Annotated in this window: 105 protein-coding genes and 1 pseudogene (2 of these 106 running past the window's edge); 62 read left to right on the top strand and 44 right to left on the bottom strand. The window is 46.8% G+C overall.

The window, feature by feature from the left end; translation table 11 throughout:
* Positions 1 to 164 carry the 3' portion of a type III PLP-dependent enzyme gene (locus tag BIW15_RS03005; RefSeq protein ID WP_077280545.1) on the top strand. It extends 1,039 nt beyond the left edge of the window, so 164 of the gene's 1,203 nt are visible here — the last part of the coding sequence; its start codon lies beyond the left edge, outside the window; its stop codon occupies positions 162 to 164.
* A 73-nt stretch (positions 165 to 237) separates the two neighbouring features.
* Here the strand turns inward: BIW15_RS03005 and BIW15_RS03000 are convergent, their stop codons facing one another.
* Genes BIW15_RS03000 through BIW15_RS02990 form a run of 3 tightly spaced genes read right to left on the bottom strand, consistent with a single transcriptional unit; the run spans position 238 to position 3,612 of the window.
* Complete coding sequence (locus BIW15_RS03000) at positions 238 to 1,482, bottom strand: ABC transporter substrate-binding protein (protein WP_021450483.1); 1,245 nt, start codon at positions 1,480 to 1,482, stop codon at positions 238 to 240.
* 2 nt (positions 1,483 to 1,484) lie between these two features.
* Positions 1,485 to 2,915 carry an ATP-binding protein gene (locus tag BIW15_RS02995; protein WP_025535909.1) on the bottom strand — a complete coding sequence of 477 codons (1,431 nt, stop codon included), beginning with the start codon at positions 2,913 to 2,915 and terminating at the stop codon, positions 1,485 to 1,487.
* On the bottom strand, positions 2,905 to 3,612 hold the full coding sequence (locus BIW15_RS02990; RefSeq protein WP_005383484.1) for a response regulator: 708 nt from the start codon (positions 3,610 to 3,612) through the stop codon (positions 2,905 to 2,907). Before BIW15_RS02990 ends, BIW15_RS02995 begins: the two co-directional genes overlap by 11 nt.
* 265 nt (positions 3,613 to 3,877) lie before the next feature.
* On the opposite strand from BIW15_RS02990, the gene ptsG reads away from it, so the two are divergent.
* The gene (gene ptsG, locus BIW15_RS02985) at positions 3,878 to 5,320 is read left to right on the top strand and encodes a glucose-specific PTS transporter subunit IIBC (protein WP_077280544.1); all 1,443 of its coding nucleotides are present in this window, start codon (positions 3,878 to 3,880) and stop codon (positions 5,318 to 5,320) included.
* Positions 5,321 to 5,416: 96 nt separating this feature from the next.
* On the opposite strand, the gene BIW15_RS02980 is transcribed toward ptsG, so the two are convergent.
* Entirely contained in the window at positions 5,417 to 5,863 is a 447-nt protein-coding gene (locus BIW15_RS02980; protein WP_023584460.1) for a DUF302 domain-containing protein, read from the bottom strand.
* Between the two features lie 231 nt (positions 5,864 to 6,094).
* Between BIW15_RS02980 and BIW15_RS02975 the strand changes: the two genes are divergently transcribed.
* Complete coding sequence (locus tag BIW15_RS02975) at positions 6,095 to 8,086, top strand: U32 family peptidase (RefSeq protein WP_077280543.1); 1,992 nt, start codon at positions 6,095 to 6,097, stop codon at positions 8,084 to 8,086.
* Between the two features lie 93 nt (positions 8,087 to 8,179).
* Here the strand turns inward: BIW15_RS02975 and araH are convergent, their stop codons facing one another.
* From araH to BIW15_RS02960, 3 genes are read right to left on the bottom strand one after another with little or no spacing between them, the layout of a single operon-like run.
* Positions 8,180 to 9,169 carry an L-arabinose ABC transporter permease AraH gene (gene araH, locus BIW15_RS02970; protein ID WP_005477508.1) on the bottom strand — a complete coding sequence of 330 codons (990 nt, stop codon included), beginning with the start codon at positions 9,167 to 9,169 and terminating at the stop codon, positions 8,180 to 8,182.
* A 14-nt stretch (positions 9,170 to 9,183) separates the two neighbouring features.
* Complete coding sequence (gene araG, locus BIW15_RS02965; protein WP_069489274.1) at positions 9,184 to 10,698, bottom strand: L-arabinose ABC transporter ATP-binding protein AraG; 1,515 nt, start codon at positions 10,696 to 10,698, stop codon at positions 9,184 to 9,186.
* Positions 10,699 to 10,754: 56 nt separating this feature from the next.
* On the bottom strand, positions 10,755 to 11,756 hold the full coding sequence (locus BIW15_RS02960) for an arabinose ABC transporter substrate-binding protein (protein ID WP_077280541.1): 1,002 nt from the start codon (positions 11,754 to 11,756) through the stop codon (positions 10,755 to 10,757).
* A gap of 371 nt (positions 11,757 to 12,127) precedes the next feature.
* Between BIW15_RS02960 and BIW15_RS02955 the strand changes: the two genes are divergently transcribed.
* The 7 genes from BIW15_RS02955 (at position 12,128) to BIW15_RS02925 (ending at position 19,218) form a co-directional block, all read left to right on the top strand.
* Positions 12,128 to 13,831, top strand: a complete 1,704-nt coding sequence (locus tag BIW15_RS02955; protein ID WP_077280540.1) for a ribulokinase — start codon at positions 12,128 to 12,130, stop codon at positions 13,829 to 13,831.
* Positions 13,824 to 14,564 carry an L-ribulose-5-phosphate 4-epimerase gene (locus BIW15_RS02950; RefSeq protein ID WP_005460645.1) on the top strand — a complete coding sequence of 247 codons (741 nt, stop codon included), beginning with the start codon at positions 13,824 to 13,826 and terminating at the stop codon, positions 14,562 to 14,564. Before BIW15_RS02955 ends, BIW15_RS02950 begins: the two co-directional genes overlap by 8 nt.
* A 9-nt stretch (positions 14,565 to 14,573) precedes the next feature.
* Positions 14,574 to 16,067, top strand: coding sequence for an L-arabinose isomerase (gene araA / locus BIW15_RS02945; RefSeq protein ID WP_179115221.1), 1,494 nt, complete (start codon positions 14,574 to 14,576; stop codon positions 16,065 to 16,067).
* Between the two features lie 46 nt (positions 16,068 to 16,113).
* On the top strand, positions 16,114 to 16,632 hold the full coding sequence (locus BIW15_RS02940) for a hypothetical protein (protein ID WP_005500066.1): 519 nt from the start codon (positions 16,114 to 16,116) through the stop codon (positions 16,630 to 16,632).
* A gap of 56 nt (positions 16,633 to 16,688) precedes the next feature.
* Positions 16,689 to 17,528, top strand: coding sequence for an arabinose operon transcriptional regulator AraC (gene araC / locus BIW15_RS02935; protein WP_005460426.1), 840 nt, complete (start codon positions 16,689 to 16,691; stop codon positions 17,526 to 17,528).
* 70 nt (positions 17,529 to 17,598) lie between these two features.
* A complete protein-coding gene (locus tag BIW15_RS02930) occupies positions 17,599 to 17,844 on the top strand; it encodes a DUF3297 family protein (protein ID WP_005460424.1) in 246 nt (81 codons plus the stop codon).
* A gap of 276 nt (positions 17,845 to 18,120) precedes the next feature.
* Positions 18,121 to 19,218 (top strand): ElyC/SanA/YdcF family protein, encoded by a 1,098-nt coding sequence (locus BIW15_RS02925; RefSeq protein WP_077280538.1) that lies wholly within the window; start codon positions 18,121 to 18,123, stop codon positions 19,216 to 19,218.
* A gap of 77 nt (positions 19,219 to 19,295) precedes the next feature.
* Here the strand turns inward: BIW15_RS02925 and BIW15_RS02920 are convergent, their stop codons facing one another.
* A complete protein-coding gene (locus BIW15_RS02920) occupies positions 19,296 to 19,718 on the bottom strand; it encodes an organic hydroperoxide resistance protein (protein ID WP_077280537.1) in 423 nt (140 codons plus the stop codon).
* A 125-nt stretch (positions 19,719 to 19,843) separates the two neighbouring features.
* On the opposite strand from BIW15_RS02920, the gene BIW15_RS02915 reads away from it, so the two are divergent.
* From BIW15_RS02915 to BIW15_RS02895, 4 genes are all read left to right on the top strand, one after another.
* Positions 19,844 to 20,302 carry a MarR family winged helix-turn-helix transcriptional regulator gene (locus BIW15_RS02915; protein WP_077280536.1) on the top strand — a complete coding sequence of 153 codons (459 nt, stop codon included), beginning with the start codon at positions 19,844 to 19,846 and terminating at the stop codon, positions 20,300 to 20,302.
* 273 nt (positions 20,303 to 20,575) lie between these two features.
* Entirely contained in the window at positions 20,576 to 21,133 is a 558-nt protein-coding gene (gene ahpC, locus BIW15_RS02910) for an alkyl hydroperoxide reductase subunit C (RefSeq protein ID WP_005395542.1), read from the top strand.
* A 157-nt stretch (positions 21,134 to 21,290) separates the two neighbouring features.
* On the top strand, positions 21,291 to 22,859 hold the full coding sequence (ahpF, locus tag BIW15_RS02905) for an alkyl hydroperoxide reductase subunit F (RefSeq protein WP_077280535.1): 1,569 nt from the start codon (positions 21,291 to 21,293) through the stop codon (positions 22,857 to 22,859).
* Between the two features lie 341 nt (positions 22,860 to 23,200).
* Positions 23,201 to 23,620, top strand: coding sequence for a VOC family protein (locus tag BIW15_RS02895; RefSeq protein WP_077280533.1), 420 nt, complete (start codon positions 23,201 to 23,203; stop codon positions 23,618 to 23,620).
* Positions 23,621 to 23,696: 76 nt separating this feature from the next.
* Here the strand turns inward: BIW15_RS02895 and BIW15_RS02890 are convergent, their stop codons facing one another.
* Together BIW15_RS02890 and BIW15_RS02885 are read right to left on the bottom strand one after the other, a co-directional pair.
* The gene (locus BIW15_RS02890; RefSeq protein WP_025788595.1) at positions 23,697 to 24,236 is read right to left on the bottom strand and encodes a CAP domain-containing protein; all 540 of its coding nucleotides are present in this window, start codon (positions 24,234 to 24,236) and stop codon (positions 23,697 to 23,699) included.
* Positions 24,237 to 24,363: 127 nt separating this feature from the next.
* Positions 24,364 to 25,320, bottom strand: a complete 957-nt coding sequence (locus tag BIW15_RS02885) for a LysR family transcriptional regulator (protein ID WP_077280531.1) — start codon at positions 25,318 to 25,320, stop codon at positions 24,364 to 24,366.
* 126 nt (positions 25,321 to 25,446) lie between these two features.
* Between BIW15_RS02885 and BIW15_RS02880 the strand changes: the two genes are divergently transcribed.
* The 4 genes from BIW15_RS02880 to BIW15_RS02860 all read left to right on the top strand — a co-directional run bounded on the left by BIW15_RS02880 (position 25,447) and on the right by BIW15_RS02860 (position 28,955).
* Positions 25,447 to 26,133 carry a DJ-1/PfpI family protein gene (locus BIW15_RS02880; RefSeq protein WP_077280530.1) on the top strand — a complete coding sequence of 229 codons (687 nt, stop codon included), beginning with the start codon at positions 25,447 to 25,449 and terminating at the stop codon, positions 26,131 to 26,133.
* Positions 26,134 to 26,217: 84 nt separating this feature from the next.
* Positions 26,218 to 26,703, top strand: coding sequence for a sigma-70 family RNA polymerase sigma factor (locus tag BIW15_RS02875; protein ID WP_077280529.1), 486 nt, complete (start codon positions 26,218 to 26,220; stop codon positions 26,701 to 26,703).
* Positions 26,704 to 26,904: 201 nt separating this feature from the next.
* On the top strand, positions 26,905 to 27,600 hold the full coding sequence (locus tag BIW15_RS02870; protein WP_005477491.1) for a VC0807 family protein: 696 nt from the start codon (positions 26,905 to 26,907) through the stop codon (positions 27,598 to 27,600).
* Positions 27,601 to 27,869: 269 nt separating this feature from the next.
* Positions 27,870 to 28,955: a methyl-accepting chemotaxis protein gene (locus tag BIW15_RS02860; RefSeq protein ID WP_017447138.1), complete on the top strand. Its 1,086-nt coding sequence runs from the start codon at positions 27,870 to 27,872 to the stop codon at positions 28,953 to 28,955.
* 21 nt (positions 28,956 to 28,976) lie between these two features.
* Here the strand turns inward: BIW15_RS02860 and BIW15_RS02855 are convergent, their stop codons facing one another.
* The gene (locus BIW15_RS02855; RefSeq protein ID WP_025507541.1) at positions 28,977 to 29,909 is read right to left on the bottom strand and encodes a LysR substrate-binding domain-containing protein; all 933 of its coding nucleotides are present in this window, start codon (positions 29,907 to 29,909) and stop codon (positions 28,977 to 28,979) included.
* 115 nt (positions 29,910 to 30,024) lie between these two features.
* Between BIW15_RS02855 and BIW15_RS02850 the strand changes: the two genes are divergently transcribed.
* Entirely contained in the window at positions 30,025 to 31,338 is a 1,314-nt protein-coding gene (locus tag BIW15_RS02850) for a 6-phospho-beta-glucosidase (RefSeq protein WP_020838312.1), read from the top strand.
* 48 nt (positions 31,339 to 31,386) lie between these two features.
* On the opposite strand, the gene BIW15_RS02845 is transcribed toward BIW15_RS02850, so the two are convergent.
* Together BIW15_RS02845 and BIW15_RS02840 are read right to left on the bottom strand one after the other, a co-directional pair.
* On the bottom strand, positions 31,387 to 32,379 hold the full coding sequence (locus BIW15_RS02845) for a zinc-dependent alcohol dehydrogenase family protein (RefSeq protein ID WP_077280528.1): 993 nt from the start codon (positions 32,377 to 32,379) through the stop codon (positions 31,387 to 31,389).
* An 88-nt stretch (positions 32,380 to 32,467) separates the two neighbouring features.
* Positions 32,468 to 33,283: a helix-turn-helix transcriptional regulator gene (locus tag BIW15_RS02840; protein WP_060659141.1), complete on the bottom strand. Its 816-nt coding sequence runs from the start codon at positions 33,281 to 33,283 to the stop codon at positions 32,468 to 32,470.
* 111 nt (positions 33,284 to 33,394) lie between these two features.
* Here BIW15_RS02840 and BIW15_RS02835 point away from each other — a divergent pair, with 111 nt between their 5' ends.
* The gene (locus BIW15_RS02835; protein WP_077280526.1) at positions 33,395 to 34,087 is read left to right on the top strand and encodes an MOSC domain-containing protein; all 693 of its coding nucleotides are present in this window, start codon (positions 33,395 to 33,397) and stop codon (positions 34,085 to 34,087) included.
* Positions 34,088 to 34,153: 66 nt separating this feature from the next.
* Here BIW15_RS02835 and BIW15_RS02830 read toward each other — a convergent pair whose 3' ends face one another.
* The 4 genes from BIW15_RS02830 to BIW15_RS02815 all read right to left on the bottom strand — a co-directional run bounded on the left by BIW15_RS02830 (position 34,154) and on the right by BIW15_RS02815 (position 38,799).
* Positions 34,154 to 35,392: a DEAD/DEAH box helicase gene (locus BIW15_RS02830; protein WP_025570689.1), complete on the bottom strand. Its 1,239-nt coding sequence runs from the start codon at positions 35,390 to 35,392 to the stop codon at positions 34,154 to 34,156.
* 207 nt (positions 35,393 to 35,599) lie between these two features.
* Entirely contained in the window at positions 35,600 to 36,787 is a 1,188-nt protein-coding gene (gene uxuA / locus BIW15_RS02825; RefSeq protein WP_077280525.1) for a mannonate dehydratase, read from the bottom strand.
* A gap of 129 nt (positions 36,788 to 36,916) precedes the next feature.
* Complete coding sequence (locus tag BIW15_RS02820) at positions 36,917 to 37,708, bottom strand: FCD domain-containing protein (protein ID WP_005461367.1); 792 nt, start codon at positions 37,706 to 37,708, stop codon at positions 36,917 to 36,919.
* A 107-nt stretch (positions 37,709 to 37,815) separates the two neighbouring features.
* Positions 37,816 to 38,799: a TRAP transporter substrate-binding protein gene (locus BIW15_RS02815; RefSeq protein ID WP_005449968.1), complete on the bottom strand. Its 984-nt coding sequence runs from the start codon at positions 38,797 to 38,799 to the stop codon at positions 37,816 to 37,818.
* A gap of 321 nt (positions 38,800 to 39,120) precedes the next feature.
* Between BIW15_RS02815 and BIW15_RS02810 the strand changes: the two genes are divergently transcribed.
* The 7 genes from BIW15_RS02810 to BIW15_RS02780 all read left to right on the top strand — a co-directional run bounded on the left by BIW15_RS02810 (position 39,121) and on the right by BIW15_RS02780 (position 46,155).
* Positions 39,121 to 39,636: a TRAP transporter small permease gene (locus tag BIW15_RS02810; RefSeq protein ID WP_005461368.1), complete on the top strand. Its 516-nt coding sequence runs from the start codon at positions 39,121 to 39,123 to the stop codon at positions 39,634 to 39,636.
* Positions 39,637 to 39,647: 11 nt separating this feature from the next.
* Entirely contained in the window at positions 39,648 to 40,949 is a 1,302-nt protein-coding gene (locus BIW15_RS02805; RefSeq protein WP_077280524.1) for a TRAP transporter large permease, read from the top strand.
* Positions 40,950 to 41,000: 51 nt separating this feature from the next.
* A complete protein-coding gene (locus tag BIW15_RS02800; protein WP_077280523.1) occupies positions 41,001 to 42,464 on the top strand; it encodes a mannitol dehydrogenase family protein in 1,464 nt (487 codons plus the stop codon).
* A 12-nt stretch (positions 42,465 to 42,476) separates the two neighbouring features.
* Positions 42,477 to 43,889, top strand: coding sequence for a glucuronate isomerase (uxaC, locus tag BIW15_RS02795; protein WP_077280522.1), 1,413 nt, complete (start codon positions 42,477 to 42,479; stop codon positions 43,887 to 43,889).
* 3 nt (positions 43,890 to 43,892) lie between these two features.
* The gene (locus BIW15_RS02790; protein ID WP_077280521.1) at positions 43,893 to 44,870 is read left to right on the top strand and encodes a sugar kinase; all 978 of its coding nucleotides are present in this window, start codon (positions 43,893 to 43,895) and stop codon (positions 44,868 to 44,870) included.
* 9 nt (positions 44,871 to 44,879) lie between these two features.
* Positions 44,880 to 45,509: a bifunctional 4-hydroxy-2-oxoglutarate aldolase/2-dehydro-3-deoxy-phosphogluconate aldolase gene (locus BIW15_RS02785; protein ID WP_025520486.1), complete on the top strand. Its 630-nt coding sequence runs from the start codon at positions 44,880 to 44,882 to the stop codon at positions 45,507 to 45,509.
* Between the two features lie 94 nt (positions 45,510 to 45,603).
* Positions 45,604 to 46,155: a YgjV family protein gene (locus tag BIW15_RS02780; protein ID WP_077280520.1), complete on the top strand. Its 552-nt coding sequence runs from the start codon at positions 45,604 to 45,606 to the stop codon at positions 46,153 to 46,155.
* Here BIW15_RS02780 and BIW15_RS02775 read toward each other — a convergent pair.
* The 3 genes from BIW15_RS02775 to BIW15_RS02765 are packed head-to-tail and all read right to left on the bottom strand — an operon-like array spanning position 46,116 to position 47,444.
* Positions 46,116 to 46,766: a carboxymuconolactone decarboxylase family protein gene (locus BIW15_RS02775; protein ID WP_005477521.1), complete on the bottom strand. Its 651-nt coding sequence runs from the start codon at positions 46,764 to 46,766 to the stop codon at positions 46,116 to 46,118. The genes BIW15_RS02780 and BIW15_RS02775 overlap by 40 nt on opposite strands.
* 58 nt (positions 46,767 to 46,824) lie before the next feature.
* Complete coding sequence (locus BIW15_RS25245) at positions 46,825 to 46,959, bottom strand: hypothetical protein (protein ID WP_021821161.1); 135 nt, start codon at positions 46,957 to 46,959, stop codon at positions 46,825 to 46,827.
* A gap of 35 nt (positions 46,960 to 46,994) precedes the next feature.
* Entirely contained in the window at positions 46,995 to 47,444 is a 450-nt protein-coding gene (locus BIW15_RS02765; RefSeq protein ID WP_045587163.1) for a cupin domain-containing protein, read from the bottom strand.
* Between the two features lie 365 nt (positions 47,445 to 47,809).
* Here BIW15_RS02765 and BIW15_RS02760 point away from each other — a divergent pair, with 365 nt between their 5' ends.
* The gene (locus BIW15_RS02760) at positions 47,810 to 48,733 is read left to right on the top strand and encodes an AraC family transcriptional regulator (RefSeq protein ID WP_077280519.1); all 924 of its coding nucleotides are present in this window, start codon (positions 47,810 to 47,812) and stop codon (positions 48,731 to 48,733) included.
* 112 nt (positions 48,734 to 48,845) lie between these two features.
* Here the strand turns inward: BIW15_RS02760 and BIW15_RS02755 are convergent, their stop codons facing one another.
* Complete coding sequence (locus BIW15_RS02755; protein ID WP_077280518.1) at positions 48,846 to 49,847, bottom strand: arginine deiminase-related protein; 1,002 nt, start codon at positions 49,845 to 49,847, stop codon at positions 48,846 to 48,848.
* 403 nt (positions 49,848 to 50,250) lie between these two features.
* On the opposite strand from BIW15_RS02755, the gene BIW15_RS02750 reads away from it, so the two are divergent.
* Together BIW15_RS02750 and BIW15_RS02745 are read left to right on the top strand one after the other, a co-directional pair.
* The gene (locus BIW15_RS02750) at positions 50,251 to 52,101 is read left to right on the top strand and encodes an ABC transporter ATP-binding protein (protein WP_077280517.1); all 1,851 of its coding nucleotides are present in this window, start codon (positions 50,251 to 50,253) and stop codon (positions 52,099 to 52,101) included.
* Positions 52,102 to 52,697: 596 nt separating this feature from the next.
* On the top strand, positions 52,698 to 53,405 hold the full coding sequence (locus tag BIW15_RS02745; RefSeq protein WP_005484721.1) for a DUF445 domain-containing protein: 708 nt from the start codon (positions 52,698 to 52,700) through the stop codon (positions 53,403 to 53,405).
* A gap of 80 nt (positions 53,406 to 53,485) precedes the next feature.
* On the opposite strand, the gene BIW15_RS02740 is transcribed toward BIW15_RS02745, so the two are convergent.
* Positions 53,486 to 53,962, bottom strand: a complete 477-nt coding sequence (locus BIW15_RS02740; protein WP_005465952.1) for an Lrp/AsnC family transcriptional regulator — start codon at positions 53,960 to 53,962, stop codon at positions 53,486 to 53,488.
* A gap of 322 nt (positions 53,963 to 54,284) precedes the next feature.
* On the opposite strand from BIW15_RS02740, the gene BIW15_RS02735 reads away from it, so the two are divergent.
* Complete coding sequence (locus BIW15_RS02735; RefSeq protein ID WP_005466428.1) at positions 54,285 to 54,452, top strand: hypothetical protein; 168 nt, start codon at positions 54,285 to 54,287, stop codon at positions 54,450 to 54,452.
* A gap of 7 nt (positions 54,453 to 54,459) precedes the next feature.
* Here BIW15_RS02735 and BIW15_RS02730 read toward each other — a convergent pair whose 3' ends face one another.
* Positions 54,460 to 54,708, bottom strand: coding sequence for a hypothetical protein (locus BIW15_RS02730; protein ID WP_011106558.1), 249 nt, complete (start codon positions 54,706 to 54,708; stop codon positions 54,460 to 54,462).
* A 360-nt stretch (positions 54,709 to 55,068) separates the two neighbouring features.
* Here BIW15_RS02730 and BIW15_RS02725 point away from each other — a divergent pair, with 360 nt between their 5' ends.
* Both BIW15_RS02725 and BIW15_RS02720 read left to right on the top strand, forming a co-directional pair.
* On the top strand, positions 55,069 to 55,602 hold the full coding sequence (locus tag BIW15_RS02725) for a GNAT family N-acetyltransferase (protein WP_025788617.1): 534 nt from the start codon (positions 55,069 to 55,071) through the stop codon (positions 55,600 to 55,602).
* Positions 55,603 to 55,620: 18 nt separating this feature from the next.
* Positions 55,621 to 56,055, top strand: coding sequence for a hypothetical protein (locus tag BIW15_RS02720; RefSeq protein ID WP_077280516.1), 435 nt, complete (start codon positions 55,621 to 55,623; stop codon positions 56,053 to 56,055).
* An 88-nt stretch (positions 56,056 to 56,143) separates the two neighbouring features.
* Here BIW15_RS02720 and BIW15_RS02715 read toward each other — a convergent pair whose 3' ends face one another.
* Positions 56,144 to 56,383 carry an RNA-binding protein gene (locus tag BIW15_RS02715; RefSeq protein ID WP_005466432.1) on the bottom strand — a complete coding sequence of 80 codons (240 nt, stop codon included), beginning with the start codon at positions 56,381 to 56,383 and terminating at the stop codon, positions 56,144 to 56,146.
* Positions 56,384 to 56,531: 148 nt separating this feature from the next.
* Between BIW15_RS02715 and BIW15_RS02710 the strand changes: the two genes are divergently transcribed.
* Positions 56,532 to 57,062: a GNAT family N-acetyltransferase gene (locus tag BIW15_RS02710; protein WP_005477406.1), complete on the top strand. Its 531-nt coding sequence runs from the start codon at positions 56,532 to 56,534 to the stop codon at positions 57,060 to 57,062.
* 75 nt (positions 57,063 to 57,137) lie between these two features.
* On the opposite strand, the gene putP is transcribed toward BIW15_RS02710, so the two are convergent.
* The 4 genes from putP to BIW15_RS02690 form a co-directional block, all read right to left on the bottom strand.
* Positions 57,138 to 58,631 (bottom strand): sodium/proline symporter PutP, encoded by a 1,494-nt coding sequence (gene putP, locus BIW15_RS02705; protein WP_005484781.1) that lies wholly within the window; start codon positions 58,629 to 58,631, stop codon positions 57,138 to 57,140.
* 136 nt (positions 58,632 to 58,767) lie between these two features.
* Complete coding sequence (locus BIW15_RS02700; protein ID WP_077280515.1) at positions 58,768 to 59,475, bottom strand: 1-pyrroline-5-carboxylate dehydrogenase; 708 nt, start codon at positions 59,473 to 59,475, stop codon at positions 58,768 to 58,770.
* An 11-nt stretch (positions 59,476 to 59,486) separates the two neighbouring features.
* Positions 59,487 to 62,618 carry a bifunctional proline dehydrogenase/L-glutamate gamma-semialdehyde dehydrogenase PutA gene (gene putA, locus BIW15_RS02695; RefSeq protein WP_025521473.1) on the bottom strand — a complete coding sequence of 1,044 codons (3,132 nt, stop codon included), beginning with the start codon at positions 62,616 to 62,618 and terminating at the stop codon, positions 59,487 to 59,489.
* Positions 62,619 to 63,005: 387 nt separating this feature from the next.
* Positions 63,006 to 63,818: an AraC family transcriptional regulator gene (locus tag BIW15_RS02690; RefSeq protein ID WP_005468852.1), complete on the bottom strand. Its 813-nt coding sequence runs from the start codon at positions 63,816 to 63,818 to the stop codon at positions 63,006 to 63,008.
* Positions 63,819 to 64,619: 801 nt separating this feature from the next.
* Between BIW15_RS02690 and BIW15_RS02680 the strand changes: the two genes are divergently transcribed.
* The gene (locus BIW15_RS02680; RefSeq protein WP_005500148.1) at positions 64,620 to 65,375 is read left to right on the top strand and encodes a PAS domain-containing protein; all 756 of its coding nucleotides are present in this window, start codon (positions 64,620 to 64,622) and stop codon (positions 65,373 to 65,375) included.
* A 76-nt stretch (positions 65,376 to 65,451) separates the two neighbouring features.
* Here BIW15_RS02680 and pdxH read toward each other — a convergent pair whose 3' ends face one another.
* Complete coding sequence (pdxH, locus tag BIW15_RS02675) at positions 65,452 to 66,087, bottom strand: pyridoxamine 5'-phosphate oxidase (protein WP_005464858.1); 636 nt, start codon at positions 66,085 to 66,087, stop codon at positions 65,452 to 65,454.
* 460 nt (positions 66,088 to 66,547) lie between these two features.
* Between pdxH and BIW15_RS02670 the strand changes: the two genes are divergently transcribed.
* The 7 genes from BIW15_RS02670 (at position 66,548) to BIW15_RS02640 (ending at position 77,124) form a co-directional block, all read left to right on the top strand.
* A complete protein-coding gene (locus BIW15_RS02670) occupies positions 66,548 to 68,398 on the top strand; it encodes an ATP-binding protein (protein ID WP_077280514.1) in 1,851 nt (616 codons plus the stop codon).
* Positions 68,391 to 69,617: a sigma-54 dependent transcriptional regulator gene (locus tag BIW15_RS02665; RefSeq protein WP_077280513.1), complete on the top strand. Its 1,227-nt coding sequence runs from the start codon at positions 68,391 to 68,393 to the stop codon at positions 69,615 to 69,617. The genes BIW15_RS02670 and BIW15_RS02665 overlap by 8 nt, the downstream gene beginning before the upstream one ends.
* A 169-nt stretch (positions 69,618 to 69,786) precedes the next feature.
* Complete coding sequence (locus BIW15_RS02660; RefSeq protein WP_005464847.1) at positions 69,787 to 71,178, top strand: HlyD family type I secretion periplasmic adaptor subunit; 1,392 nt, start codon at positions 69,787 to 69,789, stop codon at positions 71,176 to 71,178.
* Positions 71,179 to 71,292: 114 nt separating this feature from the next.
* Positions 71,293 to 71,976 (top strand): transglutaminase-like cysteine peptidase, encoded by a 684-nt coding sequence (locus BIW15_RS02655; protein ID WP_020841594.1) that lies wholly within the window; start codon positions 71,293 to 71,295, stop codon positions 71,974 to 71,976.
* A 5-nt stretch (positions 71,977 to 71,981) separates the two neighbouring features.
* Positions 71,982 to 73,895, top strand: coding sequence for an EAL domain-containing protein (locus tag BIW15_RS02650; protein WP_005500162.1), 1,914 nt, complete (start codon positions 71,982 to 71,984; stop codon positions 73,893 to 73,895).
* 15 nt (positions 73,896 to 73,910) lie between these two features.
* Complete coding sequence (locus tag BIW15_RS02645; RefSeq protein ID WP_005464845.1) at positions 73,911 to 76,025, top strand: type I secretion system permease/ATPase; 2,115 nt, start codon at positions 73,911 to 73,913, stop codon at positions 76,023 to 76,025.
* Positions 76,026 to 76,530: 505 nt separating this feature from the next.
* Positions 76,531 to 77,124 carry a mechanosensitive ion channel family protein gene (locus BIW15_RS02640; RefSeq protein ID WP_005464867.1) on the top strand — a complete coding sequence of 198 codons (594 nt, stop codon included), beginning with the start codon at positions 76,531 to 76,533 and terminating at the stop codon, positions 77,122 to 77,124.
* 777 nt (positions 77,125 to 77,901) lie between these two features.
* On the opposite strand, the gene BIW15_RS02625 is transcribed toward BIW15_RS02640, so the two are convergent.
* Entirely contained in the window at positions 77,902 to 78,330 is a 429-nt protein-coding gene (locus BIW15_RS02625; protein ID WP_077280511.1) for a hypothetical protein, read from the bottom strand.
* 58 nt (positions 78,331 to 78,388) lie between these two features.
* Between BIW15_RS02625 and BIW15_RS25240 the strand changes: the two are divergent.
* Positions 78,389 to 78,502, top strand: a pseudogene (locus tag BIW15_RS25240) (mechanosensitive ion channel family protein); the annotation flags it as partial.
* 300 nt (positions 78,503 to 78,802) lie between these two features.
* On the opposite strand, the gene BIW15_RS02610 reads toward BIW15_RS25240, so the two are convergent.
* Positions 78,803 to 79,141: a hypothetical protein gene (locus tag BIW15_RS02610; protein ID WP_025500824.1), complete on the bottom strand. Its 339-nt coding sequence runs from the start codon at positions 79,139 to 79,141 to the stop codon at positions 78,803 to 78,805.
* 231 nt (positions 79,142 to 79,372) lie between these two features.
* Here BIW15_RS02610 and BIW15_RS02605 point away from each other — a divergent pair, with 231 nt between their 5' ends.
* Positions 79,373 to 79,957, top strand: coding sequence for a flavodoxin family protein (locus BIW15_RS02605; RefSeq protein WP_077280510.1), 585 nt, complete (start codon positions 79,373 to 79,375; stop codon positions 79,955 to 79,957).
* A 63-nt stretch (positions 79,958 to 80,020) separates the two neighbouring features.
* Here the strand turns inward: BIW15_RS02605 and BIW15_RS02600 are convergent, their stop codons facing one another.
* Positions 80,021 to 81,646 (bottom strand): ABC transporter substrate-binding protein, encoded by a 1,626-nt coding sequence (locus BIW15_RS02600; RefSeq protein ID WP_077280509.1) that lies wholly within the window; start codon positions 81,644 to 81,646, stop codon positions 80,021 to 80,023.
* A 141-nt stretch (positions 81,647 to 81,787) separates the two neighbouring features.
* Between BIW15_RS02600 and mpaA the strand changes: the two genes are divergently transcribed.
* The gene (mpaA, locus tag BIW15_RS02595) at positions 81,788 to 82,498 is read left to right on the top strand and encodes a murein tripeptide amidase MpaA (protein ID WP_025545460.1); all 711 of its coding nucleotides are present in this window, start codon (positions 81,788 to 81,790) and stop codon (positions 82,496 to 82,498) included.
* 19 nt (positions 82,499 to 82,517) lie between these two features.
* On the opposite strand, the gene BIW15_RS02590 is transcribed toward mpaA, so the two are convergent.
* A complete protein-coding gene (locus BIW15_RS02590; RefSeq protein ID WP_373270241.1) occupies positions 82,518 to 83,351 on the bottom strand; it encodes an SIS domain-containing protein in 834 nt (277 codons plus the stop codon).
* Positions 83,352 to 83,611: 260 nt separating this feature from the next.
* Here BIW15_RS02590 and murQ point away from each other — a divergent pair, with 260 nt between their 5' ends.
* From murQ to BIW15_RS02575, 3 genes are all read left to right on the top strand, one after another.
* Entirely contained in the window at positions 83,612 to 84,514 is a 903-nt protein-coding gene (murQ, locus tag BIW15_RS02585) for an N-acetylmuramic acid 6-phosphate etherase (protein WP_077280507.1), read from the top strand.
* Positions 84,515 to 84,542: 28 nt separating this feature from the next.
* Positions 84,543 to 85,997 (top strand): PTS N-acetylmuramic acid transporter subunit IIBC, encoded by a 1,455-nt coding sequence (gene murP / locus BIW15_RS02580; protein WP_043045808.1) that lies wholly within the window; start codon positions 84,543 to 84,545, stop codon positions 85,995 to 85,997.
* Positions 85,998 to 86,143: 146 nt separating this feature from the next.
* A complete protein-coding gene (locus BIW15_RS02575; protein ID WP_077280506.1) occupies positions 86,144 to 87,199 on the top strand; it encodes a porin in 1,056 nt (351 codons plus the stop codon).
* Positions 87,200 to 87,288: 89 nt separating this feature from the next.
* On the opposite strand, the gene BIW15_RS02570 is transcribed toward BIW15_RS02575, so the two are convergent.
* Together BIW15_RS02570 and BIW15_RS02565 are read right to left on the bottom strand one after the other, a co-directional pair.
* Positions 87,289 to 87,954 (bottom strand): peptidase E, encoded by a 666-nt coding sequence (locus BIW15_RS02570; RefSeq protein ID WP_021484205.1) that lies wholly within the window; start codon positions 87,952 to 87,954, stop codon positions 87,289 to 87,291.
* 37 nt (positions 87,955 to 87,991) lie between these two features.
* Complete coding sequence (locus BIW15_RS02565) at positions 87,992 to 88,903, bottom strand: LysR family transcriptional regulator (RefSeq protein WP_077280505.1); 912 nt, start codon at positions 88,901 to 88,903, stop codon at positions 87,992 to 87,994.
* Between the two features lie 88 nt (positions 88,904 to 88,991).
* Between BIW15_RS02565 and catC the strand changes: the two genes are divergently transcribed.
* Positions 88,992 to 89,651, top strand: a complete 660-nt coding sequence (catC, locus tag BIW15_RS02560; RefSeq protein ID WP_077280504.1) for a type C chloramphenicol O-acetyltransferase — start codon at positions 88,992 to 88,994, stop codon at positions 89,649 to 89,651.
* Positions 89,652 to 89,707: 56 nt separating this feature from the next.
* Here the strand turns inward: catC and BIW15_RS02555 are convergent, their stop codons facing one another.
* From BIW15_RS02555 to BIW15_RS02540, 4 genes are all read right to left on the bottom strand, one after another.
* Positions 89,708 to 91,387, bottom strand: a complete 1,680-nt coding sequence (locus BIW15_RS02555; RefSeq protein WP_025525470.1) for a DUF342 domain-containing protein — start codon at positions 91,385 to 91,387, stop codon at positions 89,708 to 89,710.
* A gap of 426 nt (positions 91,388 to 91,813) precedes the next feature.
* The gene (locus tag BIW15_RS02550) at positions 91,814 to 93,835 is read right to left on the bottom strand and encodes a tRNA(Met) cytidine acetyltransferase TmcA (protein WP_179115214.1); all 2,022 of its coding nucleotides are present in this window, start codon (positions 93,833 to 93,835) and stop codon (positions 91,814 to 91,816) included.
* A 124-nt stretch (positions 93,836 to 93,959) separates the two neighbouring features.
* Positions 93,960 to 94,934 (bottom strand): ParB/RepB/Spo0J family partition protein, encoded by a 975-nt coding sequence (locus tag BIW15_RS02545; RefSeq protein WP_005464865.1) that lies wholly within the window; start codon positions 94,932 to 94,934, stop codon positions 93,960 to 93,962.
* A gap of 7 nt (positions 94,935 to 94,941) precedes the next feature.
* Entirely contained in the window at positions 94,942 to 96,159 is a 1,218-nt protein-coding gene (locus BIW15_RS02540; protein WP_005500197.1) for an AAA family ATPase, read from the bottom strand.
* A 1,251-nt stretch (positions 96,160 to 97,410) separates the two neighbouring features.
* Here BIW15_RS02540 and BIW15_RS02535 point away from each other — a divergent pair.
* On the top strand, positions 97,411 to 99,381 hold the full coding sequence (locus BIW15_RS02535) for a replication initiator protein RctB domain-containing protein (protein WP_077280503.1): 1,971 nt from the start codon (positions 97,411 to 97,413) through the stop codon (positions 99,379 to 99,381).
* Between the two features lie 288 nt (positions 99,382 to 99,669).
* Here BIW15_RS02535 and BIW15_RS02530 read toward each other — a convergent pair whose 3' ends face one another.
* The 3 genes from BIW15_RS02530 to BIW15_RS02520 are packed head-to-tail and all read right to left on the bottom strand — an operon-like array spanning position 99,670 to position 101,920.
* Positions 99,670 to 100,137, bottom strand: a complete 468-nt coding sequence (locus BIW15_RS02530; RefSeq protein ID WP_031856764.1) for a hypothetical protein — start codon at positions 100,135 to 100,137, stop codon at positions 99,670 to 99,672.
* Positions 100,137 to 101,069: an ATP-binding cassette domain-containing protein gene (locus BIW15_RS02525; RefSeq protein ID WP_005464829.1), complete on the bottom strand. Its 933-nt coding sequence runs from the start codon at positions 101,067 to 101,069 to the stop codon at positions 100,137 to 100,139. Before BIW15_RS02525 ends, BIW15_RS02530 begins: the two co-directional genes overlap by 1 nt.
* On the bottom strand, positions 101,066 to 101,920 hold the full coding sequence (locus BIW15_RS02520) for an ABC transporter ATP-binding protein (RefSeq protein WP_025627555.1): 855 nt from the start codon (positions 101,918 to 101,920) through the stop codon (positions 101,066 to 101,068). Before BIW15_RS02520 ends, BIW15_RS02525 begins: the two co-directional genes overlap by 4 nt.
* A gap of 362 nt (positions 101,921 to 102,282) precedes the next feature.
* Here BIW15_RS02520 and BIW15_RS02515 point away from each other — a divergent pair, with 362 nt between their 5' ends.
* Positions 102,283 to 102,483 carry a PA3496 family putative envelope integrity protein gene (locus BIW15_RS02515; protein WP_005477395.1) on the top strand — a complete coding sequence of 67 codons (201 nt, stop codon included), beginning with the start codon at positions 102,283 to 102,285 and terminating at the stop codon, positions 102,481 to 102,483.
* A gap of 244 nt (positions 102,484 to 102,727) precedes the next feature.
* On the top strand, positions 102,728 to 103,789 hold the full coding sequence (ribA, locus tag BIW15_RS02510) for a GTP cyclohydrolase II (protein WP_131169524.1): 1,062 nt from the start codon (positions 102,728 to 102,730) through the stop codon (positions 103,787 to 103,789).
* A gap of 105 nt (positions 103,790 to 103,894) precedes the next feature.
* Here ribA and BIW15_RS02505 read toward each other — a convergent pair whose 3' ends face one another.
* Complete coding sequence (locus tag BIW15_RS02505) at positions 103,895 to 104,650, bottom strand: ABC transporter substrate-binding protein (protein ID WP_053313404.1); 756 nt, start codon at positions 104,648 to 104,650, stop codon at positions 103,895 to 103,897.
* Positions 104,651 to 104,718: 68 nt separating this feature from the next.
* Here BIW15_RS02505 and BIW15_RS02500 point away from each other — a divergent pair, with 68 nt between their 5' ends.
* The 3 genes from BIW15_RS02500 to BIW15_RS02490 all read left to right on the top strand — a co-directional run bounded on the left by BIW15_RS02500 (position 104,719) and on the right by BIW15_RS02490 (position 107,778).
* Positions 104,719 to 106,617, top strand: coding sequence for an ATP-binding protein (locus BIW15_RS02500; RefSeq protein ID WP_005484783.1), 1,899 nt, complete (start codon positions 104,719 to 104,721; stop codon positions 106,615 to 106,617).
* Between the two features lie 100 nt (positions 106,618 to 106,717).
* A complete protein-coding gene (locus BIW15_RS02495; protein ID WP_005464888.1) occupies positions 106,718 to 106,927 on the top strand; it encodes a DUF3283 family protein in 210 nt (69 codons plus the stop codon).
* A gap of 134 nt (positions 106,928 to 107,061) precedes the next feature.
* Positions 107,062 to 107,778, top strand: coding sequence for a YebC/PmpR family DNA-binding transcriptional regulator (locus tag BIW15_RS02490; protein WP_005464874.1), 717 nt, complete (start codon positions 107,062 to 107,064; stop codon positions 107,776 to 107,778).
* 76 nt (positions 107,779 to 107,854) lie between these two features.
* On the opposite strand, the gene rodA is transcribed toward BIW15_RS02490, so the two are convergent.
* Entirely contained in the window at positions 107,855 to 108,937 is a 1,083-nt protein-coding gene (gene rodA / locus BIW15_RS02485; RefSeq protein WP_005464909.1) for a rod shape-determining protein RodA, read from the bottom strand.
* 457 nt (positions 108,938 to 109,394) lie between these two features.
* On the opposite strand from rodA, the gene BIW15_RS02475 reads away from it, so the two are divergent.
* The 7 genes in view from BIW15_RS02475 to BIW15_RS02445 are tightly spaced (at most 32 nt apart) and all read left to right on the top strand, a layout consistent with a single transcriptional unit that may run on beyond the window.
* On the top strand, positions 109,395 to 110,063 hold the full coding sequence (locus BIW15_RS02475; protein ID WP_005481717.1) for a hypothetical protein: 669 nt from the start codon (positions 109,395 to 109,397) through the stop codon (positions 110,061 to 110,063).
* 9 nt (positions 110,064 to 110,072) lie between these two features.
* Entirely contained in the window at positions 110,073 to 110,771 is a 699-nt protein-coding gene (locus tag BIW15_RS02470; protein WP_025533555.1) for an ABC transporter ATP-binding protein, read from the top strand.
* On the top strand, positions 110,759 to 112,027 hold the full coding sequence (locus tag BIW15_RS02465) for an ABC transporter permease (RefSeq protein WP_077280500.1): 1,269 nt from the start codon (positions 110,759 to 110,761) through the stop codon (positions 112,025 to 112,027). Before BIW15_RS02470 ends, BIW15_RS02465 begins: the two co-directional genes overlap by 13 nt.
* Positions 112,020 to 112,793: an outer membrane lipoprotein-sorting protein gene (locus BIW15_RS02460; protein ID WP_077280499.1), complete on the top strand. Its 774-nt coding sequence runs from the start codon at positions 112,020 to 112,022 to the stop codon at positions 112,791 to 112,793. Before BIW15_RS02465 ends, BIW15_RS02460 begins: the two co-directional genes overlap by 8 nt.
* 32 nt (positions 112,794 to 112,825) lie before the next feature.
* Positions 112,826 to 114,166 carry a hypothetical protein gene (locus BIW15_RS02455; protein WP_077280498.1) on the top strand — a complete coding sequence of 447 codons (1,341 nt, stop codon included), beginning with the start codon at positions 112,826 to 112,828 and terminating at the stop codon, positions 114,164 to 114,166.
* A complete protein-coding gene (locus BIW15_RS02450; protein ID WP_025442401.1) occupies positions 114,167 to 115,198 on the top strand; it encodes a sensor histidine kinase in 1,032 nt (343 codons plus the stop codon).
* A gap of 1 nt (position 115,199) precedes the next feature.
* Positions 115,200 to 115,343, top strand: partial view of a LytTR family DNA-binding domain-containing protein gene (locus BIW15_RS02445; protein ID WP_077280497.1) — the beginning only. Its footprint extends 648 nt past the window's final position; only the first 144 of its 792 coding nucleotides appear in the window; it begins with the start codon at positions 115,200 to 115,202; its stop codon lies off the right edge, out of view.

The following is a 115,343-nucleotide window of genomic DNA, read 5'->3' as shown; positions in this document are numbered from 1 at the left end:
TCGGCCAGCTTTGTACGCCCAAAGATGTGCTGGCACGCAATCAACACGTCGCCCACGTCGATATTGGTGATTATGTTGTGTTTACCTTAGCGGGCGCCTATGCGTGGAACATCTCCCATCAAAACTTCTTGATGCATGAACCGCCGATCTTCCACTATTTCTAAACGGCATACTTCGCTTTACTCAAGCCCCAATCATTGGGGCTTTTTTATTCCACTCGGCACAGATTCATTACCATTAACCGCTTTGCGAAATAGCAATAATGCGTTTTATCAGCTCGTCGGGTTCCATCTTGGGATTGCGGTAAAAACGGAAGATTTCCGAGTTTATCGCTTGCTGGGCAACCGGATTGACCGCCATCGAATCAATCATACTCGGCACAGCGAGGTTGTGTTTAACGCCGTAGTGAAAGTCTTGATATGACTGGATCTGACACGGATTAAAATCGCTGATGTCGATATCGGTGCGTACCGGAATCGAGCCTTTTACCTTATTGAACTTGGCTTGAAACTCGACGTCTGCCAGCGCGCTTGCGGTTTGCTGAGCCGCCTCGGCAGAAAACGACTTGCTCGACATAAACACCAAGCTGTCCATGTTGTAGAGGAATACACCATCGCTGTCCGGCGTTGGGTAACAGCCGACCTCTTGCGGGACTGAGACTTGATTGGCGAGCAGCTCACCCAAAATCCAATCTCCGCCGATTTGAAACAGCGCTTGACCGTCGGCTAGCGCTTGGGTCGCCGTATCCCACTTACTGTCGGGTAATTGGTTGTCTATCAACAAGCTCAGGCGGCGAAATTGCGTCAGCGCTTGGCGCAGTGTATCGCTGTCGATGCTGTCTCGCTCAAGTTTAACCATTGCATTGGTGTAGAACTCAACGCCGCCAGTGGAGATCACTAAGTTCTCGAAAAGTTGGGCGACTTGCCACGGCTGCTCACCAACCGCGATCGGTACAATGCCATTTTGCTTAGCAAGCTCCATGGCGGCGAACATCTCTTGCCAGTTTTTCGGCGCGGATAGATTCAGTTGTTTAAGCAGCTTGTGGTTGACCCACAGCCAGTTCAAACGGTGCAGCGTAAGTGGCAGGGCGATATAGCCGTTTTGTGTTTTATTGATTTCGATAGACAGTGGGTAGAGCACCTCGTCCCAGCGCTGCTCATCGGCAACCGCGTTGACGTTGTGCAAAATACCGATGGCATCCCACGCCTTAATACTTGGCCCTTCGATTTGCGCGAAGCTCGGTGGATTACCCGCCAGCGCGCGAGCTTGCAGTACCGTCATCGCGCTGTCGCCACCACCGCCTAACACCGGGCTTTGCAGCAGCTCAATATCGTGCCGTTTCAGTTGCGCTTTAAGTGTTTGCAGCGCTTGCTGCTCGCCGTCAGAAGTCCACCAATGTAAAAACTCTACCCCTTGTGGCGACTCAGCGTGAGCGACGCAAGGGGCGAGCAACAGTGGGAACAAGAATGCCAGTTTGTTCATAGTCAGTCTCTCGGGAAAGTCAGTGTGGCGCAGAGGCCGCCAAACTGAGAATGGCTCAGCAACAAGTTGCCGCCGTGAGCCTTTGCAATGCTCTGTGAAATGGTTAACCCCAGCCCACTGCCTTCTTTATCGTTGCTTGCGCGGAAGTATGGCTGGCAGAGCTTTTCAAGTAATAAATCGTCAACACCATCACCGTGATCTTCAATTTCAATCTGGATCGACTCTGGGCTTTCACTCAGCGTAATGTCCGCTTGATGGCCGTATTTGAGCGCGTTATCGACCAGATTCTGAATGCAGCGCTTAATCGCTAACGGTTTACCAGCAAAGTGGGTGCGGATTTCACCGTGGATGCGAATTGTGTCCGGCGCATCGGCGATATTGGAGGAAATGTGCTGAATCAGTTGGGTGAAATTGATCGGCTCGATTTCCTCGTGGATATCGGTCTCTTTAATGCATTGCAATGCGCCTTTGACCATCAAGTCTAGGTCGTTACTCAGGCGGATAAAGCGTTCTCGGTCGGCGTCGTCATCCAGCATTTCCGCCCGCAGTTTTAGGCAGGCTATTGGCGTTTTCAGATCGTGTGAAATGGCACTGAACAGCATCTCGCGGTCTTTAATGTGGCTGTCGATGCGTCGATTCATTTTGTTAAACGCACGTACCGCCGCTTTCAGTTCGTTACTGCCTCGCTCAGAGACTTCGGGCACGTCTAATCGGCTCGACATCAGGGTTGCGGCTTTTGCCAGCTCTCGAATGGGTTGAATTTCTTTGCGAACGATAAACCAGGTACACAGCAACAGCATTAGCGCAGACAACAATAACGTCAGCCATTGGCGCAGCTCAAAATAGTTAGTCTCTAGGTTGATGTAAGGCGCGGGCAGCACCGCAGCGAGATAAAACCATTCGTTCTGTGCGACTTCGACCTGCATCACCAGAATCGGTGGATTGAGGTCACCAAACGAAAGCGAATAATGCGCCCACAATAACGGCAGTTCGTCGATAGGTAGCTCGTTGTTGAACACTTTGAGTTTGTCGCGCTGGGTGAACTCCACCTCGATATTAGGAATGCCGCTCAACTCGCTTTCTAATACCTCGCGAACTTGGTTGATGACCAACGTTTTGCGCTCGCTCTCTGGCAGCGGGTCGACGTCAATCTGGTGGTTGTTGAGTGAGACGAAAAAGCGCGTGCCGCCCATGTTGCGTAGTTGATTGAGCACCAAGTGGCGGTATTCCGAAGGGAGGGTTTGAAAGAAGGCGATGGTAGAAGAAGCGCTCAGTGCTAAGCTTTTGACTGTGGTGGTCAGGCCTTCTTTATCGCGTTCGCTGGCGTGTTGATACCAGATAATCCCGGATAATACTTGCGCCAGAATGATCACCAGCAACAAGAACACACTGGTGCGAACAACCAGTGACCCCGTCCAGCGTTTAATTCTCATAGTGCACGTCCGTGGTCAGCATGTAGCCTTTATTACGCACCGTTAAGATCAGAGAGCGGTCTTTATCTTCAAGGTGATGACGCAAGCGGCTGATCTGCACGTCAATGCCGCGTTCAAACGGGTCGGCATCGCGTCCCCAGATCTCGCGCGCAATATCATCGCGCGACAATATTGATTGCGCGTGGTTGACGAATAAACCGAGCAGCGACAAATCCGCGCCACTAAGTTGCTTAACCTCGCGGCTAGCAACGTGGGTCAGTTGCCGGGTTACGGTATCTAATAACCAATCGTCAAAACGCACTTTACGCGTCAGTTTGCTATTGGCGGTCGATTGGCTGCGTCTCAGAATCGTTTTGATGCGCGCGAGCAGTTCACGCGGACTGAATGATTTGGTGATGTAGTCGTCAGCGCCCATTTCTAGCCCTGCGACTCGGTCGGCTTCTTCAGTGACGGCGGTCAGCATGATGATCGGGATATCGGAGTTTTTGCGCAGTTTCTGGCACAGGGTAAAGCCGTCTTCACCGGGCATCATAATATCGAGGATGATCAAATCAGGATGGTGATCGTTGAGCAGTTGCCACATCACGCCGCCGTTTTCTGCGCAAAGCACTTCAAACCCTGCGCGGCCAAGGTAATCTGACAACGCTTCGCGAAGGTCGAGGTTGTCATCGACGACCAGTATCTGCTTGTTTTCCATCCTACTTTCCCTGTGTCCGTCCCTGTGCCTGTCTCTGAGTTTGGCGCTGGCCAATATGATGCATTCTTAAACGCCCTTGCACAATCGAGCCGATTACAATTTTCACTTCTCGGTGTAAGAGATTTGTAAGCGGCCACTTACAAACTGATTGCCTTTTGTAACCTTAGGCGCCGCCTTGCTCGCTATGATCATCCTGACCTTACGTGAAACAACATGACCTGAAGGAATCAGGTCCTACAACACTGGCATTCGTCAGGAGGAAACCATGTTTGCAAGTATATTTGGACAACTACAAAAAATAGGGCGGTCGTTGATGCTGCCTGTGGCGGTGTTACCGGTGGCTGGCTTGATGCTGGGTATTGGTAACGCGGGGTTTGCGTTTATTCCAGACGCGGTCAACAAAGTGATGCTCGCCGCCGGTGAGGGCGTGTTCGGCAACATGCAGTTGATGTTTGCGGTCGGTGTAGCGCTCGGGTTATCAAAAGGCAATGACGGTGCGGCTGCGCTCGCAGGCTTAGTTGGCCTAATTATTATGAACGCATCGCTCGGTATCGTGACTGGCTTGCGCGGCTTAGAAACTGACGCCACCATCATGGGCGTTGAGACGCTGCAAACCGGGGTGTTTGGCGGCATCTTTATCGGTGCGGTCGCGGCAATCATGTACAACCGCTTCTACAACATCAAACTGCCAGAGTACTTGGGCTTTTTCGCGGGTAAGCGATTTGTGCCCATTGTCACCGGTTTATCGGCGATCGTCGTTGGTGCGATTCTCGCGTTTGCATGGCCACCTGTCGGACAACTTCTTGATGCATTCTCTCATTGGGCAGCGTACCAAAACCCTGTTCTCGCGTGGGCGGTTTACGGAGCGGGCGAACGTTCATTACTCCCGGTTGGTTTGCACCACATCTGGAATGCGCCGTTCTTCTTCGAAGTCGGCAGCTATGTAGACCCAGAAACAGGCAAAGAGTTTACCGGTGAGCTCACTCGCTTCTTCGCAGGCGATAAAACCGCAGGTTATCTGTCTGGTGGCTTTATGTACTCCATGTGGGCGCTACCAGCAGCGGCACTGGCGATTTACCACTGCGCGTCTCCTGAGCGTAAGAAAATCGTCGGCGGTTTGATGATGTCTGCGGCGTTGACCTCTTGGTTAACTGGTATCACAGAGCCAATCGAATTTACCTTCCTATTCGTCGCGCCAGTGCTGTACGTGATCCATATTTTCCTCACCGGTATTGCGTTTGCGATCACCGCGTTTTTGGAAATCAAACACAGTACGGACTTTGCGCACGGCGCGATCCAGTTCTTCCTTTACTACCCAATGTCGACCAACGCGTGGATGTTCATCATCATCGGTCCAATCTGGGCGACGCTGTACTACGGTTTGTTCCGCTTCCTAATTGTGAAGTTGGATCTAAAAACGCCGGGCCGTGAAACCGACATTGCAGAAGTGAAGATCGCCGGAGAGCCTGATGAAATTGCGGTGGATGTAGTAGCAGCATTGGGCGGCAAAGCCAATATTAAGTCAGTCGATGCGTGTATCACCCGTCTGCGTGTCTCGGTAAAAGACATTGCCAACGTTGATGTTGCTAAGCTAAAAGCACTTGGCGCGCGAGATGTGTTAGTGATTGGCGACAGTTTACAAGCGATTTTCGGCACGCAGTCTGACTCAATTAAGTCAGAAGTGCACAGCGTACTCGCCGCCTCCTGATCTTATCTACCCCCAGTCTAGGTAAGATTTGCCAACCTCCCAGCGAGGTTGGCTTTTTCGTTTTCGGAGTAAAAAAAGCGAAGCCAATAACCAGCCCTACTTCGCCGCCGCGTTGGTTAAATTGCCCAGCACGCCGCTGATTTTGTTCAATACCTCGTCACAGCCTTCAATATGATGGCGCTGCTTTAAATACATAGGATCGTTATAAGCTAACCACGTTTTGCCTTCTGCATCTTCATACACCAACACTTTTTGGGGTAAATCGAGCGCCACTTCCTGCGCACAGATCATCAGTGGCGTGCCCACTTTAGGGTTCCCAAACACGATAACTTCAGTTGGTCGCAACGTCATATCGACTTTCACGGCGTTCTCTTGATGGTTAATGCGCGCAAAGACGTTCAACCCTTTTTCTTGCGCGATAGCGACAAATTTATCCGCCGTATCTTTTGCTGAATGCGTGCTCGCAACGGTTACCACCCCCTCCCCAGCCAATGCACTCAATGACGTCAACGCCACGACCAACCCGATGATTACTTTTTTCATTTGTCGTCCCTTCCTCTCTATCTGAGTCGAAAACTGTAAATATAGAAAAACCAAGTGTAGGAAAACTATAGAAGTCAGATTCCGCTATCGCGAATTGCACTCTACCCACTCAAGAGTCGACCGTGTAACACGGATTAATTGATTCAGATTAATAAAGCGTTAACTAGCTGAGCATCAAAAGCGTGAAATACGTAACATTTGCAGCCTATTTTAGTAAGAAAGAGAAAAGTAGTGACACGCGATCAATTTGAGTTATTAGCACCCGGTGGTGATTTAGATTCCATCAAAGCCGCCATTGCCGCTGGCGCCGATGCAATTTACTGTGGGCTCGACCGCTTCAATGCTCGTAACCGAGCGACCAACCTCACCTTAGATAACTTAAATGGCGTGTTAACGTTGGCCCATCAGCACAGCTGTAAGATTTTCCTAACGTTGAATGTGCTGATTTTAGAAAGTGAAATTCCAGCGATTGTTCGCTTACTCAGCCAACTGAACACCACCAAAATCGATGGCGTGATCGTGCAAGATCTCGGTCTGGCCTACATTCTCAAACATCACTTTCCCGATTTGGATGTGCACGCTTCAACGCAACTAAACACGCATAACGAAGGCCAGATCCTCTTTCTCAACCAGCTCACCGCAAGCCGAGTAAACTTATCTCGCGAACTTAACATCGATGAAATAAAACATCTGGCGCAATTTGGTCGCGAGCACAACGTAATGATGGAAGTGTTTGTCCACGGCTCATACTGCATCGGATTCTCCGGAATTTGCTATATCAGTTCCGCTCGCAATGGTGCATCAGGTAACCGTGGACGCTGCAGCCAACCTTGTCGCGAACAGTACGAAACGACCAAAACGGGCAACAACTACCCACTCAATATGAAAGACAACTCCGCCTTTGGGGACTTGAAAGCGCTTGCCGATGCTGGCGTGTATTCATTAAAAGTGGAAGGACGAATCAAGAAATCACACTACGTCTATACCGTGGTCGATAATTGGCGTCAGCAAATCGATCGCTTGTGCGAGGGTTTGGAACTCGCTGAAGACACCACCGAGTTATACACGGTATTCAACCGCGATTTCTCCAACGCATTTTTGCAAGGTGATTTCGGCAAGGCGATGTACATCGACAACCCGCGCGACCACGCTGTAAAGCATTTTTCGAAGGTTTATCAATGCCAGTCTGCTGATGATGTGCAAGCGGTGAAAAAGAAACTCTACGACGACAAAACCGCGATCATTGAGAAAGTGGCAGAGCAAACCAAGTCGTTCGATGTCACTTCAACACAAGTATCCGGCAGCAGCTTGAAAGGGTCGATTGATGTGCCAACTCTACCAGCGTTACCTCAACCAGACCCTCGCCAAGGTGCGCCAAAATTATCGGTTCTGATCTCGTCAGCACAAGAAGCCATGCTGTGCGAATACCGCGACATTGATGTTTATTATCAATTGCCAATGGGATTGTCTGGTGAACTGAGCGCGATGATTGAATTGTTCCAAGCCAACCCAATGCTCAAACCTTGGTTCCCTGCCATTTTGATTGGCGAAGACTACCAAGCCGCGCGCGTATTTTTGGAAACCATCCAACCTGAATTGTTGATCACCAACAACTCAGGCGTCGGCATGATCGCAAAAGAGCTCGGCTTAGGCTGGGTGGCAGGCCCACAAATGAACACGGTGAACTCATACGCGTTTAAATGCCTTCAAGACGAGTTCGCGGCAAGTGGCGCGTTTGTTTCTAACGAGCTGAATATGAAGCAGATGCGTCACATAAAGCGTCCGAAAAACATGCGCAGCTTCTACAGCATTTATCATCCAAATACCCTACTCACGAGCCGCCAATGTTTGTTCCAACAAACCGAAGGATGCCGTAAGGTGAAGGTCAACAAAGGTTGTTTGAAACGCTGTGATAAACGCACGTCTATCATCAACTTAAAAGACAATCCTTACGTGGTGCAAAAACAGAAAGGCAGCCACAATTCAATCTACAGCGAGCACAACGTCTTAAACCTGCAAGTGCTGCACGATCTGCCGCAATTGTTTACCGATGTGTTGATCGATCTACGTGATATCCAGACCGAAACGAAAGTCTCAGCAAGCAAACCTGAGTTGATTGACGCGTTCTTAGCTCTACTTGAAGAACACAGCGAACAAACCGTCCAAACGTTGAATGCCATGATTCAACCAACAGCCAACGCGCAGTATTTAAAGGGGTTGTAGAGTTTTATTCGAGAGTTAAACCCAAAACAGCCATGAAATCATGGCTGTTTTGAGCTTGTGTTCACTTGGAAGTGATACCAAGTAGAAAGAGCATTATGCGCGGCTGGTTTGTTTGTAGCGGTCAAAAATAACAGCAGCAAGTAATATTGCACCGCGAACGACGTATTGCGCGAATGGTGACATGTTGAGAAGGTTCATTGCATTTTCGACTGTACCCAAAATCAGCACGCCAGCAATCACGTAAGAGACTTTACCGATGCCACCTTTTAGCGACACACCACCAAGGACACAGGCAGAGATAACCACCAATTCAAAGCCCACAGACGTCATAGGCTGACCACTGGTCATACGCGCCGCCAAAATAACCCCCGCCAATGCCGAGATAAAACCAGACACGGTGAAGATTATCATCTTAGTTTTCACGACATTCACACCCGCTAAGCGAGCCGCTTCTTCGTTGCCCCCAATCGCGAGCGTGTTACGACCATAAACAGTGCGATTCAGCAAGAAAGCAAAAACTCCAAAGGTAATGATCGTCAACCAAATAGGCGTTGGGATACCAATAAATGATGAGTTACCCAGTGCAAAGAAGCTCTCTTCTGTGATGCCCACCGCTTTACCATCTGAGATGATGTAGCCCAAGCCTCGTGCTATCTGCATAGTCGCCAAAGTGGTGATCAGTGCGTTGATTTGCAACTTAGCAATGACAAAACCGTTTAACAGGCCAAAGGCAACGCCAGAAAGCAGACCTGCGCCCACACCAAGTACCACGCTGCTGGTTGCGTTAATTGCGACGGCGGTAACCACACCAGAGCAAGCAATGATGGACGCGACCGACAAATCCAGATCACCGCACGCCAAGCAAAACAGCATGGCACACGCCACCATGCCACTCATAGAGATCGCCAAACCCAGACCTTTCATATTGATGAACGTCGCGAAGTAAGGCACAAAGAAAGCACACAATAAAAACAGACCAGCGAACACCATCAGCATGCCGAATCGGTCCCAAATCCCAGCAAAATTCCATGAACGCTTCGCGTCCTGTTGTTCTAGTATTTTCGTAGAGCTTGTTACAGACATAGGATATTCCTTTATTATGCAGCAGCTTGGTTGTTGCCTAGCATGGCTAAACTCAAAGCAGTTTGTTCTTTAAACTCATGGCGCTGTAGTTCACCTGTTACCGCACCTTCTTTCATCACCATTACGCGATCGGATATACCAAGAACTTCTGGCAAATCACTCGACACCACCAGCACAGTGACACCGCGCTCAGCAAGATTGAAAATCAGTTCGTAGATCTCTGATTTCGCACCAACGTCAATACCTCGTGTTGGCTCGTCCAACAAAATCACACTCATATCGGTGGAGAGCCAGCGACCTAAAATCACTTTTTGTTGGTTACCACCAGACAACTGCCCTATAGCCTGTTGTAGTGAGGCGGTTTTAACGTTCAAAGCCTTACGTTGCTGCTCTGCGTTGTCTCTTTCCCATTTGAAATCGATCAAACCGCCCAATTTCAAATTCCATGGACGAGCACTGATGTTGGTGTTCTCTTCCACCGAGAGAATAGGAACGATAGCGTCCGCTTTACGGTCTTCTGGGCATAACGTAATGCCTGCGCGAATCGCATCTTGTGGACTTCTGACACTGATGGGCTGCCCATGAATGTAAACTTGTCCGGCTTGCGCTTTTTCCGCGCCGAAAATGAGACGGGTTAGTTCTGTTCTCCCTGCCCCAACTAAACCAAACAGACCCAGAATTTCACCTTGACGAATATCGAGTGAGACTGGTTGGGTTAACCCTTTTCCTTCAAGGTTTTCAATGCGTAGGCCACTTTCGCCTAGAGAACGCGAACGGTAGTTGTAGATATCGTTGATTTCACGACCGACCATCAGCTCAACCAATTTTTCATGGGTTAAGTCGGTCATGTCGTCAAATGTTTGTACATGTGTCCCATCTTTGAAGATGGTAATGGCATCGCACAAATCGAAGATCTCTTCCATACGGTGGGAAACGTACAGAATGATTTTTCCGTCATCGCGCAATTCGCGAATAACTTTGAATAAGTTTTGAATCTCGCGTTGAGACAAACTGCTGGTTGGTTCATCAAACGCGATAATCTGAGCATTGCGGCTTAGTGCTTTGGCAATTTCCACCATTTGCCACTGGCCGATAGAAAACTCTTTAAGTGGGCGAGAAGGATCAAAATCCTCCCCCAAACGTTTTAGCTGTTCTCGCGCTCGAGCGTTCAATGTTTCCACATCTACACTGCCACCTTTTGTTGGCAACTGACCTAGGTAGATGTTTTCTGCAACACTAAGCTCAGGTACCAAGTTCAGCTCTTGGTAAATAATGGCGATACCTTGCTCAAGCGCATCAGTCGCTGAGTTGAACACCAAAGCTTTACCATCGACGACCAACTCGCCTTCAGTAGGTTGGTGTAAGCCACTGAGAGTTTTAAGCAACGTTGATTTACCTGCACCGTTTTCACCCATTAGCGCATGAATACTGCCTTTGTTGGCGCGAAAACTAATGTTGCTCAATGCCTTAACTCCTGGGAAATGCTTCGATATGTTGCAAAACTCAAGGTAAGAAGGGGAATTTATCATGATCATTCTCTCCGTTTCCCGAAAGAGCGGCGGTCATTGCACCGCCGCAAATAGGCTTAAAGACCTTTTTTCTGTAGCTCTTCACGGAAGTTGTCGCGAGTGATCAGCACAACATCGGTGACTTCCACAAACTTCTCTGGCTGCACATCTTCTTTCACCCATTTGTAAAGTGATTCGATGCTCTTAAAGCCGTGCACGTCAGGGCTTGGCAATAGTGAGCCAAAGAAACCCGTAGCGTTTGACTTCGCCAACTCATTCACGGCATCGACACCATTAATACCAATACCAATCACGTTTTCAGCAGCAAAACCTTGGCCTTCAGTCGCGCGTACACCACCTAAAACCGTGTTGTCGTTCATACCAACAATCAGCCATTGCTTAACCTTTGGATATTGAACCAACAGTGAGTTAGCGGCATCTAACGCACCTGGGATGTCATTCGTTTTGGTCGGAACACGGTAGATTTGAGATTTAGGAAAGCCAGCATCTTCAAGTGCTTTTACAGAACCATCCACACGGCGACGAGCGGTATCTAGTTCGTCAGCAGTAATGGCCATAACACCTGTTGTAGCGGCATCCCATCCACGATTCGTCATCTCTTTAAACAGCTCTGAGCCCTGACGGTAACCAATTTCACTCGCCGCCATCATCACTAAAGGCACCTCTTTCATCGGTTCGCCTTTCGCGTTTAGAAACTGATCATCAACAGTAATGACTTTCAAATCGTAGCTTTTCGCTTTGGCCATAATCGCAGGGCCAAGCTTTGGATCTGGCGTACAAATGACAAAACCTTTCGCCCCGCTGGCAGCAAGCGTATCAATCGCATTCAGCGTTTTTTCACCATCAGGCACGGCCATCTTGACCAATTCAAAATCGTATTGCTTCGCTGCTTTTTCCGCAAAAGACCACTCGGTTTGAAACCAAGGCTCTTCCGGCTGCTTCACGAGGTAACCAAGTCTGACGTTATCGTCATTGGAGCCAAAAAAAGCGTTAGCAGAGGCACTGATCATTGTCATGCCAGATAGGGCAGCGATTGTGAGTAGTTTTTTTAATTTCATTGTTATCCATCCACTGGTAGAGGTGAGTGTTCGCTGTACATATTTGTGCATCCTTGACCATTTGTTAGTGATAAAAATCACAGCGGAAAAATGTAGCAATTTTGTCCATTCATTTAGCTACAGAGGCTATGAAGCAGCTCTCAATTGTGCGACTAGCAACTTTCAAATATCGCTCAAACCCCAACGCAAACGTTAATCATGGTCGAAAACACTTAATTTTTGAGCAATATATAAAGGTGTTAAAAAGGACACAAAAAACACCCAGTGACGTTTTTGTCCATAAACTTAGCAACCCTATTTATGGGATAACCCACCAGCTCTGGCTATAACAACAAGTAGATTTAGTTTGCTGACCAAAAGTTGGAGTTGTCATGGACACAATAAATACACATCAGCAGCATGTAATTGGTTTGGACTTCGGATCGGACTCCGTACGTGCGCTTATTGTTAATGCCGAAACAGGCCAGGAAGTTTCCTCGTCTGTGGTGTACTACTCACGATGGATGAAGGGGCTATATTGCCAACCTGCGCAATCGCAATTCAGACATCACCCGCAAGATTATTTGGATGCAATGACCAGCGCAATCCAAGAAGTACTGGCGACAGTGCCACAGACTCTGGCCGATTCTGTTGTCGGCATAGGCGTCGACACAACAGGCTCAACACCGGCTCCAATAGATGAAAACGGCACTGTTTTGGCGCTGCTTCCTGAGTTTGAGCACAACCCAAATGCAATGTTCGTCCTCTGGAAAGATCACACATCCGTAGCCAAAGCAGATCGAATTAATGAACTCGCCCATTCGGGAAAATTCACTGATTACACGCGTTACGTCGGCGGTGTGTACTCTTCAGAATGGTTTTGGGCAAAAGCGGCTTGGGTCAGCGAACAAGATGAACAAGTTGCAAAACGTGCTTTCAGCTGGGTCGAGCTGTGTGATTGGATCCCAGCAATTTTGGCTGATACTCAACATCCACAAAAACTGCGTCGTAGCATCTGCGCTGCGGGACACAAAGCGATGTGGCATGAAAGCTGGGGCGGACTACCTGAGCAAGCGTTTTTAAGCGCAATTTCACCGACGTTAGACGGTATTCGCGACCGTATGTTCACAGAAGTCTTTACCTCCGATCAGGCGGCCGGGTACCTATCAAAAGCATGGGCAATAAAATTAGGCTTACCAGAAGGCATCGCGATTGCAATCGGCGAGTTTGATTGCCACATGGGTGCCGTTGGTGCCGGTGCTGGTGCCAACGATTTAGTTAAAGTCATTGGCACTTCTACCTGTGACATTTTGATGGTTGAATCACAAAACGTCGGTGACCGCACTATTCATGGTATTTGTGGTCAAGTCGAAGGCAGTGCTATGCCCGAGTTGCTAGCACTTGAAGCCGGACAGTCCGCTTTTGGCGACATGTATGCCTGGTTCAAAAACGTCTTAATGTGGCCACTACAGGCTTATGCCGAGCACAATCCAGACTTTGCCTTAACTGCCGAAGAAGTTGCTTCAGAACTTTTGCCAATGCTCTCGCAAGCTGCCGAGCAGCAAGGTATCGACCAATATACTCCGGTTGCAATGGATTGGCTCAATGGCCGCCGAACCCCTTACGCAAACCAGCGTCTTAAAGGTGCCATTTGTGACTTAAACCTTGGTAGCTCATCACCTGCAATTTTCTCCGCACTCGTAGAATCCACTGCGCATGGCGCAAAAGCGATCGTCGATTGCTTTATAGAACAAGATGTCACTGTCGAACGCGTCATCGCCATTGGTGGCATTGCGCAAAAATCCCCTTACGTGATGCAAATGTGCGCCGATGTGATTGGTCGCGACATCATCGTGGTCGAATCAGATCAATGTTGCGCATTGGGGGCAGCGATTTTTGCAGCCGTCGCAGCTGGCGTTTACTCGACGACTAAATCAGCACAAGCCGTGATGGCAAGTCCTGTTCGTCAAACCTACTCACCAACACCAAAAGTGCAAACATTGCGAGCACAGCGTTACGCGACGTATCGCGAGCTTGGGCAACACATGGAGCAGATTGCGGAGTTTCACCAATCGCAGGAGCGTGAAGATGTCTGAACAAACCGTCTGGAATGATGCGAACTCATTAGTCGAACGAATCAAAACGCTGCGTCACCAAGTCTGGCAAGCCAATATGGATTTACAACGTCATAACCTTGTGACGTTCACGTGGGGCAATGTGTCAGGCATCGATAGAGAATCTGGATTGGTTGTTATCAAACCTAGCGGCGTTGAGTACTGCGAACTGAATGCTGAAAACATGGTGGTGGTCGATCTGCACGGCCAAGTGGTTGAAGGGAAACTCAACCCATCTTCCGACACGGCCACGCATCTAGAGCTTTATCGCCATTTCCCGGAGATTGGCGGCATCGTTCACACCCACTCTCCTCAGGCAACGGCATGGGCACAAGCAGGCAGAGCAATTCCCGCGTTGGGCACAACTCATGCGGATTATTTCTACGGACAAATTGCGTGCACTCGCGCCTTGAGCGACGAAGAGATCGCGCACAACTACGAGCTCAACACTGGCAAAGTCATCGTCGAAACCATCGGTGATTCAAACGTTATGGCGTCACCCGGCATTTTGGTCAAAGAACACGCACCTTTTACTTGGGGTAAAAGCCCTGCTCAAGCGGTTCACAACGCCGTAGTAGTTGAAGTGGTCGCTGGCATGGCTTTGCAAACACTGCAAATCAATGCCGAGGTAGACACTCTTAACCCTTCGCTTCTCGACAAACATTATTTACGTAAGCACGGCGCGAACGCCTACTACGGTCAAAGCAAAAAATAAGGAAACATGATGAAGATTTTCAACGACAAACAAGTATGGTTTGTAACAGGCTCTCAGCATCTTTACGGCCCACAAGTATTGGAAAGCGTTGCGCAAAACAGCGAAGAAATCATTGCAGGATTAAATTCGTCTGATGATATTTCAGTTTCTATTGCTAACAAAGGCACGGTAAAAACATCGGATGAAATTCTCGCAGTATGCCGTGCAGCCAATAACGATCCTGACTGTATCGGCTTGATGCTGTGGATGCACACTTTCTCTCCAGCCAAGATGTGGATTGCCGGCCTAACCCAGCTAAATAAGCCATTTTTACACCTTCACACCCAGTTCAACGCGGCGCTACCATGGGATGAAATCGACATGGATTTCATGAACCTCAACCAAAGTGCGCACGGTTGCCGAGAGTTTGGCTTCATTGGCACCCGTCTGAATATTGAGCGTAAAGTCGTAGTCGGACACTGGCAAGAACCGCAAGTGCATAGAGATATCGACGATTGGTGTCGCGCCGCTATTGGTGTGAATGCAGGTCAGCACCTGAAAGTCGCCCGCTTTGGCGACAACATGCGCCAAGTCGCGGTCACGGAAGGCAACAAAGTCTCTGCGCAAATCCAGTTTGGATATGAAGTGAATGCGTACGGTCTTGGTGAGCTCAGTGACGTAGTCAACTCGATATCAGATGCGGATGTAAATCACCAGCTAGATGAATACGCATCCGTGTATGAGATGTCTCCAGACTTGTTCAACGACTCTGATTTGAAAAAGCTGATGACGCAAGAGGCACGTTTAGAACTTGGGATGGAATCTTTCCTCAAATCTGTTGGAGCAGGCGCTTTCACCAACACGTTTGAGAACCTAACTGGCTTAACAAATTTACCAGGACTAGCAACGCAGCGCTTAATGGCTAAAGGTTTTGGTTACGGCGGAGAGGGTGATTGGAAAACCGCAGCGATGACGCACATCATGAAAGTCATGGGGCAAGGCAAACCGGGCGGTACATCTTTTATGGAAGACTATACCTACAACTTCGGCGAAAAAGGGCAAGTGTTAGGCGCTCACATGCTAGAAGTTTGTCCAACTATCGCGGCAGCGAAACCAAGATTGGAAGTTCATCGTCACACCATTGGCTGTCGTTGCGATATTCCACGCTTAATTTTCAGCGGCCAATCTGGTGAAGCGTTAAACGTGTCGATTATTGATCTTGGCGATCGCTTTAGAATGATCGTCAACGTGATTGATACCGTCACACCACCACAGTCACTGCCACATTTGCCTGTAGCTCACGCGCTTTGGGAACCTCAGCCCAACTTAAATATCGCAGCAGCTGCGTGGATTCACGCTGGCGGCGCACATCACGCAGTGTACAGCCAAGCTGTCACATTGCCGATGCTTGCCGACTACGCTGAAATCCTTGGCATCGAAATGGTTGTGATTGACAACAGCACCAACTTACGCCAGTTCAAACAAGAATTGCGTAACAACGGAGTGTATTACCGTCTCGGTTAAACCACACAAATGTGCTCCCGCTTAGGGAGCACTTTGGAGTCAATTAGTGAATGATACAGACGTAGAAACCGTGCCCACTTTTCAACTGGAAAAAACTCGCTGGACGCTCAACCTTTCCACTGAGCAACCAGCGAGTTTCGAGCTACAGCGGGATGGTAAAACGCACTTTATCGGCACCATGGAAGTATTAAACAACGGACAACTCATTGCCGTTCACGATGCTGATTGGCGCTTTAGGCACAAGCCAGAAAAGCTCGAACAATGGTGTCAACTGCACCATTCAGAAACCTTATCCATCAATATGAACTACTACTTTGCTGATGATGCTCTCGTGATCGAGTATTTGGCGAGAAACACGGTTCCAACTCGCCTTGATATCCGTCATACCATCAAACAAGTTGTCGATTCACCTGTCGAAGACAACGAGCAAGCGCGAAGTGCGAAGTGGCAGCACCAAAGAGATGGATTACCAAGTGACTTCTTATCGAAAACCGCTAAGACGGACTTTTTCCGAGAAGCCTTTTCTGCCAAACAATGGATCGTTCTAGAAAACTGTGAGGAATAACGACGACAGTTTTTCCGCTCCAGAATAGACTGATGAAAAAGTAAATTAGTTGAAATATGCAAAACAACGACCCTTTAAAACCCGGCTACAACTTTGACGCACACCTTGTGGCTGGGCTTACCCCCATTATCGAAGGCGACGAGCTCGATTTTGTGATTGATCGTCCGAACGGGATGAAAGGGTTCATCATCAACATCACGAGCCAAGGTGAAGGAACGATATTTCATGGTAATGATGCTTTTGATGTCAAAACCGGGGATTTATTGCTATTTCCACCAAGCGCAACGCACTTCTACCATCGTAAAAAAGACAACGCATCATGGTTTCACCGCTGGGTCTATTTTCGTCCTCGTGCCTTTTGGAATGACTGGTTGTGTTGGCATGAACAACGAAATGGTGTGTATCTCACTCAAGGATTGGATAACAGCACGATTTCTCAGATTGAACGCCTATTCATCGACATTGAGTACATTTCCAAATCAGACATGCCTTATCGAGATGATCTCGCGATTAACTTACTGGAACAACTGCTGATTCGTTGTAAAACCATTCAACCTGATGTGGTGAGCAAACCGTTAGATCCTCGTGTTATTGAAGCGATGAACTACATGACGCAGAACCTGAATCAAAATTTCACACTAGAAGACATCGCTGATTTCACCTGCCTGTCCGCCTCACGCTTAGGGCATCTATTTCGAGATGAAGTTGGCATGACCATTACTCAATGGCGTGACGACCAACGTATTAGCCGAGCGAAACAATTGTTGGTCACAACCAACTATTCGGTCAATCACATTGGTCGTATCGTTGGTTATACCGACCCACTCTACTTTTCTCGCGTATTCAAACGTAAAGCCGGCGCAAGCCCCAAATTGTATCGAGAGCAGATTAGTTGAAGGTTATCTTGAACACTCACTGTGCACTGACTACAATAGCGCACTTTTTTACGGAATTTAGGTCACAAACATGACAGATACAGCAAAACCAGCTCTACCAGATCGCCTAGCAGGTAACCCACGCAGCCCATTCTTCATCAAAGAATGTTTTGAACACCAAATCGGTATCCGTTTCAACGGTAAAGAGCGCACTGACGTAGAAGAATACTGCGTGAGTGAAGGTTGGGTAAAAATTGCGTCTCCTAAAGCAAAAGACCGTTTCGGTAACCCAATGCTGATCAAACTGAAAGGCGAAGTTGAAGCGTACTACGTATAAGCAACTCTCGTTCAGTCGAATCTAAAAAGCTCGAGTCTTACTCGGGCTTTTTTAATGCCTACGTTTTGTTGTGTTCGCACTGTTTATCTTTTAAACCAAACAGTTACATGACAAATAATTAGTAAACCATTTTCGTGATCCTACTTCGTGTTTTGGCGATAAAGGTCGTTTGGCTCGGCGGGTTTGGGATTCGTTTCACAGTTTATTCATGAGCCAAACCTAGACTGAAAAAATCCACCTTTCTAATTCGAAAAATAACAAAACTAGGATTCACCCATGAAAAAGAACCTCCTGGCTATCGCCCTTGGCAGCGTAATTGCGCTGACAGCAGCCCCTTATTCACTGGCCGCCAACGATTCTACAATCCAATCTTCCGCAGACTACTCACAACTGGTGACCAAACGTCAAGTTGTCGACCAACTTTTGAATGACGCCGTGGAAGCCTTTAAATCGCCAGCGCGTATCTCTCACGCTGGTTTTACCGCGAAAATGCCAAGCAATATGGAGATAGTTACCGACCGATTGCTAGAAGCTTACCAACTTGAGCCATACCGCACCGACCTACTCATTTCTGCGGCAAATGCGCAGATTTACAACAAGAACGCCGATCGAGCAATTGAACTGTTCGAACAAGCCTTGGCAGTGGCGCCGGACGATGCAGATTTACACGCTTATCTTGCGGTGTGGCAGCGCTTTAAAGGCAATCAAACCGAATCAGACCAACACATGACAACGCTGGCCAAACTGAATGCCGGCAAAGCTGCAGACATCAAACGCATCTTCGACACAGTAGATCGCATTTTGGCAACGCCGCTGAAAGAGAAAGCCGATAAAGGCAAACTGGACGACAAAGGCGCGATTGTTACCTTGGGTTATGCGCTCAATCCCGATGGCTCGATGCATCAAATCTTAGTCGAACGTCTAGAAACCACGTTAGCTATGGCGAAAGCGAACCCAGATGCGATAATTATTTTGACGGGCGGCGTACCAAAGAACCATAAAACTGAAGGTAAATTGATGGCGGACTGGCTGATTGAAAAAGGAGTCAGCAAAGACCGCATCATCGAAGAAAACTACGCCACCAGCACGGTAGGCAATGCCCTGTTCAGCAGCTACGCCTTGGCGCGCCACAACATCAAACATGCGACCATTATCAGCTCGGCAAGTCACGTGCGTCGTGGTCAAACCTTGTTTGAAATCGCTAGTTGGCAAACTGGCCCGCAGGGCATCACTTTCGACACCGTAAGTTACCCAGACAAACCCCTCAAAGACTTAGCGAAAGCCAGCGAGAGCGAACTACTTGGCATTTACCGCGATGCGCTGCGTACTTACGGTATGTGGAGTTATCGCTCTTACCCGTTGGAGTCGCGTTAACCCTTATCGCCCCATTCAAATCGAAAAAAGCCTGCACGTTCGCAGGCTTTCTTGCATTAGAACAGTATCTAAAGCGATTAGATCGCTTCGCCATTTACTGTAACTGCGACGTCAATGTTGCCACGAACGGCATTTGAGTATGGACAGACTTGGTGAGCAATGCGCGTCAGCGCTAGTGCTTGTTCTTGTGGTAGGTTTAACTCTGCCGCGAGGCTAACGGTCAAAGCAAAGCCACCGTTTTCATTCGGGCCAATGCCTACTTCAGCTGTCACAGGTGCGCTCTTTAGCGCTACTTTTGCTTCACGCGCAACGTGCAAAATCGCGTTAGAGAAACAAGCCGAGTAACCCGCAGCAAACAGTTGTTCTGGGTTCGTTGCTGCGCCTGTGCCACCCATCTCTTTTGGGTAAGCAAGTTCAAGATCCAGCAGACCATCGTTGGTTTTTACTTGACCATTACGGCCAGCCAGAGCAGTAGCTTGAGTTTTGTATAATGTTGTCATGCGAATATCCCCTTTAATTTAAGTTGCGCACAATTTAATTGCTTGCAACCTTACATCGAAACAACGATAGTTTACAACTATATTGTGCACAATTTATTTTTATCGCCTTTATCGAGATTAAGCCCATGAGCCAGTGTTACTCCCCAAGTACATTGAATGCAGACGAAAAATTGTTACTAGAGAATCAAGTCTGCTTTCCGCTATACAGCGCTGCTAACGCTGTGATTCGCGCGTACCGACCGTTGTTGGACGCACTTGATCTCACCTACTCGCAGTACTTGGTAATGATGGTATTGTGGGAAAAAGATGGCACGAGCGTAAAACAGCTGGGATCACAGCTTCACCTCGATTCAGGAACGCTCACCCCGTTGCTAAAACGCTTAGAAGCAAAAGGCTTTGTGAGCAGAGGAAGAAGTGAAGCCGACGAGCGCGTACGCGTATTGAACCTTACCGAAGCAGGCAGAGCACTTAAAGATCAGGCGAAATCCGTCCCTGATGCCATTGCCTGTAAGTTCACGTTGGATCTAGAAGAATTAGTGACGCTAAAAACGCTCTGCGAGAAAGTGCTCGATAAGCTAAGTTAACCACCAAGCCCTTTATAAACTCCTCTCAATAGCTAAAAGCCTGCCATTGCAGGCTTTCTTGATCTCATTGCTTTCAGACACTCTTTCTACTGCCATTCTTCAATAAAACCTATCAGCTTCTCACGTCTATAATCGGATTTCCCTATTAACGAAAATAGGATTTGTCTATCAATAGGATAGTTACAAGCAATTTTCCTTAAACACAATCCGATGCGAATATACTTTCCGAAAGCAAGAACTGCTCACCCTAAAACATTCTGAGGAAAGTAAAAAATGATTAATACAAAGATCAAACCATTTGCAGCTACAGCATACAAAAACGGCGAATTCGTTGAAGTAACAGAACAAGATGTTCTAGGCAAATGGGCTGTATTCTTCTTCTACCCAGCAGACTTCACATTCGTATGTCCGACAGAACTAGGTGACCTAGCAGACCACTACGAAGAGCTACAAAAACGCGGCGTTGAAGTGTACTCAGTATCAACAGACACACACTTCACTCACAAAGCTTGGCACGATAGCTCAGAAACAATCGGCAAGATCCAGTACTACATGCTTGGCGACCAAACAGGCAACATCACAAACAACTTCGGTGTGATGCGTGAAGGTCAAGGCCTTGCAGACCGTGCAACGTTCCTAATCGACCCAGAAGGTACTATCCAAGCAATGGAAATCACTGCTGAAGGTATCGGTCGTGACGCAGAAGACCTACTACGCAAAGTGAAAGCAGCTCAGTACGTAGCAGCACACCCAGGCGAAGTTTGCCCAGCAAAATGGAAAGAAGGCGAAGAGACACTAGCTCCTTCTCTAGACCTAGTAGGAAAAATCTAAGCCACTGAATTTAAGCTCAATTTGACATGCTAATTGACGCTTAACTTAGAGAGCATTCCAGGTTAGATACCTTGACGACCTTCTGCCTGGTTTGCTCTCTCCCTACTGATTTTATCCAGAGTAACCACTCTTTTGTTTATTTAAGGTAACAACAACTATGTTAGACCAAGCGATCCAACAACAACTCAAACAATATCTGGCTAATGTAAAAGAAGACGTTCGTCTAGTGGTTAGTCTAGATGAAAGCAAAGCATCCAATGACATTCTGTCTCTGGCGAACCAAATCGCAGAGATGAGCGACTTTATCACCGTTGAACGTGACGACAACGCAAGCGCACGTAAACCAGTGATGACGGTGACGAACCCAGTAAAAGGCACAGCACTTCGCTTTGCTGGCCTACCAATGGGTCACGAATTTACCTCTCTGGTATTGGCATTACTGCACTCTGGTGGTCATCCAATCAAACTAGATCCAGAAGTGATTGAACAAATCGCAGCACTAGATAAAGAATTGGATGTTGAAGTGTTCATTTCACTGTCGTGCCAAAACTGCCCAGACGTTGTTCAAGCGTTCAACATGATGGCGGCGATCAACCCGAAAGTGAAAGCAACCATGATCGACGGTGCACTATTCCAAGATGAAGTGAAACAACGCGACATCATGGCAGTACCAAGCGTATTCGTAAACGGAGAGCTATTCGGTCAAGGCCGTATGTCTCTAACTGAAATCCTAAACAAAGTGGATGACGGTGCGAGCGAGAAAGCAGCCAAAGCACTGAGCGAAAAAGCCCCATACGACGTGCTAGTTGTCGGCGGTGGCCCTGGTGGTAGTGCAGCAGCACTATACGCAGCGCGTAAAGGTATTCGCACTGGTGTTGTCGCTAAACGCTTCGGTGGTCAGGTGATGGACACTATGGCAATCGAGAACTTTATCTCGGTAAAACGAACTGAAGGTCCAAAACTGGCGACTGACCTAGCAGAGCACCTAAAAGAATACGACGTAGACGTCGTGACTGAGCAACAAGCGCAAAAACTGATGGGCGCAGCACACACAGAAGATGGTTTGATTCACATCCAAATTGAAAGCGGCGCAACGCTGAAAAGTAAAAGTGTCATCCTAAGCCCTGGCGCACGCTGGCGTGAAATGAACGTTCCGGGTGAGCAAGAGTACCGCAACAAAGGCGTCGCGTACTGCCCACACTGTGACGGCCCGCTATTCAAAGGCAAGAAAACTGCGGTTATCGGTGGTGGTAACTCAGGCATCGAAGCGGCTATCGACCTAGCAGGTATTGTTGAGCACGTAACCGTTCTTGAATTTGCAGACGTACTTCGCGCAGACCAGGTACTTATCGACAAAGCAAACTCACTACCAAACATCGACATCATCACGATGGCGCAAACCACAGAAGTAGTGGGTGACGGTACTCGCGTAACAAGCTTGAAGTACAAAGACCGTAACACAGATGAAATCAAAGAGATTGAACTGTCAGGTATCTTTGTCCAAATCGGTCTAGTACCAAACACAGAATGGCTAAAAGATTCAGAAGTAGCGCTTTCTGAGCGCGGCGAAATTGAAGTTGGTAGCCGTGGTGAAACCAGCCTAGAAGGTGTCTTCGCAGCCGGTGACGCAACGACGGTTCCTTACAAACAGATCATCATTGCGATGGGTGAAGGTGCAAAAGCAAGCTTAGGCGCGTTTGACTACCTAATCCGTAAGCAAGGTTAATCTCTAAATTTCTTGAACACAAAGCGCACGGTGCAGTGTTTTCTTCCCCTGAAAACCAATCGGGGCATCGTGTAGAACCGAGTGGCAAGAAAGAAAAGCAAAAACCTAGAAGCCCAAAGACTTTGCCAGCAGGTACTAACTGCTGGCTTTTTTGGTTTTTGGAAGGGTTACATGCACCTAACCCAACTCGCAGATTCAAAGTACCACCCCACCGAATCTCTCCATGTATCAAGCTCCAAAGACACCAACCCTAAAAAATTTAAAACAGCCCTTTACCTCGACTTAACTTGAGGTTTTAGCATGTTCATCGTTGGCTAGGAAATGACAAAAAGGAGCACATCATGATCCAACTAGAACATATTAATTTAGTCGTGAAAAACATCCCTGAAATGCTGAAGTTTTATCAAACTGCATTTCCACATTGGTACGTGCGTGACGAGGGAGAAGGTACATGGAGCGGCAAGCATAGAAACTGGCTGCACTTTGGCGATGAGTACCAATACATTGCGATGAGTGACCACGGTGAAGGGGAGAACCGCGATTTGGGCGGCCATCAAGTTGGACTAGCGCATTTTGCTTATGTAACCAACAACGTCGATGCCATCATCAAAAGACTGGCCGATGCAGGTTACCCGATTGCCCAACCTGGGGCTGATGAGCCATACCGCAAGAATGTGTATTTTGTTGACCCTGCAGGTTTTGAGATCGAATTTGTTGAATACCTGACGGATGATCCAAAACTTCGTAACCTGACAAGCTAAAAAGACTTAAATAACAAAACGTCAGCAGATGGTGACTGCTGGCGTTTTAGTTTATCTATCAGGTTTATTTATCGCATTAGCGCTGTTTGGCAAAAACCTGAGTCCAGTAATACCCGTAGCTTGCAGAGTGATTTTCGACAAGCGACGCGCCCATCTGATCGAAATCCGCACTCATGATATTGAGGCAGTGACCTTCGCTCGATAGCCAAGCATTGACGACGGCGTTAATGGAGCTTTGCCCTACGGCGACATTCTCACCAATAGCGCTCCAAGCATAGCCCGTTGCGTTGACTCGATCTGACAGCGTGCTGCCGTCAGAGCCTGTGTGGCTCATGAAATCGCTGTTCGCCATATCGCTCGAATGTCGATAAGCAGCGCTTTCCAAATCGTAGCTCCAAGTTAGTGCCCCAACAGGTGGCATGGTGGTTGCGCCACACTGTTGTTTGGTAGAGCGAGCACTGTTGACCGCTGCGAGCATCTGCTCGGCAAATGTGCCTTGTGACGATGTGGAACCTGTGTTTTGAGAGCTGTTTTCTACAGGTGCTGACGACTCCCCGTCGCCGCCACATGCGCTGAGAAGTAGGGCCAAAGCAGGCACTAAGATCTTAGTTGGCATTGTCTTTCCTTTATGAGTGACGAAGAGCAAACTGCGCTTTTCGATAATAACGCCCAATAACCTAACAAAAACCAATAAAAGCACCATATGGCTTGGGGTGTTTTAACCAAAGACTCACATGAAGTTTTCAATCACCTTGGTTCGGTTGGTAAATCGGCAACGTTTCAGCCCACGTATGGAATGGCGTTTCATCCATATCCTGTATTGCTTGAGTGATAAAGTCGATGAACACCCTCACTCGGGCAGGCACATATTCCCGGTTAGCATAGAGAAGATACACGCCATTTCCTGCTTGACGCATACTCGGAAATATCGGCACTAAACGCCCTGCTTTGAGCCAATCCCTCGCGATAAAGTGAGGAATCTGAGTTAATCCTAAGCCTTCTGCGCAAAGCTCTGCCATCGATTCGCCGTCGTTTACAATAAAATTTCTCTCGGGGTTATACTCACTTGCACCGTCTGGTTCTGGCATCCGAATCTGCAACAGTTTCCCCGTTTGTTTAAAGCGAAAGCGAACCCAAGAATGGTCATTGAATGCGTTTGGGCCACTCGGAACACCATGCCGTGCTAAGTAATCCTGACTGCCACAAATAATAAAATCGATAGGACTCAGCTGACGCACAATCAACTGGCTGTCCTGAACGACACCAGAACGAATCGACACATCAATTCCTTGTTCAATAATATCAACGTAGGCGTCATCGTAATGAATATCGATAGTGATGCTGGGGTAGCGGCGGCAAAACTCTTTTAATAAAGGGCGAATGTAAAGGCGACCGTAGGAGACCGGCACATTAATCTTAAGCAGTCCTGAAAGCGCATCATTGTGGCTTTTTAATGAATCCTCACACGCCGTCAGTTCGTCCAGTACAAACCTAGCGGTATTTGCATATCGACGACCGGCTTCTGTCAGACGGATCTGTCGCGTAGAACGCTGGAACAGCTGTATTCCCAAGTCGCTTTCAAGACGATGGATTGCCTTACTCACTGTAGAAGGGTCTGTGCCATGCGCTTTGGCGGCTGCAGCAAAACTGCCACCTTCTAAAGTGGCAATAAAAAATCGTAGGGACCGTATCTTATCCATAAAACTCGAGCATTCCATTCGTGAACTTTCTTCACTTTAGTAAAGACAAACTGGCTCTTCAATCACCAATCAGCCCAAATATAATGAATCTCAATAACTTGATGCTCTGTTAGCGAGGAAAAAACAATGGGTAAAAATGGATTAAAGAATGCACTAAAACTACTAATAGCGACCTTAGTCCTATTCTTTGGGATCCTTCAAACGGCACATGCGGCGGATAAACGCATTGGCATTCTGGTTTATGACGGCGTACTGACCTCTGATGTCACTGCGCCTTTAGAGGTCTTTGGCGTCGCAAGTCGGCTGACTTGGTTTAGTGATTATGAAGTGCTCACCATTTCCGTCTCTGATCAGAAAACCATCACCACTGAAGAGGGATTAAAAATTGGTGTGGATGCTTGGATTGGCGATCAGCCAGAACTCGACGTGCTGGTTTTAACATCCAGCTACGACATGGATGCGCTAATCGAAAACAAGGATCTCATTCACTTTATTCAAACCACATCAAAGGCGGCAGATTGGATGGCAAGTAATTGCTCTGGTGCGTATCTATTGGCCGAGGCTGGCCTGTTAAACGGTAAGAAAGCGACGACGTGGGCAGGAGGTGAAAACGGATTACAAAAAGACTATCCAGCAGTTGATGTACAGTTCGACCAGAATTTTGTGGTTGATGATGGAGTCATCACCTCAAACGGCAGCCTAGTCAGCTATCAGGCCGCCCTTAAATTACTGCATCTCATGACTTCGGAATCTAAAGCTCAAGAAGTCGCAGACACCCTTCAATACTCACGTTTTTCTACCCAGCCATTTTAAGCGGGCAAGGACGAAACCGCAGGTAACCTTCGATGTTTCAGAGGTTACCTTGCAGCCCACTTCTACACTTCAGGTCTTAATGTTATGAAAAAACAAAAACGTTACGAAACACTGACGAAAGAGCGATACCAAGATATCTATCGTCTCGCATATTGGCTGTGCAAAGATCAACACATTGCTGAAGATTTGGCGCAAGAGACCTTCCTGAAAGCGTGGCGATTCTTTGATAACTTAAATGATCCCAACGCCGAGAAGCCTTGGCTCATCACTATTTTGCGTCGTGAGAATGCTCGGCGCTTTGATAGAAAACAGTTCGATTTTGTCGACATTGATGAGTGTGCAATACAGACAAAAACCTACCCCGGCAGTGACCACGACATGGCCCAAGATTGGCTTCAAAAACAAATGATGATTCTCAAACCCAAATACCGAGAGCCATTGCTCTTGAGCCTAGTGGCTGGGCTGAATCATGATGAGATTGCCCAAGCCTTGAGGCTCAATCACAATACGGTGGCGACTCGATTATTCAGAGCGCGCAACCAGCTCATCGCGCAGCAAGGAAACCATTAAGACAGAAGTTCCTACTGGTATGGAGCTCACCTAACCACCAAGAAAACTTGGTCAACCATGCCAACTAACTGGCTATGCTCGGGTCTATTTCATAAGTCGTTACATAACTTGGTGCGTTAACGCTTTACATCTGGCGTTACTGGATGAACACTTCCACCCAAAGTACAATGGCAGCCGACATAATAGAGTCAGTAGGAAATTATGAGTAACACGACGGCGAAAAAGTCGAATCCCCTATTCGAGATCCTTTTTAACGTATTCATCCCTTCGTTCATCTTGATGAAATACAGTGGCGAAGAGCACCTAGGAACCGCAATGGCACTGGTTGTCGCTTTGCTCTTTCCTGTGGTTTACGGCGGTATGGATCTCATCCGCAACAAGAAATTTAACTTTATCTCAGCGCTTGGTTTTATCAGCGTATTATTAACTGGTGGCATCGGCTTGTTGGAGCTTGATACTCGCTGGTTAGCCTTGAAAGAAGCCTTGATTCCCGGCCTGATCGGCATCGCGGTATTGGGCTCCACTTTTACCCGCTACCCATTGATGCAAAAAATGGTATTGAACGACACGGTTTTGAACCTCGCGTTGATTAACGAGCGTTTGAGAGAAAATGGTAAAACCGATGCGTTCGAACGTTGCCTAATGTCTTCGAACTACTTGTTCGCAAGCACCTTTGCATTCTCATCTGCAATGAACTACTTCCTTGCTACGTGGATCGTCACCAGTCCATCAGGCACTGCAGCCTTCAATGAAGAGCTCGGTAAGTTGACACTTTACAGCTACCCAATGATCGCCATTCCTAGCATGTTGATGATGTTTGGTATTTTTTACTACATTTGGCGTCAAATTCGCGCAATGACGTCTCTTGAAACTGAACAAATTTTCCACATAAAGTAAAACCTCAGCACTCGAAATACTAAGGGGAAGAGCCCTCTTCCCCTATCTTCCACCCGCCCTTTTCTATTCCATAGCTTTCCATTTAGATTCACTCATCCGTCACTCAGTGTTGACCACGTTCACATTGATAGGAGCGACTTTCGCTCTTTTTATGAAAACCCACATAAAAAATGTGACAAAAATGAACAAGTATATGAAAGTCATGGTGCATTGCTTATCCAACTGATTTAACATGAATTTTTTAAAACCTTGCTGCATTTATAAAAAATATGTTCGGATCAAAAAAATTAAAAATGGAAAATGAGGCGCTTAAGCAGGAATTAGCGAGCCTTAAAGACAAGTACCAAACCGACGTTGAGACGTTGGAACGTCAGTTAAAAGAAGCCAAACAACTACTGAACACAGCGCAACAGCGTTACGAAAGTAGCGACGAGTTGATGTCGAGCAGCTTGAAAGGCGGAGATATGCTCCAAACCATTCGCACAGCGATGGTCGAAAGCGCTCAATCTATGGCGCATGAAAACGAAGAGCTAAAGCTGCTTGATGATATGTTCAAGCAAACACATCAAGCACTCGCACGTCTGGATGACCGAGCGGTAAAAATCAGCTCACAAGCCACTCAAAGCATTGAATCTGTGCAGATATTAGATAACACCGCGACTTCTATTTCCCACCTTGTATCTACTATCCAAGAGATTTCTGACCAAACGAACTTATTGGCTCTCAACGCAGCGATTGAGGCAGCACGCGCTGGTGAAGCAGGCCGCGGATTTGCCGTGGTGGCGGACGAGGTAAGAAATTTGGCAGGCAAAGCCAGTGAAGCGAGCGAACAAATTGATTCGCTGGTTAATCAGGTGCTAACCCAAGTCAGCTCAATCAAAAGCGCGATTGATGAAAACCAAATCTGCGCAGAAGAAGTATCCGCCTCTTCGGCGCAAATTGGCTCAATCGTCAACGAGGTGGTTGTCAAATCAGAGCACATGAAACGGGTGATCCACTTTGCGTCTACCCGCTCTTTCCTCGATACGGTCAAGCTTGATCATGCCATTTGGAAAAACAACATCTATCGCTTACTGCAAAGTGGCTCTTTTGGTGAAACCGTCAATAGCCATTCAGAATGTCGATTGGGCCAGTGGTACTACCGAGGTGACGGCAAAGCATATAGCCAACTAAGAAGCTATGCGCAGCTCGAAGCGCCACACAAAGGTGTGCACGATAGCGGCCGTGATGCAATGAACCACGCGAAGTCAGGAAATATGGCCGGCATGGTGACCTCCATCAACTCGATGGAAGACGCGAGTGAGCAAGTGGTGATTCACATTGACCGCTTGATGGATGAAATCATCGCAAACTAAGACTTATGCCTCCCTTTGTTTTTATTGCGATGCAAGGGGAGGTAGCTGCGTTTCTAGCCATTCGATAAACGCCGCATTTTTCGGTCTGTGCTGCTGGCCGTTTAAACAAATCAAATCGTACCCTCTCCCTGCGTTGACGCGTTCAAAAGGCGCGACCAGTTCTCCCTTTTCCAAACTGGTTTGCACTAAAGACGCCCGCGCCATTGCGATGCCCATGCTGTTTTTGGCGGCAATCATCGCCATATCGGCATGGTTAAAAAGGTAGGTTTTCTCCATCACATTGAGCGATTTCAGCTCAGGGTTGCTTTGGCTTGCTAACCAGCTCTGCCATTCATGATTTGGCTCGTTTGCTTCTAACGATTCTGTGCAATGGATAAAGGTCACGGCCTCAAATTGGCTGGCACTACTCACACCATCGGAGAAATGTATTTGGCTGTATTCAGGGCTACAAACCGGCATCAACTCTTCATCAAATAGCCTTTGATGATGGAACCCCGGATGCTCGCTGTCACTGTAGTAAATCGCAATATCAACGGGCTCATGTAAGAAATCTAATCGGCTTGCCTTTACTCGAAGCTTGATATTGAGAGAAGGATACAAACGCTGAAATTCCATCATACGCGGCAGTAGCCAACTCTGTGCAAACGTGGGGGCCACGCCGATGTAAAGCTCGCCACGCAGCTCGTTGAATTTGATGTCTTCAAGTTCAGAGAAAATCACTTCGAACGATTGGTTTAATGCATGCAGTAATCGCTCACCTTCTTTGGTCAGCTCTAATCGCCGAGTCATACGCACAAACAAGCTGAAACCCAGTTGTTCTTCCAGTGACTTAATGCGTTGGCTCACTGCCCCTTGGGTAATAAACAACTCTTCAGCAGCTTTGGTAAAACTGAGACACTTACCAGCAACGGCGAAAGTGTACATGTTAGAGAGCATCTGCTGTTTTCTGTCCATCTTGGCACTCGACATAAATTAGAAAGGCTAATGCATAGCAAGTTTAAATTGGTTTGTATAGCGAATCACGATGCTTTTAAATCAAACTGTCTTATCCATAACGAGAAACAGCACGATGAAAAAGAATCTAAAAATTACCATTATTGGTGCAGGCTCCAGTTACACGCCAGAGCTTATCGAAGGTCTCATCAAGCGCAATCATGAACTGCCTATCGGCGAGTTGTGGTTGGTCGATATTGAAGATGGCAAAGAGAAAGTCAGCATCATTGGCGATTTAACGCGCCGTATGTTGGCGAAAAACAACATGTCTCATATTGATGTTCACGTCACGCTGGATCGCAAACCCGCATTAAAAGACGCCGATTTTGTCTGTTCTCAATTTCGTGCAGGTTGTTTGGAAGGTCGCATCCGCGATGAACGCATCTCGCTTAAATACGGCATGATCGGTCAGGAGACCAATGGTTTAGGCGGTTTTGCTAATGCCTGTCGCACCATTCCTATCGCGCTAGAAATCTGTAAAGAGATGGAAGAATTGTGTCCAGACGCTTGGCTGCTGAACTTCACTAATCCATCGGGCATGGTGACCGAAGCGATTCTCAAGCACACCAAAGTAAAAGCGGTCGGTTTGTGCAACGTGCCAGTGATCATGCAAAAAGGCATCGCGCAAATGCTGGGGGCTGACGAGCAAGACTTTGTATTGCAAGTCGCGGGTTTGAACCACTTTATCTGGGCGCGCCAGATCCTGCATGAAGGTCGCGATAAGCTGCAAGAGGTGGTTGAAGCGATCTTATCGGGCAACGATCCTCTCGTTCCGCAAAACATTCCTCCATTCGAATGGCCAACAGAACTGCTGCGCAATATGGGGATGATTCCATGCGCATACCTTCGCTACTATTACACCAGCGAAGACATCATGAAGCAGGAAATTGAAGAAGCGAACGGCGAAGGCACACGCGGCGAAGTGGTCAAAGCGATGGAGAAACGTCTGTTCGATATCTACCGCAACCCAGAGCTTAACGAGAAACCAAAAGAACTCGAAAAGCGCGGTGGCCAATATTACTCAGAAGCGGCCTGTGAGCTGATGAGCTCTATCTACAACGACAAGCGCACCATCATGCACGTGAACACTCGCAACAACGGCGCGATTGCGGGCTTGCCGGACGACTGCACTGTGGAAGTCAGCTGTATGATCACTAAATCAGGGCCAGTTGCTTTGAATGTTGCACCGTTCCCAACAGATACACTGCGCCTGATTCAATTGATGAAGGATTTTGAATCGCTCACTGTCGAAGCAGCGGTCACAGGCAACCGCAACGCGGCGCACCGAGCGTTGATTCTGAACCCACTGGTCACAACAGGAACGATTCTAGAGCAGGCATTGGAAGAGACCATTCAAGCGAACCTCGATTACATGCCGCAGTTTCGCTAAGCCCAATTAAAACGCAAAAGGGATGGTGAGTGCCATCCCTTTTTGTGTTCACATGGTTAGAATAATCTTGCCACTCCGCGCTAGTGATTTTTCTTCAATTTGTTCAATCGCAGTTTGAAATGCTTCTAACGGTAAGTAGTGTGCAACTGCGAGCTTTATATCATTGGCAATAAAGTGTTTTAACATTTCAGCGAATACCGTCTTTCTCCCTCCTTTGCCTACCGATTCTTCCCAATACCGCAAAAAGAAAGTGCTAAAGTCGATGTTGTTGGTCTTCATGGACTCAAAAAATACTGGCGTATAAGGCGCTAACGACAATGTCCCGTAGTTGATGTATTGGCCATTTTCTTTCAAGGTACGAATGAGATCCGTGCCAGCCTCACCGCCTATCGCATCCAAAGCGACCGTTGGTTGTGGCAGTTTGCGTGTTTGCAGTTGCGCGTGTAAGTCTTTCTTCGCGTCCAACACTGGAATTGTATCGTACGGATACTCTTCTGGCTTTGAAGTCACAGCAATCAGTGTAAAATCCAGTGAATGAGCGAGCTGGGCAAATATCTTACCGATCGCTGACCCTGCCGCATTGATGATCACCATATCACCTTTGTCCAACTTAGCCACTTTAGTGGTGATAACCCACGCGGTTAGCGCGTTGATGTACAACTGGCAGGCATAGCCGTTATCCAAACTTTCAGGTAGCGGAAAAAGATTCTCGGGCGAAGCATCGATGTAGTATTGCCAAGTACCACCCATCGCCACCAACACTTTTTGCCCAACTTGAAAGCCAGCTTGACCGACAGCACTGACTTCCACCACACGCCCAACCGCTTCAAATCCCGGCACGCGAGGTGGTATGTGAACGCGGCGGTATTGCCCAACTCCATGAATGGAAAGCAAGTCACTTGGGTTAATATTGGTGGCTTCCAGTCGCACCCGAACCTTGCCCTGAGCAAGCGGTTTTAGGGGCACTTTTTCCAACGACAGCGACGTTTTGGGTTGACCAAAACAGAATTGATTAACTCGTGTATTTATCGTTGGTGCCATTGTTATTCATACCATGTAATTGAAATTAAAAAGGGACGTTTCTTGGCTTCTTCTCAAAAGCATTAAGTGAAGTCGAAGCTCTGTATTTCTACCTGCGCGATGCACCGTTCACTCTAAACTGTTGTGGCGTCATATCAAAATAGGCTTTAAATGCTTTGATGTAGGAGGAATCGTTTTGATAACCCACTAGGTCTGCAATGGCTTGGATTGGCAACGATTCATCTAACAAAGAAAGCGAGTAAATTAGCCGAATTTGTTGCCGCCAAAGCAGAAATGAAGTGTTGAATTCTTTGGCGAACAACCGTGATAAAGTGCGCTCAGACGCGCCAATTTTCTCCCCCCACTCTTTTAGCGAACAGCTTAACGCGGGCTCGTCAGTCAATTGCTCGAAAATCAGTTTTAGTCGTCTGTCTTGTGGCAGCAATAACTGAAATGTCTGCACGTTGCTTTTCAAAATTTGATCATGCAACACCGCCAGCAAATGCAGCACTTCTTCGTGGCTTGTCTCACCTTCACACTGTCTGCGGATCTCTTGCAAAAGCTCATTTAAAAACGGCGTTAAAGCAATGGTTCTCGCTTGTGGCTCGTACGTTGCGCCAAACTCTGGGTTGAGATAAATGCCAACAAATATCGTGTTGCTTAGAGCAATCGACTCGTGTTGAACACCCGCAGGAACAAATAACGCAGAAGTGTGCGGAACCAAATGCTGATAATGCTCCGTTTGTGTTTGTAATAACCCTTTGATAGGAAAGATGATTTGATGCCAAGTGTGTTGATGCAGCGCATCAATGTAACCTTTTGGCATGTCGATGGTTTTCACCAAAACAGGAGAATGGGGATTCGCGGCCATCATCTCATTGGAGGTGATGACGCCTGACTTCGAATCAATTTGGCGAGTTAGCATTGTTGATTGTCTTTTCATCCCTATTCCGACATAAGTTCTCTAGGCTATCATGCTCCGCATCGTGAATGAAGGTAAACACTTTATCTCTCATTCAAATAATAAGGAGGTTATATGAAGAAAATCGGCGTCGTAAAAGCTGTGCTAGCAGGGAAAACCGTCCCTTATGCTCATGGAGCGCAAAGCGCAATCAACAAACAAGTGCTGCCTGAGCGCCAGCACGCAACAGAGCTTGGTTTTACCAGTGATGAGCAAGGTGATCCGCGCTTTCATGGTGGCATTCAAAAAGCGCTTCATATTTACCCAAGCGAACACTACCCAATCTGGCAACAAGAATTAGGCGAAAGAACCATTTTCCAATCCGCCGGCGGCTTTGGCGAAAACATCAGCTCCGAAGGCGTAACCGAATCCACGATTTGCTTGAAAGATAAAATTCGCATTGGCTCAACACTACTGGAAGTGTCGCAAGGCCGCATGCCTTGTTGGAAGCTTAACATACGCTTTGACCAACACGACATGGCGAGAAGACTGCAAGATACGCTTCGAACAGGCTGGTATTTCCGAGTGCTGGAAGAAGGCGAAATCGGTGCAGGTGACGAGATTATTCTGTGCGAAAGATCTTATCCAGAATGGCCACTGGCTCGCATCATGGGCGCGGTTTTCACTGGCTGCCTGGATAAAACAGAGCTAAGCCAACTGGCAGAACTTCCATTGGTTGAATCTTGGGGCAAGTTGGTCGAGCGCCGCCTAGAAACTGGCGAAGTTGAAGATTGGGAAATGCGCTTGGTTGGCCCAACGGCGGGTTAACACCCCAAAGTAAAATTTTAAGCCACGCTCTGAACCGACTATGCCGTCAGAGCGTGTTTTTTTGGTTTACTTCGCACTCGGGGCTGGGCGTTTCGACTTACCTTGGAACTGCTTAATGCTCTTCTTAGCATTAGTTCGGCGGTTGGCTTTTTTATCGCGTGGCGCGCGTTTGCTCTCGCCAGTTGATGGCTTATCCGTTACTGGAAAACCTACCAGATCTTGCACTGGCAATGCACGTTGAGTCAGGTGACGAATTGCGTTTAGTGCGTCCATTTCACCATGGCATACCAATGACATCGCCACACCTTGTTCGCCTGCGCGAGCGGTACGCCCTACTCGGTGAACATAAGTTTCTGCATGCATTGGCAGTTCAAAGTTGATCACTACAGGTAATTGCTCAATGTGAATGCCGCGCGCTAGTAGATCGGTGGCAATCAACACCTGAATTTGCCCAGATTTAAACTGCGCCAGTGCTTCTTCTCGCTCATCTTGACTCTTATTGCCATGCAGCGCATTGGTTGAGATGCCCGCTTTATTCAGCTTCTTCGCTAAGCCATCGGCGTTCTCTTTCGCACCAATAAAGACTAATGCCTGAGTCCACGCGTTTTTTTGAATCAGTTCAATCAATGCCTTGGTTTTACTGCCTTTGTTGACGAGGTACAGCGTTTCAGCAATATCTTGGTTGGTGCTGTTTTCTTGATGCGCTGCAACTTGCTTTGGTGCCTGCATAAGCAGCTTCGCTTTATCCTTCAACTCATCTGAAAAGGTTGCCGAGAACATTGCGGTTTGACGCTGGTTTGAAATCTGCCCTGCAATATTTTGTACGTCAGGCCAAAAGCCCATGTCCAACAAACGGTCGGCTTCATCCAATACTAGATAATGAACATTGCTCAAATCCAAGCCATTGTTTGCTAGGTCAACCAAACGACCAGTCGTCGCGACAAGGATATGAGGATTTGTCGCTAGCGCCTGCTGTTGTTGCTCTTTATCAACGCCGCCACACAAACACACTGCGTTGAGTTCAAGAACTTGACCAACTTGGTTGATTGCTTCACTCACTTGCATTGCCAGCTCACGAGTTGGCACCAAAATCAGCGCTTTTTGCTCTGGATTGACACTCAGCTTTTCCAACAAAGGCAAACCATAAGCAAGGGTTTTGCCGCTGCCTGTATTTGCCAAAGCCAATAGATCTTGACCAGCCAACAGCTCAGGAATGGCCAACGCTTGAATATCGGTCGGTTTCTTGAAGTCTTTTGGCAGTGCGTGAATCAGCTCAGAACTCAATGAGAGAGTAGAAAATGGCATTAGCGAAACCTTGTACTTTTGGTTGAAGAAGCAATAAAAACAATGAAGATGCGGTAAAACGCAGGCGCGGACTTTATCACAATCTGTTAGGTGAACCATCCTATTTTAGGCGCTTAAACCAAACGTCGCCTATGCAAATCGTCAGAAAACAAAAAAGCGCCGAGCCGAAACCCTGCGCTTTTAAAAACGGTTTTACATTGTAAATCGTTACTTGGTGTAGAACGCGCGTTTTAGTGCCATCTCTAAGCCGCGAACTTCAGCCAAACCTTTCAAGCGACCAATAGCGGAGTAGCCTGGGTTGGTTTTCTTCTTCAGGTCATCCAACATTTGGTGGCCGTGATCCGGGCGCATTGGAATCAAACGATGGTCGCCCACTTCTGCGCGGCGCTGTTCTTCATCCAGAATCGCCATCACCACGTTGTACATATCCACATCGCCATCCAGGTGAGCCGCCTCGTGGAATGTCATTGGGTTGCTTTCTTCACGCTTGGTGGAACGCAAGTGGGTGAAGTAAATGCGCTCGCCGTGCTTTTTGATCATCTTCACTAGGTCATTGTCACCACGCACACCGTAAGAGCCGGTACACATGGTCAAACCGTTCATTTTGCTTGGCACTTTTTCGGTTAACCAATCAATGTCTTCGATGGTTGAAACGATACGCGGCAAGCCAAGAATTGGGCGCGGTGGATCGTCTGGGTGCACCGCGAGTTTCAAGCTGTGCGCCTCACACACAGGCATCAGTTGCGACAAGAAATACGCCATATGCTCACGCAGTTTGTCTTTGCTAATGCCCGCGTAGCGGTCGAGTTGCGCTTGGAACTCTTCCAAGGTGTAGCCTTCTTCTGCGCCCGGCAAGCCTGCAATAATGTTGCTGGTGAGCTGCTGGATTTGCGCTTCAGACATGTTGTTGAAGTATTCCAATGCCTGCGCTTGTTCCGCTTCGGTGTAATCCGCTTGTGCGCCAGGGCGCTTCAGAATGTGTAGCTCAAATGCCGCAAATGCGATTTGGTCAAAGCGTAGCGCTCGAGAACCATCTGGCATTTCAAATTCTAGGTCGGTACGTGTCCAATCTAGCACTGGCATAAAGTTGTAGCAGACTGTATCTACGCCGCACTCAGCAAGATTACGCAGGGTTTGCTTGTAGTTGTCGATCCATTGTTGGAAGTTGCCCGTCTGAGTTTTGATTTCTTCGTGAACTGGCACACTTTCAACCACTGACCACGTTAAGCCTTTCTCTTCGATGATGGCTTTACGTTTTAAAATCTCTTCTTTAGACCACACTTCACCATTTGGAATGTGATGCAAGGCATTCACAATGCCTGTTGCGCCTGCTTGACGAATATCGTCTAGCGACACAGGGTCATTCGGACCGTACCAACGCCAAGTTTGTTCCATGACACTCACCTTTTTTAAGACGCACTCAGCCCGCTCGAATTTATCAAGCTAAGTGCAAAACGACTTCTTAATATGCAGCCACGATAATGCAGCTGCGCTGACTAGAGCCGACCGAAGCCGGCAATGTGGTTAACCGTTTTCAGCGCCCTGCAGAACAACAGGGTTGGAACTGAATAAGTAACCATCAAAATTCGGGTCATCGATGTCAGACAGCTCCAACAGGCGCTGTTTAACGTTTTCAAGGTGTTGCCACATGGCATTTTTTGCAGCGATTGGATCTTTACGCTGCAATGCGGCAAGGATTTTGGCGTGATCGTCTAACCACTCTTCACGGTAGTCTTGACCAGCAATGTGAGAATGAAGTTTCTTCCACATTGGGCTGCTCTCGCGTCGCTCCCAAGATTGCTTCAACATGTCCACCAGCACAGAGTTTTGAGTTGCCTCTGCAATGCACATGTGAAACTTCTCATCACCGTTGCAATCTGCGGTGCCACTGGCAAGTTCTTCTCGTTCTAACTCAAGGGCTGCACGCATTTTCACGATGTCGCCAGGCGTTACTTGCATCGCTGCAAATTCCGCAATGTTACTTTCAAGCAACTGGCGAGCTTGGAGCATTTCAAACGGACCGGCATCATCGCTGATCACGTTCTCACGGGAGTTCGGTTGAGATGGAATATTGATGACATACACTCCAGAACCTTTCTTCACTTCGACAAGGTTTTCCAGCTCCAGCATGATGATCGCTTCACGTACTACTGTGCGGCTAACGTCGAGACGTTCTGCGATATCGCGCTCAGGCGGCAGCCTATCTCCGACCACGTAACGGCCATTGATAAGTTCTTGTCTAAGGACTAAACCGATCTCTTGATACGGTCTTTTCGGTTCAAAAGGCATCATGATGATATTATCACTATATTCCATCTAACTTCTCACGCCATCATAACGACCAATAACAATTGGTCAACCTCTATGTACCAGAATGTGGTAACACCTTGTTTTCGATTGTTTATTACTAATTACTTTGTGAATTACTTAACTGCTTTGATCTTCTCAACCAGTTCATTTAATTCAGGATTTGTCTTTTCTAAGTCCGCGTACATTGGTTGAACCGCTTCAACGAATGCCGCTTTATTTGGTTCAACAAAAGTTACGCCCATCTTTTCAGCTTTTGTACGCTCTTTTGCTTCTGACTCAGCCCACAACTTCTTCATGTATTCAGAAGAGTCTGCTGCTGCTTTCATCAGTGCTTTTTGTTGCTCAGGTGTTAGCTTGTCGTACGTTTTAGTCGAAATAACCAATACGTCTGGCACCATGGTGTGCTCGTCTAGGCTGAAGTATTTCGATACCTCACTGTGACGGCTCAAGCTAAATGATGGGATGTTGTTTTCCGCAGCATCCACCACGCCTTGTTGTAATGCTGTGTATAGCTCACCGTATGCCAATGGTGTCGGGTTACCACCTAACGCTTTTACCATCGCAATAGCAGATGGGCTCGGCTGTACACGTACTTTCAGACCTTTTAGATCTTCCGGCGTATTGATTGGTTTGTTGGTGTAAAAGCTACGTGCGCCCGCATCGTAGTAAGTCACACCAATAAAGCCGCTGTCCGCTGAAGAATTCAGGATTTCACGACCCACTTCCCCGTCTGTCACTTTGTAGTAGTGGTCTTTATCGCGGAACAAGTAAGGCATGTTGAATGCTGCGTAAGCAGGGGAGAAAGCTTCCAATTCTGCCGCGTTGCTCTTCACCATATCCAGAGCACCGTTTTGCATCAGCTCCATCGATTCACGCTGAGTGCCTAACTGCGCATCAGGGTAGATACGGATACGAACTTCCCCGTCTGTCATTTCACGAACTTCTTTTGCCATAAAGTCCATTGCTTTATGTACTGCATGGTCACGAGGGTGATTGTGACTTAGCTTCAAAGTGGTCGCAGCATAAGCAGAAGCAGTGGCGCCGAAGGTCATTGCAGCACCTACTACAGCGCTTAAAAGAGTCTTACGCGTCATCATTGTTCTATTCTCCTTGGATTGGTTATCCAATATGTAGGGTAGTTTTAATTTTTCACGGTATTTCTTGTTTCGAGGTCATTATTGGCGATCGAAAAACCTATCGTCAAAACAAAAAAGCAAATTGATTGACCAAAATCACACTAATTACCCTTAAACTGGTCAACCAATTCATTTGTGAAGCTGCTCACGTGACAACCAAATCGCCTAAATTATAATCCACTCAGAACAACATGCCTATTTTGAGACCCTACACAAATACGCTCGCCCACATTGGTAAACCAATTGTTATGCAGTCCGCGTGTTTACTTTAAGGAAATGAAAATGAATAAACTGGTCACGTATATCAACAGGGGGTTGGCAGCATTTACTGTCTCTCTTTCGACCTTTCTTGTCTTCTGCGTGGTTTGGCAGGTGCTTTCACGCTACGTACTCGGTAAACCAAGCACCGTCACGGATGAACTGGCTCGCTATCTCTTTATGTGGGTGGCGCTTATTGGTGCCGCTTACACCACAGGTCTCAAACGTCACCTCGCCATTGACCTTTTGACGATGAAACTCAAAGGCAAGAAAAAACTGGTGAATGAAATCGTCATCCAAGTGGCCATTGCGCTCTTCTCTTATGTGGTGTTGGTCCACGGCGGAACACAATTAGCACTCAAAACATTGGCCACTGGCCAGCTAACCCCAGCATTGGGCTTAGAGATGGGCTACATCTATTTCTGCCTGCCTATCAGTGGCGCACTGATGATCTTTTATTCCGTGATTTTCGCTTATGAGCGCGTCAAACAATTAATGTCTGGTGAAACCCTAGTCACCGACTCACAACTTGATTCTTAGAGGGTTCCACAATGGAATGGCAATTAATTCTTACCTTATTTGGCAGCTTCGCTGTATTACTGGCAATTGGTGTACCGGTTTCCTTCGCCATTGGTCTTTCTTCACTGGCAACCATTTTAATGGGCCTACCATTAGAGCCTGCGATTGCCGTTGTGGCGCAGCGCATGGCGGCGGGTCTTGATAACTTTGCTCTGCTAGCTATCCCATTCTTTATCTTAGCGGGCAACATCATGAACCAAGGTGGTATCGCACTGCGCCTGATTAACTTTGCCAAAGTGTTAGGTGGCCGTCTTCCTGGTTCCCTAGCGCACGTGAACGTGATGGCGAACATGATGTTTGGCTCAATTTCGGGTTCAGCCGTCGCATCTGCCGCAGCGGTTGGCGGCACCATGTCGCCACTGCAAAAGAAAGATGGCTACGATGAAAACTTTTCTGCCGCGGTGAACATCACTTCTTGTCCATCGGGTTTGTTGATCCCGCCAAGTAACACCTTGATCGTGTTCTCGTTAGTCTCTGGCGGTACCTCTATCGCGGCGCTGTTCCTCGCCGGTTACATTCCGGGCATTTTGATGGGTCTGAGCATCATGGTGGTGGCTGGGATCATCGCCAAACGTCGTGGTTACCCAATTGCGGCTCGCCCAACGCTAGCGATGGTTTGGGATACATTTCTAAAAGCGGCGCCTTCACTGGCTCTGATTGTGGTCATAATGGGTGGCATCATCGGCGGTATCTTTACGGCTACCGAAGCCTCTGCCATCGCCGTGGTCTACACCTTTGTTTTAGCGGTGTTGGTGTATCGCGAAGTGAAATGGCGAGATCTTCCTAAGATCATTTTGGAATCTGCCGTCACCACATCGATTGTTTTGCTGTTGGTTGGCGCGTCTATGGGCATGTCTTGGGCGATGGCGAATGCCGACATTCCATACATGATTGCCGATGCGCTGCTGGCGATCTCTGACAACCCAATGATGATTCTGCTCATCATCAACATCATCTTGCTGATTGTCGGTATCTTCATGGATATGACGCCAGCGGTACTGATCTTCACGCCGATCTTCCTGCCAATCGCGCTGGATATGGGCATCGACCCGGTTCACTTCGGCATCATGATGACCTTCAACTTGGCGATCGGCATCTGTACTCCACCGGTAGGTAGTGCGTTGTTTATCGGTTGTTCTGTGGCGAATGTTGCGATCGACAAAGTGATCAAGCCGCTTCTGCCATTCTACGTTGCACTGATTGTGGCCCTAATGGCGGTGACCTTTATTCCTGAACTCAGTCTGTTCTTACCAAAACTGGTCCTAGGCTACTAACTCTTTCAATGAATCATCCCGCAGAGCACTCTGCGGGAGAAGGGAAATAAAATGAAAACCATTGCAAACTCCACCCTAAATGCTGCTGTTTCGCTGCCAGATTACGACCGTTCTACACTCAAAAGCCGTATTATTCACCTTGGTTTCGGTGCTTTCCACCGAGCGCACCAAGCACTGTTCACCAATGAAATGCTGAGCAAAACGGGCTCGGATTGGGGCATTTGCGAAATCAACCTATTTGGCGGTGAAGAGTTAATTCAATCGCTGCGCGCGCAAGATCACCTCTACACGGTGGCAGAAAAAGGCGCAGAATCGACCGAAGTCAAAGTGATTGGCTCGGTGACGGAATCACTGCACCCACATTTGGACAACATCGAAACTGTTCTCGAAAAAATGGCCGAGCCACAAGTGGCGATCGTTTCAATGACGATAACCGAGAAAGGCTACTGCGCCGACCCTGCAACGGGCACGCTTGATAAAAACAACCCGCTAGTCATTGCTGACCTTGCCAACCCAACAGAGCCAAAATCAGCCTTGGGTTACATCGTGCAAGCACTGAAAATGCGTCGTGAACGCGGCCTAACGCCATTTACCGTGATGTCTTGCGATAACGTGCAAGAAAACGGTCACGTAGCAAAAGCATCGGTACTAGAGTTCGCTCAACTGCTCGACCCTGAATTGCGCGACTGGATTGAAACCAACGTCACCTTCCCTTGCACTATGGTTGACCGTATTGTGCCAGCAGCAACCGAAGAGACACTGACCGAAATCGCTGAGCTACTTGGCTGTGAAGATCCATGTGGCATCGCTTGTGAACCTTTCCGTCAATGGGTTATCGAGGACAAGTTCGTGGCTGGTCGTCCAGATTGGAACGTGGCTGGCGCAGAATTTGTTGCCGACGTTGTGCCTTACGAAGAAATGAAACTGCGCATGCTAAATGGTAGCCACTCGTTCCTAGCCTACCTAGGCTACCTTGGCGGTTATGCGCACATCTCTGACACCATGACAGATGAAGGCTACCGTAAGGCGGCATTCGACATGATGATGCAAGCACAAGCTCCTTCTCTGACCATGCCAGAAGGCACCGATTTAGAAGGCTACGCTAAGCTGCTTATCGAGCGCTTCACTAACCCAAGCTTGAAACACAAAACATGGCAAATCGCGATGGATGGCAGCCAGAAGATCCCACAACGCATGGGTGGCAGCTTGCGATTCCATCTTGCTCAAGGTTCTAACTTCTCATGGTTGGCAACAGCGATTGCAGGTTGGATGCGCTACGTATATGGCGTGGACGAGCAAGGCAACGATATTGATGTTCGCGATCCAATGGCAGAGACACTGCGTCAGATCTGCGACCAACACGGCTTGAACGTTTCTGTTGTGCCTGCGTTGCTCTCGGTTGAAGCCATCTTCACTGCAGAGCTTGGTCAAAACCCACAAGTGATTGATGCGGTGAGCAGTGCTTACCAATCGCTAATCGATAACGGTGCTCGTGCCACTGTCGCTGCGTTGTAATAGGAGTTAACGATGAAGAATTTCTTGTGTGAAGACTTTTTACTCTCAAACGAAACGGCGCGCCGCTTGTACCATGAGCATGCGTTACACCAGCCAATTTATGATTACCACTGCCACCTAAATCCAGCGGAAGTGGCGCAAAATCGTCAGTTCGATAACTTAGGTCAAATCTGGCTTGAAGGCGATCACTACAAATGGCGTGGCATGCGCTCGGCAGGCATTGAAGAGCGTCTGATTACGGGTGATGCGAGCGATTACGACAAATACATGGCGTGGGTGAAGACGGTTCCTCAAACCTTGGGCAACCCGCTTTACCACTGGACGCACCTAGAACTGCGTCGCCCATTCGGCATTACCAATACGCTGCTTAGCCCAGATACAGCTGAGCAAATTTGGCATCAATGTAATGAGCGACTGGCGACGCCTGAATTTACTGCTCGCGGCATCATGCAGCAAATGAACGTCGTCATGGCGGGCACGACCGATGACCCTATTGATTCACTAGAGCACCATAAAGCGATCGCAGAAGACGACACCTTTAACGTTAAAGTGCTGCCGAGTTGGCGTCCGGATAAAGCGTTCAAGATTGAATTGGACCTGTTTGCGGATTACATGCACAAACTGGGCGAAGTAGCAGACATTGATATCCGCCGCTTTGATGATTTATTGCGTGCACTTGATAAACGTTTGGCACACTTTGATTCACATGGTTGTCGTGCGGCAGACCACGGCATTGAGATCGTCCGTTACGCACCGATCCCAAGCGAGGCTGATTTAGATGCGTTGCTGGCTCGTCGTTTGAATGGCGAAGTACTGTCAGAGCTTGAATGTGCGCAATTCTCTACCGCAGTTCAAGTTTGGCTCGGCAAACGCTACGCGCAATTGGGCTGGGTCATGCAGCTTCATATTGGCGCACAACGCAACAACAGCACACGCATGTTCCAACTACTAGGTGCTGATGCTGGCTTTGACTCGATTGGCGATCGCCCCTTTGCTTTTGAACTGGCACATCTATTGGATGAACTGGACCAAACCAATGAGCTGCCTCGCACCATTCTTTACTGTTTGAACCCTCGTGATAACGAAATGATGGCGACCATGATTGGCAACTTCCAAGGTGGCGGCATCGCGGGCAAAGTGCAGTTTGGCTCGGGTTGGTGGTTCAACGATCAGAAAGACGGCATGCAACGCCAAATGGAACAGCTTTCTCAGCTTGGTTTGCTCAGCCAATTCGTCGGCATGTTAACGGACTCGCGCAGCTTCTTGTCTTACACCCGTCACGAATACTTCCGCCGTATCCTGTGTGACATGGTTGGTCGTTGGGCAGAGAACGGCGAAGTTCCAAATGACCTTTCGTTGCTTGGTCCTATGGTCGAAGAGATCTGTTTTGGTAACGCAAAACGCTACTTTGAAGAGAGGGCGTAACCAATGAAGCACATCGCCATTATTGGTGAATGTATGATTGAGCTGAATGGCAAACCGTTCGGCTCAATGCATCAAACATTTGGTGGGGATACGCTCAACGCTGCGGTTTATTTGAGCCGCGGCTGCGAAGCCAATAGCAAACCTGATGAAGTTAAAGTCTCTTACGTTACGGCGCTTGGCAATGACCCGATCAGTACAGGCATGCTGACTCGCTGGCAAGACGAAGGCGTCTCAACAGGTTTAGTGCTGCGCGATGAGACTCGCACGCCGGGTTTGTACCTGATTCAGCTTGATGATCAAGGCGAGCGTACGTTTCTATATTGGCGTAACCAATCAGCCGCACGTTACTTACTTCAACATCCAAACTTTGGAATGATTAAACAAGCGTTAACTCAGGTTGATGCGGTGCTTCTCAGCGGTATTTCTTTGGCCATCTTGCCAGAAGAAGACCGAATTTCACTGCTTAACTTGTTGGTTGAGCTTAAAGCTCAAGGCGTTGAAATCGCGTTTGATAGTAACTTCCGCCCAGCGCTGTGGCCTCAAGACGATAATCAAACCGTCAAAAACGTTTACCAAGCCATGTATCAACTGACCGACATTGCCTTGGTGACTTTTGATGATGAGCAATTGATCTGGGGTGACGAAACACCAGAGCAAACCATTGAACGCCTTACCTCTCTTGGCGTAGGCAAATGCATCGTCAAGCTCGGTGCGGATGGCTGCTTGGTTCAAGACTCAACCAATCAGGGTTCGAGTGCGGCTCTGGCTCCACAAGCCGTGCCGACCCAACCTGTCGCCCAAGTGGTGGACACCACATCGGCGGGCGACTCATTCAATGGTGGCTTTTTATCGGCATACCTCGCTGGCGCCGATCTCGCGACCTCATGCCAAAGAGGCAACGCACTGGCAGGTGCTGTGATTCAACATCGCGGTGCCATCATTCCCAAAGCATTCACACAACCGGCGCTTGGCGTCGTTTAAGGAACACTCATGTCTAGCATTAAAGAACAATTGAAAGCTCTGAAAGTCATCCCTGTTATCGCCATCGATAAAGCAGAAGACATTATCCCACTGGGTAAAATACTGGCAGAAAACGGACTCCCAGCGGCTGAAATCACCTTCCGTTCAGCAGCGGCTGCAGAAGCAATTCGCCTACTGCGTGAAACCCAGCCAGACATGCTGATTGGCGCAGGTACAGTACTGAATCGTGAGCAAGCGATCGCAGCAAAAGAAGCAGGCGCAACCTTTATCGTATCGCCTGGCTTTAACCCAAATACCGTTAAAGCGTGCCAAGAAATCGGGATTGATATCGTACCGGGTGTGAACAACCCAAGCACAGTTGAAGCCGCACTGGAAATGGGATTAACCACCTTGAAGTTCTTCCCTGCAGAAGCTTCTGGCGGCATCAACATGGTGAAATCACTGCTTGCGCCATACACCGACATCGAACTGATGCCTACTGGTGGCATTAACCCTGCGAACATCAAAGATTACTTAGCGATTCCACGCGTTTTGGCCTGTGGCGGAACCTGGATGGTAGACAAGAAACTGATCGAAGCGGGCAACTGGGAAGAGCTTGCACGCCTAACTCGCGAAGCGGTTGCGCTTGTAAATGAGTAATCGCTTTTAGCGATTGAATAAAGTGCCCAGCCCTCCCTCGGTGGAGGGCTGATTCGTTTGCATTCACATTCACTCACGTGGTTAAGGAACCTAGATGGAAAATGGGCTAGCACAAGGCATTGGTGGCATCGCGTTTATGGTTGGCGTAATGGCCTTCTGGCAGAAAGATGACCTGCGCTTTCGCTATCAGATGATGGCGTTTTGTTTCATCATGGGCGTTCATTTCGTCTTACTGGGCGCAACCGTCGCTGCCATTGGCGTGATCATTAATGGCATTCGCAGTTTCGCCTCAATCAAAACTCAATCACGTAAAGTAATGTGGTTTTTCATTGCTCTTATGTGGCTGATGACTCTGCCAAACATCACCCACTTTTTTGAGCTACTTACAGTAATAGGATCATCCGTCGCCACTTGGGCACTCTTTTCCAAACAAGGCATCACCCTACGCAGCTTAATTTTATTCAACTCATTTTGTTGGGTGAGCCACAACCTATGGCTTGGCTCGATTGGTGGCTCATTGGTTGAGAGCACCTTTATCGTCACCAACCTGTTGACCATTTATCGTTTGTTTCATGCCCAAGAGCGCCTCTCCCAAACCCAAAACAATCAGTTTTTGGCGTCTAACACCGAATCCAGTACAGATTGAGCATTACTCGCAATACTTTCATCACAGCACTGCTTTAAAACCAGAATGAAATCATTCAGTTCTTCGGCAGACACGCCATTATTCATGCTGATGTTGTAGTGCGCCGCAAGCTGGCTGTTCACTCCTTTGATATTTGCCAGCGCTGCAATCGTGGCAATTTCTCGTTGTTTCCACGTCAGGAGGTCACGCGCGAAAATGTCACCAAACAAATGGGCTTTTAAGTACTGATCTATTTGAGGTGAAAAGTCGAACAGCGGGCCTTTGACTTGCATACCGACCAGCGTTGTTTGGTTCTGACTGCCTAGCTCTAAGCTGCTTTTATCTGTCGATAACGGCGTCGATTCACGCCCTAATGTGTCGGTAATACCACGATTTTTGCGCACTTCAACAACATCCATAAAAGCAGCCAATCCATTCAAACTGCGGGGAAAACCTGCGTAAGCGTATAGTTGAGCAAGAACTTCTTTAATCTCATTGATCGTTAAGCCGCTTTCTAAACCATCATTCAGGCTAATCTTGAGTTTTTCTACGTCACCGCTTGCGGTGAAAGCCGCGATTGGAACGATTGCTCGTTCTTTATTACTCAATTTATCTGTTGCAAAAGCAGGCATAACAGCGGATATCGTTGTCATAGTCAGTACCCAAATTAATATGGACTTGATTGAAGTTTTAATTGCGATCATCGTCAGAACCTTCCGTTGGTTGACCACACGCCGAAGCGACTTGAGGAGCCATAAAAGCGACATCAATGAGCGCAATATTTACGCTCATGTAAGTTTGATATTTACTTGGCTTGCCTGTCATTGTCAGATCTCCGACGTCCTTAAGTTAGCGTTCAATTAGCCAAGCTCTGCGTACTCTTCGTCCGTCACGGGTTCACACCACTCATTGCTTGCTCCTTCAGCGGGTATTTCTATTGCTACATGTGAAAACCAGCTATCTTTAGCTGCGCCGTGCCAATGCTTAGTGCCAGGTGCAATATGCACGACGTCGCCCACGTTGAGCGCTTGCGCTGGCTGACCACATTCTTGATACCACCCGCGGCCTCCCGTCACGAGCAAGATTTGTCCGCCTTCGTGATGAATGTGCCAAAAATTACGGCAGCCCGGTTCAAACGTCACATTTGCTACGATCAGCCCCGGTTGGTTGAGCAACGCCAAGTAGCTTGTCCCCGTGAAGTAATCGGCATACGCTTCGTTCTTTGCCCCGAAATCAAAAATGCCACGGCCGTTAAATACTCCGGCTGTTAGTGATTGTGGAATCTGTGTTTTTGCTGTGTGATTAACCATTGCTTTACGTCTCTTTATGGAATGCAGGATGCGTATCGAGCATTCGCCAAACTGTGTAGATAACGTTAACGCCGCAGGCCATTTATCGTTAGCCTATTCATGGCTAATACTTGCCTAATTTTCCAAACAATCTGATTTTTATTTTGGTACCAAAGACGACCAACCGTCTCTTTCCTTGCCAAAAACAATAAGTAAACCATTAATTTAAAAGTAAAATAAATAAGAGTAGAGATTGAAAACGTTTAAATTGGAACGGTTCAAAATCGCACAAAAGGAAAACAGCGCCTTGCCTGATAATCTTTACTGCGCAAAATGTCGTGATATACATTGAATAACAACCTCAATAATCCGAGAGCCTTTTCGCGATGTCAGATTTATCACCTACCAGCTTACCAAGTAGAGCATTCGCCACTCAGAAATTAGCCAAACTGATTGATCGATGGACGGGAGACGCAAACCAATACGACACGCCAATTTCGGGGTTGAGGTTCAGTCGTTGGACAACCCCGACACCGCCTACGAGCTATACCCACAATCCAAGTATTTGTCTTATCGCGCAAGGCAGGAAGCGAGTCTTATTGGGAGAGGAAAGCTTTATTTACGATGCCAACCACTTCCTGATTTCTTCTGTCGATCTCCCTATCATTGCCAACATTATCGAAGCCAGTGAGGAGCAACCTTATTTAGGGCTGATCATGGAGCTGGAATTGACCGAGATTTCCCAACTGATTGTCGATAGCGAACTTGCCTTTACTCAATCCAAAGAAGCGCAAAAAGGCATTGCTGTCGGTGAGTTGTCGGAATCTCTATTGGATGCGTTTGTACGTTTAGCAGAATTATTAGACGAAGGCCAAAACATCAAAATTTTAGCACCCATCATTAAACGGGAGATTTTTTATCGCCTTTTGATGAGTGAACAGGGCACGCGTCTCCATCAAATCGTGACTGCGGGCAGCCATAGCCATCAAATAGCCAAAGCCATCGACTGGCTCAAAAACAACTTTGTCAAACCATTAAGTGTTGGAGATTTGGCTTCGTACACAGGTATGAGTAAATCGTCGTTTTACACGCACTTTCGCTCCATGACGTCCATGACACCATTACAGTTTCAAAAGAAGTTACGCTTAAGTGAAGCACGCCGATTGATGCTGACAGAAAACTTAGACGCCATGGCTGCGACATTCAAAGTTGGCTATGAAAGTCCGTCTCAATTCAGTCGGGAATACAGCCGCTTGTTTGGCGCGCCGCCGTCTAAAGACATCAAATCGCTAAGAGAAAATTTGGGCTAGATTGGCACAAAAAAGCCGTTAGTCTGTACTGCCACAGAGCTAACGGCTAAAAACCCATGAAGAGAACGCTTCGTCAGCACTTCACTGCGGCTGACAAAAAATGTGTAGTTTGTTAAAGCACAGCTTTGCGACTCGGTAAGAACACTTCACCCAACATGCAACGTACAGAACCACCACCAATAGATTCTATGGTGGAAACGTCGAATGGCAGCAATTTACCGTGTGTCGCCAATTGGTTTCTTTGTGCTGGTGAGAATGCATCGTACGCCGATTGAGACATCGCAATCACCTTGTCGCCGTTGATGGTTTCCAGTTGCAGAATATTGCCACAGAACTGGTTCATCTGATCAAGCGAAGTTGAGATAACTTGTTTATCTTTTGCCAGAGACTTCAAAACAAAACGACGCTCAAATTCTGGGATCACTTCATCACAAATTACGCAGAACTGCTCACCCACAGCCATCATCACGTTGGTATGGTAAATCGGCGAACCTGATGGCAACCGGGTTTGGAATGAAATCACGCGCTCATAACCAATGCGATTCGCGTAATCTTCCAACACTAGGCGATCACAACGCTGTGACAACGCGGCATAAACGGTTTTGTTTAGATGATCAAAAACCATCACCCCAGTGCTTTCTAGGTACGCGTGCTCTCCTAGGTAATCCGTTAGACTGCTTTGCTGATGAACTTCACGTCCTGCAGCGGCTAGCGCGGCAATTAACGCTTCTGGGCGCACCTCATGCTGACGGTTTTCACACGCCATTGGGAAGGTATAAAGCGTGCCGTCTGGTGTCGTGCTAAACCAATTGTTTGGAAATACCGCATCTGGCGTCGCAACATCAGAAACTGGATAGTCAAATTCCACCACTTGCACCCCTTCTTGGCGTAACGTGGCAACCATTGCCGAAAATTCAGCCATGGTTTTTTGCGATACTTCTTTCTGGCTCAATGACACCTGATGCTGAAACTCATTGTCTTGCGCCGTTTCTTCATTAAAACGAAATTCTTTAGGTGGCACCATCACTACGCAGTTTGCGGTTTGGCGCAGAGCACTTTGTGTGCTTTCTTCTTTCCCATCAGCAAATTGGGGTACTGATTCGTGTAATAGCATCCAATATATTCCTTATCTCTAGAATGGAGAGATTGTAAATTTATTGTTAACTTCAGTTTTGCTGTTTTCGTGATTATTTCCATTCTCTAAAAGTAATTTTTCCTGCAATTAGACAGCGAAACACGATTTTTTATTGTCACTTTGCTGGTTTACGCTTTTGTGGCTCGGACATGACAAATCCAATAAATGGGATATTTCAATTCAGTTCATAACCAACTAGTTACATTTAAAAGGCGATCGGTTAGACTATTTTTTCGCCCCTCTCACAAACTCGTCTGCTTTTCTGGCTAGCGGACAACGATATTTCTTACCACCTATCTCGGTGCGCACTGCCATGTCCAAGCAGTGTAAATCGATGGATTCAGTAGACCGAGATGGCATTGTTTTAACTTTAGGATGAGTTATGTTTAAACGATTTGAAGGCCTCACAGAGCCGTTTCCCAAATCTACGCCCGATCAGCCCCCTTCAGGGATTTTTGCCTTTCTACGCCATTACACCCGAGGGTATGAAAAGCCACTGATCATCATGTCACTGATGTCGACGATTGTTGCCATCGTTGAAGTCATGCTGTTTGGTGCAATGGGCCAACTGGTAGACTGGCTTTCCACCAGCAATCCAGAAACCTTTTTGCAAGATAACCGAGCGGATCTGATTTTTTACGGCGTCTTACTTCTGGTTGTAATGCCACTTTTGGTTGTTATCTACTCTTTGCTGGTGCATCAAACCTTGTTGGGTAACTACCCAATGTCCATTCGCTGGCTTGCTCACCGTTATCTGCTCAATCAGAGTCTGAACTTCTATCAAGATGATTTTGCAGGGCGCGTTGCAACCAAAGTGATGCAAACCTCTCTCGCAGTACGTGAAACGGTCATGAAGAGCATGGACGTGTTTGTCTACGTGACGGTTTACTTCACCAGTATGGTCGTGATGTTAGCAGCTGCAGATTGGCGTTTAATGATTCCAATGATTGTCTGGCTTTTGGTTTACATCGCGATTCAGATTTACTTTGTACCGAAACTGAAAGATGTGGCCTCTGAGCAAGCCGATGCGCGCTCAACCATGACAGGCCGTATTGTCGACAGCTACACCAACATCCAAACCGTGAAGCTGTTTTCACATAGCCAACGAGAAACCCAATATGCCGAACAAGGCATGAAAGGATTTCTCAACACGGTTTATCGCCAAATGCGCTTGGTAACAGGCTTTGACGTGGCGGTTGAAATTTCCAACTACATCTTGGTGTTTTCCGTCGCGGCTTTGTCGATTTATCTGTGGTTAGACAGCGCGATTAGCGTCGGTGCCATTGCTATTGCGGTCAGCCTAGCACTGCGCGTTAACGGCATGTCGATGTGGATCATGTGGGAAGTAGGAGCCCTGTTTGAAAACATGGGTACTGTCGTGGATGGCATGAAAACACTGTCCAAACCTATCGATATCCAAGACAAACCGAATGCGAAAGACTTGGTCGTATCTCAAGGTGGCATTCAGTTCGATAACGTCAGCTTTCATTACGGTGAAAACAAAGGCGTCATCAACCATCTGAATCTCGACATCAAACCTTGCGAAAAAGTCGGCTTGGTTGGGCGCTCTGGCGCAGGCAAATCCACGTTGGTGAACTTGCTGTTACGCTTCCATGATGTGGAAGAAGGCAGCATTAAGATTGACGGTCAAAACATTGCTGACGTCACGCAAGATTCGTTGCGCTCGAAAATTGGTATGGTGACACAGGATACGTCTCTTTTGCACCGTTCAATAAGAGATAACATCTTGTACGGCAACCCAACCGCCTCAGAAGAGGAACTGCTTAAAGCGACGAAACAAGCGCACGCTCACGAGTTCATCGAAACACTGACAGACCCATTTGGCAATGTCGGCTACGATGCGCAAGTTGGCGAACGAGGCGTGAAGTTGTCTGGTGGTCAGCGTCAACGTATCGCTATTTCTCGTGTGTTATTGAAAGACGCGCCGCTGTTGGTACTGGATGAAGCAACTTCAGCTCTGGACTCAGAAGTCGAAGCGGCTATCCAAGAAAGCTTGAACGAGCTCATGCAAGGCAAAACCGTGATTGCAATAGCACACCGATTGTCGACCATCGCCCAGATGGATCGCTTAATCGTTCTCGACAAAGGTAACGTCGTAGAGCAAGGCTCGCACCAAGAGCTGATCGCTCATAACGGCATCTACGCACAACTTTGGGCACACCAAACTGGCGGTTTTCTTGGTGAAGAACTAGACAATCAGCAAGCCTCTTAACACCGCTTCATCCCTTTAAAAACGGCGCTTAAAGCGCCGTTTTTTATTCTCGAATTACATGAGCACTGAACTGACGAACTCACTCATTCTCATTTATGAAACACCAACAATGATAAAGATCACACTTTTTCTGCTAATATAGCGCCTCGTTGCGTATCTATTGCAATGGACACAATGCAGAGTACCTAGCTGAATTCATTTATCGTTTCACTTTTTGATAAGCAGCTATACTCAATAGATGGCTTAGTTATTAAATTAACAATAAGGTAATTAGCTTATGTGTAAATGTGGTTCAATGCAGATCGTACAAGTAAAACCTAGTTGGGCTGACAAGCTATTCGGCTATTCAGAAAGATGGAAATGCCAACTTTGTTGTAAGATCTACCGCATCTAAAAATTAAAAAAATAGAATCTTAGTTTTTCTAAGAAAAAGCAGTGGCCCGACAATGATTGTCGGGTTTTGTTTTTCTAAAGCCTCAATTATCTCCCTACGCTTCCACGCAAACCAATCTGCTCAACACCTAGCATCTCAATGTGACTTAGGTATAGAATCTGGCCCACTTATTTCTTCCTCTATTCATACATAACTGGTCACTATGAACAAAAGTTTGCTAACGAATCTGCTCGCCATCGCTTTGATGGGCGCGGGCCATCAATTTCAGAACGACTATCTTTGGTATGCAGGTCTCTTTGCCTTCTCTGGCGCCATCACTAACTGGCTTGCCATCCACATGCTGTTTGAAAAAGTGCCGGGTTTGTACGGTTCTGGTGTGATTCCCGCACGGTTTGAAGAATTCAAACTGGCGATCAAAAATTTGATGATGGAACAGTTCTTTACCGAAGCGAACATCGACCGATTCTTGAATAAAGAAATGGCGGGCGGTGTGAACATCGATCTTCAACCTGTGATTGAGAAAGTGGATCTAAACCCAGCCTTTGACTCACTAGTAGAAGTCATTGAGGGCTCCCAGTTTGGCGGCATGCTAGCGATGTTTGGTGGTGCGGAAGCTCTACAGCCGATGCGACAACCTTTCGTCGAAAAGATGCAAGTGTCCATCATCGAACTGAGCAAGAGCGACAGCATTAAAGAAGCTTTGAAAGAGCAGTTTGAATCACCAGCCATGATGGATGAGATTAAGCAGAACATCGAAGGCATCATCGACCAACGCCTTAGCGAGTTAACGCCGGCATTGGTTAAAGAAATGGTGCAAAAAATGATTAAAGAACACCTAGGCTGGCTAGTAGTTTGGGGTGGCGTATTCGGTGGTTTGATTGGTGTTATTAGCACCTTTATCGGCGCATAATCCTTCACTGAACATCGAGAGACCTATCGAAAAAGGAGCCCGTTGGCTCCTTTTTTATGTCCTGTACCACGACAAGTGCTTTAGCCTAATAGCTCCGGATTCACACCAAATCCCGTTTTGTGCTCTTCTATCACCACTTCACTTCGCGTCTGAATAACACCCGGTAGCGTGCCTAGCTTACTCGACATGAACTCTTGATACGCTTTCATGTTCTTCACTCGGACTTTAATCATGGTGTCGAAGTCACCAGAGAGCGAATAACACTCTTCGATTTCTGGCATCAATTCCACCGCTTTGGCAAACTTTTCAAAAATCGAGAAGCTGGTTTGATCCAAACGAATATGAATGAACACCTGAACATCCAATCCTAATTTTTCAGCATTCAACTCTGCATGATAGCCATTGATATAGCCTTCTTTCTCAAGCCTTTTGACGCGATCTGAGCACGGCGACGTGGTTAAGTTAATCTGCTTCGCCAGTTCGACGACGGGAATTCGCCCGCGTGAATGAAGCACTCTCAAAATATGCAGATCAATCCTGTCTAATTGGTAGCTCATCAACACATCCTTGTAACAACTCAGGGAGCTTTACATTAATCGTTACCGTTATGTTTGCAAACTAACAAATGAACAACGTGTGAATTCCGCTTAGTTTTAACGTTTGCTTAGCACAAAAAGCCATCATCAACCTAAAAACACATCCTAGTTGTTAACATAGGTTTATAAATAACAAAGGTACTCACACGGCTTTTATAAGAGAAAAATCGGTGTGAATGAAAAAGTGAAACGATGAACTTTGCAGAGAATAAAGTGAGCTATAAACAGAAGAAATGAGCCAAATAGTAAGGCAATAATAGGAAAAATTATTGAGGAAAAAGCAATGTTAACCTTACAACTGGCGTACAAACCGTTTGGTGTTGGCGAATGGACATACACCACGGTTTCTCACGAAGTCGCTAAGTTTTTAGCACGTGAATACGCATCTTATGGCTGGCCAGTGATGATCGACGGATCGCCCTACTCCAACGAAGAGCCTTTAGCAGCGTAACGTTAAACTACAGAGCGGCCGATACGTGTCTTGCCGGGTGAGGTACCACTTCACCGATCGCTCGGTGGTTACAGCAACGACAAAAATACTGTGGTTCCATCTCGTAATAGTGCTCACCTGAGACAAACTTCGCCATCAGTTGCGTGAAACTCACCACCTTACCGGTTAACGTGTCAACGGATTGAGGCTCACAACGCTTCATGATCACCTTATGTTGCGTTGATTTTCTACACGCTGAGCAATATATATCCGGCATCTCTCTTCTCCCTGAATTTTTGTGTGCTACTGACAATTGACATATTTTGTTCAAAATAATTCCACAATAAAAAAGCCCCTTTACTTTTTTGTGCCCTATCTTCAAAAAATCCTACTAAAGTATGAAAAAACTGAGACCTTGGTCAGACCTCAACTTTTATACCACTTATATGAAAAACAGCACTTATGTGTGTAATAATACGATACATCACACATAAGCTATTGTTAGGGCTTATTATTTAGTAAGGCGCGTGACAACTTTACAGTTGGCTAGGTCGAGCTTTCGTAACGCTTTGTTATCTCGATTTACCCCGCAAACCAGTTGCTAGCAATAACAGCCGTCTCATCAAGGAAGAAATGCATGACGATACAACCGACTCTCACTACCGAAAGACTCGTCCTCCGGCCATTCCATATCGGTGACTGCCAACAAGTGGCTTTACTCGCTGGAGATAAGCGAATTGCCGACATGACAGCAAACATCCCACATCCTTATGAGCTACCGATGGCGCAAGCATGGATAGATAGGCACGCTCCGATGTATCAGCAGCATCAAGGCGTGGCATACGCGATTACCTTACGAAACACCGGGGAGTTACTTGGTGCGGTGAGTTTACCGCGTATCGAAGAGGGGTACGGAACATTAGGCTACTGGGTTGGCGTGCCACATTGGGGAAAAGGCTATGCATTCGAGGCCTCCAAAGCCTTACTCGAATTTGCTCGAATTCACTTTGAGTTAAACGGAATAACCGTGATGCATTTGGTGGACAATCTCCGTTCTAAATCGGTGATCCAAAAACTAAAGATCCCTTACGTCGGTGACAAAACATTGCGCATGCAAGGCAAAGAACGAAAGGTTTGTGTCTACCAACTCACGTTCGTCGCTTCTGAATAAAGTCGAGGGATATGTCGGATGATCATCCATGAAACTTCACAAAATCTGCCCAAGAACAACCCTTTCTTGCTGGGAACGGTATCGTTGTCGCTGTTCTATTTTTCCTACCTAGCAGACAAGCTCGTCGAGTTTGGACTCTTGGCACTCACAATAGTCGGATTGAAACTGCTCTCAACGTACTTCACGCGCCGCGCGTTCAATCCTAAAACGCTATATATCGATGCAAGCACTAGCGCCTTGAAGTACAGCCAGGGCTCAACGGTTTACTTCCGTCTACCTCTTGATGACATTGTCAGAGTCCAAATACAGAAAGAGTCCTTCTCCAGCCAAAGTTTGATGATCTACACAGTCAACGACTCTTACCAAGTGCCGAATTCTGACAATTTCGATTCTCTGCAGTTAAAGGATTTAATGAAAAAACTTGAAAAGAGGCTTGATGATCAATGTCGTTAAAGCAAAAAAGAAGATATTCCAGAAGTTTCCAATTTGGTCTCTAAATAGAAAGACAAAAAAGCCAGCAATTACGCTGGCTTCCTCTGTGTTAGTCTTGTGCGACTTTCACGCGAATTTTGCTTTTTTCTACGTTCGTCAAATTCAGTGCTTCAAGAGCAGAAATTGCTTCTGCTTCGTCCGGCATGATGACAAAACCGAAGCCTTTCGACAAACCCGTTTCTTGATCAAGCACTAGCGAACACAGTTCTACTTTGCCGTACGCTGAGAATAATTTGCGGATATCTTGCTCGGTCATGTGACGAGCCAAGTTTCTTACTAAAAGTTTCATAATGAACCTAGTTGGTTTGATAACGGTTCGATTCTCTCAGTTTCTCTCTGGCAAACCAAGTGAATAATATGACGGCGGTGACTAGATCATTCTAAGTACATCTGTTTAAATGATTTTCCGTTCATTTTTCACCCATAGGATAGCCAGCATGGAAACGAAACGTCTCAAACTCATCCCCGCTTGTTTAGAACGAGCCGAAGAGGCGCATCAAGCTGTCGTTCGCAGCCAAAAGACTCTCGAAGTCTATCTGCCGTGGGTGCCTCATGTGCTGACATTAGAAGCGATGATAGAAGGGACAGAGAAAGCCATCGCAAACTTTGAAAACTTCGAAGAAGAGCTGCGTTACTACATCATTGAAAAGGAAAGCGATCGCTTACTGGGTGCGGTCGGCTTGATGATTCGAGATCCCGACGTGCCATCCTTTGAGATAGGTTATTGGTTAGATGATGCTGCCGTTGGCAATGGTTATGTTGCCGAGGCTGTGCTCGAAGTTGAGCGCTATGCGTTTGATGATTTGGGTGCCAAGAGAATCGCAATTCATGCTGATAGCACCAACCAAAAGAGCCGTGCTGTCGCCGAGCGCTGTGGTTATGAGTTCGAAGGCGAACTCAGAAACGAACGTCTTACCACATCGGGAGAGCTGAGTAACACCGTGATTTACTCAAAAATCCGCGAATAAGTCGCTTAGCTAAACCGATTTAAACACAATAAAAAAGCCCGCGATATTCGCGGGCTTTTGTCATCTTTGCAGCGGTTAGTCTAGATCAACCAACTTCTGCTTGTACTCTTGGTGTTGGTCTAGAACTTCTTGACCTGCACCGCCAGTCATCTTGCTAACCAACACGATAGCCAGTGTTGAGAAGATGATGCCCGGTACGATTTCGTAAACGTCGAACCAACCGCCAGTTAGCTGTTTCCAAACTACGATGGTCACACCACCCACTAGGATGCCCGCTAGTGCGCCGTTACGGTTCATACCGCTCCAGTACAGACTAAGTACTACTGCAGGGCCAAATGCCGCGCCGAAGCCCGCCCAAGCGTAAGATACAAGGCCTAGCACAGAACTGTCTGGTGTCATTGCTAGGAACAATGCAATCAAAGAAATCACGATAACGCCCACACGGCCAATCATCACCACTTCTTCTGAAGATGCATCAGGTTTGATCACTTGCTTGTAGAAGTCTTCTGCTAGTGCAGACGAAGATACCAGAAGCTGTGAATCCGCTGTACTCATTACTGCCGCTAGGATTGCTGCTAGTAGGATACCAGCAACCACTGGGTGGAATACGGTGTTCACAAGCAACATAAAGATTTTCTCACCATCTTCTAGTTGCGTGCCTGGATGGCCAGTCACCCATACCAGACCAACTAGACCCACTAGCATTGCACCTGCCATTGAAAGCGCAGTCCAACCCACAGCGATACGACGCGCTGTAGTTAGGTCCTTGTTTGAACGTGATGCTTTGAAACGCGCTAGGATGTGTGGCTGACCAAAGTAGCCAAGACCCCATGCCGCTAGCGAGATAATCGCGATAGCTGACAGAGGCTCACCTTTCACATCGTTCCACAACGTCAGTAGTTCTGGGTTGATGTTGTGCATGTCTGAAGACAGTTGGCCAAAACCACCGTCCATAACAGCAATCGGAACGATCATCAGTGCTGCTGCCATCAATAGGCCTTGCACTAAGTCAGTCCAAGATACCGCTAAGAAACCACCGAACAGCGTGTAAGAAACCACACAAACTGTACCAATAACTACTGCAATGCTGTAATCAAGGCCGAATACGGTTTCAAACAGTTTGCCCCCTGCAACCAAACCTGAGCTGGTGTAGAAAAGGAAGAATAGAAGAATGAAAAACGCAGAGATGGTCTGAATCAGTTTTGATTTGTCGTTGAAACGACGTGACAGGAACTCTGGCAATGTTAACGCGTCAGTTTGGATGCTGTAAGTACGCAGGCGTTTTGCACTGATGAACCAGTTAGCCCATGTACCAGCAAGTAGACCGCCTGCTAGCCAAAATGCCTCGATACCTGCTGCATACGCGTAACCTGGCAAACCTAGTAGCAGCCAGCCACTCATGTCTGATGCACCTGCAGATAATGCAGCAGGCCACGGACCTAGGCTACGGCCACCTAGGAAGTAGTCAGATGAATTGGAAGTCCTCTTATACGCGTAAACGCCAATGGCAACCATAATTATTAAATACGCCACAAAAGTGGACGTGATAGCAAAGCTATTTTCTATCATTTGATAGTCCTCGTTATAATTATTTCCTTCCTTGTCTTCTCTGACATTTTGCCATCGCAGCAATACGTCAAAGCAAGAGACACCAATCTGAACAAGCTCTCAGGCTGGTTATTTCAAATTGGTGTCACAAGTCAGGTTAGTGAGTTTCGTTCCCCAACTCGAGTAGAGTCGCGTTACCACCCACCGCTGTAATATTTATCGTTCGAGTACGCTCAGTAATAAAGCGCAACGAGAGATGCGGATCGTGAGCCAGTTTTGGTGACTCCAAATCCGTTTCAGAAACTAAGCCAACGATAGCACCATCGCGCTTAGCCAATTGAAGATTGAGCGCATGCTCAACCTGAGAATGCCCAACATAACCCACACTACGTACATCGCTTTCTAGCAACGGGGCAGACGCATCGTACGCAACTACTTGGACTAAGTTAGATGGGAAGTTTGTTGACGATACCGCTTGCTCAACCAGTCGGTTTAGCTCGGCATTGTCGCTGCAAATCACAACACTGTTACCTGCGATGAGGGCACTGGTGATCATTGCAAAAGTACTGTACAGCGCGTTTTCAGTGTTTTCGATGTTGTTTTCACAAATCACCAAAGCCACACCACGACCAGCCGCGTACAGCTCGTTAGTTTCCCCCGTAGGGCCCACTAACTGATGAGGTTCTGCAAGCAGTGCAGACGCTTGTTGCAAGTGGTAAGACACTACTTTTGCCACAACAGCATTCTGTCCTTCTAGTGCAGGTTTTAATGCCAACACATGTTCGCATTTGTAATCAAAATCGGTCAGATTCCACTGCTCCCAAGCAGAGAATGCATCTTTAAAATATGTGATCTGATGAACCATAATGCGACTCCTTATGCGTTCTCTGCTTGAGCAAGAAGATGTTGAGTAAAGCGGTACAAGTAGTGAGGACCACCAGCTTTTGGACCTGTACCAGACAAGCCTTGACCACCAAATGGCTGAACGCCAACAACCGCACCAACTTGATCTCGGTTGATGTAGCAGTTACCCACGCGAGCGTGTTTTTCAATCCAGCGGTAAGTGGTTTCATTACGGCTGTGGATACCCATAGTCAGACCAAAACCAGTTTGGTTGATCTGCTCAACAACGTTTGGCAGTTCAGACGCTTTAAAGCGAACGATGTGAAGAATCGGACCAAATTGCTCTTCTTTCAAAACATCAATGCCTGAGATTTCAAACGCACTTGGTGCAACAAAATCGCCGTATTGACACGCTTCTTCCAGTTGCAGCTGCGCAACTTTCTTCTGCGTGCTGCTCATCTGTTCTAGGTGAGCAAGGAGTTTTTGCTTCGCATTGCGGTCAATAACCGGACCCACATCGGTTTTGTGCAAGTAAGGCAAACCAACGTGTAGCTCTTTCATCGCGCCTTGGATAAGGGTGATGATGCGGTCCGCAACGTCTTCTTGTACAAACAGCACACGAAGCGCAGAACAGCGTTGACCCGCCGATGCAAACGCAGAGCGAATCACATCACGAACCACCTGCTCTGGCAGTGCAGTACTGTCGACGATCATGGCGTTTTGGCCGCCAGTCTCCGCGATAAACGGTACTGGCTTCGCGGTACGCTCTGCTAACGTTACGTTGATGCGCTGTGCCGTTGCCGTAGAGCCCGTAAATGCGACACCTGCGATGGCGTCGTGAGAGGTTAGTGCATGACCAATCTCACCACCGCGACCAGGAAGTAATTGAATTACGCCAGCTGGGAAGCCAGCTTCCAGCATCAAATCAATCGCGCGAGCAGCAATCAAGCTGGTTTGTTCAGCCGGTTTAGCAACCACAGTGTTACCCGCAACAAGCGCCGCGGTTACTTGACCAAGGAAAATCGCCAGAGGGAAGTTCCAAGGGCTAATACAAACGAACACACCAAGACCTTCACGGCTTGAAATGCGTTTCACACCATCGAAACCTTCCAGTTCAAATGGTTGTAGGTTTTGTGCTTGTTTTGCGTAGTAACGACAGAAATCAACCGCTTCACGAACTTCATCAATGCTGTCGTGAATGGTTTTACCCGCTTCTTGATGACAAATCGCCACCAACTCCGCCAAGTTTGCTTCCATCAGGTCAGCAAGTGTTTCTAAACACTTCGCTTTTTGCTCAATCGCAGTGCCTTTCCATTCTGGGAATGCCGCTTGCGCCGCCTCAATCGCAGCGGAAACATGATCAAGAGTTGCAAAAGCGACTTGACCCACTTCAACACGACGATCGTAAGGCGCGGTAATGATCTCAGCGAGGTTTTCCTTGATCATGCTTTCGGCAAAACGCTCACCGTTGATCACAGGGCCCGCAATCCACTTATTGTTTAGGAAGCTTTCAACTTGCGCTTCAAATGGTTTGGCTTCGCTTTCGATATCGATGTTGACGCCGTAAGAGTTTTTACGCTCAGGGAAAATACCTGAAGGCATTGGGATCTTATCGTTATTCAGCGTCGCAAAACTGGTTAGCGCATCCACAGGGTGATGTGTCAGTTCAGAAATTGGGCAACGCGCGTCAACCAAACGGTGTACAAACGAGCTGTTTGCGCCATTTTCTAGCAGACGACGAACAAGGTAAGGCAGTAGATCCGCGTGGCTACCAACTGGAGCGTAAATACGAACAGGTTGGCCGTATTTCTCCATCACATGGTTGTAGAGTGAATCTCCCATGCCGTGTAGGCGTTGGAATTCAAAATCCTTATGCTGCGCCATCACTGCAATCGCAGTAACTGTGTGCGCATTGTGGCTGGCAAACTGCGGGAAGATATTGCCACGTACGCCTTCGCTTAATAGGAAACGCGCACATGCAAGGTAAGCAACATCGGTCGCTTCTTTGCGTGTGTACACTGGGTAGTTGTCGTAGCCCGCTTGTTGTGACCATTTGATTTCGCTATCCCAGTACGCGCCTTTTACCAAGCGAAGTGGGATCAAGTCACCTTGCTCTTTCGCAAGGGCATTGAGCCAAACCAATACTGGTAGAGCACGCTTCGAGTACGCTTGCACAACAAGACCAAACTTGCCCCAACCTTTCACGAGGTCACTGCGGTAAATCTTCTCGAACAGCTTTAGAGACAGCTCAAGGCGATCAGCTTCTTCTGCATCAATCGTGATCGCAACGTCGACTTCAATCGCGCGTTTTAGTAGTTGCATGAGCGTTTCGTACAGCTCAGTCATAACACGCTCTTCGTTCGCCACTTCGTAGCGAGGGTGCAATGCTGAAAGCTTGATAGAAACCGAAGGCGCAGGGCTAGTGTCGTTACCGTAAGTCTCGCGCCCCACCGCTTCGATCGCCATTAGGTAATCTTTGAAGTATTTGTTTGCATCCGCTGTTGTTAGCGCCGCTTCACCCAACATATCAAATGAGTAAGTGAAACCTTTGTCGCGCATCGGGCGACCATTTTTCTGTGCTTCTTCAATCGTGCGGCCGCGAACAAACTGGTGACCCATGATCTTCATTGCCTGATACATGGCTTTACGAATCACAGGTTCAGAGAATTTGTTAACCAGACGGTTTACAGCCTGACTTGGGCTCTGGGTGCCTTGCTCACCAAGACCGACCACTTTACCTGTCAGCATTAGGCCCCATGTTGACGCGTTAACGAAAACAGAGTCTGAGTTTTTCAGGTGAGATTTCCAGTCCGCAACGCTTAACTTGTCTTTAATCAGCGCGTCTGCGGTTGCCGCATCCGGGATTCGCATTAACGCTTCTGCAAGACACATCAGCAAGATACCTTCTTGAGTATCGAGACTGTATTCCAGCAAAAGTGCATCAATCATCTGGATTGACTTCTTATCGGCACGAATGGCTTCAATAAGTTTGGTCGTTTGGTTAGTGATCGCCGATTTTTCTTCCGTTGTCGGCGTCGCTAGTGGCAATAATTGCTCTAGCCATTGAGACTCGTCCACCATATACAATGGCGAGATCAGTGACCACAACTTATCAAGCGGCTGCCCGATAAATTCCGGTGTCAACACGTTCGTAGCTGTAAACATGTGTGTTCCTCAATCTCACTCCTCGAAAACCGCTTCGAGGATCATCAATGGCTGGCAGTGTATTTTGAGGCCGATAATAATACTTGTCAAAAACTACGATATTTTTGCCAAAAACTCGCTTTTATAACAAAACATCCACATAGTCACATTCAAATAGATAATATTTTGTGTTGTAAATTTTAATTTTTGCATTTTAATCACAACAAAATGTTAGGAATATCAATAAGATTATTCTTATAGCAACACCTTCTTTTGAGCATTGGAGGCCACAACGCTCAATAAACCGTCAATTTGGCCTTAAATCTATAAAATTGAGAAATAGATCACAGGTAAAAAAGTACAAAAAAACCATGCATAGAGCATGGTTTTGTCTTTTTCTGGGTAAATTTACCCAACCTGTTTCTTATACTGAGAGGGAGAAAGTCCCTGCAATCGAGTGAAGGTATGAGTAAAAGTGCTTTGACTTGAGAAGCCGGTAAACTCGGCGATTTGCCCTAAAGAGAGGTGACCTTGCTCGATTAGCTCACGAGCCATATCAATGCGCTTACCTAATACGTATTGATGCGGAGTAATCCCCATCTGATCTTTAAACAAGCTGTGGAATTGGCTTTCACCCAAGAAAACGCGCCCCGCAAGCTGAGCTACGCTGATCTTATGGCTGAGATGTTGTTCGATGTAGCGGTCTATTGCTTCTAGATCAAAGCGCGAATCTTTGCGGCTGGTTTCAAATGCAGAGATATGGCGCTGCATCAATGCAATCACGGTGTCATTACACGCGCGACTAAGCAGCAGATCGTCAGGATGGTTACGCATTTCCTGTACCAGCATCTGAATCAGCTTCTGAATTTGACCATCGAGTTGAAAGTAAAGGTGGGAACGTTCTAGGTTATTGATCTTCTGAAGCATCTCAGGGTCATCATTGGTAGGCTTCGGCATATTCAGCACTAAAATATCCGACTGATGAATCACGCCGCCGAAAGCATGATCAGAGCATGCTGTTACCACACAACCTTGCCCAGGACCGACTAAATTACCCTGCCCACGGACTTCGAATTCCGCTTGACCTTTCAACCCAATCACGATCTGCGTGTAAGCATGATCATGGCAATCCATATAAGATGGCAATGTGATCAGTTCTGCTGGTTTTGGCAGCATACTTTCTTTATATGGTGGGGCTTTCGGGTTATCTGAGTCACTCATTTCACACGGTCATCTTAAGCGTTCGGCTTACATCGAGGCATGATATACCTTCTCGGTTGCCTTGCAAATCTCCACGGAGCCAATCGCGCAAGATCAAACCAACAAGATCAACTCCAACCACATGATCATAGTTCCGGAACGATGATCATGCGAGATTAACTTACGGTCAATGTACAACCAACTTTCTTAACAAAAACGGGCAGATAGAAAAGGCAGGCATTGGCAACAGGCTAAGCTCCTAAAGATCTTCACTACAAAAGTCTCGTATTTTCTATGTATTGCTGCCGCGAATGGCTAAAAACGCATTAATCGATTGAATATAAACCACATAGAGGGATTTCCCCCCTTACTAATATGCCCCTGATTCAATACATTAGACCTCGAGCTCTAGGATGCATACGACCCTGAGCTCTCGGTATCTGATTGATACCTCTAACTTACTTAGCAGACCCTCGCTATGTAATTTAGAACCTCTTCTACACGTCGACAAGATTATATCTTGTGTTGCCAGCCCGTCTTCAGGCTGGCTTTTTTTTGTATCTCAAAAATGAAAACAATGGCATAAGCTGATATTATATCGGCCATCTCACCGTATCCTTACGTCAATCACCACGCTGAGTACTCTTGATCCATTTTTCTCCGCTCCCAGTGTCATCTGGTGCTATTTACCGAAAGCATGATCAAGGAATAACACCGCGTAGATGACGAAAGAATCCATGAAGTGAGCATACTGACCTGCATAAAGCAGGCAATGTATCCAAGTCATGTCTGAATGCTGGTGTAAACACAGCTGATGGAGAGATGGCTTGGGGCCAAATAGCAGTAGTGAGTCCTCTTGTGAATATTCCAGTCAATACCATAGAACAGTCGCTCCTCCGACAGCTACCGGGTTGTTGGGGGTGCAAAGATAAAGATTCGGTATTCCGTTATGTGAATCAGGAATACGCCGAATTATTGGGCCATGCCTCACCAGAAGAGTGCATTGGTAAAACTGACTTCGAGATGTCGAGCCCAACCACTGAATGCGCACAAGAATTTCAACGCCAAGATAAACATGTGATCGAAACGGGCGAATCGTTGAAGATCCTTGATATTCATCCTTACCCTGACGGGCGTTGGCGCGCACATATTTTCACGAAAACCCCTTGGCGAGATGAACAAGGCAACATCCTCGGCACCATTTTTTATGGCCGAGAGTTAACCGACACCGCCGTGATTGAAGTGGGCTACTGGGTGTGTCGAGCCATCGGTACAGACATAAACCATCAATCCATTTTCCGTTTTTCGAATCTGAATCCGAAACCAGAAAAGCTCACATGCCGCGAGCAAGAAACGCTATTTTTACTGCTTTACGGCAAAAAACCTCAGTTTATTTCTCAAGTGATGGGCATCTCCACAAAAACGGTAGAAGGGCACGTCGCACGTCTAAGAAACAAGTTTGAAGCGAATAGTAAGAACGAGCTGATCGATAAAGCAATGGAGGCAGGCTATGGCTCTGTTGTACCCAAAACGCTGCTTAAACATCAGCTTTCTGTTGTTCTGAATGGAGAGCGCTAACGCCACGCCGCTTTATCTTTATAAACACAAACACCGCCTAAATGGCGGTGTTTTGTTAGGCGTTAAATAAGATGCCCTATGGCGCGAGACGGTCTATATCCCATTCGCCATCGTGTTGAGAGAATAGAAAACGGTCATGCAGACGATGCTCACCGCCTTGCCAAAACTCAATGCTTTGCGGTTTAACTCTAAAGCCGCCCCAAAATGTTGGCATTGGAATTTCACCTTTGGCAAATTTCTGTTTGAGCTCCAGGAACTTACCTTCCAGTACTCCACGAGCAGAAATACGGCTACTTTGCTTACTCGCAATGGCCGCCAACTGGCTATCTTTAGGGCGAGAAGTAAAATACTTCATGTTTTCCATCGCAGTCAGCTTTTCAGCTACACCAGTAATGTGAACTTGGCGCTCTAGTGGATGCCAAGGGAAATGCAGGCTGATGTTGCTGTTATGTTCAAGATGCTGCGCTTTGCGACTACCTAAGTTGGTGTAAAACACGAAGCCATCTTTATCGACGTTTTTCAATAAAACGATTCGTTGAAATGGCATGCCGTTTTCATCCACGGTCGCCACTGTCATCGCAGTAGGATCAGTCAACCCCGCCTTAATCGCTTGCTCTAACCAAAGGTTGAATTGATCAATTGGATCAGCTTTCAAATCTTTACGACGTAGGCCACCTTTCGTGTACTCACGACGAATATCAGCAAGTTCCATCTTTACTCCTTCACTCGTTTTTGTCGATTGTGCTCCCGAAGCTACTGAAATACAAGGACAGCAAACATAGATGTTGAAAAACCGATGGTAACCTCTAGGTTCAGGCAAAAAGCGAGGCGCGGCAACACTTCTAACGAGACCAAAGACCAACTGCAGGGCAAGTTTTTCCACCCAAAGAATGAGAATGAAGCGACGAGAAGTAACGTGAAGTCATCCCAAAATAACTTCGCTTCGTTTGCTCTCTAACGGGACAAGATTGACTATTTAACCTCAAGTGAGCACAAACTGACCGCTATGTTACGCAACAAACCAATCGCTTACTTGGCAAACAACCGTTACGTATTTATTAGTACGGAATACTACTTCTAAAATGCAGTTCGATTCCTAGTTACCGTTACCGCTCACAGCATCGTTTAATACCTTTTGATAACATGGCATTAAAAACTCCGGTGAGCTAATTGTGAACTTACTCAATCCCAAAGCCCTGCGTCATTTTCTATTGCTGTTGTTTGCTATCGGCATTTTAGGGCTTGCTCTTACGCATCACTACGCAACTCGCTATCAACACGATCAATGGCAACAAAAGCTCAAAAGCCAAGCGGCTCAAGTCTCACAAGAAGTCGACTACGAACTGGCGAAGTTTGAACAAATTCCCAATTTGCTTAGCCATGATCCACGCTTGCTTGAAGCCGTTGAGAAAGGTGCACCGTCGACAGAACTGAACTTACTGTTGGCGCAATGGCTGAAGCAAAGTTTGGCCGATACCATTTATGTCCATGATAAAACAGGCTTGGTTATCGCTTCGAGTAACTATCAACAGGCGGATACGTTTGTCGGTTCGAGTTTTAGTTATCGCCCTTACTTTAAAAATGCCCGTCGTGGTGAGCCAGCCCAATACGTGGGGTTAGGAGTACGCTCTAACAAACGGGGTTACTTCTTTTCCTCTCCACTATGGTTGAACGGCGATGTCATCGGCGTCATCACGGTAAAAGTGAATTTGGAGCAATTGGAACAGCGCCTTGCACAAAGTGGCGCAGACGTTTTGGTGACCGACAAACACAACGTAGTGTTTATGAGCAACCTACCCGACTGGCGCTATCGCGCACTGTTTCCACTCTCACCAACGGCCATCAATGAACTGACTGAAACTCGCCAATACGGTGACACGTTGCCCGAATATTACGGCGAGCTTACCGCGCAAAGTGACGAAAGTGAGTTTGCGGATAACCAATTATTACTGTCACCAAACTACCTCGCGTACGCAACACATTTGTTGGATAAAGGCTTTCGCGTTGTAGCGTTAATCAATCACCACACCGTACTGACGGCAGTATTGCAGGCCGATGTAGTCTATTTGATTTTATACGCGCTGATTGCACTGATCGCATTGGCATGGTTTCAGATGTTGGTGAACAAGGCACGTCTTGCCAATCTCAATGTGAGCTTGGAAGAAAAAGTCATGCAACGCACGGTTGTACTAAGTGAAGCAAACCACAAATTGCAGCAAACGGTTCGTCAGTATGAACAAAGCCAGCAAGAGCTAAGACAAACTCAGCAAGAGCTGACTCAAGCCGCCAAACTTGCTTTGCTGGGAGAGTTGTCTGCCAGTATCAACCACGAGATAAACCAACCACTTGCCGCGCTGAGAACTTACACCGAAAACTCCCAGCGCTTGTTGTCGATGGAACGCTACCCGATGGTCGCAGACAACTTAAACAAGATGCTCTCGCTAAACGAGACTATTGCCGAGGTCATTGCTAGGCTAAAAGTCTTCACCCGTAAAACTTCTCATGAACCTCATAATGAAGTGTCGATACTCCACGATGCGGTGCACAATGCCACCAGCATATTGAGCAATAAGTTGATCAAGCAAGGCGTCACGCTCAAAGTACCGACGATCGACCACGAGGTGAGGCTCGCCATTCACAGCGTTGAACTAGAACAAGTGCTCATCAATCTGTTCCACAACGCTGCGCAAGCGATGGATGGCTATTGTATTGATCCACAAATTTCCATCGCGATTCAATGCCACGATTCGAGCTGCGATATTCTGGTGTCAGATAACGGCCCGGGGATGTCTGACGAGGCACTGGCGAAAATCTTTGACCCGTTTTTTACCACCAAACCAGAAGGGCTCGGACTGGGTTTGACCATTTCAAAACGTATTTTAGAAAGCTATCACGGAGCGCTCAGCGCCTATAACCACCAAGGGACGCTATCGGGTAAGTCAGGTGGCATGACCTTTGTGGTCACCGTTCCGATGGCAAACACCAGTACCACCAAACCAGTAACGGAAAACGACCATGCATAACGCAGTTATCTTTGTTGATGACGAACCACACATTCGTGATGCCGTTTCACAAGCACTACTTATCGAGGGCATTGAAGTCACTTGCTTTCCCAATGCCGTTGAAGCACTCAGAGTTATCGATGCCAATTCTCCAGCCATCATCATTACGGATATTCACATGCCGGTCATGGATGGCTTAGAGTTTATGCGTACGCTGCTGAGCAAAAATCACCACTTTCAATTCATCGTTCTAACTGGGCATGGCGACGTTAAAACGGCGGTCGAAGCGATGAAAAGCGGCGCGTACGACTTTCTGGAAAAACCATTTTCAACCGATCAACTGATGAAATCACTGAACAACGCCAGCGATAAGCTGAACTTGTTGCAAGAAAACATCTGGCTAAAGAAAGAGCTCGACATGCAAACCCATGTCGGCCCGAAAATGATTGGTCACAGTAAAGTCATGGTGAGTATTCGCCGAGCCTTAATCAGCGCACCGACGAACCAACCTCTGATTTTCGTGGGACAAGACGGCACTGGTCGCCGATTAGCTGCGCAATTTGCTCACGATATTCACGCCACACCAGACAGCGAGCTGATTGCCGCCTCAGGTGAAGACCTTTACGAACTGTCGCTAGATGCACTCGACAAAGCAATTGACCACCTGACGGAAGACTCAAATCATTGCAGTTTGTACCTGCACAGCGCAGAACATATCTCGCTCGCACAGTGGCAATGCCTGTTTAACCACCCGAAATTGGAGCGCGTATTTGGTGCGACGACCAAGGTTGATGCCGATGTTAAAGCGTTCGCAACGCTCATCCACTTACCAACGCTGGATGAACGCAAAGAAGATATTGGCCCACTTTACAAACACTTCGTACGTCATGCAGCAAGCCGTTATCAGCTGCAACCACCGCACATCAGTTTGGACGAAGTACACCGAATTACAGAGCTTTCTTGGCCAGAAAACGTTAAACAACTGCGCCAATTTGCGGAGCTGCGCGCTCTCAAACCTGAGACTTTTCGCATGGAAGATTGGGACAGTGAAAAGAGCATCGAAATTCAGAGCATGACTCAACGCACAGAACACTTTGAATATTGTCTGTTATTTGATGCATTGCAGCGACACAGAGGCAGACTTAAAGAGGTTCAACTAGAATTACAGGTGTCACGCAAGACCTTGTACGACAAACTAAAAAAACATCAGTTGGACAAATCGAAGTTTAAGGCTCAGTAGCAATACCTCAAAATCTCTTTAGCCTTTCAGCAAGAACGGGCTGAAGCCTGACGGTTAACCAGAGCGAATGTCCTCTGTTACTTATTTTTATTATCCGGAATGCTGACATGATCGGGTAATAATAATAAGATCAAAAAGATAATCCGTATTTATATAAGCAGAGAATGTGATGAGCCGAGACAACTACAACAAACTCAGCAATGATGAGCTGGATTTTGTCGATGACAAAACTGCCGCACTGCTTCTCAACACCCCAAATAGTGCCCGACTAATGTTGTGGGTTATGGTGTTGTTTTTTGTTGCAGCCATTGGCTGGGCGTCGTGGGCACAGATCGACCAAGTCACCGTGGGCCAAGGTAAAGTAATTCCCTCTTCTCAAATCCAAGTAGTTCAAAACTTGGAAGGTGGTCTCGTCAAAGAAATTCTGGTGAAGGAAGGCCAACTGGTGAAAAAAGGCCAGCAACTTCTGTTGATCGACGATACTCGTTTTCGCTCGGACTACCGCGAACGTGAACAACAAGTTGCCAACCTGACCGCCTCGGTATTACAACTTTCTGCTTCTATCAACAGCGTGGCCGTCAATCGCGATTTTAATATTCAAGATTGGGAAAAAAGCGTCGTTCTCGATTACGGCAAACTGACTTTCCCACCGGTATTGGAAGAGACGCAGCCACAATTAACTCAGCGTCAAAAAGCAGAATACCGCGAAGATTTGGATAACCTACGCAACCAACTGTCGGTGATCGATCAACAAGTTGAGCAAAAGCAGCAAGACTTGGTCGAGATTGAAGCGAGAGTACGCAACTTACGCCAAAGCTACCAATACGCGAAGAAAGAACTGGATATCACCCAACCGTTGGCGGATGAAGGCGTTGTTCCGCGTATTGAGCTACTAAAATTGCAGCGCCAAGTGAACGACACTCGCCGTGAAATGACATCTAGCGAACTGAAAATCCCAGTGATCAAATCCGCCATCAAAGAATCCATGCTCAATCGCATCGATGTGGCGTTGAAGTTCCGTTCCGAACAACAAGAGAAACTTAATAATGCTCAAGACCAACTGTCTGCATTAGTTGAATCGGCAGTTGGCTTGGAAGACCGCGTAAACCGCACGGTGGTTGTCTCTCCGGTGACAGGCAAAATCAAAACGCTGAACGTCAACACCGTTGGCGGCGTTATCCAACCGGGTATGGACATCGTTGAAATCGTACCAACCGAAGACACCTTGTTAGTTGAGGCGAAAATCGCCCCGAAAGACATCGCTTTTCTACGCCCGAACCTAAATGCCATCGTAAAATTCACCGCGTATGACTTTACAAAATACGGCGGCTTAGTGGGTGAACTGGAGCACATCAGTGCAGATACCACCCAAGACGAGGAAGGCAACAGTTTCTACATCGTGCGTGTGCGCACAGAAAAAACCAGCTTTGGTCAGGATGCCGATTTACCAATCATTCCAGGAATGACAGCATCGGTCGATATCATCACAGGGAAGCGAACCGTTTTGGAGTATCTGCTTAAGCCGATCTTAAGCGCCAAAACCAACGCCTTGAAGGAGTAACTGATACAAAGGCACTCACAATGTGCAGTTAAGCTCGATAAGTGGTTAAATAAAAAGCACTTATTTCTCACCAACGAGCCCATTGGAAGAGTACACTTGTGATGTGAGTCGAATATGCGATCCAATTTGAAGCGTAAAGTTACATTATTAATCAGTTTAAGTTGTTTTTCGTTCCAAATTGGTGCGTTAAGCACAAAAGAACAACGATGGGTCGATGCGGTCACAGCGGTGTATGGCGAACGCGCAGGATTGCGCGTAAATACATGGCGACAGAGCATCGACCTTTTTAAACAATTGGAGACTCATGAACAGCTCGTGGGCGTTAACGATTTTTTCAACCAACTCTATTTCGTTGACGACATAAAACTGTGGGGAAAGACAGACTATTGGGCTACGCCACTCGAATTTTTAGGGAGCAACGGCGGCGATTGTGAGGATTTCACCATCGCTAAGTACTTCTCGTTACTCGAGCTAGGAATACCAGATTCAAAGATGCGTTTGATCTACGTAAAAGCCATCGAACTGAATCAGTTTCACATGGTATTAGCCTACTACCCGACCCCAAGTTCTGAGCCGCTCATCCTCGACAATATCAATCCAGAAATTGTCCGAGCCTCTAAACGTAGCGATTTGCTACCGATATACAGTTTTAATGGTACAAACCTGTGGTTGATGAAGTCCTCTGCTGGCACTGGAGAGCTAGCGGGGAAAGCATCACGTTTGAGCCTTTGGAATGACTTACGCTCGCGCGAACGTAAGTTGCAGTTAAATAAACCTAAAATTAACTATGACGAGTGAGAAACATGACCCTATATAAGAAGCTTGTAGTGGGAATGGTTACGGTCTTTATACTCTTGATGGCATCAGTATTCGTAATCGAATTCAATACTACTCGAACGAGCTTGGAACAACAGCAACGTTCAGAGGTCAACAACACCATCAACACCGTGGGTTTGGCATTAGCACCTTACCTAAAAGATAAAGACAAGGTTGCCGTTGAATCGGTAATCAATGCATTATTTGACGGCAGTACCTACTCAGTGGTGCGTCTCACCGCGTTAGATTCTGATTACCAGATCGTACGCTCTTACCCAGTAAAACCAAGCACCGTTCCGCAATGGTTTATCGACATGAATCTGTTCAAAGCGATTCACGATAAACGCGTGGTCACCAGTGGTTGGATGCAACTGGCCGAAGTCGAAATCATCAGCCACCCAGGCGCGGCGTATGAACAGCTATGGCAAGGTTTTATCCGTTTGCTATCTGCGTTTAGCGTCATCTTCCTAGCGGGATTGATTGCGATTTCTTACATTCTGCGTCGTTCTCTAAAACCACTGGCTGCTATCGTGAAGAAAATGCACGACATCGCAAACAACCAGTTTGGTGAGCCACTCACTCGCCCTAAAACCAAAGACCTGATCGCGGTCGTGGATGGCATCAACATGATGTCGGCACAGATTGAGTTGTCATTTAAAGAACAGGCCAAAGAAGCACAACGTCTACGTGCTCAAGCATACCTAGATCCTATCTCCAAACTAGGTAACCGCTCGTTCTACATCAACCAAGTTGACCAATGGTTGGCAGAACAAACGCAAGGGGGTATCGCGCTACTCCATGCAGAATATATTGGCGACATTTACGAGACAAAAGACTACCAACGCGCTGATGCCCACGTGAAAGAGTTGTCTCAACGTCTGAAAAACACCATTGATGTTCCGGGAGCCACCATTGCTCGTCTTTCTAGTGATGAATTCGGTCTGCTTTTCCCGCACATGGATGAGAGCGAACTGCGCATTCTCGCTGACAGCATCGTCAACTGTGTCAATGGCCTAAACACTGATCCAACTGGCTTAGCAAAACCAAAAGCCTCGCTTGGTGTGGCACACAGCAAAGATCAGAAAACGCGTTCTGAAGTCCTTTCTATGGTGGATAACGCACTATCGAAAGCCAAAGCACAGCCAGACAAACCATACGGCTTCATTGGTAGCGATACGCCATCTAACTTGATGGGTAAACAGCAATGGAAAGCGTTGGTTGAAGAAGCAATCCACAGCGATTGGGTGAAATTCCGCTTCCAAGCTGCGAAGAATACTTGGGGCAAAGTGTTCCATAACGAAGTGTTCTCAAGCATCGAAAAAGATGGCGAGACTTACCGTGCTAACCAATACTTATTTGCATTGGAACAGTTAGATGCGACCAACATCTTCGACCAATACGTGATTGAGTCGATGATTAAGATGCTAGAAAGCGGCGAGCTTAACGATCCAGTCGCGATTAACATCGCGCAAAGCAGCTTGTCTCAGCCATCGTTCATTCGCTGGACAACCAACATGTTGGAGAAACACTCAAAAGTGGCGTCTAAACTTCACTTTGAGATTCCTGAAGAATGCTTCATTGATCATCCGCACCATACCGCGCTGCTTTGTAACGCAATTCGTCAGTCTGGTGCTGAGTTTGGTGTCGACAACTATGGTCGTAACTTCCAGTCGCTGGAATACATCCAAGAGTTCCGTCCGAACTACGTGAAGCTGGATTACTTGTTCACACACAACTTACACGACGAAAAACAGAAGTTCACACTCACGTCGATCTCTCGTACCGCTCACAACTTGGGCATTACTACGATTGCATCGCGTATTGAAACTCAGATCCAATTGGATTTCCTCACCGAGCACTTCGTAGAGGTATTCCAAGGATTCATCGTCGACAAGGAATAATAAGGTTCACCAACGATGAAAGACCCTTTACTGAATTCGCTCATCTACGTTAGCCGTTACTATGGGTTAGCCAACTCGCCGGAAGCTCTTGTGAATGGGCTTCCGCTGTCAGATGGTAAATTGACCCCGTTCCTGCTACCAAGAGCGGCGGAAAGGGCCGGATTGGTTGCCAAGGAAAACCGTGCAGAGCTGGAGAAAATCTCCAGCCTGATTCTGCCGGCAATCTTAGTTCTTAAAGGTGGTGACTCTTGCGTTCTCAATAGCATCAATATGGAGACACGCGAAGCAGAAGTCACAACCTTAGAAAGTGGAATGGTGCCAATCTCCATTCCATTAGAAGACCTACTTGAGCAGTACACTGGTCGCTACTTTTTAGTTAAAAAGCAATTCCGTTTCGATGAGCGCTCTCCCGAAGTGCTCAAAACCAAAGAAGGTCACTGGTTCTGGTCAACCTTGTGGCAATCTAAACGCATCTACCGCGATGTGCTTATCGCTTCTCTTTTGATCAACATCTTCGCCATTGCCGCACCAATGTTCACTCGTTTGGTGTACGACAAAGTGGTGCCAAACCTCGCGTTTGAAACCTTATGGGTGTTGGCAAGCGGTATCTTCGTCGTGTTCATTTTCGACTTTTCTCTCAAGTCACTTCGTAACTACTTCATCGATGTGGCGGGTAAAAAGTCGGATATTCTGATCTCCTCTAAACTGTTTAGCAAAGTAATGGGGATTCGAATGGAATCCAAACCGCCGTCAGTGGGTGCATTTGCACGTCACTTGCAGGAGTTTGAATCCATCCGCGAATTCTTCACTTCCGCTACCGTCAGCGCGTTGATCGACCTACCATTTGCGATTCTGTTTTTAATCATCATTTGGTTGATGGCGGGCAATTTGGTATTTGTGCCGATGGTAGGTGTTCTCATTCTGATCATCCACTCACTGCTCATCCAAGGCCCTCTACGCCGTTCTATCGAGGAAGGCTCACGTCTGGCTTCTCAAAAATACGCCAACCTGATTGAGAGCTTGGCAGGCTTAGAAACGGTGAAAATGTTGAGTGCTCAAAGCCAGTTCCAATACCGCTGGGAAGAAGCGGTAGCGCACATGGCAAACTGGAACATCAAGAGCCGTCGCATTACCGACAGCATCCAAAACGCAGCGGGTTTCGTGCAGCAAAGTAGTAACGTCGGAATGATCATCTTAGGCGTTTACTTGATTGCAGAAGGTGACTTAACCATGGGTGGCTTAATCGCCGCAACCATGTTGAGTGGTCGCGCCATAGGGCCTTTGGTTCAGCTATCGCTACTTTCAACGCGTTATAACCAAGCCAAATCGTCGATGACCATCATCAACCAAGTGATGGAAATGCCGGACGAGCAAGAAGAAGGCAAACGCTACATTCACCGCCCTATTGTACAAGGTAAGATTGAGCTAGAACGCGTTACCTTCCACTACCCAGACTCACCAGTCGCGTCAATTCGAGATTTGAGTTTGACGATCAATCCTGGCGAGAAAGTGGCGATTATCGGCCGTATCGGCTCGGGTAAAACCACGTTAGAGCGTCTCATCATGGGCTTATACCAACCGACAGAAGGTCATGTTCGCATTGATGACACCGACATCGCGCAGCTTCATCATGTCGATATTCGCCGCAATATCGGGTGTGTGGCGCAAGATTCCAATCTGTTCTTTGGCTCCATCCGCGACAACATCACGTTAGGCCGTCCATTAACCGATGACCGTGACGTGATGGATGCAGCCAATCGTGCGGGTGTGACCGCCTTTACGCAATCGGATCCAGCAGGTTTGGAGCGTCAGGTTGGTGAAGGGGGCGCAATGCTTTCTGGCGGTCAACGTCAGGCGGTGACGATTGCTCGCGCGTTCCTTGGACGTCCTCCGGTACTCTTGATGGATGAGCCAACCAGTGCAATGGACAACCGCTCAGAAATGCACATCAAGCATCAATTGGCGCAGTTAAAACCGAGCGAAACGCTGATTTTGATTACACACAAAACGTCGATGCTCGACATCGTAGATCGCGTGATTGTGATGGAGAAAGGCAGCGTAATTGCAGACGGTCCAAAATCTCAAGTGCTGAACGACTTGAAGCAAGGTAAGGTTAGAGCAGTTAGCTAATCTCTGAAATCAAGAAAGCCATTATTGAAATACAAAGCCCCGTTGAATCGAAAGTTTCACGGGGCTTATTTGATCGGCAAACCAAGATAGTTCAGCTCTTCAAGCACAACCCAAATAAGCACGAACCCCACGATCACCACCAGCATCATGATCGCCTTTTCATCTTCTTCCATACGCCCGCGCCTCTCCTACCGACTTCTTTCAACCACTACTAGGTTAGCAGGACGAAGGTCATATTCATCAAATTTATGACGCGCTTCACTTGGCGTAATTTCGGATATGGGATGAAGCTCAAACATTGAGCACATGAAAGAGACGTCGACTCTGGTTGAATATTAGGCATGGTAACGAAATACTACCCATCGCAGTCTTTCATTATGCTATTTCAGTAACATGTAAGGCGTTTTAATGCCGATACAGGGTAAACAGAGTAGAAAAATTGTGATTACTTACAGCAGAAAATCAGCTATAAAAGCCGCTTTCTAAATATCGTCGAGTTGAAGAAATGAATGATTGGATCCAATTAGAACAAGTGAGCCAGTATTTCACTACAGGCTCCCTCGGTTACAAAGTGTTGATGGGCGTCTTTGTCCTGATCGCTTATCGTATCCTGAAGAGAATCGTCAATCGAGCCATCTTAAACTTAGCAACCTCAAAGGGCGTAAAAAAGGCCCGACTGAGTTTTATTCAGCGCTGTTTCAATGTCGCGCTGCTGTTTTTGACCGCCTCTGTTTTTGCCATTATCACCGGTATTGGCTATGGCGATGTGTCATTGTTCCTGTCGTCCATTTTCGCCGTATTGGGTGTGGCGTTTATCGCGCAGTGGTCAATTCTGAGCAATATCACCGCCAGCTTTTTGATCTTTTTTGTCTTCCCATACCGAGTGGGCGATCGTATTAAAGTCGTAGACAAAGACGAAGACATCAGTGGCGAGATTCAAGAAATCAGCATGTTTCACGTGTTAATTAAGCACGACAACGGAAACTTGATTACTTACCCAAACAACCAGATTTTGCAAAAAGCGGTACTAAAGCTGGCAAAAAATAAGCCAGAGCCAAGTAAAACAAAATCTCGGATTTATACTCGAAGAAAGAAATAATCCACTCAAAAGCCGATGTATCTACACCGGCTTTTTGTTATCACTTGGTGGTCACAAATAGCCCAAAGTTAATAGCGAAAAACAGTGAAGAGACAAAACGTATAAACTGAAGGTCATCACTGTATTCTTTCATGATAAAAACATGACACATCGCCGAAACCAAAAGCGCTACTTTAACCAAAGGAAACGTCTTCTTTACAAACCTTAAATACATGCAGAAAATAGAGATGGCGCAAGCAAAGAAAAAAATCGTCATAAGTTATTTATCCTTTAGCGATAAGTGATGTCGAATCTAAGACACCTTCATAATCACGGGTATACATCAGCTATTTTTATTCCGCTTTCACCCTCTGATAAAGGGTCAAAAATATTGGCATGTTAATTACGAAAAAGTAACCGACGACAGCTCCCCTCGCTGCAGGGAACGTTAACCAAACACCGAAACACAGCACCACAGAGACCACGAAAGCCATTATGATTATTACTTTAATTTTGACCAGAATCGAATTAGGGAACAAAGGTAATAAGTAAACTAGTGCAAAAGGAATGAAAGCATAAAGATTGGTATTACCGTCGCTAATTGAAAGCTCGGTGTGCAGCATAACTACCAACATCAATAGTAGAAACAGTGATGCGCCCCTCGATAAAACGATCATCTACTCATCCTTTTTAAGATATTCCTTTAACGCTTTAATACTCGACACGCCAGCGCTACATCGTTGAACTCTATCCTTTATGCTACGAGAGCTAGCACCAATACTTCTGTAATACGTTCATTTATATACTTGTTAATAGAGGGATATACTTACAAAATCCTGCTTCGGTTATATACTGATCTTGATAGATCATTTCTTTTCCTAAATATATCTGTTGTAACTCAATATTTTTTCCCTGATCATAACTAGCATCATAGGCACCGGAAGCAGTTAGTGTTGTTGTACTTAAAAGTTGTGTTTGTAACCATCTGCACATCTGCGGTGACAGGCTATCTGCATAATATTGTAGATTGCTTTTTTTATCTTTAATTATCGCAACTTTTGTCCCATTTCCCCATCCCCTAGAATCAGCACAAAGCACCTCATCCAAGCTCAAGTTTACAGTCTTAAATGTACTAGTATCAGGTGTTGTACAAAATAGCCAAACTAAAAATAGGGAGAAAAACGTAAAGAGACTACCTATTTTCAAAAGTCTTACTATTCTATTCATTATATTCTCCTATTGTTTTTATTGTACCAACGCCATCAGTCAAATTAGAGATTGAATGCTGATCACTTACCCAAACAACCAGATTTTGCAAAAAGCAGTGCTAAAGCTGGCAAAAAACAAGCCAGAGCCAAGTAAAGCAAAATCTCGGATTTATACTCGCAGAAAGAAATAACCCACTAAAAAGCCGATGTATCTACATCGGCTTTTTAGTATCACTTGGTGGTCACAAATAACCCAAAGTTAATGGCGAAAAACAGTGAAGAGACAAAACGTATAAGCTGAAGGTCACCACTGTATTCTTTCATGATAAAAGCATGACACATCGCCGAAACCAAAAGCGCCACTTCAACCAAAGGAAGCTTCTTATTTACGAACCTTAAATAAATACAAAAAATAGAGATGGTGCAAGCAAAGAAAAAATCGTCACTAGTTCCATCTTCCTTAAAATACAAGGACATGGTTTTAGTTAAGCTTATATTTTTAGCTTCATTATGAGCCACCCACTAATATTTAGCGAGATAAGGGCATAAAAGAGGTAAAAAACAAGACTGACCGAAACAAAAAGTAGTGCATGCACTTTTTCTTCTAAGCTCTCTGGATGAACATTCATATCCACATCAAACACACCCGCTATAAAGTGTGCAAATACCGTGGAAGAGGCTGTAGAAAGGCCTCCTACCATAATGATAATAATCCCTCGCCTTAAGAAACGATGAAATGTACTTTTCCCGCCTTGGATCAGGTCTGAGTTTACATATTTTAATCTATTTTTCCGCCTATTACTCATCACTAGTATCGGTACCTTTATCATTGTTTCCAAGAGAGTTTTCTACATCTTTAAGATCTTCCTTTAACGCTTTTATACACGATATTCATCGTCGTTGCATTCACTGTAGTTATGCCGTCGACTTACCCTATAAGAAAGCTCTTTAGATACCAATTCGTACTTTATCTATCTCAAATCTCTTCTTGACCTCAACTTAGCTTGAGGTTTTAGCCTTAGTCGCACGATTAAAAATCAACAATGAAAAAAGGAACCATTGTGTCCAAAATTGCGATTATTTATTTCTCTAAAACCGACGTTACTGGTCAGCTTGCTCGCTCGATTGCCGCCGGCGTTGAACAACAAAGCATTCAGCAGCAAGGTGGATTTGAAATTCTCTCTCACCGTATTGAAGGCAGTGAGATTATTGAGGGACGTTTTGTGAACCCTAATCTAATGGATGAACTTGCTGAGTGTGATGCGATTATCTTTGGCTCACCGACCTACATGGGTGGCGTGGCTGCACAGTTTAAAGCATTTGCCGATGCGAGCAGTGAATCTTGGTACCACCAGAAGTGGGCAAACAAAGTGGCAGCAGGTTTTACTAGCGGAGGAGCGTTGAATGGCGATCAATCTTGCACACTGCAATACCTTCAAACCTTCGCTTACCAGCACGGCATGATGTGGGTCGGGTTGGATAAGATCAGCAATTCTGGGGAGCAAAATCTGAATCGCTACGGCGTGCAAGGTGGCATTGTTGCTCAAGGTGGTGCAGATGGTCAGTTGCATGCCTCTGATGTTGCAACGGCGGAGTATCTTGGCAAACGAGTCGCAATGCTAGTGGACAAGTTCTCCGCTCGCTAACAACAAAAAGAAACCCCGTAAGACACATCTTCGGGGCTTCGTATTTATCGCTTGTTTTGAGCACTACTTTTTAATGTAAAGGTCTTTCGAGTAGATACGACCCTCTACGTTGTTTTTGGCAAAACCACCAACTGTAGGGCGAACCAAACGCGCTTGCATGTAGTAATAGATTGGCGCAATGGGCATATCTGCCGCCAGCAACTGTTCTGCTTGGTCATAAAATCGTTGGCGCGCTTTCTCATCGGTTGCAGCCAATGCACTGTTCATCACGTTGTCGTACGCTTGGCTACTGTAACGTGCAAAGTTACCCGAAGAACCTGAACGCAATAAACTCAAGAAAGTGGACGCTTCGTTGTAATCACCACACCAAGACGCACGCATAACATCGAAATTGCCTTGTTTACGCGCCACTAAGTACGACTTCCACTCTTGGTTTTCTAACTCAACGTTTGCACCGAGATTCTTGTGTAGCATCGAGGCTATTGCAACGGCGATAGATTTATTTGCCTCACTGGTGTTGTACAGCAATTTGAAATCCAAAGGTTTGCCATCACCGTATCCCGCTTCTTTCAGTAGTTCACGTGCTTTCACATCACGTTGTTGTTGACTCCAGTTACTGTATTCTGGCGGCGTTGCATCAAACCCTGCGGTGTACTGATGCGCAAAAGTATAAGCAGGAAGGTTGCCGACTTGAGTGACACCATTCGTGATCACATCGCGCATGATGGAGTACGATACCGCTTGACGCACTCGCGCATCATCAAATGGTGAACGAGTGGTATTGAACGCGTAGTAATACGTGCACAGCAATGGCACCACCGTGTAAGCCTGCTTGTAATCTTGTTTAAGCTTCTGCGCCATATGAGTCGGCACATCTGACGTGATATCCACCTCACCTACCGCATAGCGATTGATCGACGCGTTTTGGTTTTCAAACGGAATGTAAGTCACTTTGTTTAAATGCGTATCTGCGCTGTCCCAGTAATTTGGGTTCTTGACCAGTTCAATGCGCTCATTCACGACCCACTTATCCAACGTGAATGCACCGTTGCTAACAAATTGGTCTGGATCGCTCCACGGCTTGTCGCGGTTTTCCACTGTCGCTTGATGCACTGGCATCATGGACGTGTGCCCGGTCATGGCAACAAAGTACGGAACTTGACTGTCCAACTCAAAACGTAAGGTGTATTTATCCACCGCCACGATACCGAGATCGTCCAAAGGCTTTTTGCCCTCTGCCACATCGGCGATGTTTTTGATCTTGGTGAGTTTGAGATACCAAACATTTGGAGAAGCGGTCTTCGGGTCCACCGCTCGGCGCAGTGAATAGACAAAATCATCCGCCGTCACAGGCTCGCCATTCGACCATTTCGCATCTTTTCGTAGGTGAAAAACAAAGGTTAGGTTGTCCTTGGTTTCCCACGACTCCGCCACACCGGGAATGATGTTTCCGTCACGATCTTGAATCACCAGCCCTTCAAATAAATCACGAATCACGTGCATTTCTGGCAGACCTTCGGCTTTTGCCGGATCAAGCGTTGCCGCCTCTGCGTCATTCGCACGTACCAAATGTTGCTCTGCGGCGAGTTGAACGCCGTTAGGTAAGGTATCCGCAACGACAGATGCAGAAAGAAAAGGGGTGAATAAAGAGGAAATCAGCAACGCCGTTGAATGTTTTTTTAAATCCATATCGTTTTTCGTTCTCCTAACGCGTCTTGTGAAGCAAGCGCCACAATTAACATTTCAACCGTTGACGAGTTTAAACGGTTCGGTTTAGCTAGGTTTAATTAGCTTAGATATTGATATTACTTCATCAATCAGGAGATTACGGTGAGTCTAATTCCAAGAACGGAAAGAGCGACATTTTTAATTCGGCCAACAACATACGGTCATTCCGTGCTTGGTGCGCCACTACTGTATTTTCCGGCGCAAGTCGAAAGTGCTTCGCGAGGTTTGATTTTGGCAGGCACTCACGGGGATGAGACAGCCTCGATTGCAGGTTTGTCCTGTGCGCTAAGAAGCTTGCCAGCTGAAAACTTACGACATGATGTGATTCTGTCACTGAATCCGGACGGCAACCAGCTAGGCACACGCGCAAATGCAAACCAAGTGGATCTCAATCGCGCGTTTCCAACCCCAAATTGGACTGAGCATGGCACCGTGTATCGATGGAGCTCTCACACACCCGTTCGAGACGTAAAGGTGAAAACAGGCTCTAAAAACCAGCTAGAGCCAGAAGTTGGCGCATTAATTAACTTGATTGAACTGCGCAGGCCAAAGTTTGTGGTGTCATTTCATGAACCGCTTGCGTTTGTGGATGATCCCAAACATTCCAACCTTGCCAAATGGCTCGGCGAGCAGTTTCAACTGCCAATCGTTGACGATGTCGACTACGAAACACCCGGCTCATTCGGCACTTGGTGTAGTGAACGTGATTTACCTTGCATCACATTGGAATTGCCCGCGATTTCTGCCGATCTCACCATTGAAAAGCATCTGTCCGCTTTTATTGCTTTACTGATGCACGATCCGGATCTTTAGTCCGCTGTTGGTTAAGCGATCATGTGAGGATCTGTTTGATGTCGGTACTGATATCGCTGATCAACTGACGTGCACTTTCGTCTCTTTGCTGAACCAAGATGATAAACAGCAAATCGGTGATCACGTTTTGCGCGGTGCGCGAAGCAATGGATGAGCTGCGATGTTCCGTTTCATTGGCAATCGTATCAAACGTAATATCGGCAATACCGCGCAAGCGACTTCTCCCAGGAGCAGATAACGCAATCACCTTCGCGCCCTGCTCTTTTGCCGCTTCTGTCGCGACGAGAATTTCTTTGCGTTCGCCCGAATACGAAATCGCAATCTGCACATCTTCTGAAGAGAGGGTACGAGCAACAGCAATCTGCACGTGGCTGTCTTGTTCGGAAAGCGCCGTAATACCGAGTTTAAGCAGTTTAAAGCTTAAATCCTTCGCGGTCAGGGCTGAGCCCCCAATCCCGACCACTTGCACTCGACGCGCTTCGCTCAACCATTTCACCGCTTGGTGACACGCTTCATAAGACAGCGCATTGGTGGTTTGAAACATAGCATCTGTTTTTGCTTTCACCAGTTTCTGTGAAATAACCGCAATGGGATCATCTGCCAAAATATCACTGTGCAACGGTGTCGACTGCATCGCATGCTTACGGCCAATCTCTTCATTCAGAGCTAACTTAAACTCGCTGTAGCCTTTAAAGCCAATACGCTGAGTAAATTTCACAATGCTCGATTGACTCACTTTTACTTGCGCCGCAAGTTCTTGGCTAGTGAGCAGCGCCGCCTTTTCTGCGTTTTCAACAATCCAATCGCCGACCAAACGACCACTTTGCGAAAGCTGAGTACGCCTCGCGACCATCTTATTGATAACTGACACAACAAAAACCTCAAAAAATTTAAATAAATTATTCCAAAACAAAAATAATTGGAGTTTGATTTAACCCCATGATTATTCCAACCAATCCAGTTTATACCGGATGTAATGGACGTATATTTTCTCTCATTATTCCAAATTTCTCCTGCACAAAGAATAACCTCAAGTGTGATTTTTATCACCAAAACAGAATATTTTATTCCATAGAATCGCCCTCAGATTGAACATTACGAAGAGTGTAAAACATGAAAATTGATTTAAGCCGATTGGTGACAGAAAGCCGTAATCCAGCCAGTGCAGAGATTGATACGCTTTCGACCATCGAGATGCTACAAGTCATTAATGAAGAGGATCAAAAAGTCGCGCTCGCGGTCAAAGCAGTGCTACCACAAATTGCAAAGGCGGTTGATGCGATTACCCAAGCTTTTACAAATGGTGGCCGCTTAGTTTACATGGGAGCTGGCACATCAGGCCGCTTAGGAATTCTTGATGCGAGCGAGTGTCCTCCTACCTACGGCACGCATCCAGATATGGTGATTGGCTTAATTGCTGGTGGACACCAAGCGATTTTGAAAGCGGTAGAAAATGCCGAAGACGACGCGCAAATGGGTCAAGACGACTTAAAAGCGCTTCACCTCACCAAGCATGACGTGGTTGTAGGCATTGCAGCGAGTGGCCGTACACCTTATGTACTAGGTGGTTTGGAGTACGCTAAATCCATCGGAGCTACGACCGCATCTATCGCCTGTAATCCAGAATGTGCCATGGCAAAAGCGGCCGACATCGCGATTCTGCCGATTGTTGGCGCAGAGGTCGTCACTGGCTCTTCTCGCATGAAAGCCGGCACCGCACAAAAACTGGTGTTAAACATGCTCACGACAGGTGCAATGATTCGTAGCGGTAAGGTATTTGGCAACTTAATGGTGGATGTAGAGGCCACCAACGCCAAGCTCATCCAACGCCAAACCAACATTGTTGTAGAAGCAACTGGCGCATCAAAAGAAGAAGCAGAGCGAGCATTAAATGCCTGCGATCGACACTGCAAAACTGCCATCTTAATGATTTTGGCCGATTTGGATGCCGAACAAGCCAAATCACGCCTCGCCGCGCACAACGGTTTTATTCGCGCAGCACTAAATAATAACTAAATAATCCGAGTTCTGAAGGATAGACCCTATGGCAAAAATAACTTCAAACACAGTATCGCAGTTGCTGTCCGCAGTGGGTGGCAGCAGCAACGTAAGCAAATGTGGTAACTGTATGACGCGTTTGCGTTTATCGCTCGCCAACAATGGCTTGGCTGACCAGTCTGTTATCAAGCAAATTCCCGGCGTAATGGGTGTGGTGGAAAGCGATGAGCAGTTTCAGATCATTCTCGGTCCCGGAAAAGCTCAACAAGCGGCTGAGATGATGAATCAATTGATCGACAGCTTAACCTCTGGTGGCAGTGAAGAAGCTGATATGCCGCAACAAGATCTTTCTGCCGTCGCGGCCGAGCAGAAAAAACAGATGAAGAGTAAGCAAACCAGTGCGGTTCAGCGTTTTTTAAGCAAGTTTGCCACCATCTTTACGCCGTTGATCCCTGGCTTTATTGCCGCTGGTTTGTTGCTTGGTTTTGCGACGTTATTGGAACAGATGTTTGTTCTCGACCAGACACCAAGCCAGTTTATGTTGGATTTGATCGCCTACATGAAAGTCTTTGGTAAGGGTCTGTTTGCTTTCTTAAGTATTCTGATTGGTTACAACGCGCAGCAAGCGTTTGGCGGCTCTGGTGTTAATGGTGCCATTCTCGCCTCTTTGTTTGTGCTGGGTTACAACCCAGAGGCTACATCCGGCATTTATTCTGGCATGAACGAGTTTTTCGGCTTTGCGATTGATCCGCGCGGCAACATTATCGGCGTACTTTTGGCGGCGATCATCGGTGCGCAAGTCGAGCGTAAGGTTCGTCAATACATGCCAGATGATCTGGACATGATCTTAACGTCCGTTATCACTCTGTTGATCATGGGTGCGGTAACCTTCTTGATCATCATGCCAATCGGCGGCGAGCTGTTTAAAGGGATGTCTTGGTTGTTCCTCAACTTGAACGATAACCCATTAGGCGCTGCAATCTTGGCAGGTTTGTTCTTAATTTCTGTGGTATTTGGCATCCACCAGGGTTTCGTTCCAGTGTACTTCGCATTGATGGAAGCACAGGGCTTTAACTCGCTATTCCCTATCCTGGCGATGGCTGGTGGCGGTCAGGTTGGCGCGTCAATGGCGCTGTATTTCAAAGCTAAAAAAGACGCTCTACTGCGCACTCAAGTTAAAGGCGCTATTATTCCGGGTCTTCTAGGCATTGGCGAACCATTGATTTACGGCGTGACATTACCACGCGTAAAACCATTCGTTACCGCTTGTATTGGTGGCGCTGCGGGCGGCTTCTTTATCGGCTTAGTTTCTTACCTTGGCTTGCCAGTTGGTCTTAATACGGTGTTTGGCCCGTCCGGTATCGTGGCGATTCCTCTCATGACATCTGAAAATGGCATCTTCCCGGGCATGATGGTGTTTGTTGCCGGCCTGCTTATCTCTTACATCGTCGGCTTCCTCGCGACTTACTTCTTTGGCTGCAAAGACGTCGATTTAAGCTAAATCATTCTTCCCCTATAGGAATGGACTAGCTCGCGCCCTTGGCAAACAAGGGCGCATCCTCTCTACTTCACGACAATTTTTCTTATTCCGTTACTCGGAAGGGGCTTTGTCGTACCTAAAACAATAGAAATGAAAGGTCGTTAATCATGAAAAAGCACATTTTGACTCTACTTCTCCCAACATTGATGGCATCAAACGCAATGGCAGCGCAACTGTATCAAGCGGAAGATGGGTCAGTTTTAAATATTTACTCTCGTCTTGGTTTCAATGTCACCAGTAAAAATGATGAGCACGGCGATGCAAATGGCGAGTTTGATGGCCGTATTGGTTTAAACGGTTCACAAACCATCAACGAGTACGCGTCGCTCATCGGCCAAGCGCAATACCAAGTGGGTGCCGCTGAATACGCAAACCAAGTAAACGACAAACCGTCTCTGACCGCACGTTATGTATGGGCGGGGATTGATGCGAAAGATTATGGTCGCATTACTGGTGGTCGCGTGGCATCTGGATTGATTATGTTTACCGACATTGGTGATGTGTTCGCCTCTTCCGATGTCTCTATGGCGCGCCAAGCGAATAAAGTCGACAAAACCGCGACGCAAGTTTTCCGTCAAGATGGCACGCTGCAATACCAAAACAGCCTAGGTAATTTCGATTTTTCTGTCGCGTACATTTTAGGAAACAACACTTCTGAACTCGACTACGGTTACAACACTGCACTGCGTTATACGCTAGACATGGGGAATTTGGGTACCTTGGCACCAGTGGTGGCGATGCAGAAAAATAAAGGTGATGCACGTGAAAGCAACGACACCGATTACACATTCTGGGGCGCAGGTACGCGTTACTACCTAGGTAATTTGATGTTGGGTGCGTTGTACTCGGAAGATGAACTAGAGGGCTATTACTCACAAACCAGTACCGACAAAGTGAAGGAACTGACGGCGGTTTACAGTGTAAATGACAAATGGGCACTGCGTGCTGGTTATCGTTCTTTAGAAAACAGTGATGGTGACGAGCTAGAGCTGAAAGATACAACGCTAGAAGTGCAATACAAACTGACGCCTCGTTCTTCTATCTACACAAACTACGTTGATCGTAACGGCTCACGTGGCTACGGCAATGGACAAGAAGTCTCGTTTGGCGGTGCGCACGCAGACGAAAGCTACTACCACTTAGGTCTGCGTTACGAGCTGTAAGCACGATACTTAATGTAAGTTAGCTGAATCCATGAGCTTCTTCTATGTCCGGTCAGTAGTTATTGCCTTTAATGCTGATTTGAAGAAGCTCACCCTCGCAATATGTTTTCTTCGTTACCTGTTTTGACCAACACGCCTGCATCAGGAAAGCTGGTGACAGTAGCTAACAATTTTCCATCGACAAAGTGCAATGCCGCATAATCGTGAATGCCATAACAAGTGATGCTCGGTTGAGAACGAGCAAAGGCTTGGAAAACCTCGAACTTCTCACCTACATGAGAAAAATGCGCCGCAGCCAAACCGTCAATTAATCCAAGACAACGCATAACTTGGTATGCTTCGGGATCACTGTCTGTCACCGCAAACTCAAACCAACAAATTGCACCAGCGCTCATGCCACAAATGATGATGCCTTGTTCATAACACTGCTTGAGTATTCTATCGATTCCCCATTCGCGCCAAATGGCCAACATCGAACGTGTATTACCGCCACCGACGTAAATGATGTCTTGTTCAAATAGCGTTTCTTTCCAACCAGCATCAAACTTAAACAGCGGAAAATGGGTTACGTTTTCACTAAGCTTCGCATTGTAAAAACGTTCAATAACTTCATCAGCGTCTCCTGTGGCTGTCGGTAGAAAACAAATGTTTGGATTCTCCTTACCAGACAAAGACAAAATGTATTGATCGAGCGGACTCGGATTCTCTCCCATCATCCAGCCACCACCACCAATCGCAATACAGTGTTTTCGCATTCCTTTGCTTCCTCAATTGTTGCTAAGTTTGTTGTCGCTATTCGCCGACAGAATATATGTTCCTAAAGTGATCAATGAACGCCCGCGTTCTTCTTGGTAAGTGCTCACGTTTTGGGTAAAGCAGATAAAGCGGCAAAATCGCATCCGTTTGCCATTCTGGCAGCAAACTCACGAGTTGTTCTTTTTGTGCAGGGTCGAGTTTAGCCAGTGCAAATTCATCTAACATGGCTACACCACAGCCAGCCAAAGTAGCGTCCAACATGGACTGGACAAGATTAAAACTCAGCGTACTTTCTAACTCAATGCTGCACTGCTGTTGAGTTTGCTTATGTGTAAACGTCCACTTATCTAACACCAAGTCGCGACTTTTATAAAGGATGTGCTCTAAGTCACCAAGCTCCCCTGGCGTACTTACATTTGGTTTATCAACTAAATACGAGCGATGAGCGATCGGTTTACAGTGTAAAGTGCGTAGCTGATGGCCGACGTATCCCTCTGGGGGAGTATCGGTAAAGTAGAATGCGATATCAAACCCAGCCTCAATCAAGTCGAGAGGTGTCTCTGTGAAGATCACTTCGACGCTCACTTGTGGATGTTGCAATCGAAACTCGATCAATGTTTGGCTGAGTAACGCAGCTCCGAAAGAAGCGGACGCCGCTATTCTCAATTTTCCCGATACGATCTCGTTTGCCATGACTTGCTCATTGATCTGCTCAGCGCCTTCGAGCAGTTGCTTTACCTGCTGATAAAACCGCAAACCATCGTAGGTCAAATTAAACTGGCGCGTAGTTCGCTGAATAAGCTGCACCGACAATATGTCTTCTAGCTGCTTAAGTTGCCGACTTACATGCGCATTCGAACAATTCAGTCGCTTTGCTGCGCCAGCAATACTTCGCTCCTCGCACAAAGCGACGTAAAGTGGTACGTAGCTGAGCCATTTTATTTCCATACAGTAATTCTGAATCTCTAAAATCAAACTACTGGAAATAATAGAAAGCCTCTAAACTCTGTACAACCTAAATTTGAAAGGATGAGTTATGAGTGTTTTCGACACGTGGTTAAAAGGTCAAGTCATTAAAGATCACATCACTAATCCCAATATCATCGTTGGCGATTACAGCTATTACTCGGGCTTCTATCATCAAAAAAGCTTCGAAGAGCAAGCGGTACGCTACTTGTTGGGTGACCCCGTCACACTTCAAGAATGGCAAAGTAGAGAACCCGATAGCATCGACAAATTAATCATTGGCAAGTTTTGTTCCATCGCTTCTGGAGCCACCCTCATGATGGCAGGAAACCAAGGTCATCGCATTGACTGGATTTCGACCTTCCCCTTCTCTCCTGAAGAATTTGGAGAAGGCGTGCAAGACGGTTTCGAGCGTGCCGGAGACACGGTGGTGGGGAACGATGTTTGGATTGGCAGCGAGGCGATGATCATGCCCGGAGTAAACATCGGCGATGGAGCCGTCATCGGAGCACGCACCGTAGTGACGAAAGACGTGCAACCTTATTCGGTGGTGGTTGGAAACAACCAAGTCGTACGTCAACGATTCAGCGATAAAGAGATTGAAACTCTACTCAATATCCAATGGTGGAACTGGCCAATAGAACACATTAAACAAGTAATGAAAGTAATGTGTAGCAGCCAAGTCGGTGCGCTTGCGGACTACTATCAAGAGCACATTGTCGATTTGTAGATAAACAAAAGCCCACACATCTTGTTGCGACGTGTGGGCTCAGTGAGTAAGAAAGCTTAAACCGCAGCGACGTCCTCTTCTTCCAAGTTCGCCGAGACTTTAATTTCGTATTGATTGAAACGGAACGAACAACCGCCATGAGTACGCTTTGTCGTTACTTGCTCGTCGCCAAACTGCACCGTCACGCGAGTGAAGACACGCTCTTTGGCTTCGACAATATTTTCTTCTAACGCGACTTCAAAGTCATGTTCCGTTTGTTCTAGCTTTTGCTTTATCGCTTCAAGCTGCTCGTTGTTTTGTGTTTTCATCACATCAATCTGAGCTTGTTCTTCGTCGGTACGTTCGGCTTTAGGACGTTTCTTAAATTCGAGCTCTTTACGAATCACATCCATCGTTCCTTCTTGAGCGCGTTTGTATTGATCTTTGAGCTCTGCTAATCGCTCCTTAAATGCAGAATAGCGCGCGAACGCTTCTACCTTAGTGGCGGTGTCGCCTTCTACGCCCAATTGTAAGCACACCACTTTGTCACCGACTTTTGCATCTCCGCCGCTGAGCGTACCGTTCCTACCGTTCGCATCCAGCACCGTCAGATTGCGCCCACAAACAATATCGTTATTCATGCTGTGCACCGCCAACTCAATATCTTCGCCAGCTTGCAAATCACAATATTGGGCGTAGCTGGCACGAATCGAACCTTTGGCTTTGACGTGACAACTCTTTGGCTGGCCATCACTCACGGTGTGGCCAATGATCCCTTTACCAACTTGAATGTCGTCTTGCGCTTGTACGTCAGCCGATTCAATGAAGCCGCCTACAGTAATAGAACCCGTCGCTTTAACAATCATGCCGGATTCAATGTTGCCACCGATAATCACATTCCCTTTGAATTTCACGTGACCTGTATTCACGCCAACGCTATTGAGACAGAGTGCGTTATCAACTTCAATGGTTTTGTCTTTAATTAGAGGCGTACCGGATACCGATGCAATCAATAGGTTTGGGTCGTGCTTGCTTATCTCGGTGCCCTTGCCTGGCTTCATTGGGCTGTCTTTTCCAGCTTGTGGAGGAATCACTCGCCCTTGAACAGTAAAACCTGGCGTACCTTTGGTCGCAGGCGTGCGGCGCATCACCTCATCGCCTACGTCAACCGCGATAGTTTCACCGAGGTTACGTAAATCAATTTTGTCGCTAGCAGATTGGCCGTCTTTGGGTTTGAGGATGCGTTTGGTGATGTCTTTAACGAGAGGAGTAAAAAGAGCGTCTTTGCCTTTGATAGGTTGCTTACCAACCGCTACAGGTTGAGAAAAAGTTTCGCCGGGTTTGAGCTGAGTGCTGACAACCAACACTTTCTTCAAAGCCAGTTTGTTGATGCCTTTCGAAACTCGCGCTTGAGCAAGGGCTTGAACAATCTCGGGGCCACGTAAACCTCGGCCTCCGTACGCGCCGACAACGTTCATACTGGCGAGCATGTCATTATTCGATAATTCGACCTCAACTTGCGCGTTGCGTTTTTCCGCAATGACAATGCCTTCGTAAGCTTCGGCTTTACGTTCTTTGGCGCAGTTAATGAATCTCACGACTTCCCCCTCAACAACAAACATCTTTTCAGCGTTCATTGCGACGAGCTGCTCGTTTAATTCATTTTGATTTAGCTCACCACCGAGGTCCACTTCTCCCGGAAGACGGGCTATCACCTTGGTCTTATCTTCAGATAACTCAAGACACAGCTTCCACATACCCTTACCACTTTGCTTCCCATCAACACTTTCAGTCTAACCAAAAACATTTTCTGAACAAACCTCGCACTTCGAAGAATAGGGCTCAGGTCACTAAAGGTCGAAGCCTTGGTATTATTGAGTAAATAAAGTATTAGGCATGGTGATTCATCCGCGTAAATCATTCCACTCACGTTTCACTTCATGCGCCACTCTACAGCATGAGAAAGTTGTAGCTTGTAGTTATAGCGCTTCAATACAATAGAAGTGGCGACGGCACTCCTTCCCTTTTATTGGCGGTTTTGTTTACAGCTCAACATTGAACTTTGTCGGTCATGAGTTTGCTTTTTATCATTCATCAAAAACAAAAAAGGAGTGAATTTACAGTGTAAAGTCACTCCTCTCAGCTCGTCTCTATTTACAGTGTAAATCCATAAGGCGTAGCGTTTACACTGTAAATTGATTCAACAACTTTTCTAACTCACTTCTTAACTGTTGCTCAACTTGCTTTCTTCCCGATAATCCAAATTGTTTGGCACAAATGCCCCAATCATGGTTTAAGAACACTTTACTTATCATCAAATCAGAAACAGGCGCTAAACCATATTGACGCAGCCACTGTTGTAACCACACAAAAATCGATTCATAGCTTGCACCACCCTGCGCATAGCTTTGAAGCAATACTCGCTTAGTCGGATGTAAGGTTTGATGTTGAATCGGTTGACGCAACAAGCTTCTAGCCAGACTCGGCTCTAACTTAGGATAAACAAGGGAAAGGCTCGCAGACAAAAACTCATGAAACAATGCTTGTGCGTCATCAATCCAAGTTTGTGATTTATTCGCAAGTTGGCGAACCATCAACAATGAATAACAACCACTGGCGGCATCGCGCATAGTTCCTAAACGAATGGATTGATAACCAGCTTGTTGCCAAAACTGAATCAACTCATCCGTCGCACCAAAACTTGTCGATAGGTAATCCACATGGGCACCAACACTTTCCTCGAGTAGTGTTAGCATGCGCTTGCCAATGCCCGAACCTTGTAGATCAGGATGCACCGCAATTCGCATCACTCGTGAAGTAATAAGCTTACCTACCTTTACCAAACCAAGTTGATTGATGATGGTGATTGGCGTCAAATGCCCTTTAGGACGACGTTGACCAAGTTGAACGGCTTCAATTAACTCGTCATCAAGACCGCCCTCCTCAACCGTGAGAATGACTCCGATGATATTTTGTTTATCCATCGCGAGATAAACGGAGCTGTTGTCATCTCGCAGTAAATGGAGCAAATCATTCGGTGAGGTTTGATAATGAGCATTAACCAGTAAAGCAAAGCATTCGCGTAGTAAGTTGGGTTGGTGAACCAGTGCTTGCTTGTCCACTTTGTTCAACGATACGTTCGCCATGCCTTCAATGGATTGCGGCGATAATTCCGCGTTCAAGATAAAAGCGTCATACAACCACGTTTCTAACTTATCATCTACGCTCCAACGAATTGGCTGCTGCATGTGATACGTCTTCATGCCAGGTCGTTGTTGTTGCAACCATTCAATGAACTTCAACGTGAAGCCACGTCCGCAGCCTTCATAGCCATGAATCGTGCTAGAAAAGACCAAACGATGATAATGCTCGGTGATTTGTTTGAGCATCGGGACGGGAATCGCAGCCGCTTCATCAACTAGCAACAAATCACACTCAGGCAGCGAAGACAACAATTCGTCAGGCGCAATAAACTGAATATACCCATAGCCGACTTCCAAACGGTCTTTCTTCATCTGTTTGGCAGATGTAAGTAAACGGTGCGCGTGCTGATAGACTGGCTCAACAGCGTTAATAGAAGGCGCGGTAAGTAATATACGCAGCGGCTTGTGCTGCAACAACTGAGCACAAGCAATGCCTAATGCGCTGCTTTTACCTCTACCGCGATCAGCCGTGAGCACTAAAGGACGCTTGCGATGCCCATTCACCACTTTCTCGATTAATGAAACAGCGTGAGTCTGCTCTATGTATTCTGTATTTCTCTGCGCAATAGCAAACTCAGAAACCTGGGGAATGACTTTCCCCTGCTCAAGCACTATCAGCTTTTGCCATTGGGTCTGCATCCATTGCTCAGCGAAGTGTTGTGGTTGAGCAGTATTTGTCACAACAAGTAGCATTCCACCGCCAACGAGAGAGCCAATTGCCGCCGTAAAGCTATTAGCATCGAACTCTTTTCGCGCGTCAAACAGCAGCACATCACATTCTCTTCCGAGCAGTCGATTTCCCTGCTTCATTCCAACACAAAAGGCACTCTCGAATGACCAATCCCCAACACAGAACCAACGTTGTGTGGTTTGAGTTTGAAGAAATGCAGAGAGAATGGACTCTTGCCAATCCGCCTCTCCTTGCAAAATAACGCCTGAGCGTTGAAAAGCATGTTGAGATTGGCGTTGAAGTGAAGATAGAAATTCAGATTGTGCGTGCATGGGGTCTATCCGATGTTGAACTGCCGCCATGTTATCACATCTGCTATTCGGAGCATGCTTCCACACGCTCAAGATCGCAGACATAAAAAAACCGCCCGAAGGCGGTTATCGTTAAAGCTTAATTTTATTGCATTTTGCTTTGAACAAAAGTAAGGATTTCTTCCATCAAGCTGTCGTCGACTTTCTTCAGATTGAGAGCAAGATTGCTGCCTTTACGACTGTAGCTTGCTCGACCTTTGACAAGGTCAACTTTTTCAGCTTTTTTTGCAGGTTTAGCTGGTGCTAACTCTGAGATCCAACTTTCGATGCTTTCCGTCACTTCTTTGGTCAAACGAGCCACGCCTTGTGCCTTGCTACGTTGCCACAAGTAACCTTCAGATGTACGGCATTTATCCAACAAGTTTTGCTGCTGCTCAGCGGTCAATGTTGAGAACTGTTTGTGCAGTTTAACGATGGTTGGACGACCTAAATCGCCAACATTTGGATACGCTTGTAGCAATTCTAGCGGCAATGCCGCGGCTTTAAGCGCACCACTTACCAATGCTTCACTGCATTGGAACATTTTCGCTAGCGCTTTTTGGTCTTCGGCTTCACCGCTTTCCAGCTTAGCCTGCATCTCTTTGCCTTTTTCGTAAAGCGACAGCGGTTTGTGAGCATTCGCGACGTCAGATAGGAATTTCGCGTGTTCAGTGTTGATGCCATCACCAACGTAAACCAAGAAATCCTTACCCGCCAAGATACAAGACATACGACGGCGGCTACCGTCTAGCACTTCAATTTTGCCATCGTCAGTGCGACGGCCAACAGCTGGGTACTGTTGACCACGCTCTTTCAGTGTCACCAAAACATCAGATAAAGCATGCTCATTCAAGAATGATTGTTCACGGGCATTGTCCGCGAACACACGCGTCTCGCTTGCCACTTTATCTGCGGGAATACGAACTAATTCAAACTGAACCGTGCCCTCACCCGCCACTGCCAACTCGATGGTTTGCGCTTTTTCTTTTGCTGCCGTTTGCGCTTCTTGTGGAGTCGCTACTCGACGTTTATTCGTTTTACCAAATAATTTCGCGTTTAATTCAGACGTTTTCAAAGCCATTTACTGTTTACCCCTGATTTAATGACGGCCAGTTAGAGTGCAATACGCGCTCCAATTCCAATGCGCTTTTGTGAACCGCATCTTGAGCAGTTGCAAGTGTCTTCTTGCCGCCTTCGAAATCACTTACGGTTAAATCAAACACAGTGCTGTAGGTGTCTGCACACGTTTCAAATGCACGGCTACGTGGAATGGTTGCCATCATCACTTGGTCACCAAGCAGATAGTTCATTTCCGTCAATACCGAGACTTGCTTCTTGTTGTCGTCTTCGAACATGGTTGGCATTAGACGAACAAACTCTAAGCCATTCCAATCTTCTGGGAACATCTCATAAACCGTAGGCAAATGCTGGAAGAAGTTAACGGTAGATGCCCAGTCTAGACGTTTTGCCGCACAAGGAATTAACAGTGCATTGGACGCGTACATCGCATTCCAAACCAGAGGGTCAACGTGCGGACCGGTATCAATCATGATGATATCGAAGTCATTCGCAATCTTGTCGATAAGCTGTTCTTTCAATAGACGAACGATATCAAGTGATGGGTCTTCAGACAGCGTTTGCCACGCTTCTGCGTTAAACATAGCATCTTCTGGGAATGCGGAGATTGACTTCAAGTTCGGATATTGCGTCGGCAACAGCACGTTCTTGTGTAAAAATTCGCGGTCGATCTCTACTCCATCAGGCACGTTGCCTAACATGATGTCCACCGCTGAATAAATGTTGTCGTGCTCAGCCACACTGATTTGCGGGTTTAAAAACAGACGTAATGAACCTTGAGGGTCCAAGTCAATCAAACAAATGCGGTAGCGTTTATCTAGGTTAAGCGCCAAACAAGCAGCCAAATGTACGGCCGTCATTGATTTACCCGTACCACCTTTTTGGTTTTGTACGTTGATAATCCATGGTTTATTACCGTTATTCTTCTTACGCTCATAGAATTTTGGTACTTCAGCCGCATCCATCAGCATGTGTGCTTCTTCTAACGTAATGGAGTAATGGTTCGCGTTGTTTTTAGTAAATTGGTGGCCTGCGGCTTCCATCTTACCGATCGCTTCATCCAGTTTACGACGAGTTAAACCAGAGCGAGTCTCCATCATCGCCTTAGACATTGGTGGGAAGTAGTTGTCACTTCGCTCTTCCAAAACAATCTCAATACGGTCAGCTTGAACTTGTTGCGTCAGCTCAGCTAACTCTTGAAGATTTTCAATCGTTTTTTCTCTTTTCATGCCAAATTCCGTTGGAAGGATATCTGCATCCAATTGTACAGCAGTAGACTTCAAAAACAACAAAAAGGTGAACATTCATTTTGAACAACCATCACATAAAAAACCATCAAAATTGGCTGTTTTATGATTTAAGAAGAAAAATATATCAATTTTTAATCGATTTATTCCAAATAAAAGAGGTTAGTTCTTATCAAAATTAAAAGTGTTACATTGTCACTTATTTACAATGTAAATCTATTTTATCCGGAACGATTATATAAGTGGGCTAAATTACGGATTATGTGATTTCAATCGACTTAAATCATTTTACATACTGATTGTGGAGGAAAAGAGAGGAAATAGTGTCGCGTCACGACCTTGATCATGCATCCGAAGCAAAATCAGCGAAAAGACAACGAATAAGAACGGAACCATGATCAAGGAAGACTCTTGATCATGTTTTCGAAGATAACTGTAAATACGAAAGCATGATCATGGAAGATAATGGATGAATGAAGGTAAATCAAGGCTTGAGTACATGGATCCATTTCTCGGAAAAATGATCAAGTAAGTAGGTTTCTCGGAAGCATGCTTTTTAATGCGCTATTTACGGCTGAATGCAGACGGAATGGGGGATTGAAGCATAAATGCGCCTCTCAACCTTCGGAACGATGAAATACAGTATCGGCAAACAAGACATAGTGTCTTCATGATCATGCTTCCGTTAATTCTGATAATCATGCAATCTTTGAGGCTAAGGACCCAAATTGACGTCATTTTAATCGTTTGGCTAATTTGGCAACAATTGAAGGTAAAGAGAGATGAAATAACCTTAGCTTGATCATTGATCCGCAACCTCGAAACACTCACAATAGCAGAGGATCGACAAATCAAGATCGAGGTAATCACGGATTTCTGTGGATAACCTGTACAGACATCATGATCATCGTTTCATGATTGTTTTGATCATCTTTTCAGGAACTTAATGATCATGCTTGCGGAATGAAGTGATCATGCTTTCAAGGTTTTGTTGATCATCGTTTCGATAAAGCTATGATCATAGTTCCGAAACACCTCAAAAAAATACTCATTAATAACAGCAACTTAGGCTCGTGAAAATAACCAGATCAATAGATCATATAATCAATTAAGATCAGAATAATCAAAAAGATCAGTTATTTAAAAAACAAGATTTTTTCTTTATTTATGATCTGTTTTTCTTTATTCTTCGGAACCATAGCACAACTACGGCTAGTGTGATCTGGATCTAAAATGACGGCTGATGAAAAAATTCTGATTAAAGCACCAAGAAGCCATAAGGATGGCCATCTTTTTGAGGTACATGAATCCTCTGCTGATTGGGTAGAGCAGTACCAACATTTCAAAGGGGTGACCAAAAGCATCTTAGAGTTGCTTAATCTGATCTCATTGAGAGGTTTCAGCAGCAAAGATGGACTTGTTTCAACAACTGAGATTGTTGAAGCCACAGACGGTCAACTGACTCGTGCTGCACTTCAGCAACGTTTACGAGCGGCTGTCAATATCGGCTTGTTTACCCAGACTCCAGTACGTTTTGAGGAAGGCCTAGCAGGCAAAACCATGCTGCATAAGTTTGTAAACCCAAACCAGCTCATTTCGGTTTTGGGGGCAACAAGCTTAGTCACTGACAAAGTTCGTCAGAATGAAAAGCAAAAACGTTCTAAGGCACTCGCACAAACCCAAGTGAACAAGCGCTTGTTGAATGAGCACGGCTTAAATACGCCACCAATGATGAAGGATGAAGCGGATCAATTTGTCGTTTCACCAACGAATTGGGCGGGGATCATTGACCAAGCACTCGCACCACCTCGCACTCGTAAAAGCTATCAGAAATCCATGGTGTCGATCTCAGGCACCAAAGCGGTGATTGAAACGCGATCTTCCAAAAATATCATGACAGTCGATGATCTGATGACGCTGTTTGCGTTGTTTACTCTGACAGTGCAATACCATGATCATCATAAAGATCAATATCAAATGGATGCCGCGCTCGTTCCGAATAAAACGCCGCTCTACATCACCGATATTTTGTCATTACGTGGCAAAAAAGACAGTGGCCCAGCGCGTGATTCCATCCGTGACAGTATCGATCGTATCGAGTTTACCGATTTCCAACTGCATGAACTCACTGGTCGATGGCTCAGTGAAAATATGCCTGAAGGCTTTAAGAGTGATCGCTTCCGCTTCTTAGCCCGTACCATCACGGCTTCAGAAGAAGCGCCCGTTGAAGGCAGTGATGGCGAAATTCGTATTAAACCCAACTTATATATCTTGGTGTGGGAACCGTCGTTCTACGAAGAACTACTAACACGCGATTATTTCTTCTTGTTCCCACCAGAAATCCTGAAACAGCATACATTGGTGTTCCAGCTGTATTCGTTTTTCCGTAGTCGTATGGTGCGACGACACACAGATTGCATGCTGTTGAGCGAGTTAAATCAGAAGCTTGCACGTAACATTGAATGGCGTCGATTCTCAATGGATCTGATCCGTGAGCTGAAACGCTTGTCAGACGGCAAAGGGACAGACGATCTTTTTGTTGTGAACTTATGGGGCTATCACTTAACGATCGAAACTATGATCGAGAATGATAAAGTGATGGATTACCAGATCGACATCAAATGTGACGTCGAAGAGGTGCTGCGTTACTCACGTGCTCGTACAACCAACGCAGGCAAGCGCAACATGGCGCCTACGCTGCCAAACCCGCTTCGTAATGAGATGGTAACCCGACAGCAGCTTGAAGCGCTCTCAGGCATCATTGACGGCGAATTTGAGCCTATTCAGCGAAAGGCCCCGTCTCCGCGAGGAAATTTGGGCCGTCGAGTAAAGCAAAGAAAGCACCTTGTCGAGATCAACGCAGATGAGATCACCATTACTCTGTCGAAATACACCTCTCCAGAGGCGCTAGAACGCAGTATAACTGCGTTGTCTGCAATGACAGGGCACTCGTATGCCTCAATCAAAGAAGAGTGTTCTGAGTACATTGAGAAGCTAGATTGGCTGAGAGTAGGGGATGAACCGATTCCTTATGAGACTCTGAGCAAAACTGTAGAGCTGTTTAACACTCAAAACGAGGTTAAACATCTCACGATTGAACGTTTGATTGCTGGTTTAGCGGTGCGCCGTAAAGTTTGCCGACAAGTGTTTGATGGTCACATGGATGAGATGGTGTTCCGTGCTTTGGATGAAATGGCGATTTAATATGATCTCGCGCAAGCAGGGGTGAGTAATAGCCGTGACTGATTGATTTAAAATGTAACAATGTCTTTCGATGATAGAAAACAGACTCAACTCTAACAAACCACTGACATTAGATGTCTGAGCGAAGACTAAGATTTATCCCGAATAGACAACCTTTTGTCCTTTCTGATGATTAATAGATTGGCTCATATTGTTACATTCATTCTGAATAGACTTCGCGAGTTTCTCCTCAAGAAACTCGCTTTTTTTTGCCTATTTTTCCTGAACACTCTTGATCATTCTTCCGTATTAATGTCGCAGTCCTTGATCATGTTTCCCTGCCTCGTTCCAATTAAGTGATCGCATTAAGGCTACATGTGATTCGATCAAGTTATTGGCTTGTTGTTGCCATTGGCTTTGATCTTGCTGTTGATTGCAAAATTCCAACGCCAATACGGTCAAATGCTGTAAGCGTTTTAAGCACCAATCTTTAAGCAGAATATCACTCATGGGGTGGCATGCTGCTTGTTCGAGCTTCGCGCTTGCATAGAGCAGAGTTTGGTAAGCTTTGTGATGGTCTTGATACCTGGCGTATTGAAATACTCTCAAACATCCATCTAGCCAGCAGGCGATGGCTTTGCTTTGTTGATCAGACAACACCGGACCAAACACGGTATCAGGAGCTTCGTACAAGATCGCTTCTAACACGTCTACTTGATCATGCTTCCTAGTTTCATACCAATCCGAGATTTGATCTTGCCAGAAGGTCAGTTCCATCATGCAGCCTCAATCCATTGTTTAACAAAGTGATTCGGACCAACTTGATCATATTCATCAACCACAACACTGCTGCGATGACGGATCTCATCGGCGTCTATTGAGTAGTTTGGTTCATTTTTCACCAAGTTTCCAAATGGCAGATCAGGATCGGGTACGGCTGAGATCAACAACTTAGTGTATGGGTGCTGTGGATTTTTCAAGATCGCGTGCGTGTCTCCCCATTCAACGATTTGCCCTTTATACATCACCGCTGTTTCTTCAGCGATGTAGTGCGCGGTGGCGAGGTCGTGGGTAATGTACAAAAAGCCAATCCCAAGCTCTTGCTTCATACGCTGCATCAAGTTCAATACGCCCAAGCGAATTGACACATCCAGCATCGATGTTGGCTCATCGGCCAAAATTATTTGTGAACCGACGGCCAGTGCGCGTGCGAGATTTACTCGCTGACGCTGACCGCCGCTGAGTTCGTGCGGGTACTTGTTTAACGTCTCTTCTGGCAATTCCACCAGCTTGAGAAGTTCCTCCAATCTCGCCGGGATCTCGCGGTCATGCTGCACCTGCTTGTGGATTTTCAACGGGCGAGTTAGATGATGACGAATTGTGTGGGTAGGGTTCAGCGATCCAAAAGGGTCTTGAAACACCATTTGTACCTTACTGCGATAATCTTGAATATCGTGTCGTGAGGTGATGTCATTGATGTTGGTGCCGTTAAATAGAATTTCCCCTTCGCTCGCCGGGTAAACCTTTGTGATTAGCCTTGCACACGTGCTTTTACCGCAGCCTGATTCGCCAACGAGAGCCAATGTTCGCCCAGCGTAAAGATCAAAACTGACGCCTTGCAACGCTCGAAAAGTCTCTTCTTTGGCAAAGCCACCGCCCACAGTGAACTCTTTGATCACGTTTTTCATTTGAATGATCGGTTGACTCATGCTGGTGCTCCTTGTTGCTCTGGCTGCTTGTGAACATCGTGAATATTGGGGAACGAGGCCCACAATTTTTGCGTGTAAGGGTGTTGTGGGTGATTGCGGATCTCGTAAGCGTGATTGACTTCTACGATCTCACCATGGCGCATGATGGCGATGCGGTCGCACAGTTGGCTCATCAAAGCTAAATCGTGGGTGATGAAAAGAACTGAGAAACCAAATTCTTCTCTCAGCTGATAAATTTGCTGCAGGATCTCTCGCTGCACCACCACATCAAGCGCTGTCGTTGGTTCATCCATAATAATGAGCTTAGGGTTTAAAGACAGCGCAATGGCAATTACCAGTCTCTGGCGCATTCCCCCAGAGAACTGGTGCGGATATTCACCCAGTCGATCTCGAGGGATGTTCACCAAATCGAGCAGTTTTTCGGCGCGATCTTTGGCTTGTTCGTTGCTGAGGCCTTGATGATGACGTAGGACGTCCGCAAACTGCTCTTGAATGGTCAGTACCGGATTAAGCGAATTCATGGCACTTTGGAATACCATGGCGATTTCGCTCCAACGCAGCGCTCCTAGCTCCTTATCGGACAAACGTAAGATGTCCTTACCTTGGAACAGAATTTGTCCGCCAGAGATAAACGCGGGCGGCTTGTGCAGACGATTGATCGAAAAAGCGATGGTACTCTTTCCGCATCCAGACTCCCCAGCAAGGCCGAATACTTCGCCTTTTCCAATATCAAAGCTGACCGATTTCACCGCATTAAAGTCACCATTGTCGGTGATGTAGTCCACGCACAAATCTCGGATCTGGATGACCGGATCGCAGTGAAAGGCGTGACTTAAATTAATCTCACTCATTAAAAATACCTAACCAATACAAAAGATAATTATTATCATTATCGTATGTACAAATGAGAAGAAAGCGTAATCGACCGAATAGGTGAAGTGACTCGAAACTTGAATGAAAGAAAAAGTCGAATTTTGGTTACGAGAGTGTGATAAAAAAAGACAAAAGTGAGAGCTGGATCAGCACACTTTTCTTAGGGGGAATTTTTCAAATTTAATCGTAAATTTGGCCTTTGGCAAAAGGTAAGTGATGAATCTATTAACGAGTTGATGAAAGGTCGGGAGGGGTCACATTTCCCCACTGTTTTTCTTACCTCCGCACAGGGGGTTTGCTATAGATTAGCTGTCCAAAACATGGTGTGTTCGGAGGAAATATGTCCATTAATTCTATCGACCATGAAGAGATGACCAACATCGCTCACAAGTGGGAATTACCCGAAGAAGAAGAAACCGTTGTGAAGCCAGAGAAAACAATGAAATCAGCAGAAGCCAGACGTCGCATTGAGGCACTGCGTGAAATCCGCGAAAGCGGGTTAAGCATTGAAGAAGCAAGAGAACTTGGCTTGATTCACTGATTCTCTCAATTCGGTGTACCACTCCATAGGGTAGCCAACTGGCTGCCCTTTTTATTTGCTAACCCCATCATTTAACCGAAGTTTCTTGCTCGTTTTATTTGTTCTCCAACCTTATTTTTATTCAGTCTGAAGTCACTTTGCTTGCTTACTATGGTTTGACAAATGGTAGAGGCGTTACTAAAAGATATATCAGTAGGATATGCCTTTTGTTGACTATCCATATCATCTAAGCAGGAGCGCGAATATGGTTGATCAGATCCTTTTCTACGAGCCCGATGAGCCGCACGGCTTCCTCTCCAACTTCTGTCATGCCCCCGTCGAAATATCTTCCCAATCTTGGCCCACCAGCGAACACTACTATCAAGCTCAGAAATTTGTTGATGCCCAACTGCAAACCAAAATTCAGAAAGCCCAATCGCCGGATGAAGCGTTCGCGTTAAGCCGTCAGTACGAGCATCTCGTTCGCAGTGATTGGGACAACATGAAGCTCTCAGTCATGGCGTTCATTGTGCGAGAAAAATTCCTCCAAAACCCGAAACTTGCTCAGAAACTGATGCGCACGGGCAATGCTTGCCTTACTGAGCATTCGCACAAGGACGCATTTTGGGGAGATGGGGGAGACGGTAAAGGTTTGAACCACCTAGGAGAAATTCTGATGAACGTACGCGCAGAGCTGCGACATGTCGAGCCTTACAATTTGGTTAAGTTCATCGACAAAGCCAAGCTGCCAACTCAGTGGGGCACATTCATGATGCACGGCTTCATCGAGACGGCTACAGGGAAGGAGCATCTCGCGCTGGTGTATGGCGACCCGACGTCTCAGCCTGCGCCATTGATTCGGCTCCATTCTGAATGTCTCACTGGGGACGCACTATTTAGTACCCGCTGCGATTGCGGTTTTCAGTTAAATCGTGCGTTGCAAAACATCGTCGAAGAGGGCTGCGGCGTGCTGCTCTATTTGCGTCAGGAGGGACGTGGCATCGGTTTAATCAACAAAATTCGCGCCTATCACTTGCAGGATGATGGTGCGGATACCGTCGAGGCGAATGAGCGTTTGGGGTTTGCTGCTGATATGCGAGACTATGCATTTTGCAAAGGGATGTTAGAGCATTTAGGGATTGACGAAGTGCGTCTGATGACCAACAACCCCCGTAAGCTTGCGGCTTTGAAAAACGCGTACATCAATGTCGTTGAGCGTGTGCCACTGCAAGAAGGTCGCAATCCAAGCAACCAACACTATCTAAAAACCAAAGCAAACAAATTAGGGCACATGTTTGATCCCAATTTTGTTGATCAAACGGAATGATCGTTTCTGGCGGGTATCAAATCGAACAGACAAAAACGCCAGCTTGAGAAGGCTGGCGTTTTAGTGGGGATCTCAAAAGCTGCACCAGTAAAAGGGCTAGGCGCGTTAAAGATAGTGTTTGACGATGTTATCGATCTCTCCCGAGGCTTTTAGATCCGACAGTCGTTGATTAATAAAGTGTTGTACTTCAGGTTTCATCTCTGGAGAAAAGGCCAGATAGATCGAATAGTCGGGGATCACAGCGCTAAAAGATTGAATCTCAAATTGTTCGAGTGGCAGATCCAGACGTTTTAAGTTGTACATCACCCGCGATTCCATCTCGACAAACGCCGTATCGCCTGGCGTTCTCTGAATTACGCGATATGCGGCGTCGTAATCTTTAACGCGCATCTCGTTGACGGTTTTGTCTTCAAAAAACGGCATTAAGTTTGGGTAGTCGAAACCTAGCAGCAACACGATGGAACGACCTTTGATGTCTTGCATGGTATTGAATTTAAAAGGCGCATCACTGCTGGATACCAACACGTGTTTTACAGTGTAAATAGGCTCTTTAGATAAGTTTTCTGATTGAACTCGGCCCCAATCAGGGCTGCCGTATGTCAGCCAGTTTTCTTCCCCACCCGCTTCTAATAATGAAATCATGCGCTTAAACGGATAGGTGTGAAAATTCACCTTATAATCTGAGTTGGCAAAAATCGCGTTCACAATATCCGTCACGATCCCGGCGTGTTGTTGTCCTTGTTGTTCGATTTGAAATGGCCTTGCTTGGTCGGCGATAACGTAATAATTCACCTCTTCAGCGGCGGTCGCTGCACTGACTGCCATACAACTAAAAGCCAATACACGTAGAAGTCCTTTCATCCTATCCTCGATTATTATTTGCTCACGACTATATTTAGAGTAGCGCAAGATTATCGGAGTGATTTCATATGGATGTAAAAGAGCGAACTCAACGCCGGTTTAGTATCGGTAACCAGCTTATGCTGGCGGTTTTAACGTTGAGTTTGATCTTTACGTTAGTCATTTCTGCCATCAGTTTATACCGTGATTTTCAAGAAGAGTTGTCCCATCTCGACACCGACTTAAAACAAGTGGAGTCGAGCTACCTCTCCAGCTTTTCAGCCAGTTTGTGGGTTGAAGACCGTGAGCTGTTACTCACCCAAGCGCTGGGGGCGATGCGTTTGCCTTCTGTGGATTACCTACGCATTGCTACCAAAGACGAAGTTATCATCGAGCTCGGAACTGAAATCACGCAAGATGTGGTTGAGAGGCGTTGGCCGATGCAGTTTAGTGTGGGTGAAAAAACGTTTGAGCTCGCAGAGCTGACTGTGCAGTCTGACCTTAGCGCCGTCTATCAAGATTTATGGCAACAGTTCTTTTTTCTACTCACGACAGAAGCGATAAAAATTTTGTTGTTGATGGTTGGGGTGTTGTGGGTTGCCTTCCGTTTATTGGTGAATCCTTTGCAGTTGCTTTCCGGTGCAGTGAGTGATTTTAGCGGCGGTAATGCGCCGAGTACGGTCACGCTGCCCAAACGTTGGTGTTTTGATGAAGTCAGCTTGTTGGCGCAAAAATACAATCGAAGCGTGCAAAAAGTGCGAGAGCATCAAGCCGAGTTAGAAGCCGAGCGAGATAAGGCGGAAGTCGCCAATCGCAAGAAAAGTGAGTTTCTCGCGACCATGAGCCACGAGATTCGCACCCCTATGAATGGCATTATTGGTGTGGCGTCGCTGCTTAGTGATACTAAGCTCGATCCGCAGCAAAAAGAATTTGTGGAGATCATCGATAACTCATCGCAATCGCTCATGACCATTATTGATGACATCCTCGATTTCTCCAAAGTCGAAGCGGGGAAGGTGGAACTCGCCAGCGAGACGTATCATTTTCGCCAGTTATTAGATGATGTGATCAGCTTACACACAGTAAAAGCGCAGCAAAAGAATTTGCAATTGCTCAGTGACATCGACCCTAAGTTGCCCGCTGAAGTACAAGGAGATGAAGGGCGTCTGAAGCAGGTGCTCAATAACTTACTTAGCAACGCGGTCAAATTCACCGAGCGTGGTCATGTCAAATTACTTGTCTCATTGCACGAGCAAAACAACGATATCGCCCAAGTTCGCTTTCGCGTTGTGGACTCGGGGATAGGTATTGCCAAAGAGCACCAGCAAGCGGTGTTTGAACGCTTTCAACAGGCCGATGGCAGTACAACTCGCAAATATGGTGGTACAGGGTTAGGTTTGGCGATTTGTGCCCAACTCGTCCACATCATGGGTGGAGACATCAAGCTAACCAGTGAACTTGGCTTGGGAAGCTGTTTCGATTTCACCATTCCTTTAACGGTGGTGAGCGGTCTTCCAACATATACCGATCCGCTCAATGTGCTCGATTTTCCTCGAACAGAGGCGAATGAGGCAACGAACAAAAATCCAGATACGCCGTGGGTTTTGATTGTCGAAGATACAGAAGTGAATCAGAGGGTTGTTCGCATTATGCTGGAACAGCTAGGGCTTAAAGTCAGTGTCGCGAGCCATGGTGAAGAAGCATTGCAGTTATGCCGCGAGCACGCCTTTGATCTCATCTTTATGGATTGCCAAATGCCAGTGATGGATGGGTTTATCGCGACAGAGCAGATCCGTGACATGAATGAGTGGGGCGCTCACGTGCCGATCATCGCATTAACTGCCAATGTAGTGAAAGAAGATCAGCAGCGTTGCTTTGAAGCGGGCATGAACGAGTTTGTTGCTAAGCCTGTGACGAAGGCGCGATTACAGCAAATCTTTGAACAATATTTGCCAAAAGCCCTCAAAAATATCGCCACACCCAAGTGAGTAACTTGAAATTGATCAAGTTAAGTGCGTTTCTATTCTGCAATTGTAACTCTGTATGCTATAGTGCGCGGCTAGTATTTAAAGTACCTTGAGGCTGTGAATGTCGTTTAATCTATCCCTGTTGCCGCCTGATGAAAAAAACAAGATCGAACTGGATAAACAAGCGTCGTTTTTGGTTTGGAAACTCAGAGAGGCCAAATCTGGCCCTGAAGCAATAGAAGAACAGCTGTCTAAGATTAACGATGCTGATGAAAAAGTCTTTTTTCAACAGGCAGTCGAAAAGTACAAACGAGTAATGGGTGTCGCATGATGCGAACCGTGGCTCGGTGTAAACCGTAGCGGCGAATGAGGTTTCCTCCCCATTCCTTTGCAGAGTGAAATGGACAATGTTTCACTCTTTGCTAAAATCCTTCGCATTAAATTTGAACTTAGAGAGACATCCCGATGGGAAGAAGTTTTGAAGTGCGCAAAGCCTCTATGGCGAAAACTGCAGGCGCAAAAATTAAAGTTTATTCCAAATACGGTAAAGAAATTTACATGTGTGCGAAAAACGGTGGTAGTGACCCAGACATGAACTTGTCTCTGAAACACCTAATCGCAAAAGCGAAAAAAGACCAGGTTCCTGCGCACGTTATCGAAAAAGCACTAGACAAAGCAAACGGCGGCGGTGGTGAAGACTACGTACCTGCACGTTACGAAGGCTTTGGTCCTGGTGGCACAAGCGTGATCGTCGACTGTCTAACAGACAACGGCAACCGTACTTTCCAAGATGTTCGCCAATGCTTTGTAAAAGTTGGCGCGAAGATTGGTGTGGAAGGTTCTGTGTCTCACATGTTCGATCACCAAGCGGTATTCCAATTCAAAGGCGAAGACGATGAAGTGATTCTTGAAACGCTAATGATGGAAGACGTAGACGTAACTGACGTTGAACTAGAAGATGGTGTGATCACAGTATTTGCTCCTCACACTGAGTTCTTCAAAACGAAAACAGCGCTAAACGCAGCATTCCCTGATCTGACAATTGATGTGGAAGAAATCACTTTCGTTCCTCAAACTCAAACGCCAGTAGCGGGTGAAGACGCAGAGAAATTCCAGAAGTTCCTAGACCTTCTAGATGACTGTGACGACGTTCAGCAGGTATACCACAACGCTGAGCTATAATTTTTAGCTTTCGTTGTTGTAAAAAAGGCTTCCCGAGGGAAGCCTTTTTTGATCGTGCTAAATATTGCGAGTAGCGCTAAGTATTACGGTATTTGGAGTAACACAGAGACATGATTACGCCAAAGCAGATACCCTGTGTCAGCATGGCTGTTCCGCCGTAACTAAAGAATGGAAGCGGGCTTCCCATTACTGGCAACAATCCACTCACCATTCCAGTATTAATAAAGGCGTAGAGGAAGAAGCTCATCGCCAAGGTGCCACTGACTAAGCGACTAAAAAAGTGCTCAGATTGGCATGCTAGCAACATCACCCGTGCTGTAATAAATAGGTATAGCGTCAGCAATACCACACAGCCAATGAACCCCCATTCCTCCGCATAGGTTGAAAAGATAAAGTCGGTATGACTTTCTGGAATAAAGCCCAGTGTTCCTTGTGTGGCATTCATCCAACCTTTGCCTTTCATACCGCCCGAACCGATCGCAATCAGCGACTGAATGATTTGGTAACCAGAGCCAAGTGGGTCAGATTCTGGGTGTAAGAACTGAGTCACACGGCTTTTTTGGTAGGCTTCCATCACGAAAAACCACAGAATCGGGGCGAGCGTTAGAACGCTCACCACAAATCCGCCAATGATTTTCCAGCTCATACCCGCGAAAAATAACACGAATAGTGCGTAGATCACGGTAAAGATCGCACCATCCAGATCGGGTTGCAGAGCGATCAACCCTGCGGGAACCAAGGTAATCATCAAACAAAGCGCGATTTTACGAAAGTCAGGTCTGCCGCCTTCCAGATGCAGCATCCAAGCGATCATGATCGGAATCGAAAGCTTAATTAATTCCGAAGGTTGAAAACGAAAAAAGCCGATATCTAGCCATCGTTGTGAACCGTTAGTGCTGTCACCAAACAGCGCGACGGCCAGCAGTAACGACACGGCGACAAAATACAAGTACGGTGCCGAGCGTTGATAACTGGCTGCTGGAATGGATGACATCACCAGAATACACACCAGTGTCAGTGCGCAGCGGGCTAAGTGTTTAAAGAGCATGGATTCATCGAAGCCACTGGCGCTCCATAGCGTCAGCGAACTCAATAACATGATCGGAATTATCGCCATCAAAAGTGGCAAATCGATTCTTGGAAAGAAACGCTTGTTCATTTACTACAACCTAAAAACGCTCTCAAAAGAGCGAAAACAACCAGAACTCAAGAGAGTTCAAACTATTCCGATGCTAAGAATCCAATAGGTCGGGTATGTTGGCTTTCTTAGATTTGTTGAAAGTGAAAGCACAACAGGCCTGTTCACAGATGCGGCGCAAAGGAGTGCGAGAAAGGAGGTGCAGCATCATCTGTTGTGGTACGTCGACTGGGAATGTTGTGAAGAGGATAAATACACCAGCCTTGATATTTTCGCCACTCTTTTTATCGTACTTAGTGTTGAATCCAGCAATAATTGATAACTCGCTCGGATGTTATTGTGTTTTCACTCAAAACCATTTATCGCCGCTCACGCCCATTTACTCCCTAAAAATACCATTGGTCGCATCCTACAGCTGACTATGAAGCGATGGCGTAATCTGAAACCATCAAATCACGTTCAACTAAGGACAGTCACCATGATGGTTTTCAATCTTCATTTATCCAGAGCCACAACCTTGCTCGGCGCGGCATTGGCTGCGTTTACCTTGAGTAGCAGCTTGGCGTTGGCAAACCCTACTGAGCAGTTACTAACCCGTTTTAACCAAGCCGCACAGGGCGACACGGGTTTGGTGGATACTGTACATGACGAGCTTTCACAATTAGTTCAAAAGCAAGGCGCTACGCCTGTGACATTGGTTTACCTTGGCAGCAGTGAAACCTTGCAAGGGCGCGATGCGTTTATGCCATGGAACAAGATGAAGTTCACTGAACGCGGGCTTGCCACCATTCAGAAAGGTTTGGATTTAATGGCAAACCAACCTATGCCGATTCAAGAGCAGCAGCGTTTACAAGGGCTACCAGAATATCAATTGGCTACTGCGATGGCGGCCACTACTTACACTTCGCTTCCGGATATGTTTAATCACTTTGAGCGTGGGTACGAGCTGTACCTGACCCTGCTTGATGAACCGAGCTTCAATCAACAACCGTTCGCGGCAACGGCTTGGGTTTACCTTTACGCCATTGAAGCAGCGCTGCGTGCAGAGGACATGGAGCAAGCGCAGAAATGGTTGGCGAAAATGGAAAGTTTCGATAGCACTCACTTAGAAACGCAAACAGCCAAAGCGTTACTGGCTAAACATTAAGGAGGCGTCATGATCGTTTTCAGTCAACTTAGTCGCGATTACACCCTTGGCAGCCAGACCGTACGCGCGTTGCAAGAAGTCTCTGGTGAGGTGTTTGCCGGTGAAATGGTGGCGCTGTGTGGGCCTTCCGGCTCAGGAAAAAGTACCTTACTCAATGTGCTTGGCATGTTGGATTCTCAATATCAAGGTCAGGTAACGTTTGCTGGTCAACCTTACCCGAGTGGACAAATGCAGGCTGCGAAAATGCGCCGTGAAAAGCTGGGTTTTATATTTCAAAAATTCAATTTGGTGCCAGTGATGACGGCTTTGGAGAACGTCGCTTATCCGTTGCATCTCAACGGTTTTTCAAAAACTGAACAAACCGAACTTGCCACACAAATGTTGGAACATGTGGGGCTGGGCGAATTTATCCATCACATGCCCGATAACTTGTCTGGTGGTCAGCAGCAACGGGTAGCGATTGCTCGCGCTTTGGTTCACAAACCTGCATTAGTGATTGCCGACGAGCCAACAGCAAGCCTCGATAGCCAAACCGCAAACAAAGTCATCGATATTATGAAAGGGCTCGGGCACGAGTTTGGTACCACCTTCATTGTCGCCACTCACGACCCTCGTATGGCATCACGCTGCGATCGCACCATCGAGCTGGTGGACGGCAAAATCATCCAAACGCACGCCAGTGTGGAGGAGGTCTCATGGGCAAGCTAATTCCCGTTTCGGTTCGCCTTGCTTGGCTGAACCTACAACGTAATCGCCGACGCAGTTTGTTGTCGATGCTGATCATCGCCATTGCAGTTTTTGCGCTGACCAGCGCAGGTGGTTTCGGCCTTTATACCTACGACAGCTTGAAAGAATCCACAGCGCGAGACACGGGGCATCTGACATTAACCACGCCGGGTTATTTCGCTAAAGAAGAAGAGATGCCATTGAGCAATGGTTTGAGCCATGCCGATGAGCTCACCAAACAGTTGATTGGTTTGAGTGAGGTGCGAGGCGTACAGCCTCGAGTGGAATTCAGCGGTTTGATCTCTAACGGCAGCAAGTCCTCGATTTTTATTGGTATCGGCGTTAACGAACGCGAGTTCGATATGAAAGGGCCGTTTTTGGACGTGCGTGATGGGCAGACGCTTTCCAACATTCATGCCTCTCGCTACGACGCTTCTGAGCCAGAAGTGATGCTTGGGGTGGATCTCGCCAATAATCTGAGCGTCAACGTGGGTGATTGGATTACCTTACTTGCTACTACGACAGATGGCGCTTTGAACGCTTACGACTTTAAAGTTCGCGGTATCTACTCAACTGGCGTTCCTGAGCTGGATAAACGCCAACTTTACGTACACATCAACAGTGCTCAGTCTCTGCTGGGGTCGGACAAAGTCAGTGCGCTGTCAGTATTTCTGTTCGACACCAGCTTAACCAACAAGGTTGAACAGCAAGTCGCGACGATTCTAAACAAACAACAACCGAGCTTTGGCGATCAAGAGGTTGAAATCACGCCTTGGCAAGAGCGTGCGTTCTTCTATCTAAAAGTGAAAGATTTGTACGACCGTATTTTCGGCATTATGGGCGCCGTGATGGCTCTGGTCGTGTTTGTCGCGTTGTTCAACACCATGACTATGTCTGTGACCGAGCGTACACGTGAAATCGGCACCTTGTCCGCATTGGGCAGCTATCCCCGAGAAATCATCGCCGGATTTTTACGCGAAGCGGGTTTACTCGCGGTGATTGGCAGTTTAATCGGCGCCTTGTTTACCGCGCTGGTGACCATTTTTTTGATGATGGTGGACGTACAAATGCCGCCACCGCCAGGACGCACAGAAGGCTACCCATTGACGATTTACTTTTCTTGGGAGCTGGTGGCTGCTGCAGGGTTATCAGTATTGCTGATTTGTTTGGTCGCGGCGTTTTTCTCGGCGCGTAAAGGCGTGAACAAGCCAATTACGGAGGCACTGATCTATGTTTAATTTCAAACCATTACTAACCATCACACTATTGGCTGTCAGCAGCGTTGCGAGTGCTAGTGAACAAGTACTGGATGCACAACAAGTCGCGCAGTTGATTGAGAAAGCCGACAGCTACCGCTTGCAAGATGATTCCTCCAAAGTGGTGTCGCTGGTGCGTTTGTATCAAGACCAAGAGTTGGACAAAACGCGTCTCTACCATGTGTACACGCGGCCAAACCGTGAATCGCTGGTGGTGTTCAAATCGGCGGTCGAAGCGGGGCAGAAGATGCTGATGATGGGCGATAACTACTGGCTGCAAATGCCAAAGAGCCGCCGCCCAATTCGTATTACGCCAATGCAAAAGCTGCTTGGTGAAGCCTCAATTGGTGATATTTCAACGTTGACGTGGAGCCAGGATTACCAAGGCGAGTGGAAAGCGACGGAAACCCTCACGATAAATGGACAGAGCATCGCGGCTTATCGCCTTGCCCTAACGGCCAAAACCAAGGGGGCGAGTTATCAGAAGATCGATTTGTGGTTGTCTGAGCAAGATGCGTTCCCGATCAAAGCGGATCTTTATTTGCGTTCGGGCAAGCTTGCCAAGCAAGCGCAATACGGACGAGCGACCAACCGCGGCGAAGATTACGTCAGTGAGATGATCCTGCTCGACAGCATTCAACCGAGCAAAAAGACGGTGATTGAGTATCAAGAAATCGTCCCGTGGCAGTTGGATAATAAATTCTACAACCCGAGTTATTTGCCGAAAGCCAATACATCGGAGCTGTAATTTAAGGTTATTAACGCCATCAAGGATGTTTTATGAAAGTGCGATTCTTTAACGCCATCATCAATGTAAACAGCGCTGCGATTAGCTTCATTGCCGCTTCATTATGGATGGTTGCACCTGTTGCGGCCAATGATGAGCTGAGTTTTGAATGGGATTGGGCGGTAAGTTACGAAACCGCCAAGCAGCGAGATAGCGCGTTTATGGAGGCGCAAGGAAGCGCGCGTGACTCGCTCAACGCTTTACTTGATGTGCAAGTGAATTATCAAAACATCAGTGGCTTATTCACCTTGTACAGCCAAGGTTTGTATCTCAATCAGCAAGGTGAGCATGAATGGTGGGGCGAGGCGGATAATCAACTTCTTATCCGAGAACTGGCGTGGCAGGGCGAATGGCAAGTTGGTGATACCACTTTGGATGTTAGCGCGGGCAAGTTGCGCGTTGATTGGGGCGTAGGTTATGGCTATCGACCCTTAGATCTGTTCAAACCATATCGACAAAATCCGGTCGGCTTGGTGGCAGAGGAGGGAGCGGGTGTATTTTCACTTTCGTATTACGACATGTCAGGTGTATGGACGGCGATTGCAACGGACTCGAGTTGGGGGCAACAGGAGCAAAGCGCGCTTGATCAAGCCGCGGAGCAGCGTGGGTTTGGGATTCGCCGTTATGCGCTGGTGGGCGATACGGAGTACCAACTCATAGGCTATTACGATGATGTGCGTCGGGGTTTGTTGGGTGCGAGTGCCATTGCCGTGTTGGATGAATCTATAGCCATGCACAGCTCGTTGTTGTGGCAAAAGCAGAGCGTTGGCTATCAGTTTAAAAATGAAGGGCAGCCGAGCGATCGTTATCAACCCGTGACGGTGGAAGAACAAGGCAGCGCTTTCCAAGCGTTGGTGGGATTAAATTGGGCGAACCAAGCCGGACACAATGTGATCGCCGAATATTGGTATGACAGCCGAGCATGGTCGAAAAGCCAATGGGAGCAAGCAATCGCACGTGGAGAATGGCTCTCCCAATCGTCGGATACGACTCTACTTGCTACTAGCTACGCCCAAGGGTTTCAACACGCCAATATTGTTCAGCACAATCTCATGTTGCATTGGCGCTGGGATCTTGAAGCGTGGACTGCGTGGCGCGCAAGAGCGGATTTGGAGTGGCTTAGCAATGTCACTCCAACATTGGACGTCATGTACTCGCCGCAAGATGGCGGTGTGATTGTGACGCAATGGCTGAATTACCAATGGATTGACACTGGCGATCAAAGTGTAGAAGTGGAAGTTGCCGCACGCTTTTTAACCGGAGACGACCATTCTGCTTACGCACAAATCAACGATAAGCATATGATTGTATTTAACATCAAAGGGAAATTTTAAATGTGTTCAGCTAAGTCAATGGTAGCAAGTGGATGGCAGCGCAGTGTGGTTGTCACCACGTTGTTTTGTTTGTTTATCTCGGGAATGACGCTCTCAGTTTGGGGTGGTCCGTACTACGTGCATGTGCTGGTGAGCTTTGGTTTTGGCTACTCTGCACTGTTCTTCTCGTGGTTGATCGACAAGTTGTTTCCGACCATCCCACGCATGCTAGAAATTGCGCTATCACTGACCGCGTGTTTGTTGTTTGGTGTAATTAATGCGCAGTTTTGGCTCGGTGAATACTTCGGTATTTCGGGCATGTTGCCTGTCTTACTGATGGGCCTGCTGTTTAGCGGTATGTGTTATTTTTATTTTCATTCACGCGAAAAAGAAGCCATTGCACAGCGTGAGCTAGAGAGCATCAAACGTGAAAATGCCGAACAAGAACGAGCCCTTTTACTCAGCCAGCTCAAGCAGATGCAAAGCCAAATTGAGCCGCATTTTCTGTTTAATACGCTTGCCAATATCAGCGCGTTGATGTCGCAAGACGTCGATAAAGCCAAACAAATGTTGGATCAACTCACGGCGTTATTGCGTGCAACGCTAAAAAGCTCGCGTGAAGAGCACACCACGGTTGAGAATGAAATCGCTTTGATTGACGCTTATCTGGGTATTCAAAAAATTCGTTTAGGCGAGCGATTAAGCTACACAATCGAGGTGCAAGAAGGGTTAGGAAATACAGAGTTGCCTCCGATGATGCTGCAACCTTTGGTAGAGAACGCCATTATTCACGGCATCGAGCCAAAACGTGAAGGTGGCGAAGTCCAGTTGCTGATAAAGCAAGAGAAACAGCTGTTGCAAATTGAAGTGAAAGATACTGGCGTGGGGTTGAGTCACGTCAGCAATCACTCTGGTTCGGGGATTGGATTGAGTAACCTTAAACAGCGTGTGGATGCCTTATTTGCTGGCAAAGGTCAGGTGTCGATCAGTGAATCTTCCGAAGGCGGTGTGAGTGTGCGTTTGAGTTGGCCAATGATAAGTAAGGAACAGTGAAATGAATACAGGGTTTACTGCCATTATCGCCGATGATGAGCCGTTATTGCGGCATCATCTCGACAAAAGCCTCGCGGAAGTGTGGCCGGAGTTGGACATCGTTGCCAAGGTAGCTGATGGCGAACAAGCCTTGCTAGCCATTGAG

The organism is Vibrio sp. SALL6, assembly GCF_002002385.1.
Classification (GTDB): Bacteria; Pseudomonadota; Gammaproteobacteria; order Enterobacterales; family Vibrionaceae; genus Vibrio; species Vibrio parahaemolyticus.
This window is presented reverse-complemented; position numbering and strand designations above follow the sequence as displayed.

Excerpts from the sequence above, each read along its gene's own strand:
- BIW15_RS02730 (WP_011106558.1), bottom strand. The coding sequence starts at position 54,708 with ATGCCGGATATATATTGCTCAGCGTGTAGAAAATCAACGCAACATAAG.
- rodA (WP_005464909.1), bottom strand. The coding sequence starts at position 108,937 with ATGAACAAGCGTTTCTTTCCAAGAATCGATTTGCCACTTTTGATGGCG.
- BIW15_RS02490 (WP_005464874.1), top strand. The coding sequence starts at position 107,062 with ATGGGAAGAAGTTTTGAAGTGCGCAAAGCCTCTATGGCGAAAACTGCA.
- BIW15_RS02525 (WP_005464829.1), bottom strand. The coding sequence starts at position 101,069 with ATGAGTCAACCGATCATTCAAATGAAAAACGTGATCAAAGAGTTCACT.
- BIW15_RS02880 (WP_077280530.1), top strand. The coding sequence starts at position 25,447 with ATGGGTAAAAATGGATTAAAGAATGCACTAAAACTACTAATAGCGACC.
- BIW15_RS02830 (WP_025570689.1), bottom strand. The coding sequence starts at position 35,392 with ATGCCATTTTCTACTCTCTCATTGAGTTCTGAGCTGATTCACGCACTG.
- BIW15_RS02550 (WP_179115214.1), bottom strand. The coding sequence starts at position 93,835 with ATGCACGCACAATCTGAATTTCTATCTTCACTTCAACGCCAATCTCAA.
- BIW15_RS02955 (WP_077280540.1), top strand. The coding sequence starts at position 12,128 with ATGGACACAATAAATACACATCAGCAGCATGTAATTGGTTTGGACTTC.
- BIW15_RS02665 (WP_077280513.1), top strand. The coding sequence starts at position 68,391 with ATGCATAACGCAGTTATCTTTGTTGATGACGAACCACACATTCGTGAT.
- BIW15_RS02810 (WP_005461368.1), top strand. The coding sequence starts at position 39,121 with ATGAATAAACTGGTCACGTATATCAACAGGGGGTTGGCAGCATTTACT.
- BIW15_RS02855 (WP_025507541.1), bottom strand. The coding sequence starts at position 29,909 with ATGGACAGAAAACAGCAGATGCTCTCTAACATGTACACTTTCGCCGTT.
- BIW15_RS02980 (WP_023584460.1), bottom strand. The coding sequence starts at position 5,863 with ATGAAAAAAGTAATCATCGGGTTGGTCGTGGCGTTGACGTCATTGAGT.
- BIW15_RS02500 (WP_005484783.1), top strand. The coding sequence starts at position 104,719 with ATGGATGTAAAAGAGCGAACTCAACGCCGGTTTAGTATCGGTAACCAG.
- araC (WP_005460426.1), top strand. The coding sequence starts at position 16,689 with ATGCAAAACAACGACCCTTTAAAACCCGGCTACAACTTTGACGCACAC.
- pdxH (WP_005464858.1), bottom strand. The coding sequence starts at position 66,087 with ATGGAACTTGCTGATATTCGTCGTGAGTACACGAAAGGTGGCCTACGT.
- ribA (WP_131169524.1), top strand. The coding sequence starts at position 102,728 with ATGGTTGATCAGATCCTTTTCTACGAGCCCGATGAGCCGCACGGCTTC.
- BIW15_RS02680 (WP_005500148.1), top strand. The coding sequence starts at position 64,620 with ATGGCTTGGGGCCAAATAGCAGTAGTGAGTCCTCTTGTGAATATTCCA.
- BIW15_RS02570 (WP_021484205.1), bottom strand. The coding sequence starts at position 87,954 with ATGCGAAAACACTGTATTGCGATTGGTGGTGGTGGCTGGATGATGGGA.
- araA (WP_179115221.1), top strand. The coding sequence starts at position 14,574 with ATGAAGATTTTCAACGACAAACAAGTATGGTTTGTAACAGGCTCTCAG.
- BIW15_RS02800 (WP_077280523.1), top strand. The coding sequence starts at position 41,001 with ATGAAAACCATTGCAAACTCCACCCTAAATGCTGCTGTTTCGCTGCCA.
- catC (WP_077280504.1), top strand. The coding sequence starts at position 88,992 with ATGAGTGTTTTCGACACGTGGTTAAAAGGTCAAGTCATTAAAGATCAC.
- BIW15_RS25245 (WP_021821161.1), bottom strand. The coding sequence starts at position 46,959 with ATGACAGGCAAGCCAAGTAAATATCAAACTTACATGAGCGTAAATATT.
- BIW15_RS02725 (WP_025788617.1), top strand. The coding sequence starts at position 55,069 with ATGACGATACAACCGACTCTCACTACCGAAAGACTCGTCCTCCGGCCA.
- BIW15_RS02850 (WP_020838312.1), top strand. The coding sequence starts at position 30,025 with ATGAAAAAGAATCTAAAAATTACCATTATTGGTGCAGGCTCCAGTTAC.
- BIW15_RS02750 (WP_077280517.1), top strand. The coding sequence starts at position 50,251 with ATGTTTAAACGATTTGAAGGCCTCACAGAGCCGTTTCCCAAATCTACG.
- BIW15_RS02690 (WP_005468852.1), bottom strand. The coding sequence starts at position 63,818 with ATGAGTGACTCAGATAACCCGAAAGCCCCACCATATAAAGAAAGTATG.
- BIW15_RS02455 (WP_077280498.1), top strand. The coding sequence starts at position 112,826 with ATGAAAGTGCGATTCTTTAACGCCATCATCAATGTAAACAGCGCTGCG.
- BIW15_RS02755 (WP_077280518.1), bottom strand. The coding sequence starts at position 49,847 with ATGCTATTACACGAATCAGTACCCCAATTTGCTGATGGGAAAGAAGAA.
- BIW15_RS02845 (WP_077280528.1), bottom strand. The coding sequence starts at position 32,379 with ATGGCACCAACGATAAATACACGAGTTAATCAATTCTGTTTTGGTCAA.
- BIW15_RS02920 (WP_077280537.1), bottom strand. The coding sequence starts at position 19,718 with ATGACAACATTATACAAAACTCAAGCTACTGCTCTGGCTGGCCGTAAT.
- BIW15_RS02760 (WP_077280519.1), top strand. The coding sequence starts at position 47,810 with ATGTCAGATTTATCACCTACCAGCTTACCAAGTAGAGCATTCGCCACT.
- BIW15_RS02780 (WP_077280520.1), top strand. The coding sequence starts at position 45,604 with ATGGAAAATGGGCTAGCACAAGGCATTGGTGGCATCGCGTTTATGGTT.
- BIW15_RS02475 (WP_005481717.1), top strand. The coding sequence starts at position 109,395 with ATGATGGTTTTCAATCTTCATTTATCCAGAGCCACAACCTTGCTCGGC.
- BIW15_RS02815 (WP_005449968.1), bottom strand. The coding sequence starts at position 38,799 with ATGATGACGCGTAAGACTCTTTTAAGCGCTGTAGTAGGTGCTGCAATG.
- BIW15_RS02835 (WP_077280526.1), top strand. The coding sequence starts at position 33,395 with ATGAAGAAAATCGGCGTCGTAAAAGCTGTGCTAGCAGGGAAAACCGTC.
- BIW15_RS02590 (WP_373270241.1), bottom strand. The coding sequence starts at position 83,351 with ATGGTCGCGAGGCGTACTCAGCTTTCGCAAAGTGGTCGTTTGGTCGGC.
- BIW15_RS02860 (WP_017447138.1), top strand. The coding sequence starts at position 27,870 with ATGTTCGGATCAAAAAAATTAAAAATGGAAAATGAGGCGCTTAAGCAG.
- BIW15_RS02930 (WP_005460424.1), top strand. The coding sequence starts at position 17,599 with ATGACAGATACAGCAAAACCAGCTCTACCAGATCGCCTAGCAGGTAAC.
- BIW15_RS02660 (WP_005464847.1), top strand. The coding sequence starts at position 69,787 with ATGAGCCGAGACAACTACAACAAACTCAGCAATGATGAGCTGGATTTT.
- BIW15_RS02710 (WP_005477406.1), top strand. The coding sequence starts at position 56,532 with ATGGAAACGAAACGTCTCAAACTCATCCCCGCTTGTTTAGAACGAGCC.
- BIW15_RS02530 (WP_031856764.1), bottom strand. The coding sequence starts at position 100,137 with ATGGAACTGACCTTCTGGCAAGATCAAATCTCGGATTGGTATGAAACT.
- BIW15_RS02520 (WP_025627555.1), bottom strand. The coding sequence starts at position 101,920 with ATGAGTGAGATTAATTTAAGTCACGCCTTTCACTGCGATCCGGTCATC.
- BIW15_RS03000 (WP_021450483.1), bottom strand. The coding sequence starts at position 1,482 with ATGAACAAACTGGCATTCTTGTTCCCACTGTTGCTCGCCCCTTGCGTC.
- BIW15_RS02875 (WP_077280529.1), top strand. The coding sequence starts at position 26,218 with ATGAAAAAACAAAAACGTTACGAAACACTGACGAAAGAGCGATACCAA.
- BIW15_RS02465 (WP_077280500.1), top strand. The coding sequence starts at position 110,759 with ATGGGCAAGCTAATTCCCGTTTCGGTTCGCCTTGCTTGGCTGAACCTA.
- BIW15_RS02470 (WP_025533555.1), top strand. The coding sequence starts at position 110,073 with ATGATCGTTTTCAGTCAACTTAGTCGCGATTACACCCTTGGCAGCCAG.
- uxuA (WP_077280525.1), bottom strand. The coding sequence starts at position 36,787 with ATGGAACAAACTTGGCGTTGGTACGGTCCGAATGACCCTGTGTCGCTA.
- BIW15_RS02740 (WP_005465952.1), bottom strand. The coding sequence starts at position 53,962 with ATGAGCTACCAATTAGACAGGATTGATCTGCATATTTTGAGAGTGCTT.
- BIW15_RS02655 (WP_020841594.1), top strand. The coding sequence starts at position 71,293 with ATGCGATCCAATTTGAAGCGTAAAGTTACATTATTAATCAGTTTAAGT.
- BIW15_RS02820 (WP_005461367.1), bottom strand. The coding sequence starts at position 37,708 with ATGGAATATAGTGATAATATCATCATGATGCCTTTTGAACCGAAAAGA.
- BIW15_RS02995 (WP_025535909.1), bottom strand. The coding sequence starts at position 2,915 with ATGAGAATTAAACGCTGGACGGGGTCACTGGTTGTTCGCACCAGTGTG.
- putA (WP_025521473.1), bottom strand. The coding sequence starts at position 62,618 with ATGTTTACAGCTACGAACGTGTTGACACCGGAATTTATCGGGCAGCCG.
- BIW15_RS02460 (WP_077280499.1), top strand. The coding sequence starts at position 112,020 with ATGTTTAATTTCAAACCATTACTAACCATCACACTATTGGCTGTCAGC.
- BIW15_RS02840 (WP_060659141.1), bottom strand. The coding sequence starts at position 33,283 with ATGCTAACTCGCCAAATTGATTCGAAGTCAGGCGTCATCACCTCCAAT.
- BIW15_RS02700 (WP_077280515.1), bottom strand. The coding sequence starts at position 59,475 with ATGGTTCATCAGATCACATATTTTAAAGATGCATTCTCTGCTTGGGAG.
- ptsG (WP_077280544.1), top strand. The coding sequence starts at position 3,878 with ATGTTTGCAAGTATATTTGGACAACTACAAAAAATAGGGCGGTCGTTG.
- uxaC (WP_077280522.1), top strand. The coding sequence starts at position 42,477 with ATGAAGAATTTCTTGTGTGAAGACTTTTTACTCTCAAACGAAACGGCG.
- BIW15_RS02950 (WP_005460645.1), top strand. The coding sequence starts at position 13,824 with ATGTCTGAACAAACCGTCTGGAATGATGCGAACTCATTAGTCGAACGA.
- BIW15_RS02640 (WP_005464867.1), top strand. The coding sequence starts at position 76,531 with ATGAATGATTGGATCCAATTAGAACAAGTGAGCCAGTATTTCACTACA.
- BIW15_RS02545 (WP_005464865.1), bottom strand. The coding sequence starts at position 94,934 with ATGGCTTTGAAAACGTCTGAATTAAACGCGAAATTATTTGGTAAAACG.
- putP (WP_005484781.1), bottom strand. The coding sequence starts at position 58,631 with ATGATAGAAAATAGCTTTGCTATCACGTCCACTTTTGTGGCGTATTTA.
- BIW15_RS02805 (WP_077280524.1), top strand. The coding sequence starts at position 39,648 with ATGGAATGGCAATTAATTCTTACCTTATTTGGCAGCTTCGCTGTATTA.
- BIW15_RS02505 (WP_053313404.1), bottom strand. The coding sequence starts at position 104,650 with ATGAAAGGACTTCTACGTGTATTGGCTTTTAGTTGTATGGCAGTCAGT.
- BIW15_RS02715 (WP_005466432.1), bottom strand. The coding sequence starts at position 56,383 with ATGAAACTTTTAGTAAGAAACTTGGCTCGTCACATGACCGAGCAAGAT.
- murP (WP_043045808.1), top strand. The coding sequence starts at position 84,543 with ATGGCAAAAATAACTTCAAACACAGTATCGCAGTTGCTGTCCGCAGTG.
- BIW15_RS02515 (WP_005477395.1), top strand. The coding sequence starts at position 102,283 with ATGTCCATTAATTCTATCGACCATGAAGAGATGACCAACATCGCTCAC.
- BIW15_RS02990 (WP_005383484.1), bottom strand. The coding sequence starts at position 3,612 with ATGGAAAACAAGCAGATACTGGTCGTCGATGACAACCTCGACCTTCGC.
- BIW15_RS02925 (WP_077280538.1), top strand. The coding sequence starts at position 18,121 with ATGAAAAAGAACCTCCTGGCTATCGCCCTTGGCAGCGTAATTGCGCTG.
- BIW15_RS02790 (WP_077280521.1), top strand. The coding sequence starts at position 43,893 with ATGAAGCACATCGCCATTATTGGTGAATGTATGATTGAGCTGAATGGC.
- BIW15_RS02575 (WP_077280506.1), top strand. The coding sequence starts at position 86,144 with ATGAAAAAGCACATTTTGACTCTACTTCTCCCAACATTGATGGCATCA.
- BIW15_RS02785 (WP_025520486.1), top strand. The coding sequence starts at position 44,880 with ATGTCTAGCATTAAAGAACAATTGAAAGCTCTGAAAGTCATCCCTGTT.
- murQ (WP_077280507.1), top strand. The coding sequence starts at position 83,612 with ATGAAAATTGATTTAAGCCGATTGGTGACAGAAAGCCGTAATCCAGCC.
- ahpC (WP_005395542.1), top strand. The coding sequence starts at position 20,576 with ATGATTAATACAAAGATCAAACCATTTGCAGCTACAGCATACAAAAAC.
- BIW15_RS02625 (WP_077280511.1), bottom strand. The coding sequence starts at position 78,330 with ATGAATAGAATAGTAAGACTTTTGAAAATAGGTAGTCTCTTTACGTTT.
- BIW15_RS02745 (WP_005484721.1), top strand. The coding sequence starts at position 52,698 with ATGAACAAAAGTTTGCTAACGAATCTGCTCGCCATCGCTTTGATGGGC.
- BIW15_RS02450 (WP_025442401.1), top strand. The coding sequence starts at position 114,167 with ATGTGTTCAGCTAAGTCAATGGTAGCAAGTGGATGGCAGCGCAGTGTG.
- BIW15_RS02895 (WP_077280533.1), top strand. The coding sequence starts at position 23,201 with ATGATCCAACTAGAACATATTAATTTAGTCGTGAAAAACATCCCTGAA.
- BIW15_RS02960 (WP_077280541.1), bottom strand. The coding sequence starts at position 11,756 with ATGAAATTAAAAAAACTACTCACAATCGCTGCCCTATCTGGCATGACA.
- BIW15_RS02540 (WP_005500197.1), bottom strand. The coding sequence starts at position 96,159 with ATGAAAAGAGAAAAAACGATTGAAAATCTTCAAGAGTTAGCTGAGCTG.
- BIW15_RS02645 (WP_005464845.1), top strand. The coding sequence starts at position 73,911 with ATGAAAGACCCTTTACTGAATTCGCTCATCTACGTTAGCCGTTACTAT.
- BIW15_RS02610 (WP_025500824.1), bottom strand. The coding sequence starts at position 79,141 with ATGATAAAGGTACCGATACTAGTGATGAGTAATAGGCGGAAAAATAGA.
- BIW15_RS02735 (WP_005466428.1), top strand. The coding sequence starts at position 54,285 with ATGTTAACCTTACAACTGGCGTACAAACCGTTTGGTGTTGGCGAATGG.
- BIW15_RS02650 (WP_005500162.1), top strand. The coding sequence starts at position 71,982 with ATGACCCTATATAAGAAGCTTGTAGTGGGAATGGTTACGGTCTTTATA.
- BIW15_RS02565 (WP_077280505.1), bottom strand. The coding sequence starts at position 88,903 with ATGGAAATAAAATGGCTCAGCTACGTACCACTTTACGTCGCTTTGTGC.
- BIW15_RS02765 (WP_045587163.1), bottom strand. The coding sequence starts at position 47,444 with ATGGTTAATCACACAGCAAAAACACAGATTCCACAATCACTAACAGCC.
- araG (WP_069489274.1), bottom strand. The coding sequence starts at position 10,698 with ATGATAAATTCCCCTTCTTACCTTGAGTTTTGCAACATATCGAAGCAT.
- BIW15_RS02495 (WP_005464888.1), top strand. The coding sequence starts at position 106,718 with ATGTCGTTTAATCTATCCCTGTTGCCGCCTGATGAAAAAAACAAGATC.
- BIW15_RS02535 (WP_077280503.1), top strand. The coding sequence starts at position 97,411 with ATGACGGCTGATGAAAAAATTCTGATTAAAGCACCAAGAAGCCATAAG.
- BIW15_RS02600 (WP_077280509.1), bottom strand. The coding sequence starts at position 81,646 with ATGGATTTAAAAAAACATTCAACGGCGTTGCTGATTTCCTCTTTATTC.
- ahpF (WP_077280535.1), top strand. The coding sequence starts at position 21,291 with ATGTTAGACCAAGCGATCCAACAACAACTCAAACAATATCTGGCTAAT.
- BIW15_RS02890 (WP_025788595.1), bottom strand. The coding sequence starts at position 24,236 with ATGCCAACTAAGATCTTAGTGCCTGCTTTGGCCCTACTTCTCAGCGCA.
- BIW15_RS02870 (WP_005477491.1), top strand. The coding sequence starts at position 26,905 with ATGAGTAACACGACGGCGAAAAAGTCGAATCCCCTATTCGAGATCCTT.
- araH (WP_005477508.1), bottom strand. The coding sequence starts at position 9,169 with ATGTCTGTAACAAGCTCTACGAAAATACTAGAACAACAGGACGCGAAG.
- BIW15_RS02775 (WP_005477521.1), bottom strand. The coding sequence starts at position 46,766 with ATGCCTGCTTTTGCAACAGATAAATTGAGTAATAAAGAACGAGCAATC.
- BIW15_RS02885 (WP_077280531.1), bottom strand. The coding sequence starts at position 25,320 with ATGGATAAGATACGGTCCCTACGATTTTTTATTGCCACTTTAGAAGGT.
- BIW15_RS02555 (WP_025525470.1), bottom strand. The coding sequence starts at position 91,387 with ATGTGGAAGCTGTGTCTTGAGTTATCTGAAGATAAGACCAAGGTGATA.
- BIW15_RS02915 (WP_077280536.1), top strand. The coding sequence starts at position 19,844 with ATGAGCCAGTGTTACTCCCCAAGTACATTGAATGCAGACGAAAAATTG.
- BIW15_RS02720 (WP_077280516.1), top strand. The coding sequence starts at position 55,621 with ATGATCATCCATGAAACTTCACAAAATCTGCCCAAGAACAACCCTTTC.